The sequence below is a fragment of the Brevibacterium sanguinis genome, from assembly GCF_003315415.1.
Taxonomy (GTDB): domain Bacteria; phylum Actinomycetota; class Actinomycetes; order Actinomycetales; family Brevibacteriaceae; genus Brevibacterium; species Brevibacterium celere_A.
The window spans coordinates 1-114,141 of the sequence record NZ_QNSB01000008.1 but is presented as its reverse complement, the minus strand read 5'-3'; the positions used below and the strand labels follow the sequence as shown (position 1 = coordinate 114,141).

The window sequence follows — 114,141 nt, the reverse complement described above, 5'->3', positions numbered from 1 at the left end:
GACGGCGCGGAGCTGCCCGATCTCACCCTGGCCGAGCTGCTCTCCGCATTCGACACGGCGACGGCGGAGGTCACCGCTGCCCGCGAGCTCGTCGACAGCGGTCGGGTCGACCTCGACAGCACCGTGCCCGTGCCCGACATGCCGTGGTATCCCAAGGACTTCGTGATGACCGTGCGCTGGATCCTCAATCACATCAGCACTGAGCTCGCCCGGCACGCCGGGCATGCGGACATCATCCGGGAGAGCATCGACGGGGCGATCGCCTACGAGCTCAACGCCCGGGCCGCAGGCGAGTCGTGGCCGCCGGAGAACTGGACGGACAGCGCCGACGCGTCGACCGCCTGACCGCCGACGGGCGAGAACCCCGGGCCGCCCGCTCGCTGAGCCTCACACGCCCGGTCACCGGGCCGCCCCATCGCCGGGCGCCTCAGGCCGCGAAGATCGATCCCTTCGAGACGCGGTCGACGAGATGCTCGGTGTAGGCCGGCATCGTGATGAAGTCCGGGAAGGCGTCGTCGAGGACGCACGCGCGGAAGATCTCCACCGCCTCGGTGTAGTGATCGGCGGGGTGGCGTTCGATGAGGGCGAGCTCCTCCCCCATGTACCTCTCGACGAGGCGACGGGTGAGCTGCTTCCCGTTGTCGAGCGTCACCGCGTGCCGGGTCCACTGCCAGATCTGGGACCGGCTGATCTCCGCCGTCGAGGCGTCCTCGAGGAGGTTCTCGAGCGCGACGTGGCCGATGCCGCCCAGCCATGCGTTCATATAGCCGATGGCGACGCGGATGTTGAGCCTCACGCCCTCCTCGGTGACCTCCGGGTCGAGCCCGTGGACGTCGAGGAGGTCGGCCGCCGTGACCTCGACGTCGTCACGGAGCACGTCGAGCTGGTGCGGCTTGTCGCCGAGCGCCTCGTCGAAGACCTCGAGGGCGGCCGGGACCAGGGCGGGATCGGCGACCCAGGTTCCGTCGAATCCCTCGGACACCTCGCGCCGCTTGTCCTCGCGCATCCGTTCGAACTCGGCGGCCACGAACTCCTTGTCCGGATGTCCGCTCATGAGGTTGCTCATCCCGCCGATCGCATGCGCACCGCGGCGGTGGCAGGTGGCCACGAGCAGGTCGGTGAACGCCTTCATCATCGGAACGGTCATCGTCAGTTTGTCGCGGTCGGGCAGGACGAACTCGGGGTACTTCTTGAAGTTCTTGATGATCGAGAAGAAGTAGTCCCAGCGCGCGGCATTGAGCCCGGCGCAGTGCTCCCGCAGCTCGTAGAGGATCTCCTCCATCTGGAACGCCGCGGTGATCGTCTCGATGTGGACGGTCGCCCTGATGGTGCCGACGGGAATGCCCAGCCGCTCCTGCGCGAAGACGAAGACCTCGTTCCACAGCCGGGCCTCGCGCGCCGATTCGAGCTTCGGCAGGTAGAAGTATGGGCCGGAGCCGTCCTCGATGAGCTCGCGGGCGTTGTGGAAGACGTAGAGACCGAAGTCGACGAGGGTTCCCGAGGCGGAGAAGTCCGCGTCGTTGTCGTCGACGAAGCGCAGGTGCTTCTCCGGCAGATGCCAGCCCCGCGGCCGCAGACCGATCGTCGGCGGGGTCCTGTTGTGCACTCCCGGCAGCTTCCCCCGCACCGCCTTCATGAGGTTGAGCTGGCCGGTGATGACGTTGATCCACGTCGGACTCGTCGCATCCTCGAGATCGGCCAGCCACACCTTGGCCTGCGAGTTGAGGGCCGCGACGGACTCCCGCTCCGTCACCGGACCGGTCACCTCGACCCGGCGGTCCTCGAGGCCGGGGGCGCCGCGAGACCCGGCGACCGTCCATGAGGGGTCGTCACGGATCTCCTGGGTCTCGGGCTTGAACGTCGGGAACGTCCCATGGCTGATCGTCGCCGCGCGGATCCTGCGAGCCTCGAGCAGATCGGTCCGGGGGATCCGGAAGCGGTCGTGCAGCGCGGCCAGGAAGTCGAGCGCTGCCGGTGTCAGCACCGCCTCGAACCCGGGCGGCATCGGTGCATTGATCTTCATGTGCGACATGTCGTCTCTCCTCACCCTGCGGTCGATGACGAGTTCCGCCGAGCAGCCCACGGGCGGGCTGCGGCCCTGTGCCCGGGGAGGTCGAACGGAACCGGAGGAATCGGGTCCGGGAGTGCAATTCTAAAGGGTCTGAAGGGGAAAAGGATGGGAAAGGGTCGGCGCGGACCGACGATGCAAACCCCATGAAAACATCGTCGACCCGCGCCGGGTACGTGAGGGCGGAACCCGGAGCCTCCGACCTCCGAGGACCCGGAGGCGGGGCGGGAAGGCCGGAACCCGCCGGGTCCGGCCACCTCAGGCCGCGGCGATCGCCGCCTTCGCCGGGCTCCGGGAAGTGTCCCGTTCGACGAGGTGTTCGCTGTAGACCGGCATCGTGAGGAACTCGGGGAACTCCTCGCCGAGGGTGCAGCGACGGAATACCTCGACCGCCTCGGCGAGGTGGTCGTCGGGCCGCCGGCCCATCCGGGTGAGCTCGTCGTCGAGGTACTCCTGAATGAGCTCCCGGGTGACCTGCCGACCGTTGTCGAGCCTCACCTCGTGACGGATCCACTGCCAGATCTGCGAACGGCAGATCTCCGCGGTCGAGACGTCCTCGAGGAGGTTCTCCAGGGCGACCTGTCCGCGCCCGCCCAGCCATTCGTCGATGTAGCCGATGGCGACGCGGATGTTGATCCGCACGCCGGCCTCGGTGACGATCGGCTCGAGACCGGTGAGGTCGAGCAGGTGCTCGGCGCAGACGGTGACATCTGGGCGGAGATTGTCCAGCTGGTGGGAGCGCTCACCGAGGGCCGCGTCGTAGACCGCGAGCGCATCGGGCACCAGGCCGGGGTCGGCCACCCAGGTGCCGTCGAAGCCCTGCCAGGCCTCGCGTGCCTTGTCCTCGCGCATCCGCTCGAACTCGGCGGCGACGTGGTCGGCGTCGGGATGGTGCCTCATGAGGTTGCTCATCGTGCCGATCGCATGAGCCCCACGGCGGTGGCACGTCCAGACCAGGCGGTCGGTGAACGCCCGCATGAGCGGCAGGGCGTTCGTCAGCCTCTCCCTGTCGGGGAGGATGAACTGCGGGAGGTTGCGGAAGCTCTTGACGACGGAGAACAGGTAGTCCCAGCCCGCCGACTGGAGGCCGGCGCAGTGCTCCCGCAGCTCCCAGAGGATCTCCTCCATCTGGAACGTCGCCGTGATCGTCTCGATGTGGACGGTCGCCCGGATGGTGCCCCGCTCGAGGCCGAGGCTCTCCTGCGCGAACTCGAAGATCCGGTTCCACAGGCGGGCTTCGAGCGCCGATTCGATCTTCGGCAGCCAGAAGTAGGGACCGGAGCCGGTGTCGACGAGGCGGCGGGCGTTGTGGAAGAAGCCGAGGCCGAAGTCGACCAGTGCTCCGGAGGCATCCGATTCCCGACCTTCGCCGTCAACGACGGTGAGGTGCTTCTCCGGCAGGTGCCAGCCGCGCGGCCGCATCCCGATGGTCGGGGGAGTCGGATTGTCGACACCGGCAAGGCGCCCGTGCACCGCGTCCATCAGGGTGAGCTGCCCGCCGATGACATTGCTCCACGTCGGGCTCGTCGAGTCCTCGAAGTCCGCGATCCAGACCGAGGCCCGGGAGTTGAGGGCCGCGACGGCGTCGGCATCGGTGACCGGGCCGACGAGCTCGACCCGGCGGTCCTCGAGTCCCGGTGCGCCGACCGATCCTGCGACCTGCCAGGAGAGGTCGGTGCGGATGCGAGCGGTCTCGGCGGCGAACCGCGGCAGCGTGCCGCCGTCCATGGCCGCGGCACGGGCTCGGCGCTTCTCGAGCAGCGAGTCGAGGGGTCGTGCGAAGCGGTCGTGCAGGGCTGCGACGAAGTCGAGTGCCGGTGCGGTCAGGACGGTGTCGAAGCCGGGTTCGATCGGTGCGTTGACTCTGATGTGTGACATTGGGCTTCTCCTCACCCGGTCGGTGCGAATGTCAGTGGTGGACGGTGGAACGGCTCAGTGGAACTGGGCCTCTTCGGTCGATCCGCTCAGGGCCAGGGTCGACCCCTCGGGGTTGACCGCGGTCGAGACGAGGTCGAAGTAGCCGGTGCCGACCTCGCGCTGATGCTTCGTCGCGGTGTAACCGCGCTCCTCGGCGGCGAACTCGCGCTCCTGCAGATCGACGTAGGCCTTCATCTGCTCGCGGGCGTAGCCGTGGGCGAGGTCGAACATCGAGTAGTTGAGGGCGTGGAAGCCGGCGAGGGTGATGAACTGGAACTTGTAGCCCATCGCCCCGAGCTCCCGCTGGAACTTCGCGATCGTCGCGTCGTCGAGGTGCTTCTTCCAGTTGAACGACGGCGAGCAGTTGTAGGCGAGCAGCTGATCGGGGTGCTCGGCCTTGATCGCCTCGGCGAACTGACGGGCGATATCGAGATCCGGCAGGGAGGTCTCCATCCACAGCAGATCGGAGTACGGCGCGTAGGCGTTGCCGCGGGCGATGCAGGCCTCGAGGCCGTTGCGCACCTTGTAGTATCCCTCCGCCGTCCGTTCTCCGGTGATGAACGGACGGTCCCGTTCGTCGACATCGGTGGTGATGAGGGTGGCGGCATCGGCGTCCGTGCGGGCGACGATGACCGAGGGCACGTTCTCGACGTCGGCGGCCAGACGCGCCGACTGCAGGGTGCGGATGTGCTGCGAGGTCGGGATGAGGACCTTCCCGCCGAGGTGACCGCACTTCTTCTCGCTCGCGAGCTGGTCCTCCCAGTGGACCCCGGCGGCACCCGCGTTGATCATGCCCTTCATCAGCTCGAAGGCGTTGAGTGGACCGCCGAAGCCGGCCTCGGCGTCGGCGACGATCGGGACCAACCAGTCCTCGACGGTGCTGATGCCCTCGGCGTGCTCGATCTGGTCGGCACGCATGAGCGCGTTGTTGATCCGGCGGACGACGGCGGGCACCGAGTTGGCCGGGTAGATCGACTGGTCCGGGTAGGTGTGACCGGAGAGGTTCGCGTCGGCGGCGACCTGCCAGCCGGAGAGGTAGATGGCCTTGAGACCGGCCTTGACCTGCTGGACCGCCTGGTTGCCGGTCAGCGCGCCCAGGGCGTTGACGAAGTCCTCGGTGTGGATCGACTCCCACAGCTTCTCGGCGCCGCGCCGGGCCAGGGTGTGCTCCTCGACGACCGAGCCACGCAGTCTGACGACATCCTCGGGCGAGTACTCTCGGGCGACTCCCGACCACCGGGGGTTGGTGGCCCAGTCGCGGCGGAGGGTCTCCACGTCGTGCAGCTGGTCGGCGGTGTTCTCAGTCATGTCTGCTCCTCGATTTCATCGATTCGGTGTCCGTGTTGTCATTCTGTCGCGGTCGGAGAGAGCTCAGCAGGCAAATATCCGATGAAAAACACCGATTCTTCTCGTTTACGGAATTTGTGACCTCTGACATACTTGTCCCATCGCCCTTCCACACGCCCCCATCCTCGGAGGAAGCCGTCATGACCCAGCAGATCGCCGATCCACTCGTCGACGAGCCCCAACCCGACAGCCTCAGCGTCGGCAGAAGAATCCGATTCTTTCGCAAACAGCGCGGTCTGACGCTCAGTGACCTGGGTGAACGCGTAGGGCGTGCGGCCTCGCAGATCTCGACGATCGAGAACGGGAAGCGAGAAACTTCCGTGTCACTGCTCACCGCCATCGCCACGTCCCTCGACGTCGATATCGCCGATCTCCTCGACCCCACCCCGGTCGACGACCGGCAGGCCCTCGAGCTCGAGGCCGAGCGCTACCAGGCCTCCCCCATGTACTCCTCGCTGGGACTGCCGCAGGTGCGCACGAAGTCCCTGCCCCACGATGCCCTCGAGGCGATCGTCGGTCTGCAGCGTCAGCTCGCCGAGGTGCTCGCCCGCAGGGCTGCGACGCCCGAGGAGGCGCGGCGGGCCAATCGCGAGCTGCGGGAGAGGATGCGGGCGAGGAACAACTACTTCCCCGAGCTCGAGGCGCAGGCCGCGGAGCTGCTCGACCTCGTCGGCTACGAGTCCGGCACGGTCTCCCAGCGCCAGACGGCGATGATCGCGGAGAAGCTCGGGTTCAGCCTCCACTACGTCTCCGACCTGCCGAAGTCGACCCGGTCGATCTCCGACACCGTCAACCGGCGCCTCTACCTGTCGAACGAGGACGCCGCCTTCGATCCGCGCTCGCACATGCTCACCGCTCTGGCCCAGCATGTCCTCGGGCAGGATTCCCCCAAGGACTTCCGCGAGTTCCTCCAGCAGCGGGTCGAGGCCAACTACCTCGCCGCCGCGGTGCTGCTGCCCGAGAGCGCGGCGGTGCCGATCCTCACCGAGGCGAAGCGGAAGCGCGAGCTGTCCGTCGAGCATCTGAGGGACGTGTTCGGGGTCGGCTACGAGATGGCAGCGCACCGGTTCACGAACCTCGCGACCGAGCACCTGGGTCTGCCCGTCCACTTCATGAAGGTCCACACCTCGGGCACGATCCACAAGGCGTACTCGAACGACGGACTGCCCTTCCCCACCGACCCGCTCGGCGCGATCGAGGGTCAGTTCGCGTGCAAACGCTTCACCTCACGCACCGTGTTCGGTGTCGCCGACCGCTTCAGCCCCTACTACCAGTACACGGACACCCCCGCCGGCTCCTACTGGTGCACGGCCAGGGTGCTGCCCGGAGGTGACTTCGCCATCAGCGTCGGGGTTCCCTTCGCCCACGTCAAGTGGTTCGAGGGCCGCGAATCCCCGATCCGCTCCCGCTCGGGCTGCCCCGATCCGGGATGCTGCCGGCAGGCCCCGGAGGAGCTGGCGGAGAAGTGGGCGAGCCAGGCTATGCCTGCGGCCCGGATGCACGCTTCCCTCCTCGCGGCGGTGCCGCCCGGGGCTCTGCCGGGCGTCGACGACACCGAGGTCTACGAGTTCCTCGAACGCCACTCGCAGTGAGGGGGCGGAACACTCCTCTGCGGGGTCGGCGTCCCGTCAGCGGTGGTGGACCCTCAGTGCCCTGTCCGCGATGTGCTCGGCCAGGGCGAGCGCCGAGGCGGCGCCCCACCTCGGGACGTTCCTCACCTCCGTCAGCCTGCCGCGAGTGGTGACGATGAGCTCGTCGCGCAGTTCGCCCGTCGCGTCGATGGCCTGGGAATGGACGCCGCGCGGTCCCGGCTTCACCGCGCCCGCCCTGATGTCGGGCACGTACCGCTGCACTCCCTCGACGAACGCCGAGGTGCTCACAACGGCTTTCGCTCCCCGCATCGCGGTCTTCGCGTTCTGCGAGGCGAACTTCCAGAACCCGCCGAAGCCGAGGGTCGACCCCAGGTCGCCGAAGTCGACGTCGCGGCGCCCGTAGGCCTCGCGTCCGAGGGACGGGTAGGTGTTCGGTCCGAGGAGCAGGCTGCCGGTGATCCCTCTGGCCAGGACGGTCCGGGTCAGCGGTGCCGAGGGGTCGGGCACGGAGCTGATGACGCCGCCCACCACCTCGGCGTCCGGTTCGGCCATGACGAAGAAGTCGCTGGTGAACGGGATGATCCGGGGTTCGGGGTCGAGTCCGGCGGTGGCGGCCAGCCGGTCGGCGTGGAGGCCTGCGGCGAGGACGACGAGATCGAAGGAGCCGGCGTCCTCGTCCGGGGTGCGCGGCTGCCGGGTGCGCTGATGTCCGGTCCCGGGCTCCGGGCGGACGTCGTCGGTGCCGTGCCCGCCATCCGGGCGCTCGCGCCCGGGACCCGGGAACTCGCTGCCGAAGTCGCCTCCTCCACCGGACATCTTCTCGCCCCACTTGTCGAGCGTCTCCTCCACCTGCTTGAACCACGACTTGTCGCCGAACCTGCTGCGCAGCTCATCCCCGAGCCCGATCACCGGGCCCGCGTCGCGACCGCGGTAGGTCCGGGGAACCTCCTGGACCTGCTCGTCGAGATCGTCAGCGGCGTCGCCGCGCCGAGGCCCGCCCGGCGCGGCCGACACGTCCTCGCTCCGAGATCCGCCCGGTTCGTGCCCGCCCCGCGATCCGTCCGTCTCTGACGCCCCGTCCGCGCCCCGACCACGACCGGACCCGGTCGGCCGGTCGTCGGTCTCGGGCCCGGCATCGCTCGCAGGCTGCACGAGTCGCGCCCGCAGACGCACCTCATCGGCCATGACATCGATGCCGGTGATCTCGGTGCCGAGGCGGATCTCTCCGCCGACGGCCCTGACGTCGGAGGCGAGGGCCTCGGCGAGGGCGGGGAAGTCGATGACCGCGGTGTGCGGCGAGTACAGGGCGAGGACACCGCGGCAGTGCGGCTCGATCTCGCGCATCCGGGTGCGGTCGAGGAGGCGCACTCCCGGAACCCCGTTCGCCTCGGCGCGGGCGAGCATCTCCTCGAGCCGGTCGGCGTCGTCGGTGTCCTGGGCGACGACGAGCTGCCCGCATTCGCGGTAGGGGATGCCGCGTTCGCTGATGTAGGGCACCAGCCGCTCCACGCCTCGGCGGGTCAGCGCCGCCGAGAGCGAGTTCGGCTCCTCCTCGAGCCCCGCGTCGACGATCCCCGAGGTGTGCCCGCTCTGGTGCGCCGCGACACCATCCTCCTTGTCGAAGACGGTGACCTGCGCGTCGGGCAACCGCTCGCTGATTTCCCGGGCCACGGCCAGGCCGACGAGCCCCGCGCCCACCACTGCCACACGTGCGATACTCATACAGCAATCTTGGCACTGATCACCGGCGAGGAGAAGGATGAGGACCACCCTGGACTGGCCCGGCAAGGCCGCGGCCTTCGCCCTCGGTCGGGAGTCGATCTCCTCCTCGCGCCCCTCCCCTCACCTCCTCCGCCGAGGTGAGCGCGCCGTCCCCGAGATCGGCGGGAACCACCTCGTCGTCGGTGACAACCTGCCCGCGCTCACCGCGCTCCTGTGCACGCACCGCGGCCGCGTCAAGGTCGTCTACATCGACCCGCCGTACAACACGGGCAGCGCGCTCGCGTACAAGGACCACGGCCACGACCATGCCAGCTGGCTGAGCTTCATGACGCCGCGGCTCATGCTCGCCCGGGAGCTCTTGCGCGACGACGGCGTCCTCTTCCTCCACCTCGACGACGGGGAGAGCGCCTGGGCGCAGCTGCTCGGCCACGAGATCTTCGGCGAGGAGAACTCGCTCGGCACCCTCATCCACCAGCGCGCCAAGGGCGGTGGGAACTCCCCGTCCTTCGTCCGCGGCCATGACTACGTCCACGTCTGGGGGAAGGACGCCGAGCAGGTGGGGCCGTTCCTCACCGAGAAGAAGGCCCCGGCGAAGCTCGAGGTCATCGACGGCAGGCGGATGCTCGTCGAGACCGACGTGCTCCGCGCGGGCTTCGGCCGTTACGTCCGCGGTCAGGAGAGGCGCCTGATGTACGAGGACATCCTCGCGGTCAAGGGCGCGAAGAAGCTCGCCGAGGTGGACGCGAAGCTGGCCTCGGGCGATTACATCCTGCGCCCGTGGTCGGGCGGGAAGCATGCCGTGGTGCGGGTGACCCCGGCCGAGAAGGCGAGTTCGAAGCTCTACTCGATCATCAAGGCCCTGGGCGGGCACAACGACCTCGACAGGCTGGGCCTGGGCGGGGTGTTCAGCTATCCCAAGCCGGTCGACCTGGTGAAGACCCTCGTGGCCTCGCAGACGTTCTTCGACCCGGATGCGATCGTCCTCGACTTCTTCGCCGGCTCCGGCACGACCGCCGAGGCGGTGATGGCGGCCAATCGGCGCGACGAGGGCAGACGGACGTTCATCCTCGTCCAGACGCCCGAACCGCTGCGCCGGCGAGTCGGGGCGCGGGTGTCCGGTGGAGCAGTGGCGGCGGGGGTCCCCGGCGGGGCTGCGGGTGCGGACGATTCGGCGGGTGCGGAATTCACGACGATCAGCGAGCTCACGGCCGAGCGCATCCGCCGTGCCGCGGACATTCTTGCTCCCGGCCTGGCCTTCGATGAGTTCGTGGTCGGCGAGGACTGAGACGACGACTCGGTCGCGCGTCCCGGCGTGGGCGTCCACCGGATCTCCCGGTCGATAAGAGTCGACATCCGCCGCGGAATTCGACCCTGAGCGACCTGGAAATCCGCGCCTGATCCGGCCGTGCCGCTCAGAGGTCCGCGTTCCGGTGCCGGAGCCACCGTGCCGTCGGCTCATGCGACGTCAGAGCGATCGCCCGCTCATAGGCCGCAGCAGCCTCGACGGTCCGCTGCTGCCGACGCAGTGCCTCGGCGAGGGTGGCCCAATACGGCTGGAAGCGGTCGGCGGCGGGATCCTCGGCCACCTCGGCGAGCAGGGAGAGTGCCTGCTCGGCACCGTCGGCGCGCAGGGTGATCGCGGCCCGTGCGACTCGCGCGCCGAGTGTGGGCGCGATGACGGTGAGGGCCCTGACCAGGACCAGGAGAGCCGACCAGTCCGTTCGCCCCGTCCGGGCCCGATCGGCATGGACGGCCTGCATCGCCGCCTCGAGCGTGAACCTGCCCGGCCTCTCGAAGGACAGGGCGCGACGCAGGTGCCGCTCACCCTCGGCGATGAGGCGCCGGTCCCAATCGGCGGGGTCCTGTTCCTCGACAGGGACGTAGTCCCCGCCCCGGGCGGGTGCGCGGGAGAGCGAGAAGGAGACGAGCGCGGCCAGGCCGTGGACCTCGGGTTCGGAATCCACGAGGGTGGTCAGCGTGCGGGCGAGGAAGAGCGCCTCGTGGCTCATCGACTCCGCCAGGTCGGTGTCCGGGCTCTCCGCCCAGGCGATCGCCAGGCAGCCGTAGACGGCTTCGAGCACGGCGGTCAGTCGGTCGGGAAGGGCTCGGTCGAGGCTCCGGTCCTGGCCCTGGTCGGGCAGGGGTCGCTGGGCGGGCAGGTCAGTCAGTGACGGGACGACGAAGGGAATCCGCGCGTCCCTGATCCGCCGTTTCGCGCGCACGAGTCGCTGGGCCATCGTCGTGGTCGGGACGGCGAACGCCCGGGCGATGTCGGCGGCCTCGAACCCGAGGACGACCTGGAGCATGAGCGGTGTCCGCACCGCCGGGTCGATGGCCGGATGCGCGCAGACGAAGAGGAGCGCCAGGCGTCGGTCCTCGATCTCGTCGGTCGCCTCGGCGAAGGCCCCCGAAGCATGCGGGGATAGGCGCTCATCCGCGGTCGTCCATGCCTCGTCGAACTCCGTTCGCGAACGGTGCGCCGAGGACTTCCACACATCGCGTTGGTGGTTGCGCGCGACAGTGAGCAGCCAGGCGGCGGGATTGTCCGGGATCCCGGTCTCGGACCATCGGTGGAGCGCGCGCTCGAATGCGGTCGCCACCGCATCCTCGGCGAGTTCGATGTCACCGGTGGCCGAGGCCAGGAGCGCGATGATCCGCGACCGCGACTCCCTGGCCGCGGTCGCGAGCACCTCGTTCACGGCCGCCGCTTCTCGGGCGCTGGTCCCTGCATCACCGTCCGCGGAGGCGGTGTCCGTGTCCGGTCCACCGTCCGCGGAGGCGGTGTCGGCGTCAGGTCCACCGTCCGCGGAGGGCGCTCGGGCCCCGGCACCATCGATCCCGGATCGGGTGGTCCCGGGTCCCACGGCACCCATGCCAGCGGACGCGCTCACTCGGCCCTCGCCTTCGGTCAAGGACAGTGTCAGCTGCTCGGCGGGGCGGACGGGCACTCGTCGGACCGCGTGCCCGAGACCCATTGTCCGTCCTCGACGTGAGTCGCGCCGGGTCGGATCTCGACGGCACCCCACTGCAGGGGCGGAGCCTGACGCGCCCACTCGATCGCGGCGTCGAGGTCGTCGACGTCGATGACGAACGTGCCGCCGAGCTGCTCCTTGGTGTCGGCGAACGGTCCGTCCTTGACCTGCACGGCACCGCCGTCCATCGTCAGGGTCGTCGTCAGCGGGGAGGGTGAGAGCACCTCGGCGGACAGGAGGACTCCTGCCTGGTGGAGGGCGGTGACGTAGGCAGACATCTGTGTCTGCGCCTCGGCGATCGCCTCCGGAGGGAGTTCGAGCTCGCCCTCCTTGGGTTCCGGGTAATGCATGAGCAGTGTGTATCGCATGATTCGTCCTGCGCTTTCTCGTTGTGGCGTTGAGCTTAGCAAGAGGCGGTGCTGCCTCCTGCGCCCAAATGACGAGCGACGGGCCGCCCGATCGACAGGTCGGGCGAAGATATCGGGGTCCACATTCCGACTGCACGGAAACCCTTGATATCTTGCCTGGTCAGGGTGTAAGAATGCACTGAGACGCATATTTCCCCTCGCCGTCCGATCAGGAGGCCCAGTGCCGACGTACACCTACCGATGCAGGACCTGCGGCACCATCGAGCAGTCATTCCCCATCACCGACAAGCCCAGCACCATCCCCTGCCCCAGCTGCCGGGCGCCGGCCACGACGGTCTTCTCGTCTCCGCACCTCGGCGCCGGTGCGAGCACTGCGCACAGGCTCATCGACGCCACCAAGAGGACCGCCGAGACCCCGGGAGTGGTCTCTCAGGTCCCCGGCTCGCGACGTGCCCCACGTCCGGTGAGCCGGGACCCGCGGCATGCCAAGCTGCCACGGGCGTGACGTGCGCCCGCCTCGATCCGCACCACCCTGATCAGCACTACGACGATCCGCGCCATCGCGGTCATCGTCGACCGCACGATCCCCCGCCAGGAAAGGAAGTTCCCATGCCAGACGTCGTGTTCCCACTCGATTCGACCAAGCCATTCACCGACCAGAAGATCATCGGGCACAACCGGTGGCACCCCGACATCCCTGCGGCAGTCCACGTGAAGCCGGGTGACTCGTTCCGGCTGGAGTGCCGAGAGTGGTTCGACGGCTTCATCAAGAACGATGACAGCGCCGATGACATCCGGGATGCCCCTGTCGACATCGTCCACGCTCTGTCGGGCCCCGTCGCCGTCGAAGGCGCCAAGCCCGGCGACCTGCTCATCGTCGACATCCTCGACGTCGGGCCCATCCCCCAGGAAGAGGGTCCCCTGGCAGGCCAGGGCTGGGGCTACACGGGGATCTTCGCGAAGAAGAACGGGGGATCGTTCCTCGTCGACCAGTTCCCCGACGCCTACAAGGCGGTCTGGGACTTCAGCGGCGGCACGGCCACGTCGCGCCACGTCCCGCACGTGTCCTTCACCGGAATCGTCCACCCGGGGCTCATGGGCACGGCCCCGAGCAAGGACATGCTCGGCAGGTGGAACACCCGTGAAGCCGCGCTCATCGCCACCGACCCGGACCGCGAACCGCCCCTCGCCCTGCCGCCCGAGCCCAACGGCGCCATCCTCGGCACGCTGACCGGTGCGGAGTTCGACCGGGTCGCCGCCGAAGGAGCCCGCACCGCTCCCCCGCGGGAGAACGGCGGCAATCAGGACATCAAGAACCTCACCAAGGGCACACGCGTCTTCTACCCGGTCTTCGTCGACGGGGCGAACTTCTCCGCCGGCGACCTCCACTTCAGCCAGGGCGATGGCGAGATCACCTTCTGCGGCGGCATCGAGATGGGCGGATACCTCGACATCCGCGTCGATGTCATCAAGGACGGAATGGCGACGTACGGAGTGTCCGAGAACGCCATCTTCCAACCCGGGAACACCGACCCCCAGTACTCGGAGTGGCTCGCCTTCTCCGGCACCTCGGTGACCCTCGACGGAGAACAGCGCTACCTCGATTCCCACCTCGCCTATCAGCGCGCATGCCTGCACGCGATCGACTACCTGACGAAGTTCGGCTACAGCCCGGAGCAGGCCTACCTGCTGCTCGGCGCCGCCCCGATCGAGGGCCGCTTCTCCGGAGTCGTCGACATCCCGAACGCCTGCGCGACGGTGTATCTGCCGACCGCGATGTTCGACTTCGACGTGACTCCCTCGGCAGACGGTCCCGTGCAGATCGATCCGGGCATGGGGGCGCCGCACTCGGCGTGAGACCGATGCTCATGAGAACCGAGTCCGCGCGGCCGAACACCTGTCCGCCTCAGGCCGAGTTCAGAATGACGTCGTAGGGTCGAATCGATCAGGGGACCGGCCGACCGGCCGGCGGCACCGGTCCCCAGGTCGCCCGCCGACCACACCGCCAGACCAAGGAGCGCACATGTCCATCGTCGCCATCAACACCCTCGCCGTCCCCGAACACGCCCGCGCCGAACTCGAGAAGCGCTTCGCCGCGCGCAAGCACTCCGTCGACGGCGCTCCCGGTTTCGAGGGCTTCCAGCTGCTCCGCCCGGTCTCCGGCGGCGACCGCTACTTCGTCTACACGCAGTGGGCCACGCGCGAGGACTTCGAGAACTGGAAGTCCAACCGCGCGTCCTCCCATGAGAGCACGGGGCAGAAGCCGGTCTCCGAAGCCGCCGATCTCCTCGAGTTCGAAGTCGTCGACCTCGGCGACTGAGACCCGACCGATCCGCCGCCGTCTCCCACCGGAGGCGACGACCGTCCCTTGGCTCGAGAGCGGCGGTGGTGCGGCCACGTCCCACCCCGGAGTCTCGGCCCTACCCGTCGGCGTCCTTGTCGAGCTCACTGAATGCCTCGACCTTCCGCGGATGCCCCGCGACGAGGATCTCGTCGTCGGCGTAGAGGACCACCTCAGGATCCGCGATGTCCCAGTGCTCGGTCCCGTTGCGCTTGAAGGCGACGATCGTCACGGCATAGGTCGTGCGCACCCCGATCGACGCCAGTGGGGCGTCGGAGATCCGCACGGGCGGAGTCGTGCGGGCGAGCACGAAGTCCTCGTCGATCGGGAGGAAGTCGGAGATGTGACCGCGGATGAGGTGAGCGAGTCGCCTGCCCATGTCGTTCTCCGGTCTCACCACGTGATCGATGCCCATCTGGTGGAGGATCTCAGCGTGGGGTTCGCTGATCGCCTTCGCCCAGATGTGCTGATTGCCCAGCTTGAGGATCCGCGAGGCGACGAGGATGCTCGCCTGCAGGTCTCCGCCGATGGCGATGACGACGCGGCTGACTTCGTCGATGCCCAGTTGCCGCAGTGCCACCTCGTCGGTGGCATCGGCGCGGGAGACATAGGTGAGCGTCTCCGCGAATTCGCCGACGACCGCCTCGGCGATGTCGATGCCGATGACATCGACTCCGTGCGATGCGAGCTCCCGTGCGAGCGATCCGCCGAATCGGCCGAGTCCGATCACGGCCACGGCTCCCTCCCGGCCCAGGGGCTTGGGGTCGCCGGCGAAGAAGGCGGCGGGACGCGCCAGCCAGGATCTCTCGTTCATTGCTGTCCTTCCGTCAGGTGCTCGTCGGGGGACGAGACCGGGTCGATGCGATGGGTCGTGTGTTCTGTCGGCACGCTGCCCCGAAGCAGTGGCACGTCGGGAGGGTTAACCGATGAGCGGTCGCTCCTTCGGCAGTTCGAAGCGCACGGGTCGTGAACGCAGGGCCAGCGCCGAGGCGACGGTGACGGGACCGAGCCGGCCGGCCGCCATCGTGAGGATGATGACGACCTGGCTCAGCGGCGGCAGATCGGCGGTGATGCCGGTGCTCAGCCCGACGGTGCCGAACGCGGAGATGACCTCGAAGAGGATGCGGTCGAACCCCAGCTCGGGGGCGTCGAGCATGATGACCATGGTCGCCGCGATGATCAGTCCGATGGCGAGGATGATCACCGTGGTCGCCTGCCGGTGAATCGAGCGGGAGATCCGGCGGCCGAGCAGGTTGACGGCCCTCCCGCCGCTGATCTCCGTCCATGCCATCGCACCGAGGACGAGCACCGTCGTGATCTTCACCCCGCCGGCGGTGCCTGCGGGACCTCCCCCGATGAACATGAGGATGTCGATTCCGAACCACGTCACCGGGTGCAGCTGCGCGATGTCGATGGAGTTGAATCCGGCGGTGCGGGTGATGGTGGATTGGAACGCGGCGGCCTGGATCTTCCCCCACCAGTCGAGGGGTCCCAGTGTGCCGGGGCTGTTCCATTCGATCGCGGCGATGAACACGGTGCCGCCGATGAGCAGCACGGGAGTGAAGACGACGACGGCGCGGGTCGTCATGCTCCAGGTCAGCGGGAGCCGGTAACGGTGCAGCAGCTCGATGAGCACCGGGTAGCCGAGCCCTCCGACGATGACGGCAGCAGCGATCGGACCGCAGATGAGGGGGTCGGTGACGTATCGCATGAGGTTGTCGCTGCGGAGCCCGAAGCCCGCATTGTTGAACGCGGAGATCGCGTGGAAGATCGCGTCCCAGGCCGCGCGGGCCGGAGTCTCGTCGTAGTGGAGGAGGAAGCGCAGGAAGAGCGCCGAGGCGACCGCGAGTTCGACCGCGAGCGTCAGGCTCACGACGCGCAGCACCATCGGCTTGATCCCTCCGATGGCTCCGCTCTTCGTCTCCGTCGCCACCGACTGCCGGAGCCGGAAGCCCACCCGGCCTGCGACGACGAGGGCGAGCAGCGTGGTGAGGAGGATGACGCCGAGACCGCCGACCTGGATGAGGGAGAGGATGACGATCTGCCCGAAGAGAGTGAAGTCGCCGCCCGTGTCGAGGACGACGAGCCCTGTCACGCTTAGCGCCGAGGTGGCGGTGAAGAGCGCGGACAGCAGCGAGATTCCGCCGGGGGCCACGGTGGCTGCAGGTGTCATGAGAAGGCCGGTCCCGATCACGAGAGCGGAGAGATATCCGGCGACCACGCGACCGATGGCATTGCGGTGAGTGCTGTGCACAGAGGAAACCTAACACTTGGAGCACGATCGGTCGCGACTGACAGGTGATTCTCAGAGTCCTGCTACTGTCCGTATGCAGCAAGAACCGCACCATCACAGCATCGGCGCTATGAAAGGCACCTCATGAGTCAGCCGCAGACAGAATCGACCGACAGGGACCACGGCTTCGTCAAGGCCCTGGGCACCGTCGACGCCCTCTTCATCGGCTTCGGAGCGATGATCGGCTTCGGCTGGGTCGTCCTCACCGGAGAATGGCTCAACGGCGCCGGCACGATGGGCGCGATCCTCGCGTTCGTCGTCGGCGGCATCATCATGTGCTTCGTCGGCACCGTGTACTCCGAACTCGTCGCCGCGATGCCGCACGCCGGCGGAGAGCACAACTACCTGATCCGCGCGATGGGACCGCGGGTCTCCCTGTTCGGGTCCTGGGCCATCACCGGCGGCTACATCAGCGTCGTCATGTTCGAGGCGGTCGCGGTGCCGAAGACCGCGCTCTACCTCTTCCCCGATCTCGAGCGCATCAAGCTGTGGACGATCGCCGAGTCAGACGTCTACCTCACGTGGGCGCTCATCGGAACGGTCACCGCGATCGTCATCGCCTGGATCAACATCCGCGGCGTCAAGATCGCCTCACTGGTTCAGACCTTCGTCGTGTCGTTCCTCATCATCGTCGCCCTCCTGCTGCTGACCGGCGGACTCATGGGCGGCGAGGCGGCGAACGCCGAGCCGCTGTTCACCGGCGGCGGTGCAGGATTCATGGCGGTCGTCGCGGTGGTCCCGTTCCTGTTCGTCGGCTTCGACGTCATCCCGCAATCGGCGGAGGAGATCAACCTCCCGGCACGCAAGATCGGCAAGCTCGTCGTCATGTCCGTGCTCATGGCGATCGTCTTCTACGTCATCATCATCGGCATGACGTCGCTGGCGATGCCCGCCGAGGAGCTCGCCAAGCATGATCTCGTCACCGCCGACGCCCTGACCGCGATGTTCAACTCCGCGTTCTGGGGCAAAATGGTCATCGCCGGCGGCCTTGCCGGAATCATCACCTCGTGGAACGCATTCCTCATGGGATCGTCTCGGCTGATGTGGGCGATGGCCGTCGCGGGCATGATCCCCGCATGGTTCGGCAAGCTGCACCCGCGCTACCGGACCCCGGTGAACTCGATCCTCTTCATCGGCGTCCTCTCCGCCATCGCCCCGTTCCTCGGCCCCGTCGCCCTGGGCTGGATCGTCGATGCCGGCTCTCCGGCGATCGTCATCGCCTACTTCCTCGTCAGCGTCGCCTTCCTCGTCCTCCGCAGGAACGAGCCGACGATGGACCGTCCGCTGCGCATCGGCGGGTCCGGCAACGGCGGGTTCGTCATCGGCGTCATCTCCGTCATCCTCACCTTCCTCCTGTTCATCCTCTACGTGCCGATCACCCCGGTGTCGGCACAGCTCGCCCCGCAGTCGTGGATCATGTTCTTCGCCTGGATGCTCGTCGGAGTCATCTTCATGTTCCTGCTGCCCAACGGCGTCAAGGCCGGCCCCAACGCCGAGAACGAGCTCCTCGCCAAAGTCCAGGCGCGCCGCAAGGGCTGACTCGGGCGGCGGGGGACGGGTGCCGGCCGAACCGGGGACGGTACGGGTCGCCCTGCCGGCCGTATGACACCGCGCTCGCCGCACGCCCTACGGTTCGGCAAAACGCCCTGTTGGCGGCTCGCCCTACAAATCGGCACACGTAACGCCCTGTTGGCGGCACGCCCTACGGTTCGGCACGCACAACGCCCCGCTGGCCGCACGCCCTACAGTTCGGGACGCACAACGCCCCGTCAGCCGCAGAACACACCATTGCAACGGTGCGGAATACGGCTGACGGGGTGCTTTGATGTCTGTCTCGCCGCGCCGGGTCTGACGGGGTGCATTGATGGCTGTCTCGACGCGTCAGGGTCTGGCGGCACGAACGCGAAGACCGCCGGCTGCCTCTCCAGCTCGTCGGAGAAGAGGCAGCCGGCAGTCACGCCGGACCGGCGGTCACGCCGGATCGGCGGCAGCCGCTCGGCGGGTCAGACTGCGGCGTCGAGGCCGCGCGTCTTCAGGCGCTCACGCTGGTTGGGGTTGACGCTCGGACGGAACGGCATCTCCACCACCTCGGCGCGGACCGGCTCGCCGGGATTGTCCGCGTACACGTCGGGCAGATGGACCCAGTACTCTGTGCCGAGGTCGGTCCCGCCGACCGGCACGTGGGCCATGGCGATGTTGTGCTCGAGCTCGGGCGAGTACCACGGCGAGGTCACGTAGCCCACGGGGTCCTCGCCCGGTGACGTGCTGACCAGCCAGAAGTCGGGAGCATAGTCCGTGATCGGCTTCCCTCCGAGAAGCAGACCGACGAGCTGCGTCCTGTACGGCGGGTTGCCCGCCTCGAGCTGCGCACGAGCCTCTTCGAGCCGCTCCTTGCCGATGTAGTCGGCCTCCTTCTTCCGCGGCACCTGATAGCCGAGGTTGACCTGGAACGGCAACGTCTCGAAGTCCATGTCCTGGCCCCACGACAGGATGCCGGCGGCGATCCTGCGGTGGTGGCTGGGAGCGACGACCCTGAGGTTGTGCGGCTTGCCTGCTTCGAGCACGGCGTTCCACATGTCCTCGGCGTACTTCGTCGAATCCTTGAGGTAGATCTCGTAGCCCTTCTCCCCCGTGAATCCGGTCTGGGAGATGATGACGTCGTGCCCGCCGACCTGCGCCTCCATCAGCCCGTAGCTCGGCAGCTCCCGGCCTTCCTCGCCGACGAGGTCGGCGATGAGATCGACGGACTTCGGGCCCTGCACCTGGACCGGAGACACATCGATCTCCTGGATGGTCACGTCGAACTTCTTGCCGACGTTGACGCCTTGGAGCCAGAGCATGAGGTCGGTGTCGGAGAGGCTGAACCAGAACTCGTCGACCGCGACCCGCAGCAGGATCGGATCGTTGAGCACCCCGCCGGCTTCGTTGCACAGGATGACGTAGCGCGCGCGCATGACCGGGATCTTGGTCGCGTCACGGGTGATGACGTAATTGACGAACGCCTCGGCGTCGGGGCCCTTGACCTGGATCTGACGCTCGACGGCCACGTTCCACAAGGTCACATCGTTGACCAGCGACTGGTACTCGACCATCATCCCGCCCTCTTCGCGAGGGACGTAGCCGCGAGGATGGTACATCCGGTTGTAGATGGAGGCCCGCCAGCATCCGTGCTGCATGGACAGCTCCCAGTAGGGAGACTTGCGCACCCTGGTGTCGATGAGCATCTCGACCGGGGTCGGGCCTGACTGACGAAGGTTGATCGGGACTGTCCTGTCGCTCTGATCGACCGATGGAACGTTTCTGCCCATTGTGCTCCCCCTGCGAAACAGTTCTATATTATGGAACTGGATTCCCATAATATGGGTACTTCGAGTGTAGGATTGATCACACAGAGGAAGCAAGGGCATCCGCCGGATGAATTTCCGCGCCGAAGCGCCAGCATCCCGGCCTCGTGGTCGGATGCCCTGCGCACAGCCTCCGCAACCGATCGCAGGCAGGAGACGAGATGTCAGACTCCACCATCCTTTCGCTGCTCGAATCAGCCCGCTACGAGGTCCTCCCCACCTCCGGGATCGCCGAGCGCATCAGCGACAGCGTCGATCCCGGCCGGGTGATCACGGTGACCGCATCGACCGGACTCACCCTCGAGGCGACGCTGGCCACGGCCGAGCAGCTGCAGTCCCTCGGCTTCACCGCCGTCCCCCATGTCGCCGCCCGCATGGTCCACGGCCGCAGCGAGCTCGCCGAGGTGGTCGACCGCCTCCGCACGGCCGGCATCACCCGGATCTTCGTCCCCGCAGGAGACGCCACTCCCCCGGCCGGAGACTACAGCGGCGCGCTCGACCTGCTCGTCGACCTCTCCGGCCTCGACGCCGACTTCCTCGACGTCGACGTCGCCGCCTACCCCGAATCGCACCCGCTCATCTCCGACGAGGTGACGATCCAGGCGATGGCCGACAAGCGCGGCTACGCCTCCCACCTCGTGTCGAACCTGTGCTTCGACCCCGACACCGTCGAGTCCTGGCTCCACGCGGTGCGAAGACGCGGCATCGACCTGCCCGTCCACCTCGGCGTGGCGGGCAAGGTGGAGCTCGGCAAGCTGGCCAAGGTGGCGACGAAGATCGGGGTCGGCGAGTCGACGAAGTTCCTCCGCAAGAACGTCTCAACGTTCGCACGGATGGCCAAGCCCGGCGGCTACAACCCGCGGAAGTTCCTCGACAGGCTCGCCCCCGTGCTCGACGATCCCGCGCTCGGCGTCGCCGGTCTCCACATCTACACGTTCAATCAGATCAAGGACACCGAGGAGTGGCGCCGCAAACAGGTCGAGAAGCTCAGCGACTGACGCCGGTTCCTTCTACATGTGGTTGACCTTGCGCTTGAGGCTGCGGGAGAGCAGGCCCGCCTCGGCGACGAGGAGCCTGCCGAGGCCCTCGTGGTTCTCGGCGATCCGCACGGTCGGCCCCGAGATGCCGACCGCGGCGATGACCGTGTCGTCGATCCCGAAGACCGGGGCGGCGAGCGCGTCGAGGCCCTCCTCGAACTCCTCGTGGACGATCGAGTACCCGCGGGCGCGCACCTCGGCGAGGTCTTCCATGAGCTCCTTGCGGGTGCTCAGCGTGTGCGGGGTCCGGCGCTCGAGGCGTCCGGACGGGATCGGGATCACCCGGTAGGCGAACATCACCTTGCCCAGCGCCGAGCAGTGCGGCGGGACATCGACGTCGACCCAGTTCGTCGCGCCGAGGACGTAGGTCGAGTCGACCTGGGCGACCTGCACGACGCCGTCGGCGCTCGGCACCGCGAGGTTGACCGTCTCGCCGGTCTCCTCGCTCAGCCGCTGCAGGGTCGGGTCGGCCGCGGAGACGAGGGTCTCGACGCGGTCGAACCGGGAGGCGTAGGTCGCGAACAGGGATCCGCCCCGGTAGAGGCCGTCGCCGTCGCGTTCGACGAGGCCGTTGCGCTCGAGCGCGGAGAGCAGCCGGGACACCGTCGAGCGGGCGAGTCCCGTCGCCTCCACCACCTCGGTGTAGGAGATCGGCGCCTCGGCCCTGACCACCAGGGACAGGATCTCGGCGGCGCGGTCGATCGATTGCGTCCCATTGCTCATCGTGCTCGCACTCCGTCACAGCTCTCATCCGCCGCGGCGCTCGGGGCGCCCGGCGGCTCTCACCCTACATGACCGACTGCCAGGCCTGTTGTCGTTGCCCGAGGTGGGCTACAGTTCCGGGATGAGCAACAACGACGCCGAGGCGACGACGCCCGGGTCCGTTCAGTCCGTCGACCGCGCGGTGACGATCCTCGAGATCATCGCCCGCGCCGGCCTCGCCGGAGTGACCGAGATCGCCGCCGAGGTGGGGGTCCACAAATCGACCGCCTCGCGCATCGTCGCGACGCTGGAGTCGCGGGGGCTCGTCGAGCAGGACCGCAGTCGCGGCAAGTACCGCCTCGGCCTCGGGATCCTCCGCCTCGCCGGGGCCGCGACCGCCAGGCTCGACATCGTCCAGGTCGCCCGTCCGCTCGCCAAGCTCCTCGCCGAGCAGACCGGCGAGACCGTCAACATCGCCGTCCTCTCCGAGGGTGCCGCCCTCTACCTCGATCAGGTCGCCGGCTCCGCCTCGGTGCAGAGCCACAACTGGGTCGGCCAGCGCATCCCGCTCCACGCCACCTCCAATGGCAAGGTCCTCCTGTCCGGGCTCAGCGACGCCGGCGCCCGCGGAGTGCTCGGCTCGCGCCCGAAGGCCTACACCCCGAGCACCGTGACGTCCGTGCCCCGGCTCCTGCGGGAGGTCGCCGAGGTGCGCGACCAGGGGTTCTCGATCGTCGCGGACGAGCTCGAGGTCGGGCTGACCGCGGTGTCGGCCCCCGTGCGCAACGCCCACGGCGACGTCGTCGCGTCGATCTCGGCGTCGGGGCCGAGCTTCCGATTCACCGGCGACAGGGTCGAGGCCGCCCGCGACCTCCTCGTCGCCGCGGCCGCCGAGATCTCCTCCCGCCTCGGCTGGCGCGAGCCCTGAGCGTCTCGGAGCGGCCGAGGGTGGTGCGCGCTCTGAGCATCGGCCCGCTTCGGCCTCCCCTCGGCCGACGCGAGCGCTGGGCGTCGGGTCCGCCCCCGTCCACGTCGGCTGTCGTGGATCGGGCCCGTCACGCCCTTGACACGCCTCGGAGGGAGCGGGACGATCGGAGGACACCGTTCCCCATCGCGCACCCTGTTGCTCCCTCCGCAACCGAGTGCCGGTGCAGACGCATCAGTGAAGACGAAGACGTCTTCGGAGAGGAGCCTGCCATGGCTTCCGTTCCCAGCCAGGCCAGTGTCGTCGTCATCGGAGCCGGCATCGTCGGCAACAGCCTCGTCCACCATCTCGCCAGGCTCGGCTGGCGCGACATCGTCCAGGTCGACAAGGGTCCTCTGCCGAATCCGGGCGGGTCGACCGGTCACGCCTCGAACTTCATCTTCCCCGTCGACCACTCCCGCGAGATCACCGACCTCACCCTCGACAGCATCCGCCAGTACAAGGAGCTCGGCGTCTTCACCCAGTCCGGCGGCTTCGAACTCGCCCGCACGGAGGAGAGGATGCAGGAGCTGCGCCGACGGATGTCCTCCGCGCAGGCCTGGGGGATCGAGGCCCACCTCGTTGGCGCCGAGGAGGTCGTCGAGAAGGTCCCCTACGTCGACCCCTCGGTCATCGTCGGGGCGTTCTGGACTCCCGGCGTCGGCGTCGTCGACTCCGTGGGGGCGGGCACGAGGATGCGCGAGTCCGCGCAGGAGCTCGGGGCACTGAGCGTCTCGGCGAACACCGAGGTCACCGGCATCGACGTCGAGAACGGCCGGATCGCCCGCGTCCACACGGACAAGGGCACGATCGAGACCGAACGGGTCCTCGTCGCGTGCGGCGTATGGAGCCCGCGCATCGCCGCGATGGCCGGAGCCGCGATCCCGCTCACTCCCGCCGTGCACCAGATGATCAGCGTCGGGCCGGTGCCCCAGCTCGCCGCGATCCCCGGCGAGATCTCCTTCCCCATCATCCGCGACATGGACACCCTCTGCTACGAGCGCCAGCACGGCTCGGACCTCGAGATCGGCTCGTATGCCCACCGCGCGATCCTCCACGAACCCGACGAGATCCCGTCGAACGAGGCTGCGAAGCTCTCTCCCACGGAGATGCCGTTCACCGCCGATGACTTCGACCCCCAGCTCGAGCAGGCCCTCGAGCTGATGCCCGACGTCCTGTCCGACCCGGGCGTCGAGATCCGCTATGCGATCAACGGACTGCTGTCCCTGACCCCGGACGGCTCCCCCATCCTCGGTGAGTCGCCCCAGGTCAAGGGCCTGTGGTCGGCGGCGGCCGTGTGGGTGAAGGAAGGTCCGGGAGTCGGCCGGGCGGTCGCGGAGTGGATGACGGACGGACTGCCGGAGATCGACGTCCAGGGCGCGGACATCGCCCGGTTCCACCCGCATCAGCGCACGCGCGAGCATGTGCGGGCCCGCACCTCGGAGGCCTTCATCAAGACCTACGGCATCGTCCATCCCGGCGAGCAGTACGAGTCGAACCGCAACGTCCGCCTCTCCCCCATGCACTCGCGGCATGAGGAGCTCGGCGCGGTGTTCTTCGAGGCGGCCGGGTGGGAGCGGCCGCAGTGGTACGAGTCGAACTCGCATCTGCTCGAGGAGTTCGGCGATCGGGTCATGGACCGCACCGCGGAATGGGATTCGCGCTGGTGGTCGCCGATCATCAACGCCGAGCACCTGGCGCTGCGGGAGCGGGCGGGCGTCATCGACCTCTCGAGCTTCGTCATCTTCGACGTCGTCGGTCCGGCCGCCCTCGACGCGGTCCAGGGAATCGTCCTCGCGCAGATGGATGTGCCCGTCGGCAGGGTCGTCTACACCCCGGTCCTCGACGAGGCGGGCGGCTTCCGCTCCGACCTCACGATCATCCGCCTCGCCCATGACCGCTTCCGCGTCGTCACGGGCGCGGCCCACGGCATGGTCGACCTCAAGTGGTTCGCCGACCGCCTGCCCGAGACCGGGGCCGCGATCGCCGATCTCACCTCGTCACTGACGACCATCGGCCTCTGGGGTCCGCGCGCCCGCGACATCCTCTCGGCGATCACCTCGGCGGATGTGTCGAACGAGGGCTTCCGGTTCGGCACCGCCCGGACGATCGAGATCGGCACCCTCGAGGTGCTCGCCTCCCGCATCTCCTACGTCGGGGACCTCGGCTGGGAGCTCTACGTGCCGATGGAGTCCGGGGCGAGGCTCTGGGATGCGATCCGCGAGGCGGGGGCCGGCCACGGGCTCGTGCCGGTCGGCCTCGGCGTCTACGGGACCACCGGTCGGATCGAGAAGGGCTACCGCGCCTTCGGCACGGAGCTCGACTCCGAGCGCACCGTCGTCGAGGTCGGCATGTCCCGGCCCAAGGTCAAGCCGCAGGACTTCGTCGGCCGGGAGGCGCACCTGCGCCACCGCGAGGAGGACCCGCAGTCGGTGCTCTGCTCGCTCACCGTCGACGACCACACGAGTGCAAGTGGCCAGATGCGGTACATGCTCGGCGGGGAGCCGATCGTCTCCGCCGACGGGGAGCCGCTCGTCGACGGGCACGGCCGCCGCTCCTACGTCACCTCGGCGGGCTCGGCGCCGAGCCTCGGCAAGCACGTCCTCATGGCCTTCCTGCCGCCCGCCGAGGCGGTGGTGGGCAACCGCCTCCAGGTCGTCTACCTCGAGGAGCACTACCCGGTGACGGTGGCGAGCGTCGATGCCACCCCGCTGTTCGACCCCGACAACGAACGGATCAGGAGCTGACACGATGGACATCCTCGTCTGCATCAAACGCGTCCCCGACATCTCCGGGCAGGTGAGCCTCGACGCCTCGGGCACCGACATCGACCACGGGGCGCTCGGGCACACGATCTCCGCCCACGAGGAGTGCGCGGTCGAGCTGGCCGTCCAGCTCGCCGACGCCACCGACGGCGAGGTCACCGTCCTCACGCTCGGCACCGACGACGCGATCGAGCAGCTGCGCGCCTCCCTGGCCGTCGGGGCGAACGACGCCGTGCTCATCGAGGCCGAGGACCCCGGCGCCCACGGCCCCGAGGACATCGCCTTCGCCATCGCCGAGGTGGTCCGCTCCCGGGCGAGCGAGGGCCGTGGATACGACCTCGTCCTCGTCGGCAACGACGCCGCCGACACCGGCGACTTCCAGGTCGGCATCCGGCTCGCCTACGAGCTCGACCGGCCCGTGCTCACCGGCATCACCCTGCTCCGGCTCGCCGAGGAGGCCGCCGAGGTCGACTCCTCCAGTGACGGCTCCCCGACCTCGATCGCGGCCCACGGGATCGGGCCCGCCGGCACGGAGGTCTTCCGGCTCCCGCTGCCTGCGGTCGTCGCCGTCGCCGAAGGCGGGGTCGAACCGCGGTACCCGTCAATTCCCGGGCGGATGAAGGCGAAGAAGGCGCCGCTCGACGAGATCGACGCCCCCGAACCCGTCCACGGCAACCCGCGAGTGGCGCTCGAGCTGCCGCCGGAGCAGTCGAGCACCGTGACCATCCTCGGCGAGGGACCGGGCGCCGCTCCCGCTCTCGTCGATGTGCTCGAAGAGATCGGAGTGCTGCGATGACCCTCGTGTTCGTGGAGACGGAGGACCCCGCGACCCCGGCGACCGGGGGCGTCCAGCTGACCTCCGCCGAGGCGGTGACCTTCGCCCGCACGAGGGCCGCGGCCCTCGACGGCGGGGCCTCCGGGGAGGCGGGCGCGGCCGCCGGGGCGGACGGCTCGGGGTCGGGCGACTCCGGGTCGTCTCCGCTCGAGGTCGCCGTCATCGGCGAGCTCACGGAGGCCGCCCGGGATCGGCTCGCCCACCTCGGCGTCGCCCGGATCCACCACATCGACTCCCCCGATCTCCACGCCTACTCGGCCGCCGCCTGGGCGCAGGCCCTCGTCGACATCGCCCCCGCGCAGGGGACGATCCTGGCGTCGGGCACCCCGAGGGGCATGGAGATCATGGCGCACGTGGCCGCCCGGCTGGGGGCACGGATGGCGGCCAACGTCGTCGCCGCCGACGACCAGGGGCTGCTGCGCCAGGTGCTCGGCGGCGCCGCGTTCGAGCGGCTGCGGCTGAGCGGTGCCGTGCGGGTCCTCACGATCGCCGGTCACGCCTGTGACCCCGAGGACACGACGCCGAGCGACCCGGAGGTCCTCACCCACTCCCCCGCGGCGACGGAGGCGGACCTGCGCACGCGGGTCGTGCGCACCGAGGTCGAGGAGGCCGACGACACCTCGGGCCTGACGCAGGCGAAGGTCGTCGTCGGCGCCGGTCGCGGAGTCGGGTCGGCCGACGGATTCGGCGAGGTGCTCGAGCTCGTCGACCACCTCGGCGGGGCCCTGGGGGTGTCGCGCGTGGTCACGAGTCTGGGCTGGCGTCCCCACGCCGAGCAGGTCGGGCAGACCGGAAGCCGGATCGCCCCGGACGTCTACATCGCCTGCGGGATCTCCGGTGCGATCCAGCACTGGGCGGGAGTGCAGGGAGCGAAGACGATCATCGCGATCAACACCGACGAGGAGGCGACGATGGTCCAGCGGGCCGACTACGCGATCATCGGCGACCTCCATGAGGTCGTCGCCGCCGTCAACGAGGAGATCACGCGCCGCCGGGGCTGAACCTCGGTGCGGGGGACGGGTGGTCGACGCCGGCGGCGTCGGTGCGGAAGAGTCCGCGCTCGACGTTGTGCGGGTCCTCCTTGGCCTCGGCCATCGTGAGGACCGGTTCGACGCAGGCGTCGCGGTCTGCGAAGAGGGCGACGATGGCCTCGAGACTGCGGGCGGCGAGCGCGGGAGCGATGACCGCGCGCAGCGCCGGCCAGTGCCTGGGGTCCCAGTGGTCGAGGGTCTCCAGCGGCTCGGGCAGCGCGTCCTCGAGGTCGAGGGTGCGCACGAACTCGGCGAAGAACTCCCGTTCGATGCAGGCGACCGAGACGTGCCGGCCGTCCGCGGTGGGATAGAGGTCGTAGAAGGGCGCCCCGGAGTCGAGGAGGTTGCGCCCGCGCGCGTCGTGGTGCCACAGACCCATCGCGGCGAAGCCGTGCATCATCGACCACAGCAGGTTCGCGCCGTCGATCATCGCGGCGTCGACGACGGTGCCGACCCCGGTCTCCCGGGCGCGGGGCAGGGCGGCGAGGACACCGACGACGAGGAGCATCCCTCCACCCCCGAAGTCGGCGAGGAGGTTGGCGGGGAACTGGGGCGGGCCGTCGGCCCGTCCGAGCTGGAGGAGCAGACCGGTCGAGGCGATGTAGCCGAGGTCGTGGCCGGCCCTCTGCGCCTTCGGGCCCGTCTGTCCGTAGCCGGTGATGCGTCCGTAGACGAGGGCCGGGTTGGTCCGGTGGAGATCGGCCGGGCCGAGTCCCAGCCGCTCGGCGGCACCCGGCCGGAATCCTTCGACGAGGATGTCGCTGGCGTCGGCGAGCTCGGCGGCCAGCCGGGTCCCGGCAGCGGTCTTGAGGTCGGCGGTCACCCGCGTCTTCCCCCGATCGAGCACGGGGTTGACGTTCTCGCGGCCGGCGTTGGGCGGGTCGAGGCGGGTGACCTCGGCGCCGAGGTCGGCGAGTATCATCGTCGCGAACGGACCGGGACCGATGCCGCCGAGGTCGAGGACCCGGGTACCGGCGAGCGGACGTGAACCGGGGTGGGGCGGCATCGCCGGATTCGGGGATGCGCCGTGACGGGGACTGCGCTCGCGGGGATGCTCGCCGACGGAAGGCACGTCGTCGTGGGCGTCTGGCATAGATTTCCCTTTCGCTGGGCCGTCCTGCTTAACTGTAGAACGTTCGTTCAGTGCGGACAATCGACCCCCTGACCACGTCCGTCCCACCAGCGAGCTCCGGCCCCTGCCGGCCGATCCGAGTTCGCTCATCCCGATTCCGGAGGCCCCGATGAAGACGTTCGAATACCGCCCCGAGGTGCGCTGGTCGGATCAGGACCTCCTCGGCCACGTCAACAACGCCACGATGCTCACCCTCATCGAGGAGGGGCGCGTCAAGTGGATGAATGAGATGCGCTCGGTGCGACTGACCGGCGGAGGGCTGCTCGTCGCCCGGCAGGAGATCGACTATCTCCTCCCGGTCATGTACGGTCCCGAGCTCCTCCTCACGCTGTCGGTGGCGCGGATCGACTCGAGCTCCTTCACCGTGAACACCCGCGGCGATCAGAACGGCCGCCAGGTGTTCGACTCGAACGTCGTCCTCGTCCACATCGACCGGGAATCCCAGCGTCCCACACCTCTGACCGATGCCGTGCGGGACTTCCTCACGGAGTACCTGCCGGACTGAGAGCCGTTGCTGCCCGGCTGACAGGGGAGGCCGCACTGGCCCTGCATCGAGGGCGCCCGGTGCCCGCCGGTGGAAGGTTGTCCGTTCTGTTCATGCCCGAGGCGCGTCATCGGCCCTAGTCTGAGGACATGAAACTCGACGCGATCTCGATCATCACAGCCGACATGCCCGCCGCCGTGCGCTTCTACTCCGCGCTCGGCCTCCAACTGCTCAGCGGCGGACCCGATGCCCCGCACACCGAGTTCTCCTCGGGAGGCATCCGGGTCCTCCTCGACACCGAGGAGGTCGTGCTCGGCATCGACCCCGAATGGACCCGGCCGAGCGGCGGTCAGGCGATGTCCCTCGCCTTCGACTGCTCGAGCCCCGCGGCGGTCGACTCCACGTTCGCCCAGCTGACCAGTCCGGGCACCGAGGGCGGACCGATCGCGGGGGTGGCGAACGAACCCTGGGACGCGTTCTGGGGGCAGCGCTATGCGGTGATCACCGATCCCGACGGCAACACCGTCGACCTCTTCGCCGCCCTCGACCAGCAGCCGGCCGACGGCTGACGCCACTCTGCTCGCAGCTCCGCTCGCCGTTCGCGCCGACCGACCGCGACCTCCCGGTCACCTGTCGAGGAGCGCCTTCTCGTCCCGCCACAGATGCGCCGCATCGGAGTAGCCGAGCGCGGCGGCCGCAGCCGTCCGCGTCGATCCGCCGGCGATGAGGCCGCGCGCCGCCTGCCAGCGGAGGATCTTCGCCAGGTGCTTCGGGCCGTAGCCGTACCAGTCGGCGGCCAGTCGCCGCAGCTGCCTCGGCGAATAGGCGAACTGCGCGGCCGCCTCGGCGATGGGGGTCCCTCGGGCCAGGGTCGAGGCGAGTGCCATGGGGCGCGGATCGAGTTCCGTGACCTCGGCGAGCGCCGCGGCGATTCCGAGCAGACGGCGAGCGTCCGGGCCCGGGTCCGGTGCCGGTCCTCCCGTCTCGAAGCCGCGCTCGACGCGGCACCGGGACGCCACAGGGGTTCCTGCGGCCACGGCGTCGAGCGGAGTGAGAGTGTTCGCGAGCTCCGCCGCCGAGGTGGCGAGCAGCTGCGGGAGGACGCCCGGGTCGAACCTCAGACCGACGGCAGGCCCCCTCGCGCCGCGGACGACGCGCGCGGTGGAGTCGGCTCCCGCGACGACCACCTCGGCGTCGAGGACGATGAGGTCCATGCACCCATCGGGGACGATGAGCGACTCCCCACCGGGATCCGCCCGGGACACACCGTCGGACCCGGCTCGTCGCCGGGCCCGACGTCCGCCGCGATCCCGGGCGCCGACCGCCACAGCGTGGCCGCCAGGCGGGGGATCCGGATCTCCTCGTACATGGCTGCGCCGTGCCCCCCCTCAGCTTCGAGCGGTATCCTGAAGTCCTGATTCCTGCCCGTACCGGCAGGTTCCCTACTCAGACTAACCGGTCGTCGATGGCCGAGGTCCGCCTCGGCGACCATTTCGGAAGGAACGATGTCCGCTGCATCCCCGTCGCCGGTCTCGGCACGCAGGCAGGCACGGCATGTCACCGTCTTCCTCGACGTCGACGGCGTCCTCAACTCCTATCCCGTCCCCAAGCTGCGGGGCATCGCCGAGGGCAGGCGGCGCCTGCAGGCCTGGGACTACGAGCTGCACTACAAGCCGGCGGTCATCGAGTTCTTCGACCGCCTCGTCGAGACCCACGACGTCTCCGTCGTCTGGCTCTCCACGTGGTCCCGGCGGTGCAAGACCGAACTCGAGCCGAAGTTCGGCCTGCGCAACTCCTTCGACTGCATCGAGATGCCCGACGACACCCACAACCGCCACGCCAACGACCCGCGCGTGTGGTGGAAGGCCCGTGCCATGGAGGACTGGCTCGACGCCCATGAGCATGGCCGGGCGATCTGGATCGACGACGACCTCGCCGCGCCCGTGACCAGGCAGTACTTCGCCGACCGCTATTCGGAGAGCAAGCTGAAGATCATCGCCCCCGAGTTCGCGAAGGGCCTGACCCGCGCGCACCTCAAGGAGATCAGGGACTTCGTCTATCCGAAGGAGGCGTCGTGACGCGCATCGGCCTGCTCGACTCCGGCCTCGGACTGCTCGGCACCGCCGACGCTCTCTTCCACCTGGCCCCCGACGTCGACCTCGTCCTCGCGATGGACCCGGACTTCACCCCGTACGGCTCCCTGAGCGCCGAGGCCCTCGAGGAGCGGGCGCTCACCTCGGCGGCCGTGCTCGCCGAGTGGGAGCCGGATGCGATCGTCATCGCGTGCAACACCGCCTCGGTGCAGGCCCTCGACGCCGTCCGGGCCCGCTACGAACCCGACATCCCCGTCATCGGCACGGTGCCCGCGGTGAAGATGGCGGCCGGGACCGGTGAGGACTTCGCGATCTGGGCGACTCCGGCGACGACCGGCAGCGCCTACCAGCAGAACCTCATCGACGCGTTCGCCGCCGACGTCACCGTTGCGAAGGTCGCGTGCCCCGGCCTCGCCGAGGCGATCAACATCGCCGACATCGCCGGGATCGACGCTGCGATCGACGCCGCCCTCGACCAGATGGAACCGGGCATGGAGACGATCGTGCTCGGGTGCACGCACTACGGGCTGGTCGCGGACCGGATCATGTCCGCCCGCGCCGGCGCGATCACCCTCTTCGACTCGCCCGTGCCGGTGGCCAAGCAGGCGCTGCGGCGCATCGGCCTCGACGTCGCATCGACCGCGCACGGGACCGGCGCCGAGGCGATCCCCACCGGCGGCATCATCGCGACCTTCGCCTCGACCCGCCCGATCGCACTGCCCGAGACCCTGCGCGCCTACCCCGCGGGCAGGCGGCTGCTCGCCCGGGAGCGCTCGGCCGTCCCCGGCTCCTGAGCGCCCGGCTCGTCAGGGCCCGGGGGCGCGAGTAGCCGTCGGCTCGTGAGAGCGCGGAGGCGCGAGTGGCCGTCGGCTCCTGAGCGCGCGGCGAACGAGGCGGGCGAATGGTAGCCGAACCCAAGCATTCGCACAAGTTGCGGTGCTAGCGTGAGGGGACCGTTCACTGTCGAAGGAGGCGATCTCGATGCTCGCCGTGTACATCGCAATCGGCCTGGTCACCCTCGGTGCGCTGCTGCTGGGCAACAGCCTGCGGATCGTCAAGCAGTACGAGCGCGGAATCGTCTTCCGCTTCGGCCGCGTCACGAGCGATCCGAAGCCGCCGGGTCTCACCGCAATCATGCCGTTCGTCGACAAGCTGCAGAAGGTCAGCCTGCAGATCATCACCATGCCCATCCCCGCCCAGGACGGGATCACGCGTGACAACGTCACCGTCCGCGTCGACGCGGTCATCTACTACAAGGTCGTCGACCCCCGCCGCGCCGTCGTCGACGTCGAGAACTACCACCTCGCCGTCGGGCAGGTCGCGCAGACCTCGCTGCGGTCGATCATCGGACAGAGTGAGCTCGACGATCTGCTGACGAACCGGGAGCAGCTCAACCAGGGCCTGGCGCTGATGATCGACAATCCGGCCGTCGACTGGGGAATCCACATCGACCGTGTCGAGATCAAGGACGTCGCCCTGCCGGAGGGGATGAAGCGGTCGATGTCGCGTCAGGCCGAGGCCGAACGCGAACGCCGGTCGCGGGTGATCATCGCCGACGGCGAGCTGCAGGCGTCGAACAAACTGGCCCAGGCCGCGGATGCGATGGCGAGCACGCCCTCCGCCCTGCAGCTGCGCCTCCTCCAGACGATCGTCGAGGTCGCCGCGGAGAGGAACTCGACCCTGGTCCTGCCCTTCCCCGTCGAGCTCCTGCGCTTCCTCGAGGGCAACACCCCCCGGGCTCGGGCGACGACGGACGGCGACACCACCTCGGCGACCGGCACCGACGACGCGATCGAGCAGATCGTGCGAATGCTCGGCACGTCCCTCCGGCAGAACGCCGACGAGGCCGCGGTTCAGCGTCCGTGAAACCCCACCGGCTACGCTGGGGCCATGGACCTCAGACGCACCGGCAGGACAGTCATCGTCAACGGCGCCATCGCTGTGCTCGTCGGCGTGCTCATGATCGCATGGCCGGGCGCCACCGCCGAGGTGGTCGTCCGCATCTTCGCGTGCTGGCTCGCGGTCATCGCCCTGACCTCGCTCGTCCTCGCCCCGCGCCGCACGGGAGGGCTGATCGCCCGCGCGGTCCTGCTCATCCTGCTCGCCGCCCTGGTCTTCGTCTCCCCCATGTTCTTCGCCGCCTTCGTCACGGTGCTGGCGGGAATGGCGATCATCGTCCTCAGCGTCCTCGCGATCAGCGCTTCGCTCATCCTCCGCCGTATGGGGATGAACGGCTGGTGGCTGCTCACGCTCATCGGAGTCGCGGGCATCGCGATCGGCGGTTTCTTCCTCTTCGCTCCGCAGGCCGGCATCACCGCGCTCATCTTCACCCTCGCGGTCTTCATCGGAATCGTCGGCGTCGCGCTCATTGCGCTCGGCGTCCGGCTGCGTCGGCTCGCCGCCGAGATCGCCCAGGACCCGCGACGCCACGACGGCGGAGACGGCGACGTCATCCGCGGCGAGATCATCGAATAGTCGCGCTCGCGGACGGACCTCTCCCCCGCCTCGGCGAACCCATGACCGCGGGACCGCGCCCGCGGTTGGATCTCCCCCGCCTCGGCGAGGAGATCCAGCCGACCCCTGGAACGGTCACGACACGTGTGCTACATTGGCTCGCATGGGCACATTGAACTGCGGCGCAACGACTGCGCTCGATTTCTTTGTTCGTGACCGCCGCGCCTGACGGCGCCTGGTTCACAACGTCTCACGGCACGACCTCGGACATCTCCTGACACCTCGGTCTTCCCCCGGTGGCCTCGACAGGATTCCGCATGCGTCTCGCTGCCCGAGCCCCTGACGAACAAACCGCGCGCCGTCCTCCCGGATTGACATCTGCATCCGGGCCAGCGGCAATCGTCCCATTCCGCGCTGCCTCGGGTGCTCTCCTCCGATTCCTGGAGCACCTCCCATGCGACCGCATTCCGCCTTCGGCGGCCGACACGAACTCGGCCAGAACTTCCTTCGTTCACAGACCACCATCCGCACGATCGCGCGACTGACCCGTGCCACTGCCGGCCCGATCCTGGAGATCGGTCCCGGCAGCGGGGCGGTCACCGCCCGGCTCTACGAGCTCGGTCGGCCGCTCACGCTCGTGGAGCTCGATGAGACGAGGATCGATCACCTTGAACACCGATTCCCCCACGCACAGATTCGGCACGCCGATGCTCTGACCACGCCGTTCGACGCGTCCGTCATCGTCGGGAACATTCCGTTCCACCTCACGACGCCCATCCTCCACAAGCTGCTGCGGTCCCCCTCCTGGCAGACCGCGATCCTCCTCACCCAGTGGGAGGTCGCCCGCAAGAGGGCCGGGGTCGGAGGGTCGACGATGCTCACCGCGCAGTGGGCGCCCTGGTACGAGTTCCGCCTCGTCGAACGCGTTCCCGCGCATGCGTTCTCTCCCCGGTCCAGTGTCGACGGCGGGCTGCTCAGCATCGGCCGCTCGACGCCCTCTCTGCTCGCCTCCCGGCACCGCTCCGATTATCAGCAGTTCGTCCGGACCGTCTTCACCGGTCGTGGACGAGGGATGAAAGGAATCCTCACCCGAATGGATCTCACCGACCGCTCCACCCTGCAGTCCGCCCTGACAGACAACGACATCCGAGGAGACGACTTGCCACGAGACCTCACCCCAGACCAATGGACCGGCCTGTACTCGGCGCTGAGGCCGCACGCGACGGGAGAGTCCTCGTCGCAGGCGGCGGGCAGCGACTCGCCCGAGACGACACGAGCACGAGCCACCCCGCAGAAGACCACCCCACGGAAGAGCAAGGAGAACACGATGCGAAACAGCAAAGGGAAGACGATGCGCAACGACAGCCCGTCGACGCCGCCCACGATGCGGAAGGACTCCTCAACGGCGCCCTCGGTCCCCGCCACCCAGCGGACGCCAGGGGCGTTCGGGGCCCTGCCGATCACCGGGGAGATCCCGGCCGTCGCGGAGAAGCCGGTGATCACCGGGGAGATCCCGATCATCGGCGCCGAGGCGGCGAAGGCCCTTCACGCTCCGCTGCCCGGCGGCGACGCGAAGGCGAAGGGCCACGACAAGGCGCACCCGGGCGCCGAGCGCGGGTTCAGGCCCCAGCACAGGAAGGCTCAGCCGCAGCCGCGGTGGAACCTGCCCCGGCGCCAGGGCTGAGGCGGACCTGCCCGACGTCAGGGCCGAAGGCGGATCTGTCCGGGCCGAGCAGCGGGAGTCCTCGCTGCGCGGCCCGGGCGGGTGTCGATCATCACAGGAGCGATGCCGGCGGGGTCCGACCACCCGCGGAGATCCGCTCATCTAGCACCTGACCTGGAACTCCACGTGAACAACCGCATTTCGGCACCAACTGTGCACCGAGAATTGGACAGGGCTCACGGTCGTGTTCATCTCCCGTTCACCGAGCCCGTAACTTGCAGGACACCCACGGCCCGAACCATGAGGATCGGTTGGTTTCCATTCCGTCCTCAAGGAGTCGCCCATGTCCCAGACCCTGGCACCGGAGACGTTCTCTCCGACGCCCGCAGTCGGTCGCAGCAACGACCGGATGTGGCACCTGTGCTTCGGCGCGCTGCTGGCCATCGCCCTCATCACCTTCACTCTCTGGTCGTTCGGCTACGTGGGCGCGGGCACCAACCGCACCATCCTCATCACCACGATCGTCTTCGCAGCCTTCATGGCGTTCAACATCGGCGGCAATGACGTCGCGAACTCCTTCGGCACCTCGGTGGGCGCGGGGACGCTGACGATGAAGCAGGCGCTGCTCGTCGCCGCCGTGTTCGAAGTCGCCGGCGCCCTGCTCGCCGGCGGAGAGGTCACCGACACGGTGCGCAGCGGCATCGTCGACCTCGGCGCGATCTCCCTCGACCCGATGGAGTTCGTCTACATCATGATGGCCGCCCTCCTCGGCGCCGCCGTCTGGCTGCTCATCGCCACCCGCATGGGCTGGCCGGTGTCGACGACCCACTCGATCATCGGCGGGATCATCGGCGCCTCGCTGGCCATCGGCTTCGTCACCGGCAGCGGCGGCTTCGACATGGTGCAGTGGAGCGAGGTCGGCACGATCGCGATGTCGTGGGTGATCTCCCCGGTCCTCGGCGGCATCGTCGCGTTCCTCATCTTCGGGATGATCAAGAAGCACGTCCTCGGATACAACGAATCGGTCGAGGCGAAGACCCGGGCGATCGCAGAGGCCCGCGCCGAGCTCGACATCCACTGCGGCCGCACCACCCTCGACACGGGCAGCGGTGACTCCTCTCCCACCTCGGCGAGCGTCGACCGGGCCGACATCGACCGTCGTCTCGGCGAGATCGACGAGCAGGAGCAGAACCTCAGCGCCCACCGCGCCCTGCTCACCTGGGTGCCGCTCATCGCGGCCGGCGCCGCCGTCATCATCACCGCGATGCTCCTGTTCAAGGGCCTGAAGAACCTCGACCTCGGGCTGTCGACCGTCGGCGGAGTGCTCGTCATGGCGATGATCGGCATCGCCGTGTGGATGGCCGTGTTCGTCTTCGCCAAGACCCTGCGACGCAAGCCCCTGACGAAGTCGACGTTCATCCTGTTCAGTTGGATGCAGGTGTTCACCGCCTCGGCGTTCGCCTTCAGCCACGGATCCAACGACATCGCCAATGCGATCGGCCCGTTCGCCGCGATCCTCGACGTGCTCAGAACCGACGCCATCAACGCCGAGGCGACCGTGCCGATGGCCGCGATGATCACCTGCGGCATCGCGCTCATCGCCGGCCTGTGGTTCATCGGCCGCAAGGTCATCACCACCGTGGGCACGGGGCTGACGAAGATCCACCCCGCGTCCGGCTTCGCCGCCGAACTCGCCGCGGCCGCCGTCGTCATGGCCGCCTCCCTCGGCGGGCTGCCGGTCTCGAGCACCCACATTCTCATCGGCGCGATCCTCGGCGTCGGGCTGGTCAACCGCTCGGCGAACTGGGCGCTGATGAAGCCGATCGCCATGGCCTGGGTCATCACCCTTCCGGCCGCCGCGACGATCGGCGCGATCGGGATCCTCACCCTGCGCACCGTGTTCAGCTGACTGCTCTGACCGCAGACGGGCTCCGGCTCCTGCCCTTCGCGCCGACGTCCACGGCCACCGTTCGCCTCCGCGGCAGCGGTGGCCGCTGTCGTCTCGGCGGGGTGCATCTCGCCGTTGACCCGGTTGATCGCGCCGGGCCCAGTCCCAGCAGGGTCAACGGCGACGAACTGGGGCAGCGGCCATTCACGCCCCCGTCACGCGCCCACCTCGCCGAGAGCGATCAGTGCCGTCGCAGTCGCAGGAGTCGACATGACCCCGGGAAGCCATCCCGCCGAGGCGACTGGCTCACCCTCGGGTTCACTGAGTCGATGTTCCCACCCCGCGGCTGAGATGCACCGCCGCGGCCGCCTCGGCGGGGATGTCGCGACGACGGCCGTCGACCGTCGCGAGGATCAGCGGCGGACGCGCGGCAGCGGCGGCGTCGGCATCCGCATGTCGCCCGCGAGAGTCCCCGGAGTCCGCCGTCGCGCCTGCGACCTCGATGCGCGCACCGGGTCGCACGCCGAGCTCGGCGAGCTGCGAGAGCACCTCCGGGTCGGCGTCGGAGACCCGCAGCACGCGATACGAGCCGGGAGCCGCCCCGGCGAGCATGGGCGAGGAATCGTGCGAGACCACCGTGCCATCGGCCTCGGGGATCGGGTCCCCATGCGGATCCGCGGTGGGGTGGCCGAGGAAGTCGTCGATGCGCTCGATGAGCAGGTCGGAGGCGGCGTGCTCGAGGCTCTCGGCCTCGTCGTGGACCTCATCCCAGCTGTAGCCGAGGGATTCGACGAGGAAGGTCTCGATGAGCCGGTGGCGGCGCACCATCGACAGCGCGATCTTCTCGCCCTCGGCGGTGAGCTCGGGCGGGCGGTAGGGGACGCGGACGACGAGACCGAGCTCGTCGAGGCGTTTGAGCACGTCGGTGACATTGGCCTTCGTCGTGCCGAAGCGCTTTGCGAGCTCGGTCGCGGTGACCGGCTCGCCGCCCCATTCCCGTGCCGACCAGATCGCCTTGAGGTAGTCCTGGCTGACCTCGGACACTTCGCCTGCACGCATTCCTCCAGGGTATCGGACGCCTGAGTGCCGGGGGCTGCGCCGGTTCCATCACTGTTGGAACCATGCACTCTCATCGCTTTCGGAACTATGCATCTGTTCGGGAACAGATGCATAGTTCCGAAAGTGATGCAGGCTGCGTCGGGGCGGCCGGTCTCACTCGATGCCGAGGGCCAGCAGCACGAGGAGGACGACGTTGAGGATGATGATGAGCCCCGATGCGGCGATCGCCAGCACCGAGACGATGCGACCGTTCGCGTACTCGCCCATCACGGACCGGTTCGACGTCAGCTTGACGAGGGGCACCATGGCGAACGGGATGCCGAGGCTGAGCACGACCTGGCTGATGACGAGCGACCATGTCGGGTCGGCGCCGATGCCGAGGACGATGAAAGCGGGGATCATCGTCACCGCGCGCTGCCACACGATCGGGATGTCGACCCGCAGGAGTCCCTGCATGATCGCCGCGCCCGCGTAGGAGCCGACGGCGCTCGATGCCAGGCCCGAGGCGAGCAGTCCGATGCCGAAGAGCAGACCCACGACCTCGCCGAGGTTGGCGCTGACCACCGCGTGCGCGCCTTCGATCGTGTCCGTGCCGACCTGCCCGCGCAGGGATGCGGCGGCGACGAGGAGCATCGCGATGTTCACGGATCCGGCGATGATGAGGGAGAGGACGACGTCCCAGCGACTGGCCTTGAGCAGCTGCGGGATCGAGGAGCGGGGGCGCTTGCCGTGCCGGTCGACCGACAGCGCCGAGTGGAGGTAGATCGCGTGCGGCATGACGGTCGCCCCGAGCATGCTCGCCGCCAGGACGATCGAGTTCGTGCCGTCGAGCCCGGGCACGATCCCTCCCGCCGCCTGCCCCCAGTCGACGTCGCCGACGAACAGCCCGGCGAGGAAGCCGACCGCGATGATCCCGAGCAGGGTCATGATCACCGTCTCGAACGGGCGCTGGCCCCTCGTCGACTGGATGGACAGCAGCACGAGGGACACGACTCCGACGATGAGGCCGCCGAGGAGGAGCGGCAGGTCGAAGAGGATCTTCAGGGCGATGGCGCCGCCGATCACCTCGGCGAGGTCGGTGGCGACCGCGACGGCCTCCGCCTGCAGCCAGTAGGCCAGCCGGGTCTTCGTGCCCAGCTTGCTGCCGAGGAGCCCCGGCAGCGACTGCCCGGACACGAGGCCGAGCTTCGAGGACAGGTACTGCACGAGCACGGCGATGAGGTTCGCGGCGACGAGCACCCACACGAGCAGGTATCCGTACTCGGCCCCGGCGGTGAGGTTGGCCGCAACGTTGCCCGGATCGACGTAGGCGATGGCGGCGACGAACGCGGGCCCGAGGAGCAGGATCGTCGAGACCTTGCGCTTCCCGCCGCCCGCGCCGAGGTGCTTCTGGGACTGGAACGACTGAGCTTCGTGCATAAAGTTAAGGTACATTAACTTTTGCGTGCGGGCAAGATCGATCTCGCGCGGCACTCGCAACTGAACACCGGATGGCCTACGATGCGAGCATGGACACTGAACATGTTCAATCACGTGCCGACCGCCGGCTCCGCACCGAGGAGCGGATCCTCACCGCGGCGGGAGACTTGTTCCTCGACCTTGGGTACCGAGCGACGACAGTGCGGGAGATCGCCAAACGCGCCGAGGTGTCGACCGGCCGGGTGATGGCCGCCGGAGACAAGGACGTCCTGCTCGTGCGCTGCTTCGACCGCTGGATCGCCGGCCTCCAGTCGGGTCGGTACTCCCCTCCCCAGCGATGGTCGGGACGAGCCTCGGACGTCGAAGGCCACGAGAGGTTACGAGGGGCCTCGGCGCTGGCGGCCACCTCGGCGGTGCATCAGCACCTCCTCGAGATCTTCCTCCCCTTCCTCGAGTTCTTCGCCGCGCACGAGGATCTGTCCCGCGACTACGCCGCCGCGCTCATGCGGGTGCGGGGCAGGCCGCAGGTGTTCGACGTCCTGGCCGCCGACCTGCAGGAGAAGCTGTCGTCGAACCTCATCTCGATCGGGATCAATGAGGACTACGCGCGGGCGAGCGCCGCGGTGCTCTACGACTCCTACCTCGGTATCGTCTTCCGCTGGGGCGCCAGCGACCTCGGCTTCGACGAGGCGGTCGCCGCGCTGTCGCGGATCGTCGCCTTCCACACCCATGTCCGGAGGTTCGGATGACCCTGCTCCCCGACCCGACATGGCCGGTCATCGTCATGGCCGTCATCGTCCTCGGCGACGGGCTCATGACGTTCAAGCCCCCGCGCGCCATCGCCGCATGCCTCGACGGGGTCAACCTGCCGCGCGACTGGTGGTGGGTGCTGGCAGTGGTGAAGTTCCTCGCCGCAGCCGGGCTCATCGCCGGGCTCTGGGTCCCGGGGATCGGCCTGGCGGCCGTCATCGGGCTCGTCGTCTACTTCCTCTGCGCGGCGGCAGCGCACATTCGAGCGGGATACATCGGCCGCGACTTCTGGCTCAACTGCCTGGGGCTGCTGGTGCTCAACGTCCTCGTCCTCGTGTTCTGCTTCCTTGTCTGACCCAGTCGACCCGCCTTAGGGGCGGGCAGCGAGGACACCGGTTCGAAGGTGGTCCCAATCCTCAGCACACCGCTCCCCACGGGACGCGATGGTTGTTAGATTGGGAGGATGAGACGCACCACTTCCTCGCCGGTCCAGCGCCGATCGATCGGCCGGATCGCGCTCGGGCTCTCGATCACGGCCGCGATCCTGTCGTTCGTCACCGCGACCGCGCACGGGTTGGCCAGTGGACTTGCGGGCGTCACCAGGGCCGCCGACATCGACACGGCCCCCGGCTGGTACATGATCCTCGGGGTCGTGTTCGCCATCATCTTCATCGTCTTCGTCCTCTGCGCGGTGGCCGGCCTCATCAGCGGGATCGTCGCCATCATCAGGGACCGAGGCAGATCATCGGGCGTGATCGCCGTCGCCCTGGCGGTCCTCGCTCCGCTGGTCTCGCTGCTGGCGTTCATCCTCACCGCCGCCATCGGCGCCGCAACGGTGTGAGCGCGCGAGGAATGGATCCCTCCTCGGAGCAGCTCCTTGGGCGTTGGATCCGCATTCATGAACGAGCCGTCATGACAGGCTGGGATTTCTCGAGCCTTGACGATCGCCTCGTTGCCGATGATCCGCCTTGGGATTTCGAGGATCTCTGCCTCAGGGAACTGCAGAAGTCTCGGGTCTGCCTGGACATGGGCACCGGAGGAGGCGAGCGGTTGATGTCCCTGGTCGACCGGCTCACCACTGGCAGCAGCCTTTGGGCCAACAGAGCTTCAGACCCCTGCAACGGACCCTTGACGATCAGCGCAACCGAAGGGTGGGCACCGAACCTGCCGATTGCCACGGCGTCCCTGTCACCGCTCGGGATAGAGGTCCGTGAATATGACAGCGATCGTGGGATGCCGATGCCATGGCCGAACGAGACATTTGACGTCGTCATGAACAGGCATGAGAGTTTTGACCCCGAGGAACTCTCACGTGTCATTCGTCCAGGCGGGCGATTCCTCACTCAGCAGGTCGATGGAACCGAAGCACAGGAGTTCAGGGAGTGGTTCGGCGGCGAGCCCATGTATCCTGAAGCGCAGCTGGAACCCGCCTCGGCAGGTCTCCTGGCCCAGGGCTTCACCATCACCGAGGCGCGTACGTGGTCCGGGACCATGCGCTTCAACGATGTCGAGGCCGTGCTCGAATACCTCGGTTACGTCCCCTGGGATGTTCCAGGCTTCACGGTGGAGGCCAACTTCGACACTCTGGAGAAGTTGGCTCGACTGGAATCACCGATCGAGGTGACGCAGAAGCGGTTCCTGATCATCGCCGACAAGCAATGAAACCCGAGGAAGGTGGCCGAGGCGTCACCGCCGAAGCTCCTTCGCCTCATCGGCATTGAGCGATGGTAAGGGTTTCCCCAACCGGGTCACCGGGAATCTCCATGCCCCCGGGCACCGCCGGGTTCGTAGGTTGAGGGTATGTCGAGCCCCATGTTCTCCTATCCCCAGCCCACCGACGACGAACTCGCCGCCCAGCAGCCGGCGTATCCCACCAGCCCTCCCCCGGCGTTCACCGGCGATTCGTCACCTCTCCCAGAAGCTTCACCCGCCCCCGCAGCGTCACCCCACCCGGATGCACCCCCTGCCGATAGGCCCACCGACGGGTCCCTCGCGGCCTCCGGACTCGGTCGTACCGCTCTGGTCCTGGCCATCATCGCGGCCGCGCTCTCCGTACTCGCCTCGGCGGTCTTCGGGGCGACGATCGGCCCGCGGGAAGCGGAGTTCGGCACCTCCTTCTTCGAGGCGCCCGACTGGTACTCGACCCTGGCCATCGCCCTCGTCTGCGTCCAGGGGCTCTGCACCCTCCTCGGTCTGACGAGCCTCATCATCGCCGTCATCGCCATGATCAGCCACCGGGGCCGGGTCCCCGCGATGATCGCGATCGCGATCGCAGTGCTCGCACCCCTGGTGTCCTTCGGCATCGCCACCGCACTGAGCTTCGCCCTGTCACCCCTGAGCTGACGCCGGCACCCCCGCCACCTTCCCCCGCAGCCCACCCCCACCTCGGCGAGCAAATCGATTTGGCTCCTGATAAACTCAGGCCTGATCACCTTCTCTTCTCAGGCGAGAGGCACTCATGCCCGCACCCACCGAGGTCACTGACGGCGTCCACCCCGTCGATCAGCTGCGACCTGTGCACAAGCTCATCCCCTTCGCGATCCAGCATGTCCTCGTCATGGTGGCGACGCCGATCTCCGCGGTCTTCCTCATCACCAAGGCGCTCGAGCTCCCCCAGGACATGACCTCGGCGCTGCTCTCGGCCGTGCTCGTGTTCTCGGGCCTGGGATCGATCCTCCAGTCGGTCGGGGTGTGGAAGCTCGGCGTCCGCCTGCCCTTCGTCATGCTGCCCGGCGGCGCCGGCACCGTGCTCTTCATCTCGATCGGGCAGGGCACGGATCTGCAGACGGCGGTCGGCGCGGTCATCCTCACAGGGGTGTTCTACATCCTCGCGGTCACCCTGTTCGTGCGGGTGCTCAAGTACTTCCCGCCGCTGGTCATCGGCGTCATCGTCATCGTCATCGGGATCAACCTCATCCAGGTCACGGGCAAGCTCATCACCGGCCAGCCCGACAGCCCCGAGTTCGGGGACCCGAGGAACCTCCTCCTCGGCTTCGTCACGATCGCCGCGACCGTCCTGTGCTTCCGCTTCCTCCCCGGGATCTGGGGCCGGCTCTCGATCGCGATCGGGCTCGTCGCCGGCACCGTCGTCGGCGCGTTCCTCGGGATGACCTCGTTCGGCGATCAGCTCGCCGGCCCGCTCGTCGCGGCCCCCACCCTGTTCCCGTTCGGGATGCCGAAGTTCGACCTCATCGCCGCCATCCCCATGCTCCTGTGGGCACTGGCGTCCATGGCCGAGGCGACGGGACAGACGATCATCAACGGCGAGATCGTCGAGCGCAAGGTCACTCCGAGCCGTGATGTCCCGCGCGTGGTCCGCGCCGACGGGATCATCACCCTGCTCGGCGGGCTCTTCGGGTGCACGCCGATGGTCACCAGCGGCGAGAACGTCGGCATCGTCCGCGCCTCCGGGGTGCGCAGCCGCTTCGTCACCGCGATCGCCGGCATCATCCTCATCCTCATCGGCTTCAGTCCCCTGGCGCGGGTCCTCGGCGGCATCCCCGCCGCCGCGGTCGGCGGCACCGCCGTCGTCGTCTTCGCCATCATCGCCGTTCTCGGCGTGCAGATGCTCTCCCGCGTCGACTTCCACCACACCGGCAACCTCATCACCGCGACCGTCGGGCTCGGCGTGGGGCTGCTCCCGGTCCTCATCCCGGGCATGTACTCCCGGTTCCCGCCGAGCGTCGCGTCCCTGCTCAGCAGCGGCGTCGCGATGAGCGCCTTCACCGCGGTCGTGCTCAACCTGCTGTTCAATCACGGACGGAGGAAGGATTCCGACGCCGAGGCGACGTCGCAGAAGCCGTCGCCCACCTCCGAGGCGAGGGGCACCGCGGAGTAATCAGCCGCCGGTCGACTCCCGCACGATCAACGTCGGGAGCGGGGCCGCCGAGGCGAGCGCCTCGGCGGCCCTCTCCGTTTCCCCCGCGCCCTCGAGGACGGCGATGAGGCGATCGACGGCGACCGCGGCGACATCCTCGAGGTGCAGATCGACCGCGGTCAAGGGCGGCACGGACGTCCGCGCGCGGATCCCGTCGTAGCGCGTCGCCACAAGCAGGTCGGTCCCGATGCGGCGCCCGGCCTCCGCGGCCGCTCGCACCGCCCCCGTCGCGAAGGCGTCGATGGGCACGCAGATCCCGTCGATCTCCGGATGCTCGCCGAGCAGTCGTGCGGCGGCCCGAGCCGCCCCGGCCTCACCTTCGGACTCGGCCACCTCGGCGACGAGCGGCGTGAAGCCGGACGCCGCCGCGAACCTGCGGTAGACGTCGATCGCCGCCTGCTGAGCATGCCGGCCGCTCGCGCCGACGAGGAGACTCGGCTGCGCCGACCCGCGCTCGCGCAGGTGCGAGATCATCAGCTCGGCGGTCGCCGTGTGGTGGAGGTCGACCACGGGGGTATTGCCCTCGGTGCGGGCGTTGTCGAGGTGGGCACTGGCGGCGGGTCCGCCCGCCTCGGCGGGGCCGTCCTTCGCATCCGCGGCCGGAACCTCGGCGGGGCCGTCGATGACGACGAAGGGGATGCCGCGGTCGCGGAGCTCGATGAGGAGCGGGTCGCCCGGTGCCGGCTCGAGGACGAGGGCTCCGTCGACGTCGAGGTGGTCGAGGTTGCGCCGGTTGTCGCCTGGCGGTGCGAGAACGAAGACGTAGTCGCGCAGCAGTGCCGTGCGCGCGCAGCCCATGGCGAGTTCGGTGAAGAACCCCAGCTGGGAGGGGCCGGCGGACACGGCCGAGGGCATCGAGGACAGGAGGGCGAGCGCCTGGGTGCGCCCGGAGCGCAGGCCGCGGGCGCGGGAGCTGGGCCGGTAGTTGAGGGCGGCGGCGACCTCCTCGACCTTCGCCCGGGTGCTCGGATTGACCTTGCCGAGACCGTTGAGCGCATGGGACACCGTCGTGCGCGACACCCCGGCCGCCCGCGCGACGTCGGCGATGGTCGCCCGCTGCGGACGAGAGGAGGAACCCATGCCCTCAGACTACTGGACGAGTGCGCGACGGCAGTGCCGGGCGGATGAACCGGCGAATGCTGCTCATGCCTGGACGATGACGATGGCGCCGGAGACGATCGCGAAGCCGAGCACCGTGTAGCGCAGCACCGGACCGTCGAGGCGGTGGTGGACGTACCTGCTGAGGAACGATCCCGCGGCCAGGAACGGCAGCAGGCCGGCGGTGACGAGCATCGTGTGTCCGGAGATCTGGCCGCTGAGCGCCAGCACGACGAGTGAGATCACCTCGCCGACGAGGAAGCACACCGCGACGGTCGAGCGCAGCTCGGGACCGGGGCTGTGCTGGTAGGCCAGCGCGTAGGGCGGTCCGCCCACTCCCGTCGAGGTCTCCGTGACGCCGGTGATGATGCCGACCGTCGTCAGCGCCGTCCGGTTGGGGCTGAACTTGGGGGCGAGGAGTGCGACGAGCGCCGCGATCATCGTCGACCACCCGATGAGCAGCGCCAGCTGGTGGAGATTGACGACGACGAGGATCCACAGCCCGAGGAAGGTCCCGGCGAATCGGCCGACGCTGATCCACCTCACCCCGTGCCAGTGGATGTCCGCCTTCTCCCGCACCGCGATGTAGGCGTTGAGCGGGATCATCAGCACGAGCAGCATCACCGGGATGAGGCTGGGATCGATGAAGCTGACGACGGGTGCGGTGATCATCGCGAAGCCCATCCCCGTCGAGCCCTGCACGAAGGCCGAGAGGAGGACCGTCACCGCGACGACGACAAAGGCGACGAGCGTCATCGCTCGTTCATCCACGTCTCACGATGCGTGCTCGCCGGAGGGTCGACGAGGGTGATCGAGGAGTTCGACACGACGCGCTCGGAGACCTCGCGCGCGCGGTCGAGGAGGGCCTGACCGTCCCAGTCGACGGGCCAGCCGCCCTCGAGGCGGAGTCGGCCGGCTACGATGACCGCGTCGATCTGGTCCCGGTTGGCGATGCGCACGAGCTCCCACGGCACATCCCACGAGGGCACGAACTCGGGCACGCCGAGGTTGACGACGAGGAGATCGGCATGCGCGCCGACGGCGATCTCGCCGATGGAACCGGCCAGGCCGACCGCGTCCGCTCCGCCGCGCAGTCCCTGCTCCAGCCATGTCCATCCGCCGCCGGACGAGGAGTCCCCGACGTCCATGCCCCAGGTCAGGCGCTGCGCGGTCTCGGCGGCGTCGAGGAGGCGGAACGCGTCCGAGCGGGTGCCGTCGGTGCCCAGGCCCACACGCATGCCGAGTTCGTGCATGAGCAGGGCCGGCGCCACGGAGTTGCCCTTCCAGGAGCTCGCGACCGGGTTGTAGGAGATCGCCGATCCCGCCTCGCCGAGGAGGCGGATCTCGCGCGGGGTGAGCAGGGTCGCGTGGGCGGCGAGGAGCTCGGGTCCCAGCGCGCTGAGGCGGGCCAGTCGTTCCAGCGGCCGCTCGCCGCTGGCGACGAGGGACCGTTCGACGGCGGCGAGGTGCTCGTTGAGGTGGGTCTGGAACGGGACGCCCGCCTCCCGGGCCAGCGAGGTGATCACGACGAGGGCATCGTCCGTGGCGGCCTCGGGGATCGAGATCGCGACCGAGGGATGGACGAGGCCGTCGGCGTCCCAGCGGCTCAGGTGACGCTCGGCGGCGGCGACCACCTCGGCGAGGTCGGTGGTCCTCCCACCACCGCCGAGGTCGTTGCAGATGACGCCGAGCACGCAGCGCAGCCCGACGGCGGAGGTGACGTCGGCGATCGCGGACACGTCGACGCCGGCGCGGGTGCCGGCGTCGGCGACGGTGGTGAAGCCGCCGCGCAGCGACTCCCAGGCGGCGAGATGGGTCGCGACCTCGACCGCCTCGGCGTCCATGTGCTTCTCCATCGGCACCCATACCCGCTGGAAGATCTCCGACGGCTCACCGAAGACGAGCGACTTGCCGAAGGTCTGCGTGAGGTGGTGGTGCGCGTCGACGAATCCGGGCATGAGCAGGCGGTTCGGCAACTCGACCCGGGCGACGCCGGCCGGGGCCTCGGCCGCGACGGCCTCCACGGGTCCGACTGCGGCGATGCGTCCGCCGTCGACGAGCACCGCGTGGCCCGACTGCGCCCCCGTCGGCAGGAGGACCTGGTCGGGGATGAGCAGCGTCGGTGCCTCGTGGAGTGTGCGCAGCTGGGTCATGACATCCTTCTGGGTGGGCGAACGCGCGGCCAAATCGATTTGGCTCCTCCAGCCTACCGCCGGGGTCGGCGCGGGTAAAATGGGAGCATGACCGCCTCGCCCCTCCCTGTCACTGCAGCGGCGAACGGGCACCTCGACTGTCGCTACTTCGCGGCGGGAGCCTGCCGCTCCTGCGCGCTGCTCGAGACACCCTACCCGCAGCAGGTCAGCGCCAAGGAATCCTGGTGCCGGGAGGTCCTCGCCGATCACGCGCCCGGATCCTGGCTGCCGGCGGCCACGGGCGGAGCGGAGGGCTTCCGCAATCGGGCGAAGCTCGCCGTCGGCGGGGCCCGGGGAGCGCTCACCCTCGGCATCCTCGACCAGGAGTTCCACGGAGTGGACCTGCGCGACTGCGGCATCCAGGAACCGGCGATCCGCGCCGTCATCCCCGTCCTCGCCGAGTTCCTCGACGCCACCGGACTCGACCCCTATGACGTCCCCCGGCGCCGAGGTGAGCTGAAGTTCGTCCATGTCACCGCGGCTCCGTCGGGCGAACTGATGATCCGCTTCGTCGTCCGCACCCAGTTCGGGCTCGAGGTGCTGGCCTCGCGGCGCGAGCGGCTGCTCGGCCTGGTCCCGCACGCGAGCGTCGTCTCGGTCAACCTCCTGCCCGAGCACAAGGCCGCCCTCGAGGGCAGCCGCGAGGTCCTGCTCCACGGCGACTCCCTCCGCATGGGACTCGGCCGCGTCGATCTCCACCTGCGCCCGCAGAGCTTCTTCCAGACGAACACCACAGTGGCCATCGCCCTCTACGACCAGGTCGCGGCCTGGGTCGACGAGATCGCCCCGAGCACCCTGTGGGACCTCTACTGCGGGGTCGGCGGGTTCGCGCTGCACTGCGCCGGGGGCGCCGGGTCGATGGGCGCGGCAGCGGGTGGCGGGAGCGCGGGTTCCTTCGGGGCTGTCGACTCGTTCGCGGCCGTGGACTCCTCAGCGCCGGCGGACTCCTTCGGGGTCGCGGAGGGGCCGGCCACGGGACCGGCGCCGCAGCGCAGGGTGACCGGGGTCGAGGTGAGCGAACAGGCCATCGAATCCGCGAAGCTCAGCGCCGCAGAGCTCGGGGCCGACGTCCGCTTCATCGCCGCCGATGCCACGGAGTTCGCCGAGACGACCCTCGGTCGGGTCTCGGAGCCGGCGGACACCTCCGCGACGACCGCTGACCCGACGTCCACCTCGGCGACCGCTGACGCGCTCGCGCCGACACCGGACGTCGAGGTTCCGGACTGCGTCATCGTCAACCCGCCTCGGCGAGGGATCGGGGCGCGGCTCGCGCAGATCCTCGAGGACTCCGGCGTCGAGCACGTCGTGTACTCGAGCTGCAATCCACAGTCTCTCGCCAGGGACCTCGACCGGATGCCGAGCTTTGCGGTGGAGCAGGCGCGGGTCTTCGACATGTTCCCGCACACGAAGCATCTCGAGGCGGCAGTGCTGCTGCGCCGACGGTCGGCCGGCGGGTAGGCGACGGTGGGAGGTAGGCGACGGCCCGGCCGGAGGTCAGCCGACCGCCGGGTCCGCTGCGATCCGGCGGTCCACAAGGCCCGCAAACATGGACCGGAGGGAAGGGAGAACTGAGATGGGTGTCTGCTACATGCACGCGGTGGCGTCTCTCGACGGTTTCATCGCGTTCGAGAACGACGATGTCGGGCCTCTCCACGACTGGTACTTCAACGGGGACCATCCGATCATCGACCGCGACCACCCCGAGGTCCATGGCGGATCGTTCCGGGTCTCGGCGGCCTCGGCCGACTACGTCAGCGAGATGTGGTCACGGCAGAAGGTGCTCGTCATCGGCCGCCGACTGTTCGACCTCACCAACGGCTGGGACGGTCACCCCGCGGCGAGCGACCACGTGGTCGTCGTCTCCCACCGGCCCGAACCCGAGGGCTGGCACCCCGAGGCGCCATACCATTTCGTCACCTCGGTGGAGGACGGGATCGCGCGGGCTCGAGAGCTCGCCGCCGACGGTGACATCGGCGTCGCCGCGGGGCATATGGGAGGTCAGGCACTCGAGCTCGGACTCATCGACGCCGTCGCGATCGACGTCGTGCCGACGGTCTTCGGTCACGGCAAGAGCTACTTCGGGGCGGCGGTCGACGGTCCGCTGATGCTCGAGGACCCGGACGTCGTCATCCAGGGCGAGGACGTCCTCCACCTCCGATTCCCCGTCCGCCGGGCCGGCTGAGAACCACTCGCCGTCCCCGGTCGTGGTCACAGCTGCAGTGTCGACGGCCTCGCGATCCCGTTGACGGTGGTCGTCGGCCAGCGCTCGTCGACGGTGAGGACCTCGATGGGTTCCGGACCCGCGCCGTGGAAGACCACCGTGTCCTCGACCTTCGCCCCGATGCCCAGCTCGGGCGAATAGGCGCTGGGGTTCCAGGCGAAGGCCTGGCCGGTGCGGATGACGTCGGTGACGTCCGGGGTGAGCATGGGATCCCTGCCGACGTAGCCGGCGGCGCCGCCCTGATGGTGGCGGGTCCATTCCTCGGCGTCGAATCGCCGCGGATAGGACCGCTGGATCGTCGTCATCATGTCCCGCAGCGGTCGGCCGTCGCGCAAGTCGGCGAAGATGTCGGCTTCGACCTCGAGGAGCCTCGCCTCGAACTCCGCTTCTCCGTCCTTCGGGTCGCCGAAGCGCACCCAGCGGGTGAGGTGGGCGAGGAGCCCCCGCCGGCGCCCGGAGATGACGAGCATGGCCCGCCGACCCAGCGGCGTCTCGGTGGGAAGCGGATGCCGGAACGGCGCCCGCGACTCCCCGCACGCGAGCAGGACGAGGGGTTCGACGCCGCCGGCCCGGGCTCGGCCGGCCAGGCCCGCGGTGAGGTCGAGTTCGCTCATCTCGGGCGAGGCGTCGAAGAGGACATCGCTCATCGCCGAGGCGAGGTCCTGGGCGAGCGGCCGGTAGCGGTCGAGGTCGGCGTCGAGGAGGACGGCTCGAGCGCCGCGCAGGGCCGCGGCATGATCGGCTTCCTCCCCGATCGCCCACTGGTCGGCCCCCGGGACCGAGGTGACGAACTCGCCCACCGGTTCGTGCCAGGGGACGGGATGGACGGTGACGAATCCGTCGTGGGCCAGGGACTCGGGGACCTCCTCGGCGAGGATCCGGTTGACCTCATTGGCCGAGATTCCCAAGTGGATCCCCGTGCGTGTGACCAGCGCCTGGAACACCGGCCCCGAGGCGGCATCGACCGTGGTGCGGGCGCCTGCCAGGAGCCAGGACACGCTGCCGGCCGTGGTGAGGAGCAGGGCGTCGAGCGCCCGTTCGTCGAGGATCGCGACGAGTCGTTCGTGCTTGGTGGCGACCTCGGTGCGGGTGTCGTCCGTCATTGTGCGCCTTCCTGTTCTGCAGAGGTCGTGCGGCCGGCTCGAGTCGACACTGCCAGGGTAGGCAGATGCGCGATGATCGCGCCAGGGCTGAGTGGTGACTCAGATGGCGTACCGCTGCCTCGGCTGTACCAGTGACCAGCTGCGTGGCGAGGTCTCAGACGGGATAGACGACGTGCGTCTCGCCGCCGGGTGGCGGTGCGTCGGGACCGCTCAGGCTGCGGCGATCGAACAGCTCGACGGGCCGGCCGACTATGCGCTGGAGTTCGTCGCCGAGCGTGAAGAAGGTGCCGAAGTCCCGCTGTGCGTCGGGTCGGAATTCGACGAGGAAGGTGAGGCTGCTCGTCGGCGGCACCTCGCTGTCGGTCAGGGCGGCCCCGGTGACGCGCAGGCTGGCCACACCGAACCGCTCGCACACCCGAGCGATCTCGGACAGGTCGACGTTCGGCTCGCTTGCCACGCGGCCATTGTGGCACTCCGCACCGTCGCGCGTAAAACACCGCGGTGCAACGGGAGGGTGTGCGGCCAGTGAGGCGGTATGCGACGCCGACGGGAGGGTGTGCGGCCAACGGTGCGGTATGCGACTGCCGGCATGTCACTGGAGCTTGGCGGTCACCTCGGCGGCGGCGTCGACGACCTTCTCGATGAGCGGCTCGGAATCCTCCGCGTAGGACTCCTCGGAGATCGACAGGCCGATCGCCGCGATCGGGCGGGAGAGCACGTCGTGGACGGGCGCGGCGATCGTCGAGATCCCGGGCGTCACCTCACCGTGCTCGATCGCCCAGCCGAGCCGTCTGGTCTGGGCGAGGATCGCATTGAGCTGCTTGACCGTCGTCGGTCCCCTGCCCGTGCGGGTGACGAACCCGGACTCGGACTGGAGCATCGCGAGCACCTCCGACTTGGGCAGATCCGCGAGAATCGCCCGACCGGTGGCGGTGAGGTAGCTGGGCATGCGCACCCCCGTCGCGGTGATGACCGCGACGGATCTCAGCGACTGCTCCTTGAGCACGTACACGGTCTCCCATCCCCGGATGACGGCAAGCTGCGCAGTCGCCGAGGTGTCCTCCGCGAGCTGGCGGACGATCGGCTGGGCCAGGCGCTGGAGAGGGTTCGTGCGGAGATAGGAGCTGCCGAGCTCGTGGACTCCGGCGCCGAGGACGTATCCGGAACCGGCCCGGGCGACGAGTCCGAGCTCCTCGAGGACCCCGAGCAGCTCATAGGCGCTCGAGCGCGGGATGTCGAGGGTGCGGACGAGCGCACCCGCGGAGATCGGGCGGTTCGAGGCGGCGAGGTGCCGCAGGATCGCCACCGATCTCCGCAGGGCGGGGACCTCAGCCATGGTCCGGAACCCGCGTTCCCCGGCACACCGACTCGGCCATGGCTCAGCCCTTCAGACCCAGCGCCGCGAACGCCTCCGCGTACAGCGCCGAGATCTCGCCGAGCTCGGTGTGGACGCCGTCGCGCACTCGCACCTGTCCACCGCTGACCGTCAGGTGGACATCGGCGGCAGTGGCGGAGAGGACGACCTGTTCCTCCACCGAGCCGAACGTGCGCATGCTGTCTGTCCTCAGCGCGATGAAGTCGCACGCCTTCCCCGGTTCCAATGAGCCGACGGGCAGTTCGAGGCTCTTCGCCCCGCCCTCGGTGAGCGCGGCGATGAGCTCTGCCGGTGAGAAGCGTCCGCGCTGTCCCGAGCGCAGCCGTTCCCCCGCCTCCATGGCCTGGGTCTCGCGCAGCGCGTCGAGGACGACGTGCTGATCGGAGCCGATCGCGATGATCGCGCCCGCATCCGCGAGCTCCCGAGCCGGTCCGATGCCGTCGGCGAGGTCGGCCTCCGTGCACGGGCACATGACGATCGCCGCCTGCGCCTGCCCGAGGGTCGTGATGTCGTCGTCGGACAGGTGGGTGGCGTGGACGGCCGAGAGGTCGGTCGTGACGACGCCCGAGCGCTCGAGCACCTGCGTCGGGGTCGTGCCGTAGGCGGCCTCGCAGGCCTCGTTCTCCGCCGGCTGCTCGGACAGGTGCACGTGCACCGGGCCGGTGAGCTCGGTGAAGCGCGGCAGGTTGGCGGCCGGGACCGCACGGATCGAGTGGATCGCCGCACCGAGGCGGACGAAGCTCTCCCCGGGTGCGCCGACGGGGAACTCGGCTGCGAGGTCGGCCGCCAGAGAGGCGTGCCGGTCCAGGTAGCCGTCGATCGTGCCGTCGCCGAACCGGGCCTGCTCGGCGGAGAGCTCGGTGTCGATGCCGCCGGTGAGGTAGCAGGTGTCGAGCAGTCGGATCCGCAGTCCCGCCGAGGCGGCCGCCCGGGCCAGTGCCCGTTCCATCGCGTGTGCGCCGGAGTCGGAGCCCGCCGAGGCGACCGCGTCCGGTGCCGCGTCCACATTCGGTGCTGCGTCCGCCCTCGCCCCGTAGGGGGTGCCGTCGGGCGCGTGGTGGACGTAGTGGAACTCCCCCACCGAGGTGTAGCCCCCGGCGAGCATCTCCGCGAACACGGCGCGGGCGACGGTCTCGTAGTTCTCCGGGGTGAGCCGAGCGGCGACGGAGTACATGACCTCGCGCCATGTCCAGAACGTGCCGCCGTCGCCATGGGTGCGTCCGCGCAGGATCCGGTGGAACGCGTGGGAGTGGGCATTGACGCCGCCGGGCAGCGTGAACCCGGGGACCACCTCGGCGCCGGCCGGAGCGGAGGCGATCCCGGTCTCGACCGCGGTCAGTGTGCCGGTGTCATCCGAGGTGAGGAGGACGCCGGTGGCAAAGGCCCCGTCGACCCAGGCCGACTCGCACCAGTACTGAGTGCTCATTCCCCACCTCCGGCATGATTCGCGGATCCGGCAGACCCGGAACCCGCAGGATTCGAGCCGGCGGCGCCGAGCTCGCGTTCGAGCACCGCGGCCAGCGCCTGCACTCCGGTCCGTGCGTCAGCGTCCTCGCAGGCCTCTTCCGGGGCGTGCGAGACCCCGGTCGGGTTGCGGACGTAGAGCATCGCGGAGGGCACGTGCGCCGCGAGGATGCCGGCGTCGTGGCCGGCTCCCGAGGGCAGCATCGGTGCGTCCGGCAGGACCGAGCGCAGCCGGTCGTTGAGCTCGGCGGTGAAGTGCGTCGTCGGTGAGTACGACTCCTGGGAGATGCTCACCGCGACGCCGGCACCGGCCGCGTGCTCCTGCGCCCGGGCGGAGATCGCCGCGAGCACCTGCTCGACGACGGCGTCGTCGGCATGCCGGATGTCGAGCCAGAAGCTCATCGCCGAGGCGATGACGTTCGTGCCGCCCGGGTGGATGAGGGTGCGCCCGACGGTCGCGACCGCTCTCGCGTCAGTGGCGGCCGCTAGCGTCGGGATGTCACCGATGACGCGGGAGGCCGCGACCACGGGGTCGGCACGGTGGCTCATGGGAGTGGTTCCCGCGTGATTGCCCTGACCGGTGAACGCGAAGTGCCAGCGACCGTGCCCGATGATGGAGGACCCGATGGCCACGGCCTGATCGGTGTTGATCAGCCCGACGCCCTGTTCGACATGGAGTTCGATGAATGATCCGATCCCCGCCAGCCGCGACTCATCACGCCCGATCCGGTTCGGATCGAGGCCATAGCCACGCGCGACATCGGCGAAGGAGTCACCCGCGGCGTCCTTGAGGCCCAGTGCCCTGTCGGCGTCGATCGCGCCGGTGATGAGACGCGAGCCGAGGCAGGCCACGCCGAAGCGCGAGCCCTCCTCCTCGGGGAACACCGCCAGCGCGAGCGGGCGCCGGGCCCGCTCGAGCGCGCCGGAGGACTTGAGCTCGTCGAAGGCCGCGAGCGCCGAGGCGACGCCCAGGGGACCGTCGAAGGCGCCGCCACCGGGGACGGAGTCGAGGTGAGAACCGGTGACGACGGCGTTCTCACCCGGGCTGGTCGCCCACGCCCAGGTGATGCCGTTGGCGTCGATCTCGGTGTCGAGACCGCGACGGTCCGCCTCGGCGAGGAACCAGTCCCGCAGCTCCCGTTCGGTCGGGGAGAACCCGGGACGCTGGTAGCCGGGACCGCGCGAGTCGCGGCCGGTGTCCTCGATCTGACGCAGCAGGGAGACGACGTCGCTCATGTCAGTTCGCTTCGTCGCCGAGGTTGCCCAGAGCGGTGAACTCGGGGTCGTTGACGGCGGCCGATCCGCCCTGGGGCAGCCAGGTTCCGGCCGCCTCCGTGACGGTGTGGGCCAGCGGCGCGATCGCCTCGGCGGCGGCCACGAGGGTGCCGTCCTTGACCTTGGTGATCGTGTCGGCGAGCTCCGGGGACAGGAACCGGTCCGGGCCGGGGCCGGGCACGGTCTCACGGATCTTGGCGATGACGGCGCCGGTGACCGGTGCCGGAGCGACCTCACGCATGTCGCAGGCGCGGGCGGCGGCGTAGAACTCGATGCCGATGACGCTGGCGAGGTTGTCGACGACCTTACGCAGCTTGCGGGCGGCCGACCATCCCATCGACACGTGGTCCTCCTGCATCGCCGAGGACGGGATCGAGTCCACCGAGGCAGGAGTCGCGTTGCGCTTGGCCTCGGAGACCATCGCCGCCTGGGTGTAGTGGGCGATCATCAGACCGGAGTCGACGCCGGCGTCGTCGGCGAGGAACGGGGTGAGGTCCTGATTGCGGGAGCGGTCCATCATCCGGTCGGTGCGGCGCTCGGACATCGAGGCGACGTCGGCGGCGACGATGGCGAGGAAGTCGAGGGCGTGGGCCAGCGGCGCGCCGTGGAAGTTGCCGTTCGAGGACACCTGGCCGTTGGTGAGGACGACCGGGTTGTCGATGGCCGAGCGGAGTTCGCGCTCGGCGACCTGGGTCGCGAAGGCGACGGCGTCGCGGGCGGCGCCGTTGACCTGCGGGGCGCAGCGCATCGAGTAGGCGTCCTGGACCAGGTGGGTGGAGTCGCGGTGGCTGGCGACGATCTGCGAGTCCTTGAGCGCGGCGAGCATGTTCGCCGCCGAGGCGGCCTGCCCGTCGTGCGGGCGCAGGGCGTAGTGGAGGGCCGGCTCGAACACGGCGTCGGTGCCGAAGAGCCCCTCGATGCTCATCGCGGCCGAGACGTCGACGGCGGTGAGGAGGTTCTCGAGGTCGGTGAGGGCGAGGATGAGCATGCCGAGCATTCCGTCGGTGCCGTTGACCAGCGCCAGACCTTCCTTCTCGGCGAGGGTGACGGGGGTGATCCCCGCCTCGCTAAGGACCTCGGCCGCCGGGCGGGCGATGCCGTCGGGACCGGCGGCCACGCCTTCGCCCATGACGACGAGGGCGCAGGCCGACAGCGGCGCGAGGTCGCCGGAGCAGCCGAGCGAACCGTACTCGTGGACGACCGGGGTGATGCCGGCGTTGAGCATGTCGACGTAGGTCTGGAGCACCTCGGGGCGGACGCCGGCGCGGCCGGTGGCCAGGGTGCGGGCGCGCAGCAGCATCAGCGCCCGGACGACCTCGCGCTCGACGGGCTCGCCGACTCCGGCGGCGTGGGAGCGGATGAGCGACTTCTGCAGCTGGGTGCGCAGCTCGGCCGGGATATGCCGCTGGGCGAGCGCGCCGAAGCCGGTGGACACGCCGTAGACGGGCTTCGGAGCTGCGGCGAGTGCGTCGATGGCCTCGCGGTACTTCGCGACGCGGGCCAGGGTGGTCTCGCTCAGAGCGACTTTGGCGTCATTGCGGGCGACGTCGACGACCTGGGCGAAGGTGAGGGTATCGGGATCGAGATCGATGAGAACGGACATCAGAGGCCTTTCGGTGGATGGTGCGGTTGAGTGGTGACGTTGTCGGGCAGGCGGTCAGAGGAGCAGGTGGGCCAGTGGTGCGGCGATGAGGATCGTGAGGACGACGCGTTCGAACCAGATGACCACGAGGGAGCCGATGCCGATCGGGATCTCCGTGGCGAGGATCGACGGGACCATGGCGGAGAAGAAGATCACGCCCGATACCGACACGACGGCGATCGTGAACCGGAGGACGAGGTCCTCGGAGCCGGCGACCTGGGTGGCGGGCAGGAACATCTCGACGAGGCCCACGGCCGAGGCCTTGCCGGCGAGGATCGGGTCGGAGAGGCGGGTGACCCAGGTGAAGGGCACGAAGATGTAGCCGAGGAAGTCGAAGATCGGCGTGAACTTCGCCAGCAGCAGTCCGATGAGCCCGACCGACAGGATCGACGGGAGGATCGAGGACGCCATGAGCAGCCCGTCACGCAGGTTCGACCACAGGTTGACACCCAGGGACGGGGCCTCGCGCAGAGTCTCCTTCGCCTCTCTCCAGGCGACGCCGAGGCGGTTCGTCGTCACCTTCTCCTCCGGCTGCGGGGTCGCCGCCGGGTGGTAGTCGTCCTTGATCGTCCGCAGCGGCGGGATGTGGACGGTGATGGCAGTGACGATGAAGGTGACGACGAGGGTGAAGAAGAAGTAGAGCAGCCAGTGGTCCATGAGGTCGAGCGTCTTGGCGACGACGATCATGAATGTTGCCGAGACCGTGGAGAATCCGGTCGCGATGATCGCGGCCTCGCGCGCCGTGTACTTTCCCTCCTTGTACACGCGGTTGGTGATGAGCAGGCCGAGCGAGTAGCTGCCGACGAAGGACGCGACGGCGTCGATCGCCGAACGGCCGGGAGTCCTGAAGACCGGACGCATGATCGGCTGGACGACCACGCCGATGTACTCCATGAGGCCGTAGCTGACGAGGAGGGCGAGGAAGATCGCGCCCACGGGGACGATGAGTCCGACCGGGATGACGAGCTTGTCCCACAGGAACGGGCCGATGTCCTCGGCGGCGAGCCAGGCCGGCGGGCGGGTGAGGATGAGAACGGCGATGACGAGACCGAGGATGTTGAGGAACGCGAAGATTCCCTTCGTCGCCGAGGCCTTCCAGCTCCCGGTGACGAACGGCCGGAGGGTGCCGGCTGCGATGAGCGCCAGGGCGATGAACGGCACGACGGGGCCGGCGAAGGTGCGGATCGCGGTGACGATGTGATCGAGCATGATCGTCGAGGTGCCGCCGATGGTCACCGGGACGAAGAACATGAAGATGCCGATGGCGCTGTAGGCGAAGAATCGCCACGTGCCGGCCGGCTTCCTCGTCGTCACCTCGTTGGTGGGGGTGTCCATGATTCTCCTTCGAATCCTGCGGTTCAGGGTCGCGGACGGTTGTCGGCGACGAGTTCGCCTGCGGCGAGGACCCGTTCGACGAGGTGCACGCCGGGACGGTAGGCCAGATGCCGGTAGCTGGGCGCGTCGAGCACGACGAGGTCCGCCCGGGCACCGGCGCCGAGGTGACCGACATCGGTGCGCTCGAGAGCGTGGGCTCCCCCGGCCGTCGCTGCCCACACGGCCTGGTCGACAGTGAAGTGCATGTCGCGCACGGCCAGGGCGATGCAGAACGGGAGGCTGTTGGTGAAGCAGGATCCCGGGTTGCAGTCCGAGGCGATGGCCAGGGTGACCCCGGCGGCGAGGTAGCGCCTCGCATCGGGGTAGGGCTGCCGGGTGGAGAACTCGACTCCGGGCAGGAGGGTGACCACGGTGCCCGCGTGGGCCAGGACCGCGAGGTCGTCGTCCGAGGCGAAGGTCGCGTGGTCGACGGAGACGCAGCCGAGTTCGGCCCCGAGCTTGAGCGCTCCGCCGTCGGTGAGCTGGTTGGCGTGCAGGCGCGGCTTCATGCCCGCGGCCTTGCCGGCTTCGATGATGCGGCGGGTCTGGTCCTCGTCGAAGGCGCCCTTCTCGCAGAACACGTCGATCCACTTCGCCTGTCCCGCGGCGGCCGGGATGATCTCGTCGATGACGAGGGACACGTAGGCCTCCGGGTTCTCCTTGTGCTCCGGCGGCACGACGTGGGCGGCGATGAGCGTCGACTCCTCGGTGTGCCGGTTGATGATGCGCAGCGCCCGGATCTCGTCGTCGAGTGTCAGTCCGTAGCCGGTCTTGATCTCGAAGGTCGTCGTCCCCTGTCGCCTCGCCTGGTCGAGGAGGTGGACGAGGTTGTCCTCGAGCTCCTCATCGGTGGCGGCTCGGGTGGCGGCCACGGTGGTGGCGATGCCGCCGGCCGAGTACTTCTCGCCGGCCATCCGGGCGGCGAACTCGGCAGACCGGTCACCGGCGAAGACGAGATGGTTGTGGCTGTCGACGAAGCCCGGGATCACGGCCTTCCCGCCGAGGTCGATGGTCTCGGCGTCGCCGGCGCCGAGTCCCGCGAGGGCGGCGCCGGCCTCGGCGGCGGGCCCCGACCAGGCGACCCGCTCACCATCGATGATGAGCGCAGCGTCGGCGACGACGTTCAGCCGTCCCACCTCGGCGGTGGGGTGGGCGGAGGTCGTGCCGTCGGCACCGGAAGCCGGGGCGTCGGCCCCACTGGCCGGGGCGGCGTTGGTGACGAGTTCGCTGATGCCGGTGATGAGCTGCAACGGGCTGCCTTTCGCGAAGGGTTTGTGGATCGACGGTCGAAGTCCGTTCACATTCGGTGCAGTCTTTCGGATTCGAACCTGAACTGCTGCACCGAATGTGAACGGAATCGGGTCACTGGGCGGCGGACTCTTCGTCGCGCTTGTCGAGTTCGGGCACCATCGGGATGCGCATTCCGCGCTCCGCGGCGACCTCGGCTGCGCGATCGTAGCCGGCGTCGACGTGGCGGATGACGCCCATGCCCGGGTCGTTGGTGAGCAGGCGGGCGAGCTTCTGCGCGGCGAGGTCGGTGCCGTCGGCGACCGAGACCTGACCGGCGTGGATCGAACGGCCGATGCCGACGCCGCCGCCGTGGTGGATCGAGACCCAGGTGGCACCCGAGGAGGTGTTGACGAGGGCGTTGAGCAGCGGCCAGTCGGCGACCGCGTCGGTGCCGTCGAGCATCGCCTCGGTCTCACGGTAGGGGCTGGCGACCGAACCGGAGTCGAGGTGGTCGCGTCCGATGACGATCGGGGCCGAGACCTTGCCCTCGGCGACGAGCTGGTTGAACAGCAGTCCGGCCTGGTGGCGCTCCTTGTATCCGAGCCAGCAGATGCGGGCCGGGAGGCCTTCGTACTCGACGTACTCCTGCGCGGCGTCGAGCCAGCGGTGCAGGCCCTCGTTCTCGGGGAAGAGCTCCTTGAGGGCGTTGTCGGTGACTTCGATGTCCTTGGGGTCGCCGGACAGGGCGACCCAGCGGAACGGTCCGAGTCCTTCGCAGAAGAGCGGGCGGATGTAGGCCGGGACGAAGCCGGGGAACTCGAACGCGCGGTCGTAGCCGGCCTTGCGGGCCTCGTCGCGGATCGAGTTGCCGTAGTCGAACACCTCGGCGCCGCGGTCCTGGAACTCGACCATGGCGCGCACGTGCTTGCCCATGGCCTCCTGGGCGCGGAGGGTGAACTTCTCCGGGTCCTGCTCGGCCTCGTCGTGCCAGTCCTCGACGCTGACGCCGATCGGCAGGTAGGACAGGGGGTCGTGGGCCGAGGTCTGGTCGGTGACGATGTCGACCTCTGCGGCTTCGGGGCGCTCGAGGATGAGCGGCAGGATCTCGGCGGCGTTGCCGACGAGGCCGACGGAGAGCGCCTGCTTGTTCTTCTTCGCCTCGATGACCTTGGCGAGCGCGGTGTCGAGGTCGGTCTCGACCTCGTCGAGGTAGCGCTTGGACTGACGACGGTCGAGGCGGGTCTTGTCGACGTCGATGATCAGGCAGGCGCCGCCGTTGAGGGTCACGGCCAGGGGCTGGGCTCCGCCCATGCCGCCGCAGCCGCCGGTGATGGTCAGGGTGCCGGCGAGGGTGCCGTCGTAGCGCTTCTTGGCGATCGCGGCGAAGGTCTCGTAGGTGCCCTGGAGGATGCCCTGGGTGGCGATGTAGATCCAGGACCCGGCGGTCATCTGGCCGTACATCATCAGGCCCTCGGCCTCGAGGTGACGGAAGTGCTCCCAGTTGGCCCAGTCGCCGACGAGGTTGGAGTTGGCGATGATGACGCGGGGCGCCCATTCGTGGGTGCGCAGGACCGCGACCGGCTTTCCGGACTGGACGAGGAGGGTCTCGTCGGCCTCGAGGTCATCGAGGGTCCGCACGATCGCGTCGTAGGCCTCCCACGAGCGGGCCGCACGGCCGGTGCCGCCGTAGACGACGAGGTCCTCGGGGCGCTCGGCGACCTCGGGGTCGAGGTTGTTCATGAGCATCCGCTTGGCGGCTTCGGTCTGCCAGTTCTTGGCGGTGATCTCGGTGCCGCGGTCGGCGCGGATGACGCGAGAGGGATCGTGCTGGGTGAAGGTGGGCTTGGTGACGGTCGATTCCGTCGCCGAGGTGGTGTCCGAGGTTTCGGAGGTGGCGGTCATGTGACTCTCCCTTGTCGTCGTGATGAAGCGCGGTTCGAAGAAGTGGGTGGTACCAGTCGCCGCGCTCGATCTCCCCGAGAATCCGGTCGGGGGGCTCGGCCGGCGACTGCGTTGCCTGCACCATCCATTCTGCCGACTCCCACGGCCGACGGAAGCCATTTTCGGGAAGTTGTGTCCGATATTTCGGACAGCATCATCGACGGTTCAGTGCCGCAGCGGGCGGACGGAGAGTGCGCACGCCGGCGCGGCCGGCCTGCCGGATCGTCGATTCCTCTCGCTGGGCAAGCGCTCCTCAGCCTCCCGGACCTCCACGCCCTCACCCCTGCCGGAGGGATGCCGCCAGCTGCCCGGCGAGCCAGTTCTCGTAGTCGGCCGGCGACCACGAGCAGCGGCGGATCAGACGATCGGCCACTTCGGGGGCGGTGAGCGTCCACACGATGTCATGCAATCGCTCCCGACCGGGAGGATCGGGAATACCGTGGGTCTGCTCGAGGAGAGACAGCGCGTGGCCGTTGCCGACCCTCCGCTCCGCCTCGATGGTGGAGACGAAGTCCCGCAGCATCGCATCGCCGCCGCTGCCGCCTTCGAGCAGCACCCCGAGCAGCGCCCCGACTCGCTCGTAGATTCCCCGGCACCACGCGGCATAGGCGGCCAGGAACTCGATGGCATCACCGCTCCCGCGCATCGCCATGAACTCCGGACGGCTGCTCATCGGGACCGGCTCCTCATCCCCGGCGAGCATGACGTCGTAGACCGCCTTGACCACGGCGGCCTTCCCTCCGACGGCGTTGTAGACGGTCTGGGGGCTCACCTCGGCGGCGGCGGCGAGCCGGGCCACGGTCATCCCGGCATACCCGCCGCTCAGGAGGATCTCTCGAGCGGACTCGAGGATCCGCCTGCGCGTGGCGCGTGCGGACTCCGTTCGCTGAGAGTTGTCATAGCTCCGCCGCGAAACCATTGCCACCGTCCTTCACATTGATTAGAATGTCATTCTATTCAAATATCGGATCCCGCATCTGCTCACAAGGAAGTGTGCCATGTCCAATCCAGCCCTGCCTGCGGCCCGCACCGTCTTCGCCGCCATCAACTCCGGGGACCTCTCGGCAATCCCCGCCTGCGTCACGAGCGACTTCGTCGACCACGGCTCTCCCTTCCCGATCGCGCCCGGCCCCGACGGCTACACCCGGATCCTCACCTGGGTCGTCCGTGTACTGCAGCTGCGCTACGAGATCGCCGACACCATCGTCACTCCCGACCGCATCGTCTTCCGGGCCATCGCCCGAGGACCGGGAGTCGCCGATGTGCACGGACCGGCCGCCGTCGGACGCGAGTACGCGATGTCGACCGTCCACATCTACCGCACCGAGGGCGACCGGCTCGCCGAGCACTGGGGCGTGCGCGATGAAGTCGGCGCGATGGTGCAGATAGGCGTCATTCCCGCACCCGATCCCGGGGCCCTCGACATCGCCGCGGCGATGGAGTGAGGACGCGCGATCGTCTGCGTTCCCGGCAGCGGCAGGCCCTCCCCCGGTGGTTTCCGCGAGGCAACTCCGACCGTTGACCCTCTCTGACCCCGGTGATAGCTTCGACACACTAACTCGCAAGACCACTTGAAGTTAGGGGCAGACATGAGCCACCCGGAACCGCGGCCGGAACCGACGACCGCCGAATTGATCACTCGCCTGTCCGAACAGACCTCACGCCTGGTCCGCGACGAGATGAAGCTGGCTCGAGCCGAGCTCACGGCGAAGGCCAAGCAGGGCGGGATCGGGGCCGGCTACCTCGGTGCCGGAGGGGTCCTCGCCCTGTTCGGGTTCGGCTCGCTCATCGCCACGGCCATCATCGCCCTGGCCCTGATCCTGCCCGCCTGGGCGGCGGCGCTGATCGTCACGGTGGTGCTGTTCATCGCCGCCGGAATCGCGGCCATGATGGGCAAGAAGAAGGTGGAGAACCTCTCACCGACGCCCGAACGGACAATGACCAATCTCCAGCGAGACGTCGCCGAAGTGAAGGAGAGCAGCCGACATGACACGCCCTGATCGCGATCCGCAGGCACCCACACCGCCGAACGAGCCGGGGATTCCCAGCGCGGCCGTCCCTGCAGGCGACACTCCGCCCGCTGCGGGACAGGCGGGCAGCAGCGTCCCGGACGTCGCGGAGCCCACGCAGAATCCACCCGAGTCGGCGGCCGATGCGGCCGGCACCCACAGTTCGACGTCCTCGCTGACCGTCCCGTCCAGCGGCGCCACGCCGACGACCTCGCAGACCCGCGGCACGAAGTCACCGGCGGAGGCGAGGACTCCCGCGGGTACCCCGTCGACCACGACGCCGGCGACGTCTCCCGGGCCGGCCGTCGTCACCGACCCCGAGGCCGCGCGACGCACCGCTTCGACTCCCGAGCCCGGAGAGGAGGCCTCGCCCGAGGAGATCGAAGAGGACATCGAACGGACTCGCCACGATCTCGGCGAGACCGTCGATGCGCTCTCGCACAAGCTCGACGTCAAGGCCCAGACCCGGGAGCAGATCGACACCGCGAAGCAGCAGGTGTCCTCCCAGGTCGACGAGGTCAGACGGACGGCGAGCGACTATGCCCGGAAGGCGAAGGACACGTTCACGGACGAGACGGGCAGACCGAACGACACCGCGTGGATCGGCCTCGCGGTCAGCGCGCTCTCCCTGGCGGCCCTGGCCGTCATCCTCATCCGGCGCTCCCGCGGCTGACTGCCGCCGCCCCCAATCTCAGCAACTGAGGAAGGAACGAACGATGACCAAGAAGAAGTCGTCCAACACCTCGGCGAAGATCCTCTACCGTCCCATCGGACTGCTCAGCGGAGTCATCAGCGGCGCCCTCGCCGGCATCGTGTTCAAACAGGTGTGGAAGCGCGTCACGCCCTCGCACACGGAAGACGCCCCGAAGGCCCTGGAATCCGAGTTCGACGTCAAGGAGATCCTCCTCGCAGCCGCGGTGCAGGGCGCGATCTTCGCAGTCGTCAAGGCCGCCGTCGACCGTGCCGGTGCGCGCGGATTCCAGAAGCTGACCGGAGAATGGCCGGGCGACTGATCCGGCTCACTCCAGCGCCGAGGCGCAGACCCGCACATCTGGGCCGCCGGCCTCCGACACCGAGACGCAGGCCGATCCGATCCGGTGCCCGTCCCCTGAGGGGCGGGCACTTCCGCGCCTGCGGGACCGGTGAGTGACCGGGGCGATCCGCCGGATCATCCGGGTGCTACGATCGGCGCGCACGCAACCCATTCGGACCATTCGGACCGGCTCCGATTCCTGCCCGCACATCTGTGCGGGAACGATCAGAGGACTGGGTTCGGTGACAGGATGAGGTGGCGCTGGTGTCTCAGGAGTTGCGCGACGAATCGCCGACCAGACGGCGGTCGACTCCGGCCGAGTGGATCGGCGTCGGAGTCCTGGCGCTGATCCTCGTCGTCGGACTGACCTGGTCCAAATGGATGCCCTACTGGGACAAGGCCTGGACCATCGCCGCGACCTCCGCCTGGTCGGGCGAACCGCTCTTCGCCGCCGCCGGCGATACGGTCTCCCTGGCCGGAGCCTGGACCTTCACTCTCGTCTACTTCGACGCGGTGTGGAAGGCGCTGCTGGTGGCGCTGCTCGTCGCCGCTGCGATCGACGCCCTGGTCCCCCGCGACTGGCTGGTCCGTCTCATGAATCGTCCGAGCCACGGCGGTCAGTCGCTCGTCGGCGCGTCCCTGTCCCTCCCGAGCATGATGTGCACGTGCTGCGCCGCCCCGGTGACCGCGGGCCTGCGCGGTTCGGGCGTGCGTCGGAGCGCCGCCCTGGCGTACTGGGTGGGCAATCCGCTCCTCAACCCCGCGGTGCTGATCTTCCTCGCGCTCGTCCTGCCCTGGCAGTACGTGGCCACCAGGGTGGTCGTCGGTCTTCTCATCGTCATCGGGGCGAGTGCGCTCATCGGCCGGTGGCTGTCCGGTCGCGCCGAGGCGGTTCCCCTCGCGGCACCCGAGCAGCCCGTGCCGCTGCGGTCCCTGCCGGTTCGGTTCGCCCGTTCCCTGGCCCGCTTCGGCCTCGTTCTCATCCCCGAGCACATCGTCCTCGTCTTCCTCATCGGTCTGGTGAGCCCGTGGCTGACCGGGATGTACGGTCTCGACGCCCAGGTGGGGGCACTCGCGATCGTGCTGGCGGTCATCGTCGGAACCCTGCTCGTCATCCCCACCGGGGGTGAGATTCCGATCATCGTCGCCCTGCTCGGAGTCGGCGTCGGGGCCGGCACGACGGGAGCTCTGCTCATCACGCTGCCGGCCCTGAGCGTTCCGTCGATGGTGATGGTCGGCAAAGCCCTCGGCTGGAGGGCGACGACGGCGATGGCGACAGCCGTCGCGCTCGGGGGACTGCTCGCCGCCGCGATGGTCGCCCTGCTGGGCTGATCCGACACAGATCCGGATCCGTCTACTTGCGCCTCTGTCTCGGATTCTCCCCCGTGCATGCGTATTTCATGCACTCGTGTTGCGCATATCACGCAGCAGTGACACACTTGCTCTCGTCACCGTCTGTTCGCGGCGCGCGTTCCACGCGAGCTGGGGCGGGCAGGAGCAGTCGAATCACATTTCGCGCAAGGAAGCCGAGCATGACAACGAATCACACTGACAGCGTCGAGGAGTTCGCCCCGCGAGCAACGGTCGACCCCTATCGGCTCGACCCCAAGGATGTGCTCGAGCCGCCCACCACCTTCGCGGGCAAGCTCAAGTACCTCGGACCCGGCCTGGTCATCTCCGCCGCGGTGATCGGATCCGGAGAGCTCATCACCACCACAGCGCTCGGTGCGAAAGCAGGGTTCGTCCTGCTCTGGCTCGTCATCATCTCGACTGCGGTCAAAGTCTGGATCCAGCTGGAAATCGCTCAGTGGACCATTCTCTCCGGCAAGCCCGCGCTCGAAGGCTACGGACATGTCGGGCCCCGCTTGTTCGGTCGGGCCGGGTGGATCAACCTGCTGTGGATCCTCATGGACTTCGCCAAGGTGCTGCAGCGCGGAGGAATCATCGGCGGCGCAGTGGCAGCCCTGAGCATCATGATCCCGGTCTTCGGCGATCCCCTCTCCACTCCATCGCTCGTCTTCTGGACGGTCGTCGCGCTGGCCGTCGTCATCTCACTGTTGGTGACGAACAAGTACAGCATCGTCGAGAAGCTCTCGGTCGGCGCTGTCATCATCTTCACGGTCTCCACCGTCGGACTCGCGGTCTCCCTGCCCTTCACGGACTTCGCCTACACCTCGGCGGACGTTCTCAGCGGGCTGACGTTCGCCATCCCCGCGGGCACGCTCGGCTTCGCAGTCGCCATGTTCGGCATCACCGGAGTCGGCGCGGACGAAATGACCACCTACACCTACTGGTGCCTCGAGAAGGGCTACGCCCGCTACACGGGGCCGAACGATGGCAGCGCGGAACGCGCACGGCGCGCGCACGGATGGATCTCCGTCATGCGCACTGACGTCCTCGTCTCCTGGATCATCTCCACCGTCTGCACGATGTCCTTCTACGTCATCGGAGCCGCCATCCTCCACCCTCAGGGTCTCGTCCCCGAAGGCAACGACATGATCACCACCCTGTCGTCCATGTACTCCTCCACCATGGGCGAAGCCGGTCGCTGGATCTTCCTCATCGGCGCATTCGCCGTCCTGTTCTCGACCTTCATCGCCTCCTCCGCGAGCGTGCCCCGGCTGTGGACGAACACTCTTTCGATCCTCGGGTTCTTCGATTGGGATAATCTCGCGACACGAACGCGGATCATCCGCGCACTGACGGTGGCCTTCCCCATCCTCTGGGCGATCGGCTACCTCATCATCCAGTCACCGGTCATCATGGTGCAGATCGGCGGGGTCGCCAGCGGCATCTTCCTCGTCGCTGTCGTCATCGCCGTCTGGCACCTCCGATCACGCGAAGTCCCCGCTGAATTCAAGTCCAACAACTTCTTCACCGTCATGCTCGTCTTCGCTTCGCTGGCGATCGCCCTCCTGGGCATCTACTCGGTGTTCGAAACCTTCGGCATCGAGATCGGGGCCTGATGCGACTGACAGTACTCACCCCGTCGTTCGGAAAGCTCTCGTCGACTCCGATCGCTCGTGCCGCTGCGCTGGGCCTCGAGCTCGATCATCGGACCGAGAACCACCCGAAATCCGGCCAGACGCTCATCGATGCTCTGGCCGGGGCAGAGGCGGTCCTCGTCGGTCTCGACACGATCGACGCCGACGTCCTCGCCGCGTGTCCTGAACTCAAGGTTGTCGCGAAGCACGGCGCCGGTGTGGACAACATCGACCTCGATGCCGCTGCGGCGGCGGGGGTCACAGTCGTCAACACCCCTGGTGCCAATGCCGATGCCGTCGCGGATCTGACGATGGGCCTGCTGATCATGGGAGCGCGTCGCATCCGAGAGGCAGAGGACTCACTGCGCGCCGGCAGGTGGGAAGTCTTCTTCGGCACGGAGCTCACCGGGAAGCAGTTGGGCATCCTCGGCTTCGGCCGAATCGGACGCGCGGTCGCCAGGCGGGCGGTCGGGTTCGGAATGCGGATCGCAGCATACGATCCGTTCGTCCCTGATCACGCCATCGCGGAGGCAGGTGCCGTCCCGATGAGCCTCGCCGAGGCCGTCGCCGGCTCGGATTTCCTCACTCTCCACCTGCCTGCTGGAGATGAGCCCCTGCTCCATCGGGAGCTCATCGAGTCGATGCCTGCGGGCGCGGGCCTCATCAATGCCGCTCGCGGCGGGCTGGTCGACGAGCCCGCACTCGCCTCGGCGCTGCACGAGGGAAATCTGTCGTTCGCTGCACTCGACGCTTTCGCCACCGAACCCCCGGCCGCGGATGACCCGCTGCTGCACGCACCCAATCTCATCGCCACGCCACACATCGGCGCCTATTCCGATATCGCGAACGCGAACATGGGATCCTGGGCCGTCGAGGATGTGGTTCGGGTGCTGCAGGGAGAGGAACCCCGGTTCCCCGTGCACTGACTTCTCACCTGTCCCCCGCAGTCTGCCCCTGATCAAGCCGTGTTCACGGCTCGAGCAGGGGCAGACTGCGTTGGGAAGCGGTTCGGTCCGGTTCCCTGCGGGGAATCGGACCGAACCGACCTCTTGAACGCTGCTCAGATTTACGCCAAGCCGCGCTCCACGTCTGCCATGACAGTGGCTTCGATCTGCTGTTTCGCCTCGACGGACAGTGCGTTGAACGGGGCGCGGGCGGGTCCCAGTCCAAAACCACGGGCGTTGGCCGCATGCTTGACCACGGTGTTGGGGTTGCCGAGTGCCAGGCAGTTGCGGATCGGTCGGATGCTGTCCTGCGCGGTCCGCGCCGCCTCGACATCCCCGTCGAGGAACAGATCGTATATCGCGGCCATGGTTTTCGGGTAGATGTTCGCGATGCCGCTGATGCCACCGGCACCGCCGGCTATGAGGGTCCAGAGGATGAGCGAATCGTTGCCGGAGATCACATCGAAGCCGCCCCGGTCCGTGCGCTCGAGATACTGGAGAATAGTGTCGAAGTTGCCGCTCGAATCCTTGACCGCAGTGATGTTGTCGACAGCCGCCAGCTTCTCGAGCGTGGCGGGAGCGACGGCATTGCCGGTGCGTGCGGGGATGTTGTAGACGACGACCGGAGTGCCCACGGAGTCGGCGACTGCGCGGAAGTGGTTCTCGATCTCCGCCTGTGAGGCGGCTGCGAAGTAGGGTGTGATGATCGAGAGAGCATCTGCTCCGGCTGCGGCTGCGTCCTCCGCGATGCGGATCGTCTCGCGAGTGGTGGCGGCACCGGCGCCGATGACGACAGGCACCTGACCCGCGACCTCGTCGATGACGATGCGTGCTGCCTCTGCACGCTCAGCCGCGGACTGCGCGTAGAACTCGCCGTTGGTGCCCAAGGCGAAGATGCCGTGGACCCCGGCCTCGAGTTGGCGGCGTACGTGCGCTCGCAGGGCCGCCTCGTCGATCTGCTCGTCGTCGTCGAACGGCGTGGCGATCGCGGCGAGAATTCCCTTGATGGAGGACATGTGGTTTCCCTTCGAAATGGTGACGCGCGCGTCTCCGCGCAGAGTCAGAGGAACGAGTGAGCAGGCCGCGTCAGCGGTTGTACTTCGGCTGCGAACCGCGGACCGCGGCAGTGGCGGAGTCGATCGCAGTGAGCACGTCATCGGGAAGCGGTCCCTTGGCGATCGAGGCGAGATTCGACTCGAGCTGGGAGACACGACTCGCGCCCAGAAGCAGCGAGTCGACGCCGGCCGCTCCGGCCACCCAGCGCAGCGCCAACTCTGCTTGGGGCATTCCCGCCTCATCTGCCACTTCCGCGAATGCCTCGACGGCGGCGAGGACCGAATCGGAGAGATAGCGCTGGGAGTACATCTGTGCCAGAACCGAGCCGGTGAAGCGATCCGGGGTTCCCTCGACGGAAGGACGCCTGGCCAGCAGACCACCGGCCAGCGGATTGTAGGCCATGGTGGCAATTCCGTGCACTGACGCGCATTCGAGCCATTCGTCCTCGATCCGCCGTGCCAGCACGCTGTAGACGTTCTGCGCGATGACGGGAAGCGGAGCGCCTGCGGCGGCAGCTGCCGTCTGGAGGTCGACAGCCTGCCACGCCGCGAAGTTCGAGATGCCCAGAGCTCTGATCTTGCCTTCGGCATGCAGCTGCGCGATGGTGTCGAGCGTCTCGGCCGTGCTCGCGGCGCGATCGGGCTGGTGGAGGTAGAAGAGGTCGATGGAGTCGACGTCGAGTCGGCGCAGCGAGCCTTCGATGCTGGCGCGCAGTCCCGCTGCCGAGAGCGGCGAGTTCTCGCCCGCGTCAGCATGGGGCATTCCGGCTTTGGTCGCGAGCACGATCGTGTCCCGGTGCTTCTTGACCATCGGGGAGATCAGCGATTCCGTGGTCGACTTCGCGTAGCCGTTCGCGGTGTCGATGCCTGTGATTCCGGCAGCGATCGCGGCCTCGATCACCTCGTGCGCCGTCGCCTCATCGACGGTGTCCCCGAAGGTCATCGTGCCCAACACCAACGGCGTCAGTGGTACCGGAACCCCGTCGATGTCGATATTCCTGTCTGCGGTCATGCGATTCTCCTCGTCGAGTCTTCAGATTCTCGGTCTATCGTCCCATTTCTGCGCGCTCTGTGCAACGACTTGCGCATTTCACGCAGATCTGTCATTCTGAAGTTCCCCACCACTGGACGCGAAGGAGTGCCATGACATCTGTCGACAACGGCCTTCTCGTCCTTGCCGACGACCTCAGCGGTGCCGCGGAGTCGGCCGTGACGCTCGGCCCGCCCGTGCCCATCCTGCTGACAAGGGCTGACCCCCTCGATCATTCCAATCGCAGATCCACCGAGTACTGCTGCACCCCCGACGTCGCCGTGGATCTCGACTGCCGTTATCTCTCCCCCACCGAAGCGATGACTCGGACTGCGTCTGCCATCACTGACCTGCGCTCAGGCAGGACAGTCTTCATCAAGGTCGATTCGCTGCTTCGTGGGAACATCCGCGCCCATCTTCGCGCCTCGCTCAGTTCCACCGACGGTCCTGTGATCTTCTCACCGGCCCTGCCTCAGCTGAATCGCACCGTGGTCGACGGCGTGCCGCTCAACGACGGCATACCTCTGGCCGCCACCTCGGCCTGGAGCATCGAGGGTGCTGCCGCACCCGCGCATCTCAGCGATCTCTGCCCCGAACGGCCGGGGCACATCACACTCGAGTCACTGCGGTCATCGGGTCGGAACACTCTCGCATCGCTCGCCGGTTCCCGCCTCATCATCGCCGACGCGGCCACTATGGATGACCTGAGGCGGATCATCGATCTGGCCCGGGACAGCGGTGCAGTCCTCGTCGGCTCGGCGGCACTCGCCCGAGCCTTCGCGGATCGTCGTTCCGTTCATCAGCTCGCAAGTCCCGGCCCGGGTTCTTCCGGCGCCGGCGCTGAACCGACGCGAGTGCTCTTCGTCCTGGGAACCGCAGCCCGCCGAGTGAACGACCAGATAGCCCACCTCAGCGCTCACGCCGACGTCCAGGTCGTCGATCTTCGCGCGTCACAGGTACTGAGCTGGAGGTCCGACCGCGCTGCTCTGTCACGCACGGCTGACGACGTGCGGTCGCAGTTGGCGAGAGGCGACGTCATCGTCCGTCTCACCTCCGACGGGGCGGCGGTCGACCCTCGCCCCCTTCCCGGCCTGCTCGCCGAACTGACCGCGCAGGTCCTTCGCGATTCCGAGACTGTCCGACTCGCCGCGGCCGGCGGGGAGACCGCTCGCGCGGTCCTCGACCGACTGGACATCATGAGCCTCACCGTGCGGAAGGAGATTCACCCCGGTGCCGTCCTCTCCGCGGTCGACAGCGCAGCCGTCAGCGGCGTCGTCACCCGGCCGGGAGGTCATGGGGACGAGGACTCACTGACTCTCATCCACGCTGCTTTGGCCGAGCACCTCGATAACTACTCGACTTCCACCGTTGGAACCATGAAGGAGAACCAATGAATGCGCTTCCCACTGTCGCCGTCACGATGGGTGATGGGGCCGGTGTCGGTCCGGAGATCTGCGTCGCCGCATGCCTCGATCCTTCTGTGTTGGCCGTATCGGAACCGGTGATCATCGGAGATGCCGCCCGCCTGGAAGAGGCGGCAAGGATTCTCGACAGGGATGCAGTGGTCCGTGTCGTCGACTCGGCCTCCATGGCGAAGCAGGTTCCAGGCGTCATCAACGTCATCGACCTCGGTCTGCTTCCTCCAGACCTCGCTTGGGGCGAACTGTCCCCAGTTGCCGGGGACGCCGCCTTCCGCTACATCGAGCGCGCAGCCGGATTGGCCATGGCAGGCGAGGTGCAGGCGATCTGCACCGCTCCCCTCAACAAGGAAGCACTGCACGCCGCCGGACACAACTATCCGGGGCACACAGAGATGCTCGCCGCCCTCACGGGAACAGAAGAGGTCTCGATGATGCTGTCTTCGCCCAGCTTGCGGGTCATCCATGTCACGACTCATATCGGTCTCATCGACGCGATCGCGAAGATCGAGCCCGGCCTGGTCGAGCGCACTGTGCGCCGAGGCCATGAAGCACTTGTGCGAGCAGGCATCGCACAGCCGCACATCGGAGTCTGTGCGATCAATCCGCACGCCGGAGAGAACGGTCTCTTCGGGTACGGCGAGGAAGAGGAGAAGATCACGCCTGCCATCGAGGTGCTCACCGCCGACGGCATCGACGCGGTTGGACCGCTGCCAGCCGATACCGCCTTCTTCCTCGCCGGACGCGGGGACTACGACCTGATCGTCGCCATGTATCACGATCAGGGTCACGGCCCGATCAAGGTGCTGGGCATCGAAGCCGGAGTGAACATCACCGTCGGCCTCCCCGTCATCCGCACCTCGGTGGACCACGGCACCGCCTTCGACATCGCCGGTACCGGCAAGGCGGACACTGCCAGCATGAGCGAGGCGATGCGCCAAGCCGCCGCGCTGGCATCGGCCTCCACAGAGCCGGCATCAGTCACCCGCTGATCCGAACCAACTGCTGCATATCCCCATCGCCGTGTGGTTAGGATGATCGCAGGCATCGGGGCAATCCGCTCCACTGCTGAGCAGGATCTCGGGAGACAGAAGCCTCTGAGCGACGATTGCCCGTATCAGCAGTACATTGGTCGCACCGCGAGTTCACACTCAGCGGTACACGTGCACGACGCCGTCTGACAACCCGGGAGAGAGATGAACGCTGGAGACCGACGCGAACAGATCGTCCAACTCGTGAGATCACAGGGCGAGATGAGCGTCGAGTCACTCTCGGAGATGCTCGACGTCACTGCATCGACCATTCGTCGAGACCTCGCCAGACTCACCGAGTCGGGCGACCTGGCTCGGACCTACGGCGGTGTCATCGCCGTGCCATCCCATTCCGAAAGCTCCTTGGACGAACGGTCCCACGAAGCTCCTGACGTCAAGCAGGCGCTGGGTGCATGGTGCGCTCGAAAGGTTCCCGCGGGATCCCATGTGCTGCTTGATGCGGGCAGCACCATCGCGCAGGTCGCCCGCGCTCTGCGCACCTGTGGTCCGCTCGCCGTCGTGTCCACCGGTCTCACCTCGCTGCAGCAGATGAACGATGCAGAAGGCGTGGAGTTCACCTTGCTCGGCGGGCGGTATCGAACGATCAGCCAAGGGTTCATCGGCCCGGTCACCGAAGCGGGCTTGGAGAAGTTCACCTTCGACTTCGCGTTCCTCGGCGCCGACGCGGTCACCGCGGAGGACGGTGTGTGCGAGGCGACCCAGGAGCAGGTTCGCCTCAAAGAGCTGATGAGCAGGCGAGCTGCACACGTCTACGTCGTCGCGCACTCCGCAAAGCTGGGTCAGCGACCGTTCCATGCATGGGCCGACCTGGGCAACGGGTGGACCCTCGTGACCGACTCCTCTGCAACTCTCGAGCAGGTCGAACCTTTCGAGTCCCGGGGTATCACCGTGGTCCGAGTGGATCCCTCAGGTCACGCAATCTGAACGACTGCGCCTTCCACGAGGAGAATTCCGCGCGGAAGGCGAAAGGTCGATTCATCCCCAGAGTTTGCAGTCGGTGTGCACCTGGTCCTCAACGCCCGAGATCCAATCCTCCGCGAAGACGACGTGCCGAACGGCCCGACGTGAGTTGTATGCGTAGACGACGTGAATGAGGCCTTCTGCGTCAACGATCCCGTGCGGATACTCCTGACGTCGGTTGCTGCGAAGGTTCCCTTCCCCGCAGAAGCCGTCGCCGGGCTCGATCACTCGGCGCACAGGCCAGGTGCGGCCCTCGTCTGCAGAGACCGCAATGACGATGCGCATGCGCTCATAGGGCCACACAACATCGCCGGGGCCAGCCGCAACCTGATGTTCGTTGGAGACCAATGCGAGCATCCCCGAAGGCAAGCGGAAAGCACTCAGACCCGCATTGTTGTTCGGCACCTCGGTGGGTTCAGGAGCGCTCCACGTCGCCCCGCCGTCCTCCGACCGACTGAGATAGACCCAATCGGCGAACCGTGAACGGAACAGGCACACGAGGCGGCCTCGCTCGAGTTCGACGACGTTGGGGTGGACACGTCCGGCACTGTCAGGGAATTCGACTTGGTGCCAAGTGGTTCCGGAGTCCTCCGAGATCTGGAGTACCGGCTGGTCCGACCCGTTCTTCGAATCGTCGTCAAAGCACAGCCATTGGGCATGCGCCCACGTGCCATCGCTGAGAATCTGGATGGGCTGACGACAGAACGTGCCCTCCCGATCGAAGAGGGTCTCCGGCTTGCTCCACGTGGCCCCACCGTCATCGGATCTGATCACCTTGACGACGGAAGTGTGCTGAAGATTGAACGTCTCAGGCACACCGGACTGACGTGAGAGCTGAGAGGTGTAGACCAGCCATATCTGGCCTCCCGGAGTCTCGAACAGCCCCGGATTCTGATCCGATCGGATCTCGTCATCGGTCACGGCAGCCGACTCCGACCATTGCCGCGTCCTTCCATCGAAGCGGGAGACCAGGATGTCGATGTCCTTGTTCCCCTCGTCGCTTCCCCCGAACCAGGCCGCAAGCAGGCCGCCGCCCCTCGGCGCCAGTATCGAGGGGGCATGGTTGGATCTGCGGTCGGTGGGAATGACAGCTGCGGCGCTGCCGGAATCCTCGAAGAATCGCAATCGACCGTCGGCGGCCGGTGCTGCCACTTGCTCGAGAGTCGAGCGCGAGAGCAAGGTCATGATCACTCCTGTGAATATCGGCGGTAGTCAGAGAACGAAGAGCTCAGTCCGTTGCAGACCGTTTCAGTCGGCGGCCAATGGTCCCATAATCAGCCGAAAGCAGTTTCGAACATGGAGGGGATCTGCATAGCGATCTGGAATCCGATGATGATCGCGATAGCACCGAGGAGCATCAGCAGTCCAGTCTGCCAGAACCGATTCACGGCGTAATCCTGCATGTGCTTCTTGCGCGAAGTGAGCAGGAGAATGCAGACGACGATGATGGGCAGGCTCAGCACCGTCGAGATCGCCGTGCCGACGATGTTGAGGGAGATGAGGTCGGGAGCACCCGGAATGGTCGACACCAGGGGGACGATGATGAAGACGATCGCCTGGATCCACCGGAAGGCCGGATTCTCCTCATCCCGGCCAAGGTACTGGCGCATCGAGGGAAAAGTGTGGTTGATTCCGTTGATCGCCAGTTGGGCGAAACCGCGCGATTGAGGTGGGAAGCTCGTCATCGCTGCGAAGAAGATGCACATCCACAGGAGGAACGGACCGATCGGTCCGACGGCGACGGTGAGCATATGAGACAGGTCGTATTCATCGGAGATCGAGAAACCGGTGTGTCCGGCTCGGAACTCGGCGGCCACGATCCAGAACAGGAGGTTGATGATGAGCAGCGGAGCCATGCCGACGATGAGGTCGAACTGCTGCAGCTTGCGGTATTTCGGTCCCACCCAGCCCTTGTCGCGCATGAAGCCGGAATACAGCAGGTTGGGCATGTTGCCGGCGATGGTGCCGATGGTCGCTGAAGCGATGACGATGGGAGCGAATGCCGAAGTGTTCTGCTCCGCCGGAATCTCGAAAGCGAGGCCCTGGAAGAACGCCGAGAGATCGAACGTGCCGATCTGGATCAGCGCATAGACGAAGGCAGCGATCATCGCGACGGAGGCGAACCTCGCGAAGTATTCGAGCACAGTGAACTGCTTGCGCAGCATGACAAGAGTCAGGGTCAGAGCCACGATGATCACCGCGCACAGGAATCGTCCCCATGTCCCTCCCCACTCACCACCGGTGAGTTCGTGCAGGCCGGTCGCCGCTGCGAGAACGAAGGTCGCCTGCGTGATGAAGCCGGCGATGAGCACGACTGCAGCCATGATTCCTGGGAGTGCGGGGGAGAGCCGCGCGAACCCGTCAAGGATCTGCGTGTCCCCATACCTGTTCATCAGCGTGTACTTGGCGATGGACGAGATGATGAATGTGCGCGCGATCAGTGAGAGGACCAGGGTCCACAGCAGGGCGTAGCCGTACGATGCTCCCGAGACCGACGAACTCACGAGGTCGCCCGTCCCCAAGAAGGACATCGCGAGCACAAGGCCCGGCCCCACCGAGGTGATGAGGCCGAGGCCACGCGGAATGGGCACCTGCTCCGGTTTCGAAGACTGAGGAGAGTTGATAGAGCTATGGACGTCGCTGGCCATGGCGTGGGCTCCGAACGGGTAGACGACTCATTGTTGACACACCGGCACAGCACCCACCTCCATGTGGCTGACAGGACGGCGCCTGCGCGGTATGCGACGACTATAGCGCATTTCTGCGTAGTCTGCGCATCATTTCGCGGTTTCCCTAAGGATCTCAGCACATAACGCGCAACACTGTGGCAGAGTAGAGGCGTAATCTACGCACCCCAGGTCACACCTCGCTAAGGAGCGGAATCCCGTGGAGCTCGCCCACTTCATCATCATCATCGGTACGGTGGTGCTCGGCTCGGCGTGTCTGCAGGGTTCGATCGGGTTCGGCCTCGGCATGATCACGGCCCCCGTGCTGGCGCTCCTGCGTCCCGACCTTCTCCCTTCGGCCTTGCTGCTTCTCGCCGTGCTCACGTCGCTGACAGCGTTTCTGCGCGAACGGTCCGATGTCGATTGGAGCCTCGTCGGCTGGGGAGTACTCGGCCGATTGCCCGGCATCGTGGTCGGAACGGTCGCCGTGGTGCTGCTGCCACAGGCCGGACTGTCCGTCCTGTTGGCTCTCACGGTGCTCGGTGGAGTCGCTTTCAGCATGAACGGCTGGGCGCCGATTGCGAGCAGGCGGAACATGGTCGTGACCAGCGCTGTCTCAGGGGTCTTCGGCACCGCAACCAGTATTGGCGGTCCGCCGATCTCACTTGTGCTCCGTTCACTCGAACCGTCGGCGATGCGGTCGACGATGAGCGCGTACTTCACCCTGGGCACCGTTCTGTCGCTCACCGGTCTGGCAATCAGCGGCGAGGTCACCGCGGTTCACCTGATCGCCGCGGCCAGCCTGGTGCCGTTCATGATCGTGGGGCTCTGGCTGTCGAACCCCGTCATCCGCCGAGCCGACCGCACAGTGCTCTACCGAATTGCCATCTGCGCGTCGATCGTGGGCGCAGTGCTCGTCATCGTCGAGGCGGCACTCACACTGGTCGTCCGCTGATGCCCGCCTCGCAGCCTGACTCGCCTCACCCCATGAGGTAGGAGAGGATCATCGACACGAGCGTCGCCACGACCACCGAGTTGAATGCGAATGCGACGATGACGTTGCTGCGCACGAGCCGCCACCCGGCTGCGGTGATCGCCTTCCCGGGCAGCGCGGCCGTCATCGTCGACGACAGCACCGAGAACGTCAGGTAGTCACCGAACGATCGCGGTTCCCGCATGTCGAAGTCGAGGTGCCGAGCGTGCGCACTGCCCCCTCCGCCGAGGTCGAGGCGCATGAACTCGAGCGCGAACGAGTACACCATGACCGCCCACGACACGACGACGTCGAGCAGGCCGAGACAGGCGGCCAGCGGCGAGTTCTCGACCGGACCCGAGGACGCGACCACGATGTTGAGGAGGACGGCGACGAACGCGGCGACCATCGCCCACGAGACCGCGCCGCCGTTGCCGAACATCCTGATCCACCAGGCCCTCCTCCTCGCGACGACCCAGCGGGAATGGACGATGAGCTCGGTCTCGTCGAGTTCACGCAGACCGAGGTGGGTCCACAGCAGATAGATGCCCCCGTAGAGCGGCCAGGCGAGGAGGAACATCCCGATGAGGGAGCCGCCGACGTCGCCGGGTCCACCAGTGTCGCCGCTCGCGGCCAGGGGTTCGAACCCGAGGCCGAAGACGAGCACGCCGCTGATCACGAGCGCCGGGATCACGCTGAGGTTCGCGCGGAGGTCGTCGGAACTCGTGATGATTCGGCTGTGCTGCATGGTCAGCAGTATCTCACCCGATTCCTCAGCGTGGCGCGAGCCCCGTCCACGGCAGGAGCTGCTCGATCGCCGCGGCGACGTCGAAGGCGCTGCGGTCCTCGTAGGGATGCCCGATGACCTGCAGGCCGGTCGGGATCCCGCAGTCGGCCATGCCGGAGGGCACGTTGACGATCGGGACCCGATTGGCGATGTTGAACGGCACCGTCATGTGGGCCTGCCAGTAGTGCTCGAACGTCCGCTCCCCGACGCTGATCCCGTCGAGGTAGGTGCCGTCGGCCTCGAGCGCGGCCACCGCCGAGGTGGGGGCGAGGAGAACGTCGTACCCGTCCATCGCGGTGGCGAGCTCCGCCTGGATCTGCGCCTCCATCGCGAGTCCGTCGTAGAAGCTGCGCCGCGCGGCGATCGCCTCGGCGACGTCCATGAATCGCAGCGTGTAGTCGGCGAGCGTGTCCTCGTGGCCCCGCGTCAGGGCGCGCATGGCAGGGGCGAGGATGGTCCCGAAATGGGTGAATGCGGTCTCGAAGATGCGCTCGACCGTCCACGGCAGTTCGATCTCCTCGACGACCGCGCCCGTGGATTCGAGGACGGCGGCGACCTTCCGGGTGTTCGCCTCGATGTCGGCGGCGACGGGGAAGTCGCCGAGGCGCACACACAGGGCGATGCGCCGCCCGGCCAGCGAGTCGACGACGGCTCCGGAGAGCGCGTCGAATCCGGCGAGGAAGCCCGGGGACGGCACCGAGCTGTGGTCCCCGGGCGCCACTCCGACCATCACCTGCGCGAGCAGTGCGGTGTCCGCGACGGTCCTCGCCATCGGCCCGTCCCCGCGGTACCAGTCGAGTGAGAGCGGAGCGGCCCCGGGGATGCGGCCGTAGGGTGCCTTGTACCCGACCGTGCCGGTGAACGCGGCCGGCAGCCGGGTCGACCCGGCGATGTCCGAGGCGGTGGCCAGCGGGCCGTAGCCTGCGGCGAGTCCCGCGCCGGACCCGCCCGAGGACCCGCCGGGCGAGAGCTCGAGGTTCCACGGATTGCGGGTGACTCCCCACATCGGACTGTGGGTGAAGGTGGCGCAGCTGAACTCCGGGGAGGTGACGCGGGCGTGGACGAAGCCTCCCGCGGCCCTGATGCGGGAGATGATCGTCGCATCCTCGCTCGCGACCTCGTCGCTCAGGTGGACGAGTCCCTGGCTCAGCGTGTGCCCGGCCAGGGCGTGCTTCTCCTTGGCGAGCACGGGAAGGCCGAGCAGCGGCTGGGCGGCGAGCGCCTCGGCGAGGGTCTCCTCCGAGGACGAGGCATAGACCCTCTCCGCCGCGACGGCGGCGGACCTCGCCTCCTCGACGACCTCGGTGACGGCGTTGATCTCGGGGTCCTGCTCGGCGATGCGCGCGGCGAGGGAATCGAGGTAGTCGACCGGGGACAGCTGCCGGGTGCGGAAGGTGGCGAGCGCCTCGGCGGCGGTCCAGGTCCAGGGCTCCGCCGAGGCGGGGGCTGAGCCCGCGGACGACGGCACGTCAGCGGCCTCCGAGGCGCGGCCTGAGCCCGCGAACGACGTCACGGCAGCGGCGTCCGAGGGGTGGTCGTCGGTCGTCATCACCGGGCCTCCGCCCCGGTCCGCACGGACCTGCCGGCCCAGGTCTCTCCTCCGCGGACGTCGGAGAGCTGTCCGTGGACGAGTTCGGTGGCCACGCGGGTGAGGACGCCGAGACCGCGGACCATGTCCTCGTCGGTGGTGAACTCGCGCTCGCAGTGGGAGACGCCGTCGACGCTGGGGACGAACATCATCACCGCGGGCACCCGGGCGTTGAGCGCGACCGAGTCGTGCCCGGCCATCGTCTCGAGTCGGCGGATGGTCAGTCCCTCGTTGGCCACGGCCTTCTCCGCGAGCTCCACGCCGGCCTCGGGGAAGTGGCGCTTCTCGCGGATGTCGAAGTCCTCGACGTTGATCGTGATGTCGTGCCCGCGGGCGATCGTGTCGATCTGGTCGAGGAGGATCTCCCGGGCGGCCCGGACGATCTCGGGGTCGGAGGACCGGAGGTCGGCGACCATGTGCACCCGGCGGGGCACGACGATCGGCGAGTTGGGTTCGACGACGTGCTGACCGACGGAGGAGACGAGGGCTTCGTCGGCGAACTCGTTGGTCACGTCGTGGACGGCGAGGACGACCTTCGCCGCGGAGACGAGGGCGTCGTGGCGATCGGCCATCGCCGTGGCGCCGGTGTGGGACTGTTCGCCGATGACGTCGATATCGAGCTTCTGGGTGTACCAGCTCGACTCGACGACGCCGATGTCGATCGCCTCCCGCTCGAGGATGCGGCCCTGCTCGATGTGGATCTCGGCGTAGGTGATCGCCTCCGGCGGAGTGTCGGTGCCGGCGTACCCGATGGCGGCCAGCGCCTCGGCGACCGACGTCCCCTCGAGATCGGTGACGGCGAGCATCTCCTCGAGGTCGAACAGCCCCGCGTAGACCGAGCTGCCCATGATCGACGGGGCGAAGCGCCCGCCCTCCTCGTTGAACCAGTTGACGACGGCGAGGTTGTACGTCGGGGCGGGCCCCGCCTCGGCGACGGCCTCCTTGACCCGCAGGGCCGCGAACAGGGCGGCGATGACACCGTAGGCGCCGTCGAACCTGCCGCCCAGCGGCTGGGAGTCGAGGTGGGAGCCGATGAGGACGTAGGGGGCGCCGGGCACGAACTCGAGGCAGGCGAACATGTTGCCGATCGCGTCGACGCGGACCTCGAAGCCGTTGGCCTCGGCCCAGGAGCGCATCCAGTCCCGGGTGCGGGCGTCCTCGGCGGTCGCGGCCTGCCGGTCGACTCCGTTGTTGTCGGTGGCGCCGATCGTCGCGACGTGGTGGAAGTCGGCGAGGAAGGTCGCGTCGCTCGAGGGTTCTGCTGTGTCGGTCATGAGGGGTTCCTTACTGTGCGGTTCGAGTGCGGGCGGTCCCATCGGTTGTGGAACCAGTCATCTGTTCCGGAACAGATGACTGGTTCCAGAAGTGATGAGCTATGCGGCAGAGCATTCCTGAGGGTCGGGTCAGCCGAGACGGCCGCGGGTCTCGGGCAGTCGGGTGATGACGATGAGGGCGAGCACCGCGACGGCGATCGCGCTCATGTACCAGCCCGGGGCAGCGTTGACCCCGGTCGCCTCGACGAGCCACGTGCCGACGAAGGGTGCGGTCCCGCCGAAGACGGCGTAGGAGATGTTGTAGCTGATGGCCGCCGAGGTGAATCGGGTCCTGGTCGAGAACCGCTCACAGAAGAAGGTGTAGCAGCCGCCGCCGTAGCAGGTCAGGGAGATGACGAAGATCGTCTGCCCGAGGAAGGCGAGCCCGAGGTTGCCGCTGGTGACGAGGCCGAACGCCGGGATCGAGGAGACCGCGAGGAGGACGGAGCCGGTGATGAGGAGCGGTTTGCGGCCGAACCGGTCGGACAGGTGGCCGAAGATCGGCAGGAGGATCGTGTAGCTGGCCATCGCGAGGGCGTTGGTGAGCAGCGCCTGTTCGCGGCTGAGGTCGCCGGTCGTCTGGATGTAGGTGACGAAGTAGGCGGAGAGCATGTAGAAGCCGAGGGCGGTGAGTCCGAGGACGAAGAAGACCTGGAGCATGCCCTTCCAGTTCTCCCGGAAGGACTCCCTGATGGGGCTGAATTCCTTGGGGCGCTCCTCGGCGACGGCCTTGAACAGCTCGCTCTCCTCGGTGCGCGACCGGATCCACAGGCCCACGCCCGACAGCGGCAGGGCGAGAAGGAACGGGATCCGCCAGCCCCACGAGTCGAAGGACGCGTCGCTCATCATCGAGCTGAGCAGCAGGATGAGGCCGCCGGCGCACACGGACGGCAGGGCCGTCGCCGCCAGGGTGATGTTGATCCACATCCCGCGCTTGTCGACGGGGGCGTGCTCGTAGACGAACGAGGGCCCGCCCACGGACTCCCCTCCGGCGGAGAAGCCCTGGCCCAGGCGGCACAGGACGAGGAGGATCGGGGCGGCCCAGCCGATGGTCGCGAATCCGGGCAGGATGCCGATGAGGGCGGTGCACGCGCCGACGAGGAAGATCGTGATCGTCAGCGTCTTCCGGCGGCCGATCTTGTCGCCCAGCGCCCCGAAGAACAGTCCGCCCAGCGGCCGCATCCCGAATGCCACACCGAAGGTCGCGAAAATGACGAGGAGGCCTGTGACGGGGTCCCCGGCGGGGAAGAAGTGATCGGTGAGGATGACGGCGGAGAGCCCGTAGAGGGTGAAGTCGTAGAACTCGACGAACTGACCGATGCTGCCGCCGAGGAGCACCTTCTTCTGCATGCTCGTCGTCGGCCTGTACTCATTCGCTTGTGTCGCGGACATTGAAGCTCCCTTGCTCTGGCGTCCAGGTCGCCACCATTCTCGTGGAGCCGGAGTGCATCAGTCCAACAGATACTCGTTGACTTCGGCATTGATCGAATCTATGAGCCGGACCCGAGCACTTCCTTGCTCAGCTCGCAGAACGCCTCGGCGCGCCTGCTCAGCCGCAGCCCCTCCGGCCACACGAGGGCGAGGTCGATGCTCGGGAAGTCGTCGAGGAGGGGGACGTCGACGGTGCGCGTGCCGATGTACGTCCCCGAGGACACGCTCTGGTTGAGCAGCGTGTACCCGTGCCCCATCGCGACGAACGAGCGCACGGTCTCGTAGCCGGAGAAGCGATGACGGACCTTCGGGGTGACGCCGGCGATGCGGAAGAGCTCGTCGTAGTATTGCCGGCTGTAGGGCATGTCGAGCTGGATGTAGTTCTCCTCGGCGAGCTCGCGCAGATGGATCGGCTCCGGCTCACCCTCTCCCCCGGCGAAGCGGTGCGTGGGCGAGACGAGCGCGTGCGGGTGGACGACGTCGACGAGATAGGTGTCGAAGCGGTCGGTGAGCCCGAGCGTGTACATGAGCGCGATGTCGCAGTCGCCGGAGAGCAGGGCCCGCTGCAGTGTGTCGAGGTCCGCCTCGAAGTAGTTGACGGTGACGTCCGGGTAGCGCTTCTCGAACTCCTGGTGGATGAGGGGCAGGCGCACCGGCGCGATCGGCGAGAACACGCCGACCGTGAGGCGGCCGGTCACCGAGCGCCCGAGCCCCTGCGCCGCCTCGCCAAGGGCTTCGGACGCGTCGAGGAATGTCGTGACCTCGGACAGGAACCGTCGTCCCGCCGGTGAGAGCACGACCGCCCGGTTCTTCTGCCGGATGAACAGGTCGATGCCCAGGGTCCTCTCCAGCTGCGCCATCGCCGTGGAGATCGCCGATTGGGTGACGTTGAGCTTCTTCGCCGCCTCGGTCATGTTCTCCCGCCGCGCGACCTCCTGGAAGTACCGCAGCTGCACGAGCGTGTAGTCAAGGGCCATGGCTCACATCATCGCACGCGGTCAGCCCGCGCCGGCGGCCCGGTCGGGCCCGGGAGCGTAGGGGTCGACGATCTCCCGCAGGCGCAGCAGGATCGACCGCAGCGTCTCGAGATCGGCATCGCCGAGGTGAGCCCTCCATTCCGCCTCGACGTCGGCCTCGATCCGGCGGGCGAACGCGATCGCCTCCCGACCGCGATCGGTGATCGTGATCAGCCGTGCCCGCCCGTCGCTGGGGTCGGGTGACCGAGTGAGGAATCCGGAGGAGACGAGCTCGTCGACGAGGTAGGCCGCGCTCTGCTTGGTCAGCTGGGCGGACTCGGCCAGTTCGGTCAGTCGCGAACCGTTGTCGTTGACGCGCTGGAACAGCCGGCCCTGAGCGAGCGTGATGTCGTAGCCGGCGGCGACGGCCGCGTCGAACACCCTCTGCTCCATGTGCCGATAGGGGAGGAACGCCAGCACCCCGAGGCTTGGTTCATCCGTCATCTCTCCTCCATTCAATTCAAACAGGGTTCGCGCGACCTCTTGTGGAGTCGCACCGATGAGATCTATAATAGTCAGACTATCTGACTAAATCATCGGATGCGCCGTCTCAGCACCTCACTCTCCCACCGACCTGCTCACTGAAAGAAGTCCGACGATGGACTCGACACTGTGGTCCGAAGTCGAGGCGGAACGACTCAGCCTCGCCGACCTGCTCTCCACGCTTTCCCCCGACCAGTGGGAGACACAGTCCCTGTGTGCCCAATGGCGGGTGCGCGACGTCGCCGCACACCTGTCCATGACGCCCACCGAACCGTCGCTCGGCGCGATCGCCCGCGGCCTGGTCAAGGCTCGCGGGCGCATCTGGGACTTCGGCAGGGACGTCGCCCGTGAACACGCCAAGCGCCCCGTCGAGGTGATCGTCGCCGAGCTCCGCCGCGACGCGGCGTCCCGGCACCTGCCGGCACTGACGAACGGCGATAACTGCCTCCTCGATGTCCTCGTTCACGCTCAGGACATCACCCGACCACTCGGGATCGACCATCCGCTGCGTCCGCTCGGAGGGGCGTCCGCCTTCCGCCATGCGTGGTCGATGGGCTGGCCGTTCTTCGCCAGACGCCGGCTGCGCGGTCTGCGCCTGATCGCCGACGATGCGGACATCGACGTCGGCGGCGGCGAGGTGGTCGAAGGGCACCTGGTCGATCTGCTTCTGCTCACGACCGGACGCACGTCTTCAGCCGTGCCCCGTCTCACCGGGCCGGGAGTCCGCGTGCTCGCGCATCTGCTCCCACCCGGCTCCACGGCCCAGCCGATGTCGTGACCGTCCGCGGGCGCGGACAGATGCGCCCAGACGGCCGGGAAGGACCGCGAAGACCGGGACGGTCCGCGCGTGCCTGGTCGCCCGGGCTCGGTCCCGGGCCCGGCGAGGTCCGGCGCCTCGAGCACGACAGGCCCGGGACCGCGACACACCTCAGCGGAGGCCGGGGATTGCCTCGGCGCCGTGGACCGGCTCGCCGCCGATGACCGTGACCCGGGCCTGCGTGTCCCGGATCCGCTCCGGCTCGACGGCGAGGATGTCCTGGCTGAGCGCGACGAAATCGGCAAGCTGCCCTGCCCGCAGGGTGCCGACGTGCTCCTCCCGGCCGACCGCATGAGCCGAGCCGAAGGTGTAGGCCCGCAGCGCCTCGGCGATGGCGACCTTCTCCTCCGGGGCGAAATCGGCGCCCGAGGACGTCTTCCGATTGACGAGGTCGTGCATCGAGACGAAGGGGTTGGCGTCGGAGACCGGGGAGTCGGTCGAGCCGGGCACGACGATGCCGGCGTCGAGCAGTGAGCGCATCCGATAGGTTCCGCGTGCCCGCTCGGGGCCGATCGCGTCGATGATGCCGTCGCCGAACTCGGAGATGAACACTCCCTGGGGCACCGGGATGACGCCGAGCTCCGCGGCTCGGGCGACCTGGGCGTCGGTGGCGATGGCGAAATGCTCGATGCGATGGCGGGCCCGTCGCGGCAGGGCGGACTGTGCCGCGGCGACCGCCTCGAGGGCATGGTCGATCGCGCGGTCGCCGATCGCATGGGTCGCCACCGTCCAGCCGGCCCGGTGGTAGGCGGGGACGAGCTCGAGGAGCTCCTCGGGATCGACGACCATGATGCCGCGATTCTCCGGCTCGCCGCAGAAGCAGTCGTGGACGGCGGCGGACCGGCCGATGAGCGATCCGTCGGAGATGATCTTCACCGGCCCGAAGCGGAGTCGATCGTCGCCGAAACCCGTCCGCACCCCGAGGTCGAGGGTTCGCAGGCCGTCACTGTTGAGATCGAGTTCGTGGAGGACCTGGTGGAAGGGCATGACCGTCATCCGCGGCCGCAGCCGGTTCGTCTCGATCGCCCGCTGGTAGGTGTCGAGGACCGGGGAGTTGACGCCCATGGCCCCGCCGACGAGGATCCCCGGCTCGGTGAGGCTGGTCAGCCCGTAGGCGAGAGCCTGGTCGGAGGCGAGCCGCAGGCTCTCGATCGCCTCCTCCTGGGTGACCTTGGCGGCCTCGAGCTGGATGAGCTCGCCGGCGGCCTCCTGGAGCAGCCCCTCGGCGCGGCCCGCGGAGTCGCGGACGACCCTGCCGCCGGCGACGTCGGGGTAGCCGAGGCGACCAGTGGCGCCGACGAGTTCGAAGGCCCGGGTGTTGGCGACGATCATGTGGTGGGAGACGTGCTCGATGATCGCCGGACGCCCGCCCGTGACCGCATCGAGGCCCTCGGCGGTGGGATGGGCGCCGAGGCGGTTCTGGTCGTAACCGCTGCCGCGCACCCAGGCGCCCGGCGGCAGGGTCTCCGCCCGCCGGCGCAGCGCCTCATAGAGTTCGTCGAGGCTCGTCACCGCAGGGTAGCGCAGGTCGACGTTGGCCAGCTGCTCCCCGGTGCCCATCGTGTGGTGGTGGGCGTCGTGGAGGCCGGGGACGACCCGGGCGTCACCGAGGTCGTACTCGGCTGCCGCGTCGAGCCCGTCCACCTCGTCGACGGCGAGGATCCGACCCTGATGGACGGCGAGGGTGCGCGCTTCCGGGTGGGTGGGGTCACCGGTCCAGAACCGCCCGTGCCACAGGCTGTCGATCGTCATTCGAGTGTTCCTTCCGTCGAGGGAGCGTGGACGTCCTTCGGCCGCAGCTTGGCGAGGCCGATGACGCCGAGGATCGTGAGCACGACCTGGGCGATGTAGAACCACATCACCGCCCATGGGCTGTTGCCGGTCGAGTTGAGCAGCCACTGCGCGATGATCGGCGTCGATCCGCCGAAGATCGTCGCACACAACTGGTAGGCCAGTGACACTCCGGTGTAGCGGATGCGGGCCGGAAACGACTCGGCGAGTGCGGTGGCGAGCATCGCGTAGTACGCCGTCGCTCCGATGGTATTGATGACGATCGTGATGCCGAGGAAGGTCGCGTTCGTCGACTGGATCGCCATGAAGAACGGCGGGGTGCCGACTCCGGTGATGACCAGTCCCCAGATGAGCACCGCCTGGAGGCCGATCCGCTCGGCGATCGTCGCCGCGATCGGCTGCCAGAAGAACTGGACGACCGCCGAGAGGAGAATGAGGTTGAGGACGACCGCGCGGTCCATGCCGAGGATCTCGGTCGTCCACGAGAGCATGAAGGTGTTGTTGAAGTACGCCGAGGCGATGCCGACGATCGAGGCGAAGACACCACAGACGATGAGCAGTGGAGCGACGGTGAACGCCTCGGCGACGGGCACCTTGGGCACCTCGCCCTGCTCCTTGACCTTCGTGAACTCCTGTGATTCCTCGACCTTGGAGCGGATGACGAAGGCGATGATGACGAGAACCGCGGAGAAGAGGAACGGGATCCTCCAGCCCCAGGAGAGGAACGCCTCGTCGGGGAGCAGGCCGACGAGCATGAAGGCGAGCGTGGAGAGGATCGCTCCCGCCGGCGAGCCCTGCTGGACCCAGGCGCCGGCGAGCCCGCGCTTCTTGTCCGAGGCGTTCTCCGTGGCAAGGACGACGGCGCCGCCCCATTCGCCGCCGACGGCCAGGCCCTGAGTGGCGCGGAGGACGATGAGCAGGATGGGCGCGGCCATCCCGATCGTCGCGAATCCGGGCAGCAGGCCGATGCCCGTCGTCGAGACTCCCATGATGAGGAGGGTCGCGATGAGGGTGTTCTTCCGCCCGAACTTGTCGCCGAGGTGGCTGAAGACGAGTCCGCCGATGGGTCGGGCGAGGAATCCGACCCAGAAGGTGGCGAAGGACGCGAGGAGGCCGGCGCCGGGTGCGAGGTCGGGGTAGAAGACGTCGCCGAAGACCAGGGCGGCGGCCGTGCCGAAGAGGAAGAAGTCGTACCACTCGATCGAGGTGCCGACGAAGGCGCCGATGATGGATCGGCGCTGCCGCTGCCCAGGTGTCTGGTGTGTCGTGCTCATGGAAGTCTCCATTGACTCGTGTCAGGGTGGTGGACGGGTGGATATCGGTCGATGCTGTATTGGAGGCGGCGCTGCGGTTGCGGTGGTGTGGCGGCTCAGCCGGCGATCGGCTCCCCGACCTCGAGGACCTGCCACTGCCCGGTCGACAGCTCGGTGGGGGCGCCGGACAGGATGCTGATCCTCCGGTCGGTCGGCTCGGTGATGATCGTCGCGAGAGAAGCCCACCGATCGCCGAACCCCAGGCTCATATCGGGAATGCAGGTGAGAGGAGCCTGATCCGGAGCGGTCTGGAGCAGCGCCACCATCTCCGCGGTGCTCGCCGGCGGGTGCGCCTCGAGTCGCTCACGCACGAGGGCGAATCGTTCGACCGATTCCGATTCGTCGATCTCCGGCTTCTGCCTGCTCAGAGGGAGGGGGTCCTGGAAGTGGTTCGTCCGCAGGACCGACCCCTCGGTCTCATCGATGACGAAGACCCCGACCGGGCTCACTTCGACAGATGCGGCCCGCTCGGCGTCGATCAGGGTGAACGCCGAGGACGAGTGGATCGGGGTCGAACGGATCAGGTCGATCGCCTCGGCGACGCTCGCGCATTCGGACAGGAGCACACGCTGGAGGAGGTGGACGGGCACCCCGTCGGCGCTGTCCTCCTCGTGCTGGAGGAAATTGAAGTGCACGGCCAGCCCGGCCGAGTTCACGCCGATCTTCGACAGGATCCCGTGCTCGGTCAGCCCGGCGAAGCGGTGACCGGGACCCTCGACCGACTGAATGTGCCAGTACGGGTCGAGCTCGACATGCCAGTCCCAGGTCTGCACTCCGCAGCGCTTCCCGTCGATGACACGGGAGAACGTCGAGCACTCATGGGACGGCTTTCGGCTCAGCGCGAGGATCTCCGTGCGGGCGTTGAGCGCGACGATGCAGGCGAGGTCGAGGCCGGCAGCCTCGGCGATGCCCGTGAGCTCATCGACGATCTCGGGTCGCCACCGCCCCACAGTTGCGAGCACCGTCGCCACTGCGGCCGCTTCGGCCTCGGGATCGATGCCGAGCAGCCGGAAGAGCTCGGAGTACTTCGCATACGCGCCAGGCAGCTCGTCGCGCAGCGCGCGGCCCCGTGCCGAGCCCAGTTCGCGATGAGTCGCTCCGGTGAGTACCAGGTGCTTGCGTTCGACCGTCGTCAGGGTCATGTCTCTCCTCGTTGATGTCAGCCCAGGGCGCCGTGTCCACCAGCCGCCGTCGGCGCGGGACGTCGCTCCCGCGGTTCCGATGGCGGCGACCTGAGCTGTCGGCTGCGACAGCACCGGCTGTGGACTGAGTCACGCCGAGAACGACCCTACCGACCAAAACGGTTTACGTCAACCGTTTTGGTTGACGTCGTCCCCGCGCCCGGGCAGGCATCCCGTGCAGTGGGCGAACGGCTATCCTGTCGTCATGCATCCCACCCGTCGACCGACCATTCGCGATCTCGCAAAAGCGGCGGGAGTCTCGCCCACCACCGTGTCCCACGCGCTCAATCGCAAGGGCAACGTCAGCTCGTCCACGATCCAGCGCATCGAGCGGATCGCCGCGGAGATCAACTACCGCCCGAGCGAGATCGCCCGCGGTCTGCAGCAGCCCAGGATGGGGATCCTCGCCCTCGTCATGCGTCCACTCGCCTCCCTCGACACATTCCTGCCGAACGGCGTCGACTACTTCATCCGCATCATCGGGGCCGCCTCCCTGGCGGCGATGGAGCGCAACTACACCCTCATGTTCGTCGATGATCCGAGCAAGCCGGGCGCACCCTTCGGAGCCCTCACCGCCGACGCCTACATCGTCACCGAGCCTGTTGCCGACGACCCGGTGCTCAGCTTCCTCGCACATGAGCGCAAGCCGTTCGTCTGCCTGGGCGCGGACCCCGCCCGTCCGCAGGAATTCGCGGCGATCGTCGAGGACGCGTCACGGCAGGTCGATCTCGTCTACTCCCACCTCACCGAGGCGGGGGCGAAGAGGATCGCCCTGGTGACGGGAACGGATGAGAACCAGTGGAACCTCGGCACGACGGAGGCGGCCCGGAGCTGGTACCGCGATCACGGGCAGGAGACCCTGGTGCTCGCGGTCCCCGAGGTCGAGGGCGAGGCTGCCGGCGAGCGCATTCTCGGTCACTTCGATCGCGAGAAGCCCGACGCCTTCTACTGCCTCATGGGCAGGCATGCGACCGGAGTGGTCAGGGCGGCCCAGTCCCGCGGGCTCCGAGTGCCCGAGGATCTCCTCGTCGCGGCCGGGTCCGGGACGATCCAGAATCGCACGGACTCCCCGTCGATCACGAGCCTCGACCTCAGACCGGAGGAACTCGCCGTTCTCGCGGTCAGGAGCGCGATCGAGATCGCAGAGGGTCGCGGCCTCGACGACCTGCCGAATCCGCCGGAGAACACCCTGGAGGTCCGGGAGTCGACCACCCGCTGACGGTCAGCAGGCTTCTCCCCCGGGGGCGATGTAGAGCTTGCGCAGGGGTTCGCCGTCGACGTACCAGCGGGTCCTCATCCCGTCGCCGAGGCGCACCAGCGTTCCCGGCGTCAGTGCGATGGGCTCGCGGACGGGCTCGTCGAACTCGATCCGCCCGGAGCCGGAGAGGACGACGAAGACCTCGTCGCCCTCGATGTCGCGCATGCTGCCCCGGCTCATCTCCCAGAGTCCGAACTCGGCACCGCCGATGTGCCCGAGCTCCGCGGTCCCTGTCGTCGTCGCGGACCGGCGGTCGCTTCCTCCGTCGAGGCTCTGCCAGTCCTCGATCGGTGCGTGGTCGAGGCTGACCGAGTGGGTGTCGAGGACGATCTCATCACTGGGGTGCGGCTCCGTTGCGCTCATGGCCCCAGTCTATCCAGGGGCGGTCCCATCCGGTTGTCGGAAGCACGGATTCTGCGGGCCGAATCGCTGTATCCAGATGACAGGACGGTCACCGGCGACTGTTTACAATGCCCATGACGTGGGATAGAACTGAATCCGTACACCCCTTCACCCTTTCTCCAGGAGTTCCCGATGTCGTACCTCAACGGTGAGGCCGCACACTGGCTGGCACAGTCGCCGGCCGAGCCCACCCCGCTCGTGCCCCTGCCCACCGAGAAGCAGGATCTCGTCATCGTCGGTGGCGGAATGACCGGGCTGTGGTCGGCCTACTACGCACGTCGCGCCCATCCGGAGTGGTCGATCACGGTCATCGAGGCCAAGCACGTCGGCTACGGGGCGTCGGGACGCAACGGTGGTTGGCTGTCGACGCTGATGCCGGGCAATCGGGCGCGATTCGCCGAGGCGGTCGACCGCGCTCGCTCCGCCGATCCCACCGGCCCCGTCGGTTCGGCCGGGCTCGACGGCGTCGAGTCGGTGCGATCGTTCCAGTCCGCGCTGTTCGACTCGATCGACGAGGTCCTCGACGTCCTCGACCGAGAGGGCATCGACGCGCATCAGGTCCGCGGGGGCCACCTCGACGTCGCGCAGACTCAGGCCGGCATGGCCCGGCTCGAGGAGCTCGTCGAGGCGAACGAGAAGTACGGCTACGGTCCGGAGGACATGGAGGTCCTCGATGCCGAGCAGACGAGGGCCCGGGTCAACGTCGACCAGGCGATGGGCGGAGTGTTCGTCCCCGGCACCGCCCGCATCGACCCCGCACTCCTGGTCCGCGGCCTGGCCCGAGTGCTCCGCGACCGGGGGGTGACGATCTGCGAGGACACCGCGGCCGCGCACATCTCCCCAGGAGCCGTCGCGACGAACCGCGGACCCGTGTCGGGGGAGACGATCCTCGTGTGCCTCGAGGGCTATTCGGACACCGTCACCGGCGATCTGCCCGGTCTCGAGGGGCGGCAGGTCATCCCCGTGTTCTCGTCGATGATCGCGACGAACCCGCTGCCGGCCGACGCCTGGGCGTCGATAGGCTGGGAGGGCAGGGAGTGCCTCGGCGACACCGCGCACACCTTCATCTACGCCCAGCGCACCGCTGACGACCGGATCGCGATCGGCGGTCGCGGAGCGCCGTATGCTTTCCGGTCCGGTCTGCCCGGTGCTGGGGAGGTCCCCGCCGAGGTGGTCGACCTGCTCCGGGGCCGCCTGTCCTCGCTGTTCCCCGACCTCGACTTCGAGGTCGCCCATGCGTGGCGGGGTGCGCTCGGGGTGACCCGCGACTGGTGCGCCGGGATCTTCTTCGACCAGTCGCAGCGGATCGGTGTGGCCCGCGGCTATGCCGGGCACGGGGTGACGGCGACCCACCTGGCCGCGAAGACCCTGCTCGACCGCGCCGCCGGCGCCTCGACGCCGCTCACGGCCCTGCCGTGGAACGACCACTTCTCGGGGCAATGGGAGCCCGAGCCGATCCGCTGGCTGGGCGTGCGCTCGATGTACAAGATCTTCACCGTCGCCGATGCATGGGAGAAGACGGCCGGGGCGAAGCGCACGAGCCTCCTCGCCCGGTTCGGCTCCCACCTGGCCGGCCTCGCGGAGTAGGGGCCGGGGGCGTCTGCCTGATGGGACGACCGGGCCCGATGTCGGCACCGTGACAGCGGCGGCACAGGCGGGGAAGGCTGAGAGCGTCGGCGGCATGGGAAGTGGTTGATCCGCAGCTGTTGACAATCCGAGGCGATGGAGAGCATAGTTCAATACGCTCTTCAATCCATGTAGGCCGCCCGTTCCCCCGCAGGGCCGACGGGCATGCACATCAGTGCCGATCATGGACCCCACCGATCAACGAGGATTCGCCATGGGTGCTCCACCGACCGAACTCAAAAAGGGCCTGAAACAGCGGCATCTCACCATGATCGCGATGGGCGGGGTCATCGGAGCCGGCCTCTTCGTCGGTTCCGGTGTGGTGATCGGGGAAACCGGGCCGGCGACATTCCTCGCCTATGCCCTGACAGGCGTCCTCGTCATCCTCATCATGAGGATGCTCGGCGAGATGGCCGTCGCCAACCCCTCCACTGGCTCCTTCGCCGACTACGCTCGGGAGGCCCTCGGCAGCTGGGCAGGGTTCTCCTCGGCCTGGCTGTACTGGTACTTCTGGGTCATCGTCGTCGGCTTCGAAGCCGTGGCTGGAGCGAAGATCATCCAGTTCTGGCTGCCGGAAGTGCCGCTGTGGGTGCTGTCCCTCATCCTCATGGCACTGATGACGGCGACCAACCTGTTCTCCGTGTCGTCGTTCGGCGAGTTCGAGTTCTGGTTCGCAGGGGTCAAAGTCGCCGCGATCATCGTCTTCCTCGCGCTCGGCACTTTCTTCGTGCTCGGGCTCTGGCCCGGTCAGAGCCTGGATTTCAGCAACCTGTGGGCGCACGGCGGCTTCTTCCCCAACGGCGTCGGCACGATCTTCACCGCCGGCGTCGTCATCATCTTCTCCATGGTCGGAGCCGAGATCGCCACCATCGCCGCCGCCGAGTCACCCGATCCCGGACATGCGATCGCCAAGGCGACCAACTCCGTGATCCTGCGCATCGCGGTGTTCTTCGTCGGCTCGATCTTCCTCCTCACCGCGATCCTCCCCTGGAACTCGGAGAACCTCGCGGCCTCGCCATATGTCTCGGCGTTCCAGACGATGGGCATTCCGTTCGCCGACCACATCATGAATGCCGTCGTGCTCACCGCTGTCCTCTCCTGCCTGAACTCGGGCCTCTACACGGCCTCCCGCATGCTGTTCGTCCTCGCCGCCCGCCGCGAAGCGCCGGTGGCCCTGATGAAGGTGGGTCGACGTGGGGTACCGTTCGCCGCGATCCTCAGCTCGAGCGTCGTCGGGTTCCTCTGCGTGATCGCGGCGGCGATCTCGGAGGACAAGGTGTTCCTGTTCCTCCTCAACTCCTCCGGCGCCGTCATCCTCTTCGTCTATCTGCTCATCGCCGTGTCCCAGGTGGTCCTTCGTCGCCGCACCCCCGATGCGAAGCTGACCGTGAAGATGTGGCTATTCCCGGGGTTGTCGATCATCGTCATCCTCGCGATCGTGGCGGTCCTCGTACAGATGCTCTTCGACCCCGACACCCGTTCACAGCTGCTGCTCAGCCTCTTGTCCTGGGCGGTCCTGCTCGTCGTCTTCTTCGCGACGAAGCGGATCCGCGACCGCGGGCCCGTCGAGACACCGGAGGCAGCTCCGACAGGTGATGCCCATCGCGTGCTCGTCCTCGCCAATGAGACTGTCGAAGGCACGGAGCTCCTCGACGAACTCCGCGCCATCGACAGGAACGGCGACGCCGAGTACCTCATCAGCGTGCCGGCGAATCCGATCGACACCGGTCAGGCCATGCACTCGGGTGCGGTCTACATCTGGGATCGAACCGTTCAGGCCGCTCAGGAGCGCGTCGATCGCACGGTTTCGCTGCTGCAGAGCGAGAATCTCGACGTCCGCGGCGAACTCGGCGACTACCGTCCCCTGCGGGCCCTCACCGATTCCGTGGAGTCGTTCCGTCCCGATCAGATCGTCATCTGCACCCTGCCGCTGGACAGGTCCGCGTGGTTGCGTTTCGACGTCGTCGATCGCGCGAAGGAGATGTATCCGCGGATCCCGGTCCGGCACGTCATCGTGCACCCCGAGCCCGCCGAGGCACAGCAGTGACCGTCCTCGCCACCGTCGCCACTGGTCAACGAGGCAGCGCGGCGGCCCATCTGGCGGGGATGCTCGCCCGCTCGACGGAGGAGTCGGTGACGGCCGCGGCGATCGTCCCCGCTCCGTGGCCGCCCAGTCCGTTCGGAGGGGATGCGGAGTACCTCGCGGCGCAGAAGCGGACCTTCGCCGAGGCACTGGCTCGGGCCGAGGACATCCTCGAGGGTCTTGCCGTCGAGAGCCTCATCGAGGAGTCCCGCTCCGTCTCATCCGGGGTCGCGGAGCTGGCCCAGCGCCTCCAACCATCGTTCGTCGTGGTCGGTTCGAACACGCGCGGACCCATCGGGGTCGTGTCGCTCGGCAGTGTCGCCCGGCGACTGCTCAGCACCCTGGATGTGCCCGTCTGCTTCGCCCCCAATGGGTTCACCGCAGCGGCGGATGCGACCGTCCACCGCGTCACCGTCGCATTCGGCCGGGGCGATCGTGACAGCTCCCTGCTGCGCGAGACCGCCGAGCGCACCGAGCCGTTCGGGATTCCGATGCGGATCGTGTGCTTCGCGGTCCGTCCTCCCGCACGGGGGTCGATCGAACCCGGCATCGAGGACCTCGTCGTCTCGGAATGGGCCGATGCCGTGCGCGGCGAGATCGAGCCGACGTTGTCCGCGGCGGGGCTCGAACCCGATTCCGTGGAGATCGTCGTCGCGGCCGGTCGCTCCTGGACCGATGCGATCGCGGAGGTCGACTGGGAACCGGGAGACCTGCTGACGATCGGGGCGAGCACCTCACCGGTGAGCCGACTGTTCCTCGGGGCCCACGCCTCGAAGATCGTCCGCAACTCCCCGGTGCCCGTCGTCGTCGTCGGTCGCGGGAACTGACACCGTCCGTCCGGGAGCGCAACCGCGCCAGGCGGACGTGCTCCCGCAGCTCGTCACTTCTTCCGGCCGAGCTCTGCCGTGGGGATCCGCGTCAGTCGGACCCCGATCCGGGAGTCTCTGGGAATACTCGAGCGCGTGCTCGGCGAGCCGACCGCGAGCAGCGGTGCGAGCAGGGGCCAACGCTGGGTCTACTTCCTCTCCCCGTGGGACATGCAGTTCGAGCTCGTCTCGTTCCCCGACGGCAAGGCCTACGAAGTCGACGCCGACACCCTGCTGTGGGATCCCCGCTCCCCTGAGCGGTGAGGTCGAAAGCCAGGTACGTCAGGGTCGATTTTCCACCGCAGAATCGACCCTGAGGTACCGGGAAATCCTTCAGAGGATGTGCAGCAGCACCCTTCTGGTTCAGTCCGCCGAAGCGAGCGCCTGCTTCCAGCTTCCGTAGAACTTCCGCACCGCCGCGGCCGAGGGCACCTCGCCCTTGCGCTCGGCGGCGAAGGCACCGTACTCCTTGTAGGTCGCAGCGACCCCCCGCTTCCCGCAATCGGCGACGAATGCCGTCATCGTCCGAGCGTAGGCGTCCGCGTCGAAGCGCAGCTGGCCCTTCGCGCGGCCGGCAGCGCTCGTCGCCAGTCCGGCGGCTCCCAGCGCGGCGTTCCACGAGCCGAATCGCTGGATGGCGGTCTGGCTCGTCGGCGGCCAGATGCTCGCCCCCTTGGTGGAGGTCGCGCCGAGGTCCGTGAGGATCGCGGTCCTGCGCGCTTCGTAACGTGCCGCCGACAAGGCCACCGGCTCGCTTCGCGCGCGCAGGGCTGTGATCGATCGCGTCACCTCGGCGATCATCGCTGCTGCGGACTCGTCGGCACGGGCTTGGCTGCGGAGGGAGGCCTCCACCTCGGCGAGGATCTCCCGGTCGTCGGCGCTCAGTGAGGAGGTCTCCGTGTTCGGGGCGGAACCGTCCCTCGCCGTGGTCACCTCGGCGACCATGCCGTGCTCCTTCGCGGCGACGTAGAGCAGCGCTCCCAGCACCGCAGGCGTGGACGTGTGGGACTTCCCGTTCGCAACCTCGTTCACGGCCACCATCCTATGCGGACGAGGACTAGTCGAGAGGCGAACACGTCGAGGCGGCCCACCGCCGCGTGCGCTTCGTCCGAGCTCCCAAGCGCCTCCTCGTCGAGGTTGCGAAGAGCTCATTCGAGCTCCCGGAGCGCCTGTTCCGCGCGCCGCCGTCGCTCCTCGATGCCCATCTCCCACCAGTAGTCGCCGCGCTCCCCGAGTCCGTGCTTGGCGATGTTCACCCTGTTCCGCACGTCTCGCAGTTGTTCCTCGTCGCCCGACTTCTTGGCGACGCGGACACCGCTGCGCGCCTTGCCGAGGTGGCTCTTGAGCTCCTCGACCACCTCGGCGGGAAGCTCCGGATCCGTCCGCCGCCAGCGCCGGTCGTTGATGACCATCCACTTCTCGTCGTCGGTGCGGCGATCCTCGTCTTCAGTGTTCACACGGTCACCATAGACCCCCGTGCCGTGAGTGTGCTGCCTGGCCGGCGGCAGGTCGCCGCAACACGAGGTGCCGGGCGCTGGTGCATCCGAGCCCACGAGACCGCCGCGGTTCACGGCACTGCGGCACTGAAGCACCGGAGCACCTGACCCACGAGATCGCCGCCGCTCCCATGTCCGGGGCCAATGAGACAATCGGATGGTGCCCGACAATCCCCCAGCTACCCGCACGACCGCCTCGACGGGGTGGCGTGACGCGTTCGCCGGCCTCACCGAGGCGACCGCGAAGCAGCACACCCCCGTGGCCCTGGGGTTCGAGCTCGTCGAGATCGTCGCCCGCACGTGGTTCGAACCCCAACACACCGTGACCCTGAAGAAGCGGGAGGTCACTCCCGGAGTCAACCCCCAGCTGACGATCCGCCCGCTGCTCCTCAGCCCCTCGGGCAACTGGGTCAAGGGGTCGCTGACGTGGCGCAACGTCGACCGTTTCACAACCCAGTTCGGCATCGACCCGCGGCACCAGGAGTGGTTCGCGCAGCTCGCCGGCCTCCGGCACCGCGACCGCACCGACTTCACGCCCGATGGTGCGCCGTACCGCGTCGGCGATTTCCGCACTCCCCTGCTCTGGGACCTCTTCACCCAGGGAACGAGGCTCGGGATCGAGTTCGTCGGCGTCAACCAGGGCATGAGCGTGCACATCGGCCGCGAGTCCAGGGCCGTCGTCGACGTCATCCAGCTGGCCTACCGCCTCCAGGTGCAGCCGCGGGTGAGCATCGACGAGCGCGAATTCGCCCCCGGGCTCGTCAAACCGGTGTGGACGCACGGGTTCTTCGGGATCGATCTGCGCTCCGGATTCGAGGTCACCCTGGCCCGAGCCGCCAAGGAAACGACACAGGCCGCCCTGCCCGTATTCGACTCCCCGGACCCGATCACGATCCCCACCGAGGAGGCCGAGGAGTTCTTCGAGGAGTACTACCCGCTGCTGCGCACGAGCACGGAGGTCGTGAGCACCGACGAATCGGTGCGCTTCCCTCGATTCCGCGAGCCCCGGCTCGTCCTGTTCCTCACCTACGGCAGCAACGATGCGCTCAATCTGCAGTGGTACTGGGAGTACTGGGGCCCGCGTCGCAGCCTGCCGGTGATCCCCCGATCAGGGCTCATGGACACGGGGAACCGTGCGGCGAACCCCCGGGACGAGCGCGACGTCGACCACGAAATCAGCGTCCTCACCCAGGTCGAAGACCGGCTCACCGACACTCCGCTCCTCGGCGTTCCGAAGGACACGGACCTCCACGACGCCGACACCGCCGACTTCGTCGTCAACGTCCTCCCCAAGCTCGAGGACATCGAGCACGTGAAGATCATCGAGCGCGGCAAGAAGCAGCCCTACCGTGAGCTCGGCGGCGAACCCGACATCAAGGTCACCGCCGTCGAATCGGACAAGAACGATTGGTTCGACCTCGGGTTCCAGATCACCGTGGCCGGCCGCAGCGTGCCCTTCGTCCGGCTGTTCAAGGCACTCGCCGCGGGGCAGAAGAAGCTCAAGCTCGCCGACAACTCATTCCTCTCCCTCAACCGTCCCGTGTTCGATCGGATCAAGGCCCTCCTCGCCGAGGCGGACCTCATCCCCGAATGGACCCCGGAGTCCCCGCGGATCAGCCGGCTCCACGTCGGCCTGTGGTCGGAGTTCGAGGACCTCGCCGACGAATCCGAGCCCGCGGTCTCCTGGCAGCGCACGGCGCAGGCGCTGCTCGATCTCGACCACCTCCCCGAGACCGAGGTTCCGGCCTTGGCCGGGGTGACCATGCGTCCCTACCAGGTCCAGGGCTTCCGTTGGCTGGCGCTGCTCCATCGGTGCCGCCTCGGCGGGATCCTCGCCGACGATATGGGCCTGGGCAAGACGCTGCAGACCCTGGCCCTCATCGCCCACGTCCAGCGCGGGGCCGCCGAAGGTGCTTCCGGTGCGGCCGGCAGCGAGCCCATCGCGGTCGACTCCGCTCCGCCAGCCGACGACAGCGCCCGGTCGCCGTTCCTCGTCGTCGCCCCCACCTCGGTGGTCCACAACTGGGCGCAGGAGGCAGCGACGTTCACCCCTGACCTCGACGTCCGGATCGTTGCGGAGTCGACGAAGAAGAGACGCACACCGCTGGCCGAGGTGGTCGCCGGGGCCGATGTCATTGTCATGTCGTACGCGGTCCTCCGCCTCGACGAGGATCCGATCTCGCGGCTGGAGTGGGCCGGGCTCATCCTCGACGAGGCGCAGTTCGTCAAGAACAGCGCCTCCCTCGCCCACCAGGCGGCGAAGTCCGTCAGCGCCCCGTTCCGCCTGGCGTTGACCGGCACGCCGATGGAGAACTCGCTGACGGACCTGTGGTCGCTGCTGTCGATCACGGCGCCGGGCCTCTTCCCCAGTGCGCACCGGTTCGAGCAGGAGTACGTGCGACCGATCGAAAGCGGTGAGAACACCGGGCGGATGGAGCGTCTGCAGCGCCGGGTCCGGCCCTTCATGATGCGCCGGACGAAGGATCTCGTCGCCGCCGACTTGCCGGAGAAGCAAGAGCAGGTCATCACCGTCGAACTCAATTCCGCCCACCGCTCGCTCTATGAGCGGATCCTGCAGAAGGAGCGGAAGAAGATCCTCGGCTTCATCGACAGTGACTACGACAAGCAGCGTTTCATCGTGTTCCGGTCGCTGACCCTGCTGCGGATGCTCGCGCTCGACCCGCGGATCGTCGACGTCGAGCATAGTGACGTGCGGTCGAGCAAACTCTCCGCGCTCCTCGAACGGCTCGACGACATCATCGCCGAGGGGCATCGCTCGATCGTGTTCAGCCAGTTCACCTCGTTCCTCGACAACGTGGGCGAGGAGCTCGATCGACGCGGCATCCCCTACGTCGTCCTCGACGGGTCGACCCGCAACCGCGGCCAGGTCGTCGACCAGTTCCGCAAGGGCACGGCGCCGGTGTTCCTCATCAGCCTCAAGGCCGGCGGTTTCGGGCTCACCCTCACCGAGGCGGACTACGTCTTTCTCATGGACCCGTGGTGGAATCCGGCCGCGGAGAACCAGGCGATCGACCGGGCCCACCGCATCGGGCAGACGAAGAGCGTCATGGTCTACCGCTATGTCGCCGAGGGCACGATCGAGGAGAAGGTCCTCGCCCTGCAGCGGAAGAAGTCCGAGCTGTTCGACCTGCTCATGAACGACGGCCAGGCGTTCAGTCAGGCCGTGTCGGTCGAGGACATCCGGGGGCTGTTCGAGGGGTAGGGGGTCACGTGGACAATCGAGGTCATTCTGGTCGGGCACGGGAGCGATCTGCCCGACCAGAACGACCTCAATGCATGAAGAGTGGCGGCGCCGAGCTCAGTCTGGCGCCCTCACCACCACCGATCCCCGCTCCCTCGGTCCACCCGGTAGTCCGGCCAGGGCAGGTCGATGGGCGGCTCGAAGTCGGGCGGCAGCAGCGCCGGCATCGGCTCGGCCGCAACTCGGGACTCGAACTCCGCCTTGGCCTCGGCGAGGACGTCGGGTCGGGTGAGCAGATCGAGGAAGGTTCCGGCCACCGTCTTGCCGGCGGTGACGATCGTCGGTGCGATCGTCTCCGGCATCCCGCCCAGGGCGTTCATCACCCATGCCGGGTACGGGCCCGCCCCAGGCGCGGGGCTCAATGCGGGCCGTGCGACATAGAACCGGACGAGCGGCGCGTAATGGCTCATCTCGACGTAGTCGTCGCTCGTCCAGTGCCGCTGCCACGCCGGCATCTGCTCCCGCAGCAGCCGTTCGGCCTCCTGTGGGGTGATGAGCTGCTCGGTCTCGGGCAGGAACGGCCGGTCACTGGCCTCGAGCCCCAGCGACCGTTGGATCTCCTGGGCACGGGCCACCGCGTCAGGACCATAGGACGGCGGCCCCACCTCGGCGAGGTTGTCGAAGAGCACAGAAGCGAGCGCATGATTCGTCCGGCCCGGACGGCTGCGCGCGATCCATCGCTCCTCGACGGTGCAGTAGCCCATCATCGCCGCGGCCTCGGCGTTGCGGTCGAGGACCGCGAGGATGTGCTCGGCCATCTCGATGTCGGGGGTGCGCCACGAGAACTGGATCCGCGCGACCCGCTGGGGCAGGTTGTCCGCCGTCGCCTGCCCGTCGGTGAGGATCGCATCGGAGAAGCTCCAGCCGCCGGTGGCCGGCAGCATCGAGTCGAGCATCGCCCGCGACGCGGTGTACATCTGCGTCAGCGCCAGGTTCGCCCCCGGTGCCCTGGCCGCCGAGTGGGAGGCAGGGATGGGCGAATGCGGGTCCACGCTCGAGTGCTGCCACGTCTCCGGCGCGTCACAGATGAAGGAATACACCTTGCTGTAATACGCCCCGCACTGGGTGTCCCAGCGTGCGGTGTTGCACAGCGGCAGCATGTAGAAGGGGTGGAAGGAGACGATCGCATCGGCGTCGTCGTAGTAGCCGCGCACGCCGTGGACGACCTTCGAGCCGTGCATCTTCTCCGCCGGCTCCCCCGTGTAGAGCAGGGTGCCGGTGATCCCGTGCGTCTCCATCGCGTGCTTGGTCGCGAGCAGCCCCGCCAGGGTCGAGATCCCGAGCGCCGAATGCGGGTCGGTGTGCCCGGGCGCGAACCGCGAGAGTCCTTCCCGGGGCTCCTCGTGCGTCGTCGCGGCCTGACTGTTGCCGGGCACGGCGTCGTATTCGGCGTAGGTGAGCAGGGTCGGTCCCTCGCCGTTCGTCCACCGGGCGCTGAACGCCGTGGGCATCCCGGCCGAGCCGTCCTCGACCTCGAAGCCGTCGGCCCGCAGACGCCGGACGTACCAGGCCTGGGAGTCGTACTCCCGCCACGCGGGTTCCGCGAGCTCCCAGATGTGGGTGTGCCAGTCGAGGAGCTCGCCGAGGTGGCCCTCGATCCACTCCCGAGCGGTCTCCTTCGCCGCGGCGGCGGTGCCCTGGTTCGTGGTGCCCTGGTTCACGATGTCTGCTCCTCGAAAGTGGTTGGTGCCTCCGGCCGACCGATCGAGGTCATTCTGGTCGGAGAATCGCGCGGAAATGCCGACCAGAATGACCTCGATCGCCGGGGGACAGTGGTGACAGTGCGGAAGACGGGTGAGGAAGTGGTGTGGGGTGGCCCCACCCCGCCCTCAGCCACCGAATCGGCGCGTCCCGTCGACCCAGGTCTCGAGCACGGGGATCGCCGCGATCTCCGGTCCGGGCGTGTTCAGCGGATCGGCCCCGAGGACGGCGAAGTCGGCGCGTTTGCCCACCGTCAGCGACCCGAACTCCCGCTCCCGGCCCAGAGTGATCGCCCCTTCAAGCGTGTGGGCACGCAGGGCCGCCTCGGCGGAGATCCGCAGCGAATCGGGACCGAGCTGGTGTCCGCGGCGGGTGACACGGGTGACGGCGGTCTGGATCGCCTCGAGCGGTCGCGGTTCGGCCACCGGCGCGTCGGAGGACAGGGTCGCCGGCACCCCGGCGGCGAGGAACTCCCCGAGCGGGTTGAACCGCTCACCGGGCGTGCCGATCGCCTGCTCGACCCCTTCGCCCCAGTTGTAGTAGTGCTGGGTCTGGTTGACCGGCCGGATCCCCAACCGCGCCATCCGCTCGATGTCGCCTGACTCCGGCAGTCCGCAGTGCTCGATGCGGTGCCGGGCGTCGGGGTCGGGGCGGGCGGCGAGCGCCGACTCGATCGCGTCGACGACGATCCGGATCGCCGTCGGCGACTGGGCGTGGGTCGCGGTCTGCAGCCCGGCCGCATGGGCCCGGTGGACAAGCTCGCTGTACTCCTCGGGCGAATGGTAGAGCTGGCCCGTGCGGCAAGGATCGCCGACGTACCCCTCGGGGAAGTACGCGGTCCACCCGCCCAGGGTCCCGTCGGCATAGAGCTTGATGCCCGCGGCGGAGAGGAACGCGTTGCCGAAGGGTCCGGTGAGGCCGAGCTCGAGCACCGAGTCGAGGAGGTGGGAGAGGAAGTACATCGACACCCGCAGGTGCAGCTGCCCGCGGTCGACGAGCTCGAGGTAGGCGGCGAACTCCCGCTTCGAGACCTGCGCGTCGCCGATCGCCGTGACGCCCCCGGCGAGGAACTCCCGCTGGACGAGGTCGAGCTGGCGCTGGTGTTCGGCGGGTTCGTCGCCGAGGTGGAAGTTCGGCCCGTGGTGCCCGATCTTCACCCCGTGGAGCCCGGTCAGGGCATTGCACGCGGCGTCGGAGAGCTCCCCCGTCAGCTCGCCGGAAGCGTCCCGGAAGAACTCTCCACCCTCGGGATTGGGGGTGTCGCGGGTGATCCCGTACTTGTCGAGCGTGTACGTGTTGACGACGCCGCCGTGCCCGGAGGCGTTCATGATGTAGACCTCGCGGTCGGTCGCGACGGCGTCGAGCTCGTGCCGGGTCGGGTGGCGGCGTTCGGCGAGGTTGCGCTGCTCGTAGCCGTACCCTCGGATCGGCACGCCGGCGGGCAGCTTCGCCGCTCCCGCCTTGAACAGGTCGACGATCTCGGGGATCGATGCCGCCTTGTCGGGGCCGACGTCGATCCAGGTGAGCAGCTGGCCGTACATGAGCGGGTGGGCGTGGGGGTCGACGAATCCCGGCACGATCGTCGCGCCGGGGAAGTCGGCGCGGATGGGATCGAGGCCGCGTTCGGCGGCGGTCGCCTCGGCGTCGGACAGGGACCCCACGGCCAGGATCATTCCTCCGGAGATGAGCAGCGCCTCGGCGGTGGGGGTGTCGGGGTCGACGGTGCGGATCGCCGCGGCGGTGACGATCGTCGGGGTGGAGTCGCGGTCGTCGAAGGTCGCGAGCGCTCTCATTCGAAGTCCTTCCGGTCAGAGTGCGGGAGTCGGGAAAGTGGCGAGGCGGGAGTCGGGGCAGGGGTGGGTGAATCGGATGGGTGAAGCGGATGGATGCGGGGTCAGCGGACCTCGCTGCCTTCGTCGCTGTGCTGCGGGGCGAGTGCCGTGGAGACCCAGGCGACGACGGAGAGGAAGGCGAAGAGCCCGATGACCGACCACACGGTGCCGGTGCCCGCCTGCAGGCTGGTCGCGGCGATCGGGGACAGCCCGCCCCAGACGGCGGCGCCGACTCCGTAGGCCAGGGACATCGAGGTGTAGCGAGCCTGCGGCCGGTACATCTGCGACATCAGCGCCGACAGGGGCGCCCACGTGGCGCTCATCGTCACCCGGATCACGGAGACGAGGATGTAGATGAGGGCGACACTGTGGGCCTCGATCGAGAGGACGAGCGGGATCGAGCAGAGGAACGACAGCCCGACGCCGAGGTACATCATCATCTTCCCGCCCCAGCGGTCGCCGAGCCAGGCCAGGGGCAGGGTGACGAGGGCTTCGAGGAAGGAGGCGATGGTCATCGCGCCGAGGATCACCGAGGCGGCGAGACCGATCTCCTCGCTCGTCGCGTAGGACTGGACGTAGGCGGTGGCGAGGTAGTACCCGCCCGAGGCGATGGCGACCATCCCGAAGCCGAGGAGGATCGGATACCAGTTGAAGCGCAGCGCGTGGAGGATCGGGGTGGTGGTCGCCTCGCCGAGGTGTTCGAACACCGGGGTCTCCTCGATGCGCAGCCGCACCCAGATGCCGACGCCGATGAGGATGATGCTGGCGAGGAACGGCACCCGCCAGCCCCAGCTGAAGAGGACGTCGTCGCCCATGAGGGAGAGGATCCAGAAGGCACCGGAGGACAGGAGTGCGCCGAGCGGGTTGCCGAGCTGGGTGAAGCCGCCGTAGAAGGTCTTGTACTTCTCGGGCGCGGATTCGACGGCCATGAGGCTCGCCCCGCCCCATTCGCCGCCGACGGCCAGGCCCTGGGCGATGCGGAGGATGATGAGGAGGATCGGCGCGGTGATGCCGATGCTCGCGTAGCCGGGCAGGCAGCCGACGAGGACGGTGGCCACGCCCATGAGCAGCAGGGTGATCGTCAGCGCCGGCTTGCGGCCGAGGCGGTCGCCGACGTGGCCGAAGATGATCCCGCCGAGGGGGCGGACGAAGAATGCGACCGCGTAGGTGCCGAAGGAGGCGAGGGTGCCCAGGGTCGGCTCGGCGTCGGGGAAGAAGATCCGCGGGAAGACGATCGCCGCGGCCGTGGCGTAGACGTAGAAGTCGTACCATTCGATCGTCGTGCCGACCGAGGCGGCGAATCCGGCCTTGAGCGCGCGCCGGTGAGAGCGCTCGGGGGCGGTGGGTGCGGACGTCATCGGGAGCTCCTTTGCTCGGGCGACCATTGGAGAGCGTGGCGCTGCTGTGATGATAGACCCGCCGAGTTCCGTTGTCACCGGCAAAGGGTCAGCAGATCGGACACGATTGCCGCACAGCTGTCGCGCGATCCTGCCGTATGCTCACGGATGGAAGCCGATGAGGACGTTTCACCGCACGCTTGGAGGTCGGATGAGGCAGACGGAGCAATCTCGACTCGATGCCGCGCTCATCCGGGCGCTGCAGCGCGACGGCCGGGCGAGCGTCCTCGACCTCGCCCGCGCTCACGGCGTCTCCCGGCACGTCATCGCCGAGCGGCTGCAGGTGCTCACCGAGCGCGACGGCCTGCGCGTGGTCGCGGCGCTGGACCCCGGGTTCGCCGGCCACCACGTGCTCACCCATTCCATGGTCAGCATCGATGGTCCCGTCCGTCCCGTCGCCGAGGCGGTGGCGCGTCTTCCCGACGCCGTGTTCGTCTCGCTGGCCAGTGGTGAGCGTCCGCTGGTCGTCGAGTCCCGGCATGCCACGGTCGCCGGGCTCCACGCGACCCTCGACTCGGTGCGGGCTATTCGCGGGGTCCGCGGGATCCGGGTGACGACCTACGCCGAGGTGCTCCGCGGATTCTTCGTCGCCGCCCGGCGGGAGGACATCGTCCTCGACGACCTCGACCGCGAGCTCATCGGGATCCTCCAGACCGATGGCCGGATCAGCTACCGTGCCCTCGCCGAGGCGGTCCACCGGTCCCCGTCCGCGGTGCGCTCACGGGTGCGCCGGCTCATCGACGCCGGAGTCATGCGGATCGCGGCGATCAAGTCCGGGGTGCTGTCCCCCAGTCGCTTCGCGACGGGCATCGGCATCACCGTGTCCGGGGACCCCGATCCGGTCCGCCGGTTCATCCTCGACAGCCCCGCCGTCGAGTTCGCCGCCCGCTCCCACGGCGCCCACGACTTCGTCGCGACCGTGGTCGGGGCGTCGTCGGTCGAGGTCCTCGACATCATCGAGCAGCTGCGCGCACTCGAGGACGTCGCAGCCCTGGAGACGTGGACCCATTTCGATGTCATCAAGGAGGACTACGCCCGGCTTGCCGGGGTGAGTACGGGAGGGTGAAGTGCCCCGTTCGGAGCGCTGGACGAGCCGGTCCGCCCTCAGCCCCAACCGGGGACGACGAACAGGAGCCAGGTGACGACAGGGGCGATCACCACCATCGAGAATCCCCACACCATGAGCTGCTTGAAGACTTTGTCGCGATGCTCCTCCGGCGAGTTCGCGACGACAAGGGCGCCCGACGTGGAGAACGGGCTCGAGTCGACGACCGATGAGGAGATCGCCAGCGCAATGATCATTCCGATCTCGCCGACCGAACCGGTGAGAAGGAACGGCACCGCCAGTGGAATGAGTGCTCCCAGAATGCCGGTCGTCGAAGCGAACGCGGACACAACGGCTCCGATCGCGCAGATCAACAGGGCAGCGACAAGAGGTGCACCCAGTTCCGCGACTTGACCGCCGAGCCAGTCGATCGTCCCCAGACGCTGCATGAGTTCGACGTACGTGACAATGCCGCAGATGAGGAGGACTGTCGGCCATGCGATCTTGCTCACCGCACCCTTGCTCACCTTCGGCGAGAACAGCGAGATGATCACTGCGATGCAAATGGCAGTGAAGCCGACATCTTGATTCAGGGGTGGGACGACCATGACGGCGAGAACGACGAGCCCGACGAGGGTGACGATGCGAATGCCATCAAGTTTGGTTACGGCTTCATCGGCGTCATCATCCTTGACCATCGTCGTCTGCATCGATCGACGTGCGGCTCGCCGTCCGGGATCGCTTCTCGGAACGACCGGCTTCCCTGCTCCCGGCTCGCTGCCATTGCTCGGAACCTGTGCATCACTCTCAGTGAGCTCAGCATTCGCGGACTCGAGTCCGTGCCCCCTGTCGCGTTGACCGATCAGCGCTCGACCACCGAAGAGGAAGAAACAGACGATGCCGAGGACGATGTTGAACGCCATGGACGCCAGGAAGAGCAGCACCGGACTACCCGGAAGGTCATTGCGTTCAACGACCTGATTGGTGATCGTGCCGAAGATGCTCAGCGGTGAGAAGCCGCCAGCAGTCGCGCCGTTGATGACCATCAGTCCCATGAGAAGTGGTCGAATCCCGTACTTCCGAGCGAATCCCATTCCCATGGGAGCAATGATCGCGACTGCCGCGGGAACGACCGCCCCGAACCCTGTCAGTATTCCGGTGACGACGAAGAACACCCAGGGGATGAGAGCGACCCGGCCGGCGACCGCTCGAACCAATGCATGGACCATCCAGTCGACGGTCCCATTGTCCTTGGCCAGAGCGAACAGATATGTCACCCCGACGAGAATGAGAAAGAGATCCGCCGGAAATCCCGATAGCAGCGTATCGACGTCTTCACCGAGCACGAACGTCCCGAAGAGGAAAGTCGCCATCAGTGCCAGAGCACCCATGTGAACGGACAATAAAGTGGCGACGAGAAACACGGCCACAAGGACGAGAATTGACGCAATTTCCAAAGACACAGTCCGCTCCAATGCGATGTGCTGAATAATCGACATCAGCCGACTCGCCAACCGCAAACTTCCATAATGCGGAATTCGTGTCGGCCTTTCTGGAATTCTTCCTCCTCCAAGCACATTCGTCAAGGGGTTTGCGTCACGAGTTCGCACTTCGCCAAGCAAAGCTACTGCGGAGGTAAGGACGCGTAAGGCACGGCAATCAGCCTTACGCTATGCCAGAGCCCATCCTGCGAAAACCTTCGCCCGAAATCGGTTCCATCCAGCCGAGATTGTGATAGCGTAAAATGAAACTTGGCTACCACATCGTGGAATCAAGGAGGATTCTTCGCGCATGGTTTCATCATTCCCCCAGGTCAGACGATCTCAATCACCCCTCACCCTCGACGCGCGCCGGATCCACATTGGCTCCCCTCCACCTCACTTTCATACGGCTCAATTACCGAACACATCTGTTTCCGAAAGGATCTCCCGATGACGCGACCCAGCGGCCGGCATTTTCTCCAGATTCCCGGGCCGAGCAATGTACCGGACACGGTCTTACGCGCAATCTCCATGCCTACAATCGATCACCGTGGTCCAGAATTCCAAGAATTGTTCCTCCACGTCCTGGAGGGAATGGCGAAGATATTCGGCACCAGAAACCAAGTGGTCATCTATCCTGCCACCGGAACGGGAGCGTGGGAGGCGGCCTTGGTGAATACACTCAGCCCCGGCGACGAGATTCTCTGTTATGAAACCGGTCATTTCTCTTCACTGTGGAAGTCGATGGCCGAACGATGGGGCCTCAAACCCACGACGATTCCAGGTGACTGGCGCACCGGAGCGGATCCGGAGAAGATCCGAGCGGCCCTGGAGAATGATTCGGAGCATCGGTTCAAGGCCGTGTGCGTGGTGCACAATGAAACTTCGACAGGGGTGACCAGCCGCATTCCTGAGATCCGCCGCGCGATCGATGAGACGGGGCACCCCGCACTGTTCATGGTCGACACGATCTCATCTCTCGGGTCGGTCGACTACCGCCATGACGAGTGGAGGGTCGACGTCACCGTCTCCGGCTCGCAGAAGGGGCTCATGCTGCCACCGGGTCTGTCGTTCACAGCCGTCAGCGACAAGGCCCTGGAGGCTCACGAGCGCTCCACGTTGCCGAAATCGGTGTGGAACTGGTCGGAGATGCTCGCCGCGGGCCGCGACGGGCGGACCCCGTACACACCGAACACCAACATCCTCTTCGGTCTCAAAGAGTCATTGCGCATCCTCGACGAGGAGGGGCTTGAGAATGTCTTCGCACGACATCGGCGGTTCGGCAAGGCGACTCGAACTGCGGTCGATACATGGGGGCTGGAGGTGCTCTGCACGAACGAGAACGAGCACTCACCGGTCCTCACTGCCGTCGTCATGCCCGACGGACAAGACGCTGATGAGCTCCGGGCGATCATCCTCGACAAGTTCAACATGTCCCTGGGGGCGGGGCTGTCCAAGCTCGCCGGCAAGGTGTTCCGCATCGGTCACCTCGGCGACCTCAGTGATCTCACGCTGGCAGGAACACTCGCCGGCGTCCAGATGGGGCTTCAGCTGGCAGGGGTGAAGGTCGATCCGAGCGGACTCGAGGCCGCCCTTGACGTCCTTCGGGACAAGTGAGACCCACCAGGCCGATTCGGCGACCATGTCCGCACTCTCACGACAGGTTGGTGCAGTTCCCTTGACTGACTTCATCACAGACCTCACCCGCAGCGTCGAAGGCGCAGTCGACTCCTCAACGCGCAGGCGCGCAGAGTACGCCGAGGATGCCTCGAACTATCGCGTCGTCCCTCAGGTCGTGGTCTTCCCGAAGACCACTGCCGATGTCATCGCGACACTCGATGTCGCACGCTCTCACAGGGTGCCGGTCACCTCCCGCGGCGGCGGCACCTCCCAAGCGGGCAATTCGATCGGCACCGGAATCGTCATCGACTTCTCCCGGCACTTGGGACGCATCCTCGACATCGACCCGGTGGAGAAGATCGCCCGAGTCGAACCCGGTGTCATCATGAGCCGGCTGCAGAAGGCGAGCGCCCCGCACGGGCTGACCTTCGGCCCGGACCCGTCGACAAAGAACCGGGCGACGATCGCCGGAATGATCGGCAACAACTCCTGCGGCCCGCATGCGATCTCGGCCGGGCGCACCGTCGACAACACTGTGGAGATGGATGTCGTCGACGGTCACGGGCGACGATTCATCGCCGGAAGCAGCCTCGACCCAGTGCCGGGGCTTGCCGAGATCGCGAGGAGCCACCTCGGCGAGATCCGCACCGAATTCGGTCGATTCAGCCGTCAGGCATCCGCGTACGCTCTCGAACATCTGCTGCCCGAGAACGGCGGAAATCTCGCCAAGTTCCTCGTCGGCAGCGAAGGCACATTGACGACCATCCTCGAGGCCGTCGTCTCCCTGGGGGATTTGCCTAAGTCGCCGACAGTTCTCGCCCTGGGATATCCGGATATGTTCGACGCCGCTGACGCGGTTCCCCGTGTCCTGCCCTTCGGTCCTCTCGCCGTCGAAGGGATCGACTCCCGACTCATTGACATGGTCCGGGCGCACAAGGGCGCAGGCGCCGTGCCCGAGCTGCCGGCCGGGTCCGGATGGCTGCTCATCGAGGTGGCCGGGAACTCGGCGGAGGAAGCTGTCGCCAACGCTCAGCTCATCGCCGATGCGTCCGGCACTGACGCCTATCGAATCATGCCTGCAGGTCCTGAAGCCTCGACTCTGTGGAGCATTCGCGCCGATGCCGGCGGACTCGCCGGGCGCACGGCCGCCGGTGACCCCGCGTGGACGGGGTGGGAAGATGCCGCGGTCCCGCCGGAAGTGCTCGGCAGCTATCTGCGCGAGCAGGATGAGCTCATGCGCAGCTACGGGGTGACCGGTTTGCCGTATGGTCATTTCGGTGACGGGTGCGTCCACATGCGCACGGACTTTCCCTTCGATCGCGAGGGTGGTGTCGACACGTTCCGGCGGTTCCTCATGGATGCCGGACGTCTGGTCGCGAAGTTCGGTGGCTCTGCCTCAGGCGAGCACGGTGACGGACGGGCCCGATCCGAGCTCCTGGCCATTCAGCACTCTCCCGAATCCATTCGTGCACTCGCCGAGGTGAAGCGGCTGTTCGACCCGGACAACCTCCTCAATCCCGGAATCATCGCCGACCCACTGCCGCTCGACCAGGACCTGCGCCGCCCGCAGGCGATCTCCATTGGAACCACCGATGGCGGTTTCAGCTTCTCGCATGACAAGGGAAGCTTCACCAATGCCGTGCACCGATGCGTCGGTGTAGGCAAATGCCGGGCGAACATCTCGGCGTCGGGCGGATTCATGTGCCCGTCATACCTGGCGACAAAGGACGAGAAGGACAGCACACGAGGCCGAGCCCGCGTCCTCCAAGAGGTGACGAACGGTGGTCTCTTCGCCGACTGGGACAGCCCCGAGGTCCATGAGTCACTCGATCTGTGCTTGAGTTGCAAGGCGTGCAGCAGCGACTGCCCAGCTGGAGTCGACATGGCCCAGTACAAATCCGAGGTGCTCCATCGAACGTACAAGGGTCGGATTCGTCCCCTGTCGCACTACTCCCTCGGGTGGCTGCCGACGTGGGGCAGGGCGCTGACAGCGCTACCCGGACTGACCGCTGTAGCGAATGCCGTGCTGTCCGTCCGTCCCATCGCCCGACTCGTGCTCGCAGGCGGAGGGATGGACCCGCGGCGCGGGATGGTCCGCTTCAACTCCGAGCGCTTCTCCCGTTGGGCGCGACGATCGGTTGCTCCCGCCGTCCCCCATGACTACATCTCGAGCGATGACGTTCGCCGAGGTGTTCGTCCGCAAGTGCTCCTGTGGGCCGATTCGTTCTCCGAATACCTCTCGGATGCCGGTGCACAGGCCGCTGTCCAGGTCCTCGAGGCCGCAGGGTTCGAGGTGCTGCTGCCCGAGTCGCAGGCATGCTGCGGCCTCACGCTCATCTCCACCGGCCAGCTCGATGCGGCACGATCTCGGTTGAGCCGCGCGATGGAAGTGCTTGCACCTTACGCCGACAAGGGCATTCCGATCGTCGGCGTCGAGCCCAGCTGCACAGCGGTCCTGCGCAGCGACCTCAGGGATCTGTTCCCCGATGATCCCCGCGCCGGGCTCATCGCCTCGCGGACATCGACCCTCGCCGAGGTGCTCGTGGAGTCCGGGATCGAGGTCCCGGACCTGACGGGACGCACCATCGTCGTGCAGCCCCACTGCCACCAGTACTCTGTCCTGGGGTACGCTGCCGACCGCAGTCTGCTCGAACGCACAGGTGCCACGATCCGGGAGCTGGCGGGCTGCTGCGGACTGGCCGGGAACTTCGGCATGGAGATCGGACATTATGAGACCTCGGTGGCTGTGGCCGAGAACGCTCTGCTTCCGGCGCTGCGCGATGCGCCGGCGGATTCGATCTTCCTCGCCGACGGCTTCTCCTGTCGCACGCAGGCCGATGATCTCGCTGACGTCCAGGGCGTCACGCTTCCCGAACTGCTCCTGGGGGTCGGAACCGACGGTACGCGGTCGGCCCGGGCGGCCCGTCTGCCGGAGACGGCTCGAAACGGGCAACGGTCCCTGGCATGAGGAATCTGTTGGAGGTCAACGATGTCTGAGAAGTCTGCCGGTCCTCTCGCAGGGATCACCGTCCTCGAGCTCGGCGTTTTCATCGCCGGCCCCTATGCGACGATGCAGCTCGCCGATATGGGTGCCCGGGTGATCAAGATCGAACCGCCCGCAGGTGATCCCATGCGAGCCTCGGGACCGTTCCTCGACGGCCATTCGAGCCCGTTCATCCGTCTCAACCGCAACAAGGAATCGGTCGTCCTCGACCTCAAATCCGAGGAGGGACGGACCCGGATGCATTCGCTGCTCGAGCATGCCGATGTCCTCGTCGAGAACATGCGGCCTGGTGCGCTGGCAAAGATGGGTTTCGGATACACGGAAATCGCCGAAGAGTTTCCAAAGCTGATCTACGCCTCGGCTTCGGGCTGGGGACAGGACGGGCCATTGGCACCGTTGGCCGGACTCGACATCATGGCACAGGCCCGTTCTGGTCTGATGAGCATCACTGGCTTCCCTGATCAACCTCCCGCCAAGGTGGGCGTGCCGATCTCGGACCTCACGACCGCGCTCTACGTAGCGCTCGGCATCGTCTCGGCACTTCATGAACGGACCCGATCGGGCCGCGGTCAGTATCTCGATGTTTCGCTGTTCGAGTCCGCAGTGTCGTTGGCTGTGTGGGAAGCAGGCAGCTACTTCGGAGCGGGGACCGTCAGCCGCCCCAACGGCTCCGCTCATCAAGCACAGGCCCCCTACCAGGCGGTGACGGTCAGTGACGGCTATGTGACGATCGGGGCGAACACCTCGGCGACGTGGACGAAGTTCTGCTCTGCCTTCGACTTCGCCGACCTCGAGGAACACCCCAGGTATGCCACACCCGCCCTGCGATTCGAGAACCGGGAGGCACTCATCGCTGTCATCGAAGACCGCCTGCGCGCACGGACTATCGCCGAGGTGGTCGATGAGTTGAATCGCGTGGGCGTACCCGCTGCACCGATCAATGACTATGGACAGGTGTTCACGGACGAACATCTGAGTTCACGAGGCTACTTCTGGTCCGCGCCGCATCCAGACCTCGGCGAAGTGACGCAGCTGGGCAATCCGATGCGATTCTCACGCTCGGCTGTCAGGCACGGGAACGCCGGCCCGGCATTGGGTGCTGACACAGAACGAGTGCTGGCCGAGTTCACCTCCAACCGTGAGGACGAATCGTGACTGATGACCTGCTCGCCGAGGTGCGCGGCCGTGCGCTTCATGTGACGTTCAACCGGCCCGAAGCGCGGAATGCGATGACCTTCGACATGTACCAGGGGCTCGCCGAGGCGTGTGCCCGGGTGGACGCAGACCGGTCACTGCACGCTCTGGTACTCCGGGGAGCCGGCGGTCGCTCCTTCGTGGCAGGCACCGATATCGCCCAGTTCCGTGGATTCACGGGCGAAGATGGAGTCGCCTACGAGAAGCGGATCGATGAAGTCCTCAGCACTCTGGAAGCAGTGGGCAAGCCCGTGATCGCGGTCATCGACGGGCACTGTGTGGGCGGAGGGCTCGGGATCGCCGCCTGCGCCGACATCCGCATCGGATCCTCGAGCGCATCGTTCTCGGTGCCGATCGCGAGGACTCTCGGCAACACCTTGTCAGCCAATACTCTGCGCAGGCTCGTGCGGTGCTTCGGCGATTCGCGCACCAGGTCGATGCTGCTCACCGCGAGACGCATCACTGCCGAGGAAGCACTGCACAGTGGGTTCCTCACCGAGGTCGCCGAGGATCTCGACTCGACTGCCGATGCTCTCATCGACCGAGTCGTCAGCGGTGCGCCTCTGACCCAGTGGTCGATCAAGGAGAACCTCCGCAGGTTGTCTGAAGCCGACAGCGAGGTCGACGACACAGACGTCATCGGCGCAGTCTACGGAAGCCGCGACTTCGCCACCGCGGTGGAGGGCTTCCTGGCGAAGACTCCGGTCGAATGGAAGGGGCACTGAGCCGACCGGTCAGACGCCCAGGGCGCTCAGCCTATTGCCCATGTCGTCCGTGGTCGGCGCGCAGTCGTGGTACATCCGACGGCGATCGTCACATGGTTCGCTCCGACCCGGATGACCGTCAGGTCCCCTCGGCTCAAGCCGTTCACTCCCCTGGTTCGGGCACGATCGGAAGTTCGCTCGTCACCTCGTCTCGAGGGACCGAATCGGCGCTGTCGGGATCAGTGGTCACCGCATGGTCGGTGCGGATGCCGGTCAAGCGTTCGGGCAGCAGAA

97 protein-coding genes and 1 pseudogene (1 of these 98 only partly in view) are annotated in these 114,141 nt (G+C 68.0%); 51 read left to right on the top strand and 47 right to left on the bottom strand.

The features are described from left to right. On the top strand, positions 1 to 345 hold the 3' portion of the coding sequence (locus tag DFO65_RS12480) for a DinB family protein (RefSeq protein WP_113904767.1). Its footprint begins 276 nt before the window's first position; 345 of the gene's 621 nt are visible here — the last part of the coding sequence; its start codon lies off the left edge, out of view; it ends in the stop codon at positions 343 to 345. A gap of 82 nt (positions 346 to 427) precedes the next feature. On the opposite strand, the gene aceB is transcribed toward DFO65_RS12480, so the two are convergent. The 3 genes from aceB to aceA all read right to left on the bottom strand — a co-directional run bounded on the left by aceB (position 428) and on the right by aceA (position 5,293). Further along, the gene (gene aceB / locus DFO65_RS12475) at positions 428 to 2,032 is read right to left on the bottom strand and encodes a malate synthase A (RefSeq protein ID WP_113904766.1); all 1,605 of its coding nucleotides are present in this window, start codon (positions 2,030 to 2,032) and stop codon (positions 428 to 430) included. A gap of 294 nt (positions 2,033 to 2,326) precedes the next feature. Next, positions 2,327 to 3,946 carry a malate synthase gene (locus DFO65_RS12470; protein WP_113904765.1) on the bottom strand — a complete coding sequence of 540 codons (1,620 nt, stop codon included), beginning with the start codon at positions 3,944 to 3,946 and terminating at the stop codon, positions 2,327 to 2,329. A gap of 54 nt (positions 3,947 to 4,000) precedes the next feature. Continuing rightward, a complete protein-coding gene (aceA, locus tag DFO65_RS12465; RefSeq protein WP_113904764.1) occupies positions 4,001 to 5,293 on the bottom strand; it encodes an isocitrate lyase in 1,293 nt (430 codons plus the stop codon). Positions 5,294 to 5,472: 179 nt separating this feature from the next. On the opposite strand from aceA, the gene DFO65_RS12460 reads away from it, so the two are divergent. Next, positions 5,473 to 6,924, top strand: coding sequence for a helix-turn-helix transcriptional regulator (locus DFO65_RS12460; protein WP_113904763.1), 1,452 nt, complete (start codon positions 5,473 to 5,475; stop codon positions 6,922 to 6,924). Between the two features lie 36 nt (positions 6,925 to 6,960). On the opposite strand, the gene DFO65_RS12455 is transcribed toward DFO65_RS12460, so the two are convergent. Next, positions 6,961 to 8,646, bottom strand: coding sequence for an FAD-dependent oxidoreductase (locus DFO65_RS12455; RefSeq protein WP_113904762.1), 1,686 nt, complete (start codon positions 8,644 to 8,646; stop codon positions 6,961 to 6,963). Between the two features lie 37 nt (positions 8,647 to 8,683). On the opposite strand from DFO65_RS12455, the gene DFO65_RS12450 reads away from it, so the two are divergent. Continuing rightward, positions 8,684 to 9,931: a site-specific DNA-methyltransferase gene (locus DFO65_RS12450; RefSeq protein ID WP_113904761.1), complete on the top strand. Its 1,248-nt coding sequence runs from the start codon at positions 8,684 to 8,686 to the stop codon at positions 9,929 to 9,931. Between the two features lie 127 nt (positions 9,932 to 10,058). Here DFO65_RS12450 and DFO65_RS12445 read toward each other — a convergent pair whose 3' ends face one another. Together DFO65_RS12445 and DFO65_RS12440 are read right to left on the bottom strand one after the other, a co-directional pair. Next, positions 10,059 to 11,537, bottom strand: a complete 1,479-nt coding sequence (locus DFO65_RS12445; RefSeq protein ID WP_245940722.1) for an RNA polymerase sigma factor — start codon at positions 11,535 to 11,537, stop codon at positions 10,059 to 10,061. Between the two features lie 29 nt (positions 11,538 to 11,566). Continuing rightward, positions 11,567 to 11,986 carry a YciI family protein gene (locus tag DFO65_RS12440; RefSeq protein ID WP_113904760.1) on the bottom strand — a complete coding sequence of 140 codons (420 nt, stop codon included), beginning with the start codon at positions 11,984 to 11,986 and terminating at the stop codon, positions 11,567 to 11,569. A 220-nt stretch (positions 11,987 to 12,206) separates the two neighbouring features. On the opposite strand from DFO65_RS12440, the gene DFO65_RS12435 reads away from it, so the two are divergent. From DFO65_RS12435 to DFO65_RS12425, 3 genes are all read left to right on the top strand, one after another. After that, the gene (locus tag DFO65_RS12435) at positions 12,207 to 12,491 is read left to right on the top strand and encodes an FmdB family zinc ribbon protein (RefSeq protein WP_220151312.1); all 285 of its coding nucleotides are present in this window, start codon (positions 12,207 to 12,209) and stop codon (positions 12,489 to 12,491) included. Between the two features lie 104 nt (positions 12,492 to 12,595). Further along, positions 12,596 to 13,843 carry a formamidase gene (fmdA, locus tag DFO65_RS12430; protein WP_113904758.1) on the top strand — a complete coding sequence of 416 codons (1,248 nt, stop codon included), beginning with the start codon at positions 12,596 to 12,598 and terminating at the stop codon, positions 13,841 to 13,843. Positions 13,844 to 14,009: 166 nt separating this feature from the next. After that, on the top strand, positions 14,010 to 14,306 hold the full coding sequence (locus DFO65_RS12425) for an antibiotic biosynthesis monooxygenase family protein (protein ID WP_113904757.1): 297 nt from the start codon (positions 14,010 to 14,012) through the stop codon (positions 14,304 to 14,306). Positions 14,307 to 14,406: 100 nt separating this feature from the next. Here DFO65_RS12425 and DFO65_RS12420 read toward each other — a convergent pair whose 3' ends face one another. Next, positions 14,407 to 15,141 carry a potassium channel family protein gene (locus DFO65_RS12420; protein ID WP_113904756.1) on the bottom strand — a complete coding sequence of 245 codons (735 nt, stop codon included), beginning with the start codon at positions 15,139 to 15,141 and terminating at the stop codon, positions 14,407 to 14,409. 105 nt (positions 15,142 to 15,246) lie between these two features. After that, complete coding sequence (locus DFO65_RS12415; protein WP_113904807.1) at positions 15,247 to 16,500, bottom strand: TrkH family potassium uptake protein; 1,254 nt, start codon at positions 16,498 to 16,500, stop codon at positions 15,247 to 15,249. Positions 16,501 to 16,704: 204 nt separating this feature from the next. Here DFO65_RS12415 and DFO65_RS12410 point away from each other — a divergent pair, with 204 nt between their 5' ends. Continuing rightward, on the top strand, positions 16,705 to 18,159 hold the full coding sequence (locus DFO65_RS12410; protein ID WP_113904755.1) for an APC family permease: 1,455 nt from the start codon (positions 16,705 to 16,707) through the stop codon (positions 18,157 to 18,159). A 464-nt stretch (positions 18,160 to 18,623) separates the two neighbouring features. Here DFO65_RS12410 and DFO65_RS12405 read toward each other — a convergent pair whose 3' ends face one another. Beyond that, the gene (locus DFO65_RS12405) at positions 18,624 to 19,844 is read right to left on the bottom strand and encodes a glycine cleavage T C-terminal barrel domain-containing protein (protein WP_245940720.1); all 1,221 of its coding nucleotides are present in this window, start codon (positions 19,842 to 19,844) and stop codon (positions 18,624 to 18,626) included. A 281-nt stretch (positions 19,845 to 20,125) separates the two neighbouring features. Here DFO65_RS12405 and DFO65_RS12400 point away from each other — a divergent pair, with 281 nt between their 5' ends. Beyond that, positions 20,126 to 20,962, top strand: coding sequence for a methylenetetrahydrofolate reductase (locus tag DFO65_RS12400; protein ID WP_113904753.1), 837 nt, complete (start codon positions 20,126 to 20,128; stop codon positions 20,960 to 20,962). Positions 20,963 to 20,974: 12 nt separating this feature from the next. Here the strand turns inward: DFO65_RS12400 and DFO65_RS12395 are convergent, their stop codons facing one another. Beyond that, positions 20,975 to 21,724 carry an IclR family transcriptional regulator gene (locus tag DFO65_RS12395; protein WP_113904752.1) on the bottom strand — a complete coding sequence of 250 codons (750 nt, stop codon included), beginning with the start codon at positions 21,722 to 21,724 and terminating at the stop codon, positions 20,975 to 20,977. 121 nt (positions 21,725 to 21,845) lie between these two features. Between DFO65_RS12395 and DFO65_RS12390 the strand changes: the two genes are divergently transcribed. From DFO65_RS12390 to DFO65_RS12375, 4 genes are all read left to right on the top strand, one after another. Beyond that, on the top strand, positions 21,846 to 22,631 hold the full coding sequence (locus DFO65_RS12390; protein WP_113904751.1) for an IclR family transcriptional regulator: 786 nt from the start codon (positions 21,846 to 21,848) through the stop codon (positions 22,629 to 22,631). 269 nt (positions 22,632 to 22,900) lie between these two features. Then, positions 22,901 to 25,414 (top strand): GcvT family protein, encoded by a 2,514-nt coding sequence (locus DFO65_RS12385; RefSeq protein ID WP_113904750.1) that lies wholly within the window; start codon positions 22,901 to 22,903, stop codon positions 25,412 to 25,414. Positions 25,415 to 25,418: 4 nt separating this feature from the next. Next, positions 25,419 to 26,228: an electron transfer flavoprotein subunit beta/FixA family protein gene (locus DFO65_RS12380; protein ID WP_113904749.1), complete on the top strand. Its 810-nt coding sequence runs from the start codon at positions 25,419 to 25,421 to the stop codon at positions 26,226 to 26,228. Further along, positions 26,225 to 27,268: an electron transfer flavoprotein subunit alpha/FixB family protein gene (locus DFO65_RS12375; protein WP_113904748.1), complete on the top strand. Its 1,044-nt coding sequence runs from the start codon at positions 26,225 to 26,227 to the stop codon at positions 27,266 to 27,268. Before DFO65_RS12380 ends, DFO65_RS12375 begins: the two co-directional genes overlap by 4 nt. Here DFO65_RS12375 and DFO65_RS12370 read toward each other — a convergent pair. Then, positions 27,249 to 28,304, bottom strand: a complete 1,056-nt coding sequence (locus DFO65_RS12370; protein WP_113904806.1) for a CaiB/BaiF CoA transferase family protein — start codon at positions 28,302 to 28,304, stop codon at positions 27,249 to 27,251. The two genes, DFO65_RS12375 and DFO65_RS12370, sit on opposite strands and share 20 nt — an antisense overlap. 235 nt (positions 28,305 to 28,539) lie before the next feature. Between DFO65_RS12370 and DFO65_RS12365 the strand changes: the two genes are divergently transcribed. Next, positions 28,540 to 28,935: an acyl-CoA thioesterase gene (locus tag DFO65_RS12365; RefSeq protein WP_113904747.1), complete on the top strand. Its 396-nt coding sequence runs from the start codon at positions 28,540 to 28,542 to the stop codon at positions 28,933 to 28,935. A gap of 128 nt (positions 28,936 to 29,063) precedes the next feature. Next, on the top strand, positions 29,064 to 29,483 hold the full coding sequence (locus DFO65_RS12360) for a VOC family protein (protein WP_113904746.1): 420 nt from the start codon (positions 29,064 to 29,066) through the stop codon (positions 29,481 to 29,483). A gap of 57 nt (positions 29,484 to 29,540) precedes the next feature. On the opposite strand, the gene DFO65_RS12355 is transcribed toward DFO65_RS12360, so the two are convergent. Beyond that, a complete protein-coding gene (locus tag DFO65_RS12355; RefSeq protein ID WP_487249322.1) occupies positions 29,541 to 30,179 on the bottom strand; it encodes a helix-turn-helix domain-containing protein in 639 nt (212 codons plus the stop codon). A gap of 240 nt (positions 30,180 to 30,419) precedes the next feature. Between DFO65_RS12355 and DFO65_RS12350 the strand changes: the two genes are divergently transcribed. The 6 genes and pseudogenes from DFO65_RS12350 (at position 30,420) to DFO65_RS12325 (ending at position 37,033) form a co-directional block, all read left to right on the top strand. Further along, positions 30,420 to 30,992, top strand: coding sequence for an HAD domain-containing protein (locus DFO65_RS12350; protein ID WP_113904744.1), 573 nt, complete (start codon positions 30,420 to 30,422; stop codon positions 30,990 to 30,992). After that, a complete protein-coding gene (locus DFO65_RS12345) occupies positions 30,989 to 31,801 on the top strand; it encodes a glutamate racemase (RefSeq protein ID WP_113904743.1) in 813 nt (270 codons plus the stop codon). Before DFO65_RS12350 ends, DFO65_RS12345 begins: the two co-directional genes overlap by 4 nt. 187 nt (positions 31,802 to 31,988) lie before the next feature. Continuing rightward, complete coding sequence (locus tag DFO65_RS12340) at positions 31,989 to 32,873, top strand: slipin family protein (protein ID WP_113904742.1); 885 nt, start codon at positions 31,989 to 31,991, stop codon at positions 32,871 to 32,873. A 24-nt stretch (positions 32,874 to 32,897) separates the two neighbouring features. After that, positions 32,898 to 33,482 carry an HdeD family acid-resistance protein gene (locus tag DFO65_RS12335; protein ID WP_113904741.1) on the top strand — a complete coding sequence of 195 codons (585 nt, stop codon included), beginning with the start codon at positions 32,898 to 32,900 and terminating at the stop codon, positions 33,480 to 33,482. Positions 33,483 to 33,915: 433 nt separating this feature from the next. Further along, a pseudogene (gene erm, locus DFO65_RS17460) lies at positions 33,916 to 34,668 on the top strand (23S ribosomal RNA methyltransferase Erm); the annotation flags it as partial. 799 nt (positions 34,669 to 35,467) lie between these two features. Beyond that, a complete protein-coding gene (locus tag DFO65_RS12325; RefSeq protein ID WP_113904739.1) occupies positions 35,468 to 37,033 on the top strand; it encodes an inorganic phosphate transporter in 1,566 nt (521 codons plus the stop codon). A 297-nt stretch (positions 37,034 to 37,330) separates the two neighbouring features. Here the strand turns inward: DFO65_RS12325 and DFO65_RS12320 are convergent, their stop codons facing one another. Together DFO65_RS12320 and DFO65_RS12315 are read right to left on the bottom strand one after the other, a co-directional pair. Next, positions 37,331 to 38,071 (bottom strand): metal-dependent transcriptional regulator, encoded by a 741-nt coding sequence (locus DFO65_RS12320; RefSeq protein ID WP_113904738.1) that lies wholly within the window; start codon positions 38,069 to 38,071, stop codon positions 37,331 to 37,333. Positions 38,072 to 38,224: 153 nt separating this feature from the next. Then, positions 38,225 to 39,490: an Nramp family divalent metal transporter gene (locus tag DFO65_RS12315; RefSeq protein WP_245940719.1), complete on the bottom strand. Its 1,266-nt coding sequence runs from the start codon at positions 39,488 to 39,490 to the stop codon at positions 38,225 to 38,227. 89 nt (positions 39,491 to 39,579) lie between these two features. Here DFO65_RS12315 and DFO65_RS12310 point away from each other — a divergent pair, with 89 nt between their 5' ends. The 6 genes from DFO65_RS12310 to DFO65_RS12285 all read left to right on the top strand — a co-directional run bounded on the left by DFO65_RS12310 (position 39,580) and on the right by DFO65_RS12285 (position 44,078). Then, a complete protein-coding gene (locus DFO65_RS12310; protein ID WP_113904805.1) occupies positions 39,580 to 40,239 on the top strand; it encodes a TetR/AcrR family transcriptional regulator in 660 nt (219 codons plus the stop codon). After that, positions 40,236 to 40,595: a DoxX family protein gene (locus tag DFO65_RS12305; RefSeq protein WP_113904736.1), complete on the top strand. Its 360-nt coding sequence runs from the start codon at positions 40,236 to 40,238 to the stop codon at positions 40,593 to 40,595. Before DFO65_RS12310 ends, DFO65_RS12305 begins: the two co-directional genes overlap by 4 nt. Before the next feature lie 108 nt (positions 40,596 to 40,703). Then, positions 40,704 to 41,081 carry a hypothetical protein gene (locus DFO65_RS12300; RefSeq protein ID WP_113904735.1) on the top strand — a complete coding sequence of 126 codons (378 nt, stop codon included), beginning with the start codon at positions 40,704 to 40,706 and terminating at the stop codon, positions 41,079 to 41,081. Between the two features lie 71 nt (positions 41,082 to 41,152). After that, on the top strand, positions 41,153 to 41,902 hold the full coding sequence (locus tag DFO65_RS12295) for a class I SAM-dependent methyltransferase (protein ID WP_245940714.1): 750 nt from the start codon (positions 41,153 to 41,155) through the stop codon (positions 41,900 to 41,902). 138 nt (positions 41,903 to 42,040) lie between these two features. After that, positions 42,041 to 42,583: a hypothetical protein gene (locus DFO65_RS12290; protein WP_113904733.1), complete on the top strand. Its 543-nt coding sequence runs from the start codon at positions 42,041 to 42,043 to the stop codon at positions 42,581 to 42,583. A 115-nt stretch (positions 42,584 to 42,698) separates the two neighbouring features. Beyond that, positions 42,699 to 44,078: a uracil-xanthine permease family protein gene (locus DFO65_RS12285; RefSeq protein ID WP_113904732.1), complete on the top strand. Its 1,380-nt coding sequence runs from the start codon at positions 42,699 to 42,701 to the stop codon at positions 44,076 to 44,078. On the opposite strand, the gene DFO65_RS12280 is transcribed toward DFO65_RS12285, so the two are convergent. From DFO65_RS12280 to DFO65_RS12270, 3 genes are all read right to left on the bottom strand, one after another. Further along, the gene (locus DFO65_RS12280) at positions 44,079 to 45,197 is read right to left on the bottom strand and encodes a LacI family DNA-binding transcriptional regulator (protein ID WP_113904731.1); all 1,119 of its coding nucleotides are present in this window, start codon (positions 45,195 to 45,197) and stop codon (positions 44,079 to 44,081) included. 63 nt (positions 45,198 to 45,260) lie between these two features. Continuing rightward, positions 45,261 to 45,971: a sulfite exporter TauE/SafE family protein gene (locus DFO65_RS12275; protein WP_113904730.1), complete on the bottom strand. Its 711-nt coding sequence runs from the start codon at positions 45,969 to 45,971 to the stop codon at positions 45,261 to 45,263. After that, positions 45,968 to 47,368 carry an amidohydrolase family protein gene (locus DFO65_RS12270; protein WP_113904729.1) on the bottom strand — a complete coding sequence of 467 codons (1,401 nt, stop codon included), beginning with the start codon at positions 47,366 to 47,368 and terminating at the stop codon, positions 45,968 to 45,970. The genes DFO65_RS12275 and DFO65_RS12270 overlap by 4 nt, the downstream gene beginning before the upstream one ends. A gap of 87 nt (positions 47,369 to 47,455) precedes the next feature. Between DFO65_RS12270 and DFO65_RS12265 the strand changes: the two genes are divergently transcribed. Together DFO65_RS12265 and DFO65_RS12260 are read left to right on the top strand one after the other, a co-directional pair. Beyond that, complete coding sequence (locus DFO65_RS12265) at positions 47,456 to 48,865, top strand: methyltransferase domain-containing protein (RefSeq protein ID WP_113904728.1); 1,410 nt, start codon at positions 47,456 to 47,458, stop codon at positions 48,863 to 48,865. Between the two features lie 115 nt (positions 48,866 to 48,980). Beyond that, positions 48,981 to 49,589, top strand: coding sequence for a dihydrofolate reductase family protein (locus DFO65_RS12260; RefSeq protein WP_113904727.1), 609 nt, complete (start codon positions 48,981 to 48,983; stop codon positions 49,587 to 49,589). Between the two features lie 26 nt (positions 49,590 to 49,615). Here the strand turns inward: DFO65_RS12260 and DFO65_RS12255 are convergent, their stop codons facing one another. The 10 genes from DFO65_RS12255 to DFO65_RS12210 all read right to left on the bottom strand — a co-directional run bounded on the left by DFO65_RS12255 (position 49,616) and on the right by DFO65_RS12210 (position 61,951). Further along, positions 49,616 to 50,731, bottom strand: coding sequence for a M24 family metallopeptidase (locus tag DFO65_RS12255; RefSeq protein WP_113904726.1), 1,116 nt, complete (start codon positions 50,729 to 50,731; stop codon positions 49,616 to 49,618). Positions 50,732 to 50,885: 154 nt separating this feature from the next. Beyond that, positions 50,886 to 51,188, bottom strand: a complete 303-nt coding sequence (locus tag DFO65_RS12250) for a toxin-antitoxin system toxin subunit (RefSeq protein ID WP_113904725.1) — start codon at positions 51,186 to 51,188, stop codon at positions 50,886 to 50,888. Between the two features lie 135 nt (positions 51,189 to 51,323). Next, the gene (locus tag DFO65_RS12245) at positions 51,324 to 52,067 is read right to left on the bottom strand and encodes an IclR family transcriptional regulator (RefSeq protein ID WP_113904724.1); all 744 of its coding nucleotides are present in this window, start codon (positions 52,065 to 52,067) and stop codon (positions 51,324 to 51,326) included. A 43-nt stretch (positions 52,068 to 52,110) separates the two neighbouring features. Then, entirely contained in the window at positions 52,111 to 53,532 is a 1,422-nt protein-coding gene (locus DFO65_RS12240; protein ID WP_113904723.1) for an amidohydrolase family protein, read from the bottom strand. Beyond that, positions 53,529 to 54,806, bottom strand: a complete 1,278-nt coding sequence (locus DFO65_RS12235) for an allantoate amidohydrolase (protein WP_113904722.1) — start codon at positions 54,804 to 54,806, stop codon at positions 53,529 to 53,531. Before DFO65_RS12235 ends, DFO65_RS12240 begins: the two co-directional genes overlap by 4 nt. A gap of 1 nt (position 54,807) precedes the next feature. Next, the gene (hutH, locus tag DFO65_RS12230) at positions 54,808 to 56,448 is read right to left on the bottom strand and encodes a histidine ammonia-lyase (protein ID WP_245940712.1); all 1,641 of its coding nucleotides are present in this window, start codon (positions 56,446 to 56,448) and stop codon (positions 54,808 to 54,810) included. A 54-nt stretch (positions 56,449 to 56,502) separates the two neighbouring features. Next, complete coding sequence (locus tag DFO65_RS12225; protein ID WP_113904721.1) at positions 56,503 to 57,822, bottom strand: YjiH family protein; 1,320 nt, start codon at positions 57,820 to 57,822, stop codon at positions 56,503 to 56,505. A gap of 23 nt (positions 57,823 to 57,845) precedes the next feature. Next, on the bottom strand, positions 57,846 to 59,111 hold the full coding sequence (gene hutI, locus DFO65_RS12220; RefSeq protein WP_113904720.1) for an imidazolonepropionase: 1,266 nt from the start codon (positions 59,109 to 59,111) through the stop codon (positions 57,846 to 57,848). 112 nt (positions 59,112 to 59,223) lie between these two features. Beyond that, positions 59,224 to 60,993 carry a urocanate hydratase gene (gene hutU, locus DFO65_RS12215; RefSeq protein WP_113904719.1) on the bottom strand — a complete coding sequence of 590 codons (1,770 nt, stop codon included), beginning with the start codon at positions 60,991 to 60,993 and terminating at the stop codon, positions 59,224 to 59,226. A 316-nt stretch (positions 60,994 to 61,309) separates the two neighbouring features. Beyond that, entirely contained in the window at positions 61,310 to 61,951 is a 642-nt protein-coding gene (locus tag DFO65_RS12210; protein WP_113904718.1) for a TetR/AcrR family transcriptional regulator, read from the bottom strand. Positions 61,952 to 62,030: 79 nt separating this feature from the next. Here DFO65_RS12210 and DFO65_RS12205 point away from each other — a divergent pair, with 79 nt between their 5' ends. The 7 genes from DFO65_RS12205 to DFO65_RS12175 all read left to right on the top strand — a co-directional run bounded on the left by DFO65_RS12205 (position 62,031) and on the right by DFO65_RS12175 (position 67,984). Then, positions 62,031 to 62,477, top strand: a complete 447-nt coding sequence (locus tag DFO65_RS12205) for an ester cyclase (protein ID WP_113904717.1) — start codon at positions 62,031 to 62,033, stop codon at positions 62,475 to 62,477. 144 nt (positions 62,478 to 62,621) lie between these two features. After that, the gene (locus DFO65_RS12200) at positions 62,622 to 63,032 is read left to right on the top strand and encodes a phage holin family protein (RefSeq protein WP_113904716.1); all 411 of its coding nucleotides are present in this window, start codon (positions 62,622 to 62,624) and stop codon (positions 63,030 to 63,032) included. Further along, a complete protein-coding gene (locus DFO65_RS12195) occupies positions 63,019 to 63,714 on the top strand; it encodes a DUF3618 domain-containing protein (RefSeq protein WP_113904715.1) in 696 nt (231 codons plus the stop codon). The genes DFO65_RS12200 and DFO65_RS12195 overlap by 14 nt, the downstream gene beginning before the upstream one ends. Before the next feature lie 43 nt (positions 63,715 to 63,757). Next, positions 63,758 to 64,054, top strand: a complete 297-nt coding sequence (locus tag DFO65_RS12190; protein WP_113904714.1) for a DUF4235 domain-containing protein — start codon at positions 63,758 to 63,760, stop codon at positions 64,052 to 64,054. Between the two features lie 284 nt (positions 64,055 to 64,338). Next, positions 64,339 to 65,406, top strand: a complete 1,068-nt coding sequence (locus DFO65_RS12185) for a permease (RefSeq protein ID WP_245940705.1) — start codon at positions 64,339 to 64,341, stop codon at positions 65,404 to 65,406. A gap of 200 nt (positions 65,407 to 65,606) precedes the next feature. After that, positions 65,607 to 67,040 (top strand): Nramp family divalent metal transporter, encoded by a 1,434-nt coding sequence (locus tag DFO65_RS12180; RefSeq protein WP_113904712.1) that lies wholly within the window; start codon positions 65,607 to 65,609, stop codon positions 67,038 to 67,040. Continuing rightward, positions 67,040 to 67,984 carry a phosphoglycerate dehydrogenase gene (locus tag DFO65_RS12175; protein WP_113904711.1) on the top strand — a complete coding sequence of 315 codons (945 nt, stop codon included), beginning with the start codon at positions 67,040 to 67,042 and terminating at the stop codon, positions 67,982 to 67,984. The genes DFO65_RS12180 and DFO65_RS12175 overlap by 1 nt, the downstream gene beginning before the upstream one ends. A gap of 140 nt (positions 67,985 to 68,124) precedes the next feature. Here the strand turns inward: DFO65_RS12175 and DFO65_RS12170 are convergent, their stop codons facing one another. Then, positions 68,125 to 69,018, bottom strand: a complete 894-nt coding sequence (locus tag DFO65_RS12170; protein ID WP_113904710.1) for a dihydrodipicolinate synthase family protein — start codon at positions 69,016 to 69,018, stop codon at positions 68,125 to 68,127. 70 nt (positions 69,019 to 69,088) lie between these two features. Next, entirely contained in the window at positions 69,089 to 70,069 is a 981-nt protein-coding gene (locus DFO65_RS12165; RefSeq protein ID WP_113904709.1) for an aldo/keto reductase, read from the bottom strand. Positions 70,070 to 70,200: 131 nt separating this feature from the next. Between DFO65_RS12165 and DFO65_RS12160 the strand changes: the two genes are divergently transcribed. The 3 genes from DFO65_RS12160 (at position 70,201) to DFO65_RS12150 (ending at position 73,481) form a co-directional block, all read left to right on the top strand. Then, positions 70,201 to 71,481: a four-carbon acid sugar kinase family protein gene (locus DFO65_RS12160; protein WP_113904708.1), complete on the top strand. Its 1,281-nt coding sequence runs from the start codon at positions 70,201 to 70,203 to the stop codon at positions 71,479 to 71,481. Continuing rightward, positions 71,478 to 72,497, top strand: a complete 1,020-nt coding sequence (pdxA, locus tag DFO65_RS12155; protein ID WP_113904707.1) for a 4-hydroxythreonine-4-phosphate dehydrogenase PdxA — start codon at positions 71,478 to 71,480, stop codon at positions 72,495 to 72,497. Before DFO65_RS12160 ends, pdxA begins: the two co-directional genes overlap by 4 nt. 204 nt (positions 72,498 to 72,701) lie before the next feature. Continuing rightward, complete coding sequence (locus DFO65_RS12150) at positions 72,702 to 73,481, top strand: DeoR/GlpR family DNA-binding transcription regulator (protein ID WP_113904706.1); 780 nt, start codon at positions 72,702 to 72,704, stop codon at positions 73,479 to 73,481. A 51-nt stretch (positions 73,482 to 73,532) separates the two neighbouring features. Here the strand turns inward: DFO65_RS12150 and DFO65_RS12145 are convergent, their stop codons facing one another. After that, positions 73,533 to 74,702: a sialidase family protein gene (locus tag DFO65_RS12145; RefSeq protein ID WP_113904705.1), complete on the bottom strand. Its 1,170-nt coding sequence runs from the start codon at positions 74,700 to 74,702 to the stop codon at positions 73,533 to 73,535. A gap of 89 nt (positions 74,703 to 74,791) precedes the next feature. Beyond that, a complete protein-coding gene (locus DFO65_RS12140) occupies positions 74,792 to 76,108 on the bottom strand; it encodes an Nramp family divalent metal transporter (RefSeq protein ID WP_181778715.1) in 1,317 nt (438 codons plus the stop codon). Positions 76,109 to 76,403: 295 nt separating this feature from the next. Here DFO65_RS12140 and DFO65_RS12135 point away from each other — a divergent pair, with 295 nt between their 5' ends. Beyond that, on the top strand, positions 76,404 to 77,138 hold the full coding sequence (locus tag DFO65_RS12135; RefSeq protein ID WP_113904703.1) for a sulfite exporter TauE/SafE family protein: 735 nt from the start codon (positions 76,404 to 76,406) through the stop codon (positions 77,136 to 77,138). 25 nt (positions 77,139 to 77,163) lie between these two features. On the opposite strand, the gene DFO65_RS12130 is transcribed toward DFO65_RS12135, so the two are convergent. The 6 genes from DFO65_RS12130 to DFO65_RS12105 form a co-directional block, all read right to left on the bottom strand. Beyond that, on the bottom strand, positions 77,164 to 77,904 hold the full coding sequence (locus DFO65_RS12130; RefSeq protein ID WP_245940701.1) for a DUF1345 domain-containing protein: 741 nt from the start codon (positions 77,902 to 77,904) through the stop codon (positions 77,164 to 77,166). A 25-nt stretch (positions 77,905 to 77,929) separates the two neighbouring features. Next, complete coding sequence (locus tag DFO65_RS12125; RefSeq protein WP_113904702.1) at positions 77,930 to 79,492, bottom strand: amidase; 1,563 nt, start codon at positions 79,490 to 79,492, stop codon at positions 77,930 to 77,932. Beyond that, the gene (locus DFO65_RS12120) at positions 79,492 to 80,805 is read right to left on the bottom strand and encodes a M20 family metallo-hydrolase (RefSeq protein ID WP_113904701.1); all 1,314 of its coding nucleotides are present in this window, start codon (positions 80,803 to 80,805) and stop codon (positions 79,492 to 79,494) included. The genes DFO65_RS12125 and DFO65_RS12120 overlap by 1 nt, the downstream gene beginning before the upstream one ends. Positions 80,806 to 80,934: 129 nt before the next feature. Further along, positions 80,935 to 82,236, bottom strand: a complete 1,302-nt coding sequence (locus DFO65_RS12115; RefSeq protein WP_245940700.1) for an MFS transporter — start codon at positions 82,234 to 82,236, stop codon at positions 80,935 to 80,937. 98 nt (positions 82,237 to 82,334) lie between these two features. Further along, positions 82,335 to 83,252, bottom strand: coding sequence for a LysR substrate-binding domain-containing protein (locus DFO65_RS12110; RefSeq protein ID WP_113904699.1), 918 nt, complete (start codon positions 83,250 to 83,252; stop codon positions 82,335 to 82,337). A 21-nt stretch (positions 83,253 to 83,273) separates the two neighbouring features. Continuing rightward, complete coding sequence (locus DFO65_RS12105) at positions 83,274 to 83,735, bottom strand: MarR family winged helix-turn-helix transcriptional regulator (RefSeq protein ID WP_113904698.1); 462 nt, start codon at positions 83,733 to 83,735, stop codon at positions 83,274 to 83,276. A 154-nt stretch (positions 83,736 to 83,889) separates the two neighbouring features. Between DFO65_RS12105 and DFO65_RS12100 the strand changes: the two genes are divergently transcribed. Continuing rightward, positions 83,890 to 84,552 (top strand): maleylpyruvate isomerase family mycothiol-dependent enzyme, encoded by a 663-nt coding sequence (locus tag DFO65_RS12100; RefSeq protein WP_113904697.1) that lies wholly within the window; start codon positions 83,890 to 83,892, stop codon positions 84,550 to 84,552. A gap of 150 nt (positions 84,553 to 84,702) precedes the next feature. Here the strand turns inward: DFO65_RS12100 and DFO65_RS12095 are convergent, their stop codons facing one another. From DFO65_RS12095 to DFO65_RS12085, 3 genes are all read right to left on the bottom strand, one after another. Further along, positions 84,703 to 86,343 (bottom strand): amidohydrolase, encoded by a 1,641-nt coding sequence (locus DFO65_RS12095; protein ID WP_113904696.1) that lies wholly within the window; start codon positions 86,341 to 86,343, stop codon positions 84,703 to 84,705. After that, a complete protein-coding gene (locus DFO65_RS12090; protein ID WP_220151315.1) occupies positions 86,340 to 87,656 on the bottom strand; it encodes an MFS transporter in 1,317 nt (438 codons plus the stop codon). The genes DFO65_RS12095 and DFO65_RS12090 overlap by 4 nt, the downstream gene beginning before the upstream one ends. A 95-nt stretch (positions 87,657 to 87,751) precedes the next feature. Continuing rightward, a complete protein-coding gene (locus DFO65_RS12085; RefSeq protein WP_113904694.1) occupies positions 87,752 to 88,837 on the bottom strand; it encodes a C45 family autoproteolytic acyltransferase/hydrolase in 1,086 nt (361 codons plus the stop codon). Between the two features lie 244 nt (positions 88,838 to 89,081). On the opposite strand from DFO65_RS12085, the gene DFO65_RS12080 reads away from it, so the two are divergent. Further along, the gene (locus tag DFO65_RS12080) at positions 89,082 to 90,095 is read left to right on the top strand and encodes a LacI family DNA-binding transcriptional regulator (protein ID WP_113904803.1); all 1,014 of its coding nucleotides are present in this window, start codon (positions 89,082 to 89,084) and stop codon (positions 90,093 to 90,095) included. A 3-nt stretch (positions 90,096 to 90,098) separates the two neighbouring features. Here DFO65_RS12080 and DFO65_RS12075 read toward each other — a convergent pair whose 3' ends face one another. After that, positions 90,099 to 90,497 (bottom strand): cupin domain-containing protein, encoded by a 399-nt coding sequence (locus DFO65_RS12075; RefSeq protein ID WP_113904693.1) that lies wholly within the window; start codon positions 90,495 to 90,497, stop codon positions 90,099 to 90,101. Positions 90,498 to 90,668: 171 nt separating this feature from the next. Here DFO65_RS12075 and DFO65_RS12070 point away from each other — a divergent pair, with 171 nt between their 5' ends. From DFO65_RS12070 to DFO65_RS12055, 4 genes are all read left to right on the top strand, one after another. Next, positions 90,669 to 92,123: an NAD(P)/FAD-dependent oxidoreductase gene (locus DFO65_RS12070; protein WP_113904692.1), complete on the top strand. Its 1,455-nt coding sequence runs from the start codon at positions 90,669 to 90,671 to the stop codon at positions 92,121 to 92,123. Between the two features lie 253 nt (positions 92,124 to 92,376). Then, complete coding sequence (locus tag DFO65_RS12065; RefSeq protein WP_113904691.1) at positions 92,377 to 94,209, top strand: amino acid permease; 1,833 nt, start codon at positions 92,377 to 92,379, stop codon at positions 94,207 to 94,209. Next, on the top strand, positions 94,206 to 95,072 hold the full coding sequence (locus DFO65_RS12060; RefSeq protein ID WP_147233350.1) for a universal stress protein: 867 nt from the start codon (positions 94,206 to 94,208) through the stop codon (positions 95,070 to 95,072). The genes DFO65_RS12065 and DFO65_RS12060 overlap by 4 nt, the downstream gene beginning before the upstream one ends. A gap of 135 nt (positions 95,073 to 95,207) precedes the next feature. Continuing rightward, complete coding sequence (locus DFO65_RS12055) at positions 95,208 to 95,375, top strand: hypothetical protein (protein WP_245940698.1); 168 nt, start codon at positions 95,208 to 95,210, stop codon at positions 95,373 to 95,375. Positions 95,376 to 95,474: 99 nt separating this feature from the next. On the opposite strand, the gene DFO65_RS12050 is transcribed toward DFO65_RS12055, so the two are convergent. Both DFO65_RS12050 and DFO65_RS12045 read right to left on the bottom strand, forming a co-directional pair. After that, positions 95,475 to 96,152 (bottom strand): homing endonuclease associated repeat-containing protein, encoded by a 678-nt coding sequence (locus tag DFO65_RS12050; RefSeq protein ID WP_113904689.1) that lies wholly within the window; start codon positions 96,150 to 96,152, stop codon positions 95,475 to 95,477. A gap of 107 nt (positions 96,153 to 96,259) precedes the next feature. Continuing rightward, positions 96,260 to 96,568, bottom strand: a complete 309-nt coding sequence (locus DFO65_RS12045) for a biopolymer transporter Tol (protein ID WP_342766929.1) — start codon at positions 96,566 to 96,568, stop codon at positions 96,260 to 96,262. Positions 96,569 to 96,767: 199 nt separating this feature from the next. Here DFO65_RS12045 and DFO65_RS12040 point away from each other — a divergent pair, with 199 nt between their 5' ends. Continuing rightward, entirely contained in the window at positions 96,768 to 99,830 is a 3,063-nt protein-coding gene (locus DFO65_RS12040; RefSeq protein WP_113904801.1) for a DEAD/DEAH box helicase, read from the top strand. Positions 99,831 to 99,940: 110 nt separating this feature from the next. Here the strand turns inward: DFO65_RS12040 and DFO65_RS12035 are convergent, their stop codons facing one another. From DFO65_RS12035 to DFO65_RS12025, 3 genes are all read right to left on the bottom strand, one after another. Beyond that, positions 99,941 to 101,530, bottom strand: a complete 1,590-nt coding sequence (locus tag DFO65_RS12035; protein ID WP_113904688.1) for a zinc-binding metallopeptidase family protein — start codon at positions 101,528 to 101,530, stop codon at positions 99,941 to 99,943. A gap of 168 nt (positions 101,531 to 101,698) precedes the next feature. Further along, positions 101,699 to 103,363 (bottom strand): amidohydrolase, encoded by a 1,665-nt coding sequence (locus DFO65_RS12030; RefSeq protein ID WP_113904687.1) that lies wholly within the window; start codon positions 103,361 to 103,363, stop codon positions 101,699 to 101,701. Between the two features lie 101 nt (positions 103,364 to 103,464). Then, a complete protein-coding gene (locus DFO65_RS12025) occupies positions 103,465 to 104,760 on the bottom strand; it encodes an MFS transporter (protein WP_113904686.1) in 1,296 nt (431 codons plus the stop codon). A 190-nt stretch (positions 104,761 to 104,950) separates the two neighbouring features. On the opposite strand from DFO65_RS12025, the gene DFO65_RS12020 reads away from it, so the two are divergent. Then, the gene (locus DFO65_RS12020) at positions 104,951 to 105,865 is read left to right on the top strand and encodes an Lrp/AsnC family transcriptional regulator (protein WP_245940696.1); all 915 of its coding nucleotides are present in this window, start codon (positions 104,951 to 104,953) and stop codon (positions 105,863 to 105,865) included. A gap of 38 nt (positions 105,866 to 105,903) precedes the next feature. Here the strand turns inward: DFO65_RS12020 and DFO65_RS12015 are convergent, their stop codons facing one another. Beyond that, a complete protein-coding gene (locus tag DFO65_RS12015; protein WP_220151316.1) occupies positions 105,904 to 107,343 on the bottom strand; it encodes an SLC13 family permease in 1,440 nt (479 codons plus the stop codon). A gap of 432 nt (positions 107,344 to 107,775) precedes the next feature. On the opposite strand from DFO65_RS12015, the gene DFO65_RS12010 reads away from it, so the two are divergent. The 4 genes from DFO65_RS12010 to DFO65_RS11995 are packed head-to-tail and all read left to right on the top strand — an operon-like array spanning position 107,776 to position 113,868. Beyond that, positions 107,776 to 108,942, top strand: a complete 1,167-nt coding sequence (locus DFO65_RS12010; protein WP_113904684.1) for a pyridoxal-phosphate-dependent aminotransferase family protein — start codon at positions 107,776 to 107,778, stop codon at positions 108,940 to 108,942. 25 nt (positions 108,943 to 108,967) lie between these two features. Beyond that, on the top strand, positions 108,968 to 111,913 hold the full coding sequence (locus tag DFO65_RS12005; protein ID WP_113904683.1) for an FAD-binding and (Fe-S)-binding domain-containing protein: 2,946 nt from the start codon (positions 108,968 to 108,970) through the stop codon (positions 111,911 to 111,913). Between the two features lie 21 nt (positions 111,914 to 111,934). After that, positions 111,935 to 113,104, top strand: coding sequence for a CaiB/BaiF CoA transferase family protein (locus DFO65_RS12000; protein ID WP_113904682.1), 1,170 nt, complete (start codon positions 111,935 to 111,937; stop codon positions 113,102 to 113,104). After that, positions 113,101 to 113,868 carry an enoyl-CoA hydratase gene (locus DFO65_RS11995; protein WP_113904681.1) on the top strand — a complete coding sequence of 256 codons (768 nt, stop codon included), beginning with the start codon at positions 113,101 to 113,103 and terminating at the stop codon, positions 113,866 to 113,868. The genes DFO65_RS12000 and DFO65_RS11995 overlap by 4 nt, the downstream gene beginning before the upstream one ends. Positions 113,869 to 114,141: the final 273 nt, after the last annotated feature.

What these genes read in the sequence shown, in the direction of transcription:
- DFO65_RS12075 (WP_113904693.1), bottom strand. Translation starts at nt 90,497, where the DNA reads ATGAGCGCAACGGAGCCGCACCCCAGTGATGAGATCGTCCTCGACACC.
- DFO65_RS12180 (WP_113904712.1), top strand. Translation starts at nt 65,607, where the DNA reads ATGACAACGAATCACACTGACAGCGTCGAGGAGTTCGCCCCGCGAGCA.
- DFO65_RS12470 (WP_113904765.1), bottom strand. Translation starts at nt 3,946, where the DNA reads ATGTCACACATCAGAGTCAACGCACCGATCGAACCCGGCTTCGACACC.
- DFO65_RS12020 (WP_245940696.1), top strand. Translation starts at nt 104,951, where the DNA reads ATGAGGCAGACGGAGCAATCTCGACTCGATGCCGCGCTCATCCGGGCG.
- DFO65_RS12425 (WP_113904757.1), top strand. Translation starts at nt 14,010, where the DNA reads ATGTCCATCGTCGCCATCAACACCCTCGCCGTCCCCGAACACGCCCGC.
- aceA (WP_113904764.1), bottom strand. Translation starts at nt 5,293, where the DNA reads ATGACTGAGAACACCGCCGACCAGCTGCACGACGTGGAGACCCTCCGC.
- DFO65_RS12450 (WP_113904761.1), top strand. Translation starts at nt 8,684, where the DNA reads ATGAGGACCACCCTGGACTGGCCCGGCAAGGCCGCGGCCTTCGCCCTC.
- DFO65_RS12210 (WP_113904718.1), bottom strand. Translation starts at nt 61,951, where the DNA reads ATGGTTTCGCGGCGGAGCTATGACAACTCTCAGCGAACGGAGTCCGCA.
- DFO65_RS12410 (WP_113904755.1), top strand. Translation starts at nt 16,705, where the DNA reads ATGAGTCAGCCGCAGACAGAATCGACCGACAGGGACCACGGCTTCGTC.
- fmdA (WP_113904758.1), top strand. Translation starts at nt 12,596, where the DNA reads ATGCCAGACGTCGTGTTCCCACTCGATTCGACCAAGCCATTCACCGAC.
- DFO65_RS12175 (WP_113904711.1), top strand. Translation starts at nt 67,040, where the DNA reads ATGCGACTGACAGTACTCACCCCGTCGTTCGGAAAGCTCTCGTCGACT.
- DFO65_RS12225 (WP_113904721.1), bottom strand. Translation starts at nt 57,822, where the DNA reads ATGGACACCCCCACCAACGAGGTGACGACGAGGAAGCCGGCCGGCACG.
- hutU (WP_113904719.1), bottom strand. Translation starts at nt 60,993, where the DNA reads ATGACCGCCACCTCCGAAACCTCGGACACCACCTCGGCGACGGAATCG.
- DFO65_RS12310 (WP_113904805.1), top strand. Translation starts at nt 39,580, where the DNA reads ATGGACACTGAACATGTTCAATCACGTGCCGACCGCCGGCTCCGCACC.
- DFO65_RS12300 (WP_113904735.1), top strand. Translation starts at nt 40,704, where the DNA reads ATGAGACGCACCACTTCCTCGCCGGTCCAGCGCCGATCGATCGGCCGG.
- DFO65_RS12275 (WP_113904730.1), bottom strand. Translation starts at nt 45,971, where the DNA reads ATGACGCTCGTCGCCTTTGTCGTCGTCGCGGTGACGGTCCTCCTCTCG.
- DFO65_RS12365 (WP_113904747.1), top strand. Translation starts at nt 28,540, where the DNA reads ATGAAGACGTTCGAATACCGCCCCGAGGTGCGCTGGTCGGATCAGGAC.
- DFO65_RS12240 (WP_113904723.1), bottom strand. Translation starts at nt 53,532, where the DNA reads ATGAGCACTCAGTACTGGTGCGAGTCGGCCTGGGTCGACGGGGCCTTT.
- DFO65_RS12130 (WP_245940701.1), bottom strand. Translation starts at nt 77,904, where the DNA reads ATGCAGCACAGCCGAATCATCACGAGTTCCGACGACCTCCGCGCGAAC.
- DFO65_RS12280 (WP_113904731.1), bottom strand. Translation starts at nt 45,197, where the DNA reads ATGGGTTCCTCCTCTCGTCCGCAGCGGGCGACCATCGCCGACGTCGCG.
- DFO65_RS12170 (WP_113904710.1), bottom strand. Translation starts at nt 69,018, where the DNA reads ATGTCCTCCATCAAGGGAATTCTCGCCGCGATCGCCACGCCGTTCGAC.
- DFO65_RS12235 (WP_113904722.1), bottom strand. Translation starts at nt 54,806, where the DNA reads ATGAGCGACGTCGTCTCCCTGCTGCGTCAGATCGAGGACACCGGCCGC.
- DFO65_RS12325 (WP_113904739.1), top strand. Translation starts at nt 35,468, where the DNA reads ATGTCCCAGACCCTGGCACCGGAGACGTTCTCTCCGACGCCCGCAGTC.
- DFO65_RS12285 (WP_113904732.1), top strand. Translation starts at nt 42,699, where the DNA reads ATGCCCGCACCCACCGAGGTCACTGACGGCGTCCACCCCGTCGATCAG.
- DFO65_RS12080 (WP_113904803.1), top strand. Translation starts at nt 89,082, where the DNA reads ATGCATCCCACCCGTCGACCGACCATTCGCGATCTCGCAAAAGCGGCG.
- DFO65_RS12415 (WP_113904807.1), bottom strand. Translation starts at nt 16,500, where the DNA reads ATGACACCTGCAGCCACCGTGGCCCCCGGCGGAATCTCGCTGCTGTCC.
- DFO65_RS12005 (WP_113904683.1), top strand. Translation starts at nt 108,968, where the DNA reads ATGTCCGCACTCTCACGACAGGTTGGTGCAGTTCCCTTGACTGACTTC.
- DFO65_RS12120 (WP_113904701.1), bottom strand. Translation starts at nt 80,805, where the DNA reads ATGACCGACACAGCAGAACCCTCGAGCGACGCGACCTTCCTCGCCGAC.
- aceB (WP_113904766.1), bottom strand. Translation starts at nt 2,032, where the DNA reads ATGTCGCACATGAAGATCAATGCACCGATGCCGCCCGGGTTCGAGGCG.
- DFO65_RS12385 (WP_113904750.1), top strand. Translation starts at nt 22,901, where the DNA reads ATGGCTTCCGTTCCCAGCCAGGCCAGTGTCGTCGTCATCGGAGCCGGC.
- pdxA (WP_113904707.1), top strand. Translation starts at nt 71,478, where the DNA reads ATGAATGCGCTTCCCACTGTCGCCGTCACGATGGGTGATGGGGCCGGT.
- DFO65_RS12010 (WP_113904684.1), top strand. Translation starts at nt 107,776, where the DNA reads ATGACGCGACCCAGCGGCCGGCATTTTCTCCAGATTCCCGGGCCGAGC.
- DFO65_RS12255 (WP_113904726.1), bottom strand. Translation starts at nt 50,731, where the DNA reads ATGACGGACGACACCCGCACCGAGGTCGCCACCAAGCACGAACGACTC.
- DFO65_RS12320 (WP_113904738.1), bottom strand. Translation starts at nt 38,071, where the DNA reads ATGCGTGCAGGCGAAGTGTCCGAGGTCAGCCAGGACTACCTCAAGGCG.
- DFO65_RS12015 (WP_220151316.1), bottom strand. Translation starts at nt 107,343, where the DNA reads ATGTCGATTATTCAGCACATCGCATTGGAGCGGACTGTGTCTTTGGAA.
- DFO65_RS12165 (WP_113904709.1), bottom strand. Translation starts at nt 70,069, where the DNA reads ATGACCGCAGACAGGAATATCGACATCGACGGGGTTCCGGTACCACTG.
- DFO65_RS12085 (WP_113904694.1), bottom strand. Translation starts at nt 88,837, where the DNA reads ATGACCCTGACGACGGTCGAACGCAAGCACCTGGTACTCACCGGAGCG.
- DFO65_RS12105 (WP_113904698.1), bottom strand. Translation starts at nt 83,735, where the DNA reads ATGACGGATGAACCAAGCCTCGGGGTGCTGGCGTTCCTCCCCTATCGG.
- DFO65_RS12090 (WP_220151315.1), bottom strand. Translation starts at nt 87,656, where the DNA reads ATGAGCACGACACACCAGACACCTGGGCAGCGGCAGCGCCGATCCATC.
- DFO65_RS12455 (WP_113904762.1), bottom strand. Translation starts at nt 8,646, where the DNA reads ATGAGTATCGCACGTGTGGCAGTGGTGGGCGCGGGGCTCGTCGGCCTG.
- DFO65_RS12305 (WP_113904736.1), top strand. Translation starts at nt 40,236, where the DNA reads ATGACCCTGCTCCCCGACCCGACATGGCCGGTCATCGTCATGGCCGTC.
- DFO65_RS12200 (WP_113904716.1), top strand. Translation starts at nt 62,622, where the DNA reads ATGAGCCACCCGGAACCGCGGCCGGAACCGACGACCGCCGAATTGATC.
- DFO65_RS12375 (WP_113904748.1), top strand. Translation starts at nt 26,225, where the DNA reads ATGACCCTCGTGTTCGTGGAGACGGAGGACCCCGCGACCCCGGCGACC.
- DFO65_RS12110 (WP_113904699.1), bottom strand. Translation starts at nt 83,252, where the DNA reads ATGGCCCTTGACTACACGCTCGTGCAGCTGCGGTACTTCCAGGAGGTC.
- DFO65_RS12295 (WP_245940714.1), top strand. Translation starts at nt 41,153, where the DNA reads ATGACAGGCTGGGATTTCTCGAGCCTTGACGATCGCCTCGTTGCCGAT.
- DFO65_RS12025 (WP_113904686.1), bottom strand. Translation starts at nt 104,760, where the DNA reads ATGACGTCCGCACCCACCGCCCCCGAGCGCTCTCACCGGCGCGCGCTC.
- DFO65_RS12420 (WP_113904756.1), bottom strand. Translation starts at nt 15,141, where the DNA reads ATGAACGAGAGATCCTGGCTGGCGCGTCCCGCCGCCTTCTTCGCCGGC.
- DFO65_RS12245 (WP_113904724.1), bottom strand. Translation starts at nt 52,067, where the DNA reads ATGGCTGAGGTCCCCGCCCTGCGGAGATCGGTGGCGATCCTGCGGCAC.
- DFO65_RS12290 (WP_113904733.1), top strand. Translation starts at nt 42,041, where the DNA reads ATGTCGAGCCCCATGTTCTCCTATCCCCAGCCCACCGACGACGAACTC.
- DFO65_RS12070 (WP_113904692.1), top strand. Translation starts at nt 90,669, where the DNA reads ATGTCGTACCTCAACGGTGAGGCCGCACACTGGCTGGCACAGTCGCCG.
- DFO65_RS12030 (WP_113904687.1), bottom strand. Translation starts at nt 103,363, where the DNA reads ATGAGAGCGCTCGCGACCTTCGACGACCGCGACTCCACCCCGACGATC.
- DFO65_RS12340 (WP_113904742.1), top strand. Translation starts at nt 31,989, where the DNA reads ATGCTCGCCGTGTACATCGCAATCGGCCTGGTCACCCTCGGTGCGCTG.
- DFO65_RS12370 (WP_113904806.1), bottom strand. Translation starts at nt 28,304, where the DNA reads ATGCCGCCCCACCCCGGTTCACGTCCGCTCGCCGGTACCCGGGTCCTC.
- DFO65_RS12100 (WP_113904697.1), top strand. Translation starts at nt 83,890, where the DNA reads ATGGACTCGACACTGTGGTCCGAAGTCGAGGCGGAACGACTCAGCCTC.
- DFO65_RS12350 (WP_113904744.1), top strand. Translation starts at nt 30,420, where the DNA reads ATGTCCGCTGCATCCCCGTCGCCGGTCTCGGCACGCAGGCAGGCACGG.
- DFO65_RS12395 (WP_113904752.1), bottom strand. Translation starts at nt 21,724, where the DNA reads ATGAGCAATGGGACGCAATCGATCGACCGCGCCGCCGAGATCCTGTCC.
- DFO65_RS12390 (WP_113904751.1), top strand. Translation starts at nt 21,846, where the DNA reads ATGAGCAACAACGACGCCGAGGCGACGACGCCCGGGTCCGTTCAGTCC.
- DFO65_RS12190 (WP_113904714.1), top strand. Translation starts at nt 63,758, where the DNA reads ATGACCAAGAAGAAGTCGTCCAACACCTCGGCGAAGATCCTCTACCGT.
- DFO65_RS12195 (WP_113904715.1), top strand. Translation starts at nt 63,019, where the DNA reads ATGACACGCCCTGATCGCGATCCGCAGGCACCCACACCGCCGAACGAG.
- DFO65_RS12405 (WP_245940720.1), bottom strand. Translation starts at nt 19,844, where the DNA reads ATGCTCATCGACACCAGGGTGCGCAAGTCTCCCTACTGGGAGCTGTCC.
- DFO65_RS12050 (WP_113904689.1), bottom strand. Translation starts at nt 96,152, where the DNA reads ATGGTGGCCGTGAACGAGGTTGCGAACGGGAAGTCCCACACGTCCACG.
- DFO65_RS12265 (WP_113904728.1), top strand. Translation starts at nt 47,456, where the DNA reads ATGACCGCCTCGCCCCTCCCTGTCACTGCAGCGGCGAACGGGCACCTC.
- DFO65_RS12160 (WP_113904708.1), top strand. Translation starts at nt 70,201, where the DNA reads ATGACATCTGTCGACAACGGCCTTCTCGTCCTTGCCGACGACCTCAGC.
- DFO65_RS12400 (WP_113904753.1), top strand. Translation starts at nt 20,126, where the DNA reads ATGTCAGACTCCACCATCCTTTCGCTGCTCGAATCAGCCCGCTACGAG.
- DFO65_RS12335 (WP_113904741.1), top strand. Translation starts at nt 32,898, where the DNA reads ATGGACCTCAGACGCACCGGCAGGACAGTCATCGTCAACGGCGCCATC.
- DFO65_RS12125 (WP_113904702.1), bottom strand. Translation starts at nt 79,492, where the DNA reads ATGACGACCGACGACCACCCCTCGGACGCCGCTGCCGTGACGTCGTTC.
- DFO65_RS12205 (WP_113904717.1), top strand. Translation starts at nt 62,031, where the DNA reads ATGTCCAATCCAGCCCTGCCTGCGGCCCGCACCGTCTTCGCCGCCATC.
- DFO65_RS12150 (WP_113904706.1), top strand. Translation starts at nt 72,702, where the DNA reads ATGAACGCTGGAGACCGACGCGAACAGATCGTCCAACTCGTGAGATCA.
- DFO65_RS12315 (WP_245940719.1), bottom strand. Translation starts at nt 39,490, where the DNA reads ATGCACGAAGCTCAGTCGTTCCAGTCCCAGAAGCACCTCGGCGCGGGC.
- DFO65_RS12095 (WP_113904696.1), bottom strand. Translation starts at nt 86,343, where the DNA reads ATGACGATCGACAGCCTGTGGCACGGGCGGTTCTGGACCGGTGACCCC.
- DFO65_RS12440 (WP_113904760.1), bottom strand. Translation starts at nt 11,986, where the DNA reads ATGCGATACACACTGCTCATGCATTACCCGGAACCCAAGGAGGGCGAG.
- hutH (WP_245940712.1), bottom strand. Translation starts at nt 56,448, where the DNA reads ATGTCCGTTCTCATCGATCTCGATCCCGATACCCTCACCTTCGCCCAG.
- DFO65_RS12115 (WP_245940700.1), bottom strand. Translation starts at nt 82,236, where the DNA reads ATGTCCGCGACACAAGCGAATGAGTACAGGCCGACGACGAGCATGCAG.
- DFO65_RS12000 (WP_113904682.1), top strand. Translation starts at nt 111,935, where the DNA reads ATGTCTGAGAAGTCTGCCGGTCCTCTCGCAGGGATCACCGTCCTCGAG.
- DFO65_RS12380 (WP_113904749.1), top strand. Translation starts at nt 25,419, where the DNA reads ATGGACATCCTCGTCTGCATCAAACGCGTCCCCGACATCTCCGGGCAG.
- DFO65_RS12065 (WP_113904691.1), top strand. Translation starts at nt 92,377, where the DNA reads ATGGGTGCTCCACCGACCGAACTCAAAAAGGGCCTGAAACAGCGGCAT.
- DFO65_RS12145 (WP_113904705.1), bottom strand. Translation starts at nt 74,702, where the DNA reads ATGACCTTGCTCTCGCGCTCGACTCTCGAGCAAGTGGCAGCACCGGCC.
- DFO65_RS12270 (WP_113904729.1), bottom strand. Translation starts at nt 47,368, where the DNA reads ATGACCCAGCTGCGCACACTCCACGAGGCACCGACGCTGCTCATCCCC.
- DFO65_RS12460 (WP_113904763.1), top strand. Translation starts at nt 5,473, where the DNA reads ATGACCCAGCAGATCGCCGATCCACTCGTCGACGAGCCCCAACCCGAC.
- DFO65_RS12360 (WP_113904746.1), top strand. Translation starts at nt 29,064, where the DNA reads ATGAAACTCGACGCGATCTCGATCATCACAGCCGACATGCCCGCCGCC.
- DFO65_RS12260 (WP_113904727.1), top strand. Translation starts at nt 48,981, where the DNA reads ATGGGTGTCTGCTACATGCACGCGGTGGCGTCTCTCGACGGTTTCATC.